The organism is Escherichia sp. E4702 (assembly GCF_963883545.1).
Lineage (GTDB): Bacteria > Pseudomonadota > Gammaproteobacteria > Enterobacterales > Enterobacteriaceae > Escherichia.
The window spans coordinates 1-115343 of sequence record NZ_CAWORF010000019.1 but is presented as its reverse complement, the minus strand read 5'-3'; the positions used below and the strand labels follow the sequence as shown (position 1 = coordinate 115343).

Below are 115343 nucleotides of genomic sequence, written 5' to 3'. Positions count from 1 at the left end.
TCACGGGTGGCAGGTACGTTGGGGGTTAAAAGTAGTTCCTGAATCGGCGTAGTTAGCTGGTCGATGTTGACCTCGCCGTAAACTTCATGTCCCTGATCGTCAATGGCCATCAGATCAACAGGATGCTCTGACATCGGAATTAATTGCGCGTCCACTTTCAACAGATTACGAATTAAATTGATGGCTTCCAGAGGCCGCACGCTAAGGTGATCCAGCGCCTTTAACATCAAGTTTCCGAGATTATGACCGGATAGCTCGCCATTACCGCCAAAACGGTATTCAAACATCGCGGAGGCGACGCTCGGTTCCGTTATCAGCTGGTTGAGGCAGTTGCGCATATCGCCCCAGGCAATGCCGCCTTCTGAGCGACGAATACGTCCCGTCGAGCCACCGTTATCCGTGGTGGTGACGATACCCGTTAAGCGAGAGCCTAAAGACGAAAGTGATGAGAGAACGCGTCCCAGTCCATGCCCCCCGCCGAGAGCAACGACACGATCAAGGTCAGCCAGCGTACGATTGCGCATATACATTCCTGAAGTCAGATTATCCGCGCTACAGTAGCGCAAATTACGGGGGAACAGCAATTAGCCTGCCAATATTGAGGATACAACTCATGGTTTTCTACCCCCAAAGGACAATATTCGCTCTGCATCCCTGATGATGTATATCAAAGTAAAACCGCCATTTTCCCTTATTCTGTAGCGAAATAGGCCGATCATGACGCTATATACATGATTACATAGCGAAAAGGGTGAATGGTAAAAATCTCATTTACGCGCTAGTATCGGCATAACCACTAAACACTCTAGCCTCTGCACCTGGGTCAACTGATATGGTGCTTTGGCCGTGACAATGCTTTGAAAGGTTGCCACCAGGGCGAAGGAAGAAATGACTTCGCCTCCCGTATCTGGAAAGGTGTACATGGCTTCACAACTGACTGATGCATTTGCGCGTAAGTTTTACTACTTGCGCCTGTCGATTACCGATGTGTGTAACTTTCGTTGCACATATTGCCTGCCGGATGGCTACAAGCCGAGCGGCGTCACCAATAAAGGCTTTCTGACCGTCGATGAAATTCGCCGGGTTACGCGCGCTTTTGCCAGTCTGGGTACCGAAAAAGTCCGTCTGACAGGCGGAGAGCCGTCTTTACGTCGCGACTTTACCGATATCATCGCCGCAGTGCGGGAAAATGACGCCATCCGTCAGATTGCGGTCACCACTAATGGTTACCGTCTGGAACGCGACGTAGCGAACTGGCGCGATGCCGGACTGACGGGCATTAACGTCAGTGTTGATAGTCTCGACGCTCGTCAGTTTCATGCCATTACCGGCCAGGATAAATTCAATCAGGTAATGGCTGGCATCGATGCTGCATTTGAGGCGGGCTTTGAGAAGGTCAAAGTCAATACCGTGCTGATGCGCGATGTCAACCATCACCAGCTCGACACCTTTCTGAACTGGATCCAGCATCGTCCTATCCAGCTGCGTTTCATCGAACTGATGGAAACGGGCGAGGGCAGCGAGCTCTTCCGTAAGCATCACATCTCTGGTCAGGTTCTGCGTGACGAGCTACTGCGTCGCGGCTGGATCCACCAATTACGTCAACGTAGCGACGGTCCCGCGCAAGTCTTTTGTCATCCGGATTACGCCGGAGAGATTGGCCTAATTATGCCGTATGAAAAAGACTTCTGTGCCACCTGCAACCGCCTACGCGTCTCCTCCATTGGTAAACTCCATCTCTGCCTGTTTGGTGAGGGCGGCGTTAACCTGCGCGATCTGCTGGAAGACGATACCCAGCAACAGGCGCTGGAAGCGCGTATTTCAGCGGCGCTGCGGGAGAAAAAACAGACCCATTTCCTGCATCAAAACAACACCGGTATTACGCAAAACTTATCGTACATTGGCGGCTAAAACGTCAAAAGGAGAGATCAGATGAGTCAGGTAAGCACTGAATTTATCCCGACCCGTATTGCTATTCTTACGGTTTCTAATCGTCGCGGTGAAGAAGACGATACCTCCGGCCACTATCTGCGCGATTCGGCGCAGGAAGCGGGCCATCACGTTGTCGATAAAGCCATTGTGAAAGAAAACCGCTACGCTATTCGCGCTCAGGTATCTGCGTGGATCGCCAGCGACGATGTACAAGTGGTGTTGATTACTGGCGGTACTGGCCTGACGGAAGGTGATCAGGCTCCCGAAGCACTACTGCCGCTGTTCGACCGTGAAGTCGAAGGTTTTGGTGAAGTGTTCCGTATGCTGTCGTTCGAAGAGATTGGCACTGCAACGTTGCAATCCCGTGCGGTAGCGGGCGTCGCTAACAAGACACTGATTTTCGCCATGCCGGGCTCGACCAAAGCGTGCCGCACCGCGTGGGAAAATATCATCGCGCCGCAGCTGGATGCCCGCACACGTCCATGCAATTTCCATCCACATTTGAAGAAATAAGTATGTCGCAACTGACCCATATCAACGCCGCTGGCGAAGCGCACATGGTGGATGTCTCCACCAAAGCGGAAACCGTACGTGAAGCGCGAGCTGAAGCCTTTGTCACCATGCGTAGCGAGACGCTGGCGATGATCATCGATGGTCGCCACCACAAAGGCGACGTGTTTGCCACTGCGCGTATTGCCGGTATTCAGGCGGCAAAACGCACCTGGGATCTGATCCCGCTGTGTCATCCGCTGATGCTCAGTAAAGTCGAAGTCAATTTACAGGCCGAGCCAGAGCACAATCGGGTGCGTATAGAAACCTTATGCCGCCTGACCGGGAAAACCGGCGTTGAAATGGAAGCGTTAACCGCGGCCTCCGTGGCGGCGCTGACCATTTATGACATGTGCAAAGCGGTGCAAAAAGATATGGTGATTGGTCCGGTTCGTTTGCTGGCAAAGAGCGGCGGCAAATCAGGTGACTTTAAGGTGGAAGCGGATGATTAAAGTTCTTTTTTTCGCCCAGGTGCGCGAGTTGGTGGGAACAGATGCAACCGAAGTGGCTGCGGATTTCCCAACCGTTGAAGCGTTACGCCAGCACCTGGCTGCGCAGAGCGATCGCTGGGCGCTGGCGCTGGAAGATGGCAAATTGCTGGCTGCCGTCAACCAGACGCTGGTGAGTTTTGACCATCCGCTGACTGACGGCGACGAAGTGGCTTTCTTCCCGCCGGTAACCGGAGGTTAAAATGGCAGAAACCAAAATTGTTGTCGGCCCGCAGCCGTTCAGTGTAGGGGAAGAGTATCCGTGGCTGGCGGAGCGTGACGAAGATGGCGCAGTGGTCACGTTTACCGGTAAGGTGCGCAACCATAACCTGGGAGACAGCGTCAAAGCATTAACCCTCGAACACTATCCGGGGATGACTGAAAAAGCACTGGCGGAAATCGTTGATGAAGCGCGTAACCGCTGGCCGCTGGGGCGCGTCACGGTAATTCACCGCATTGGTGAATTATGGCCGGGTGATGAAATTGTTTTTGTCGGTGTTACCAGTGCGCATCGCAGCAGTGCGTTTGAAGCCGGGCAGTTTATTATGGACTATCTCAAAACCCGCGCGCCGTTCTGGAAGCGCGAAGCCACGCCGGAAGGCGACCGCTGGGTCGAAGCCCGGGAGAGCGATCAGCAAGCGGCAAAACGCTGGTAGTTTTTAGCAGGCCGGATACCGCACAGCTGCATCCGGCAATTTCACCGCTCAGTACATGCGTTTACGCTGCGTCGATGCACAGCCCCATCATTTGCAGTATCCTTAAGATATTCCTTATATCTTCAGGAGAAAGTCATGGACAGATTCCCACGTTCTGATTCAATCGTACAAACCCGAGCTGGCCTGCAAACCTATATGGCACAGGTCTATGGCTGGATGACAGTAGGCTTGCTGCTTACTGCGTTTGTTGCCTGGTACGCGGCTAATTCCGCCGCCGTTATGGAGCTGTTATTCACCAACCGAATCTTTTTAATTGGTCTGGTAATAGCACAATTAGCTCTGGTTATTGTGTTATCAGCGATGATTCAAAAGCTGAGTGCAGGTGTGACAACCATGCTCTTTATGCTTTATTCAGCGCTGACGGGCCTGACGCTTTCCAGTATTTTCATTGTCTATACCGCTGCCTCTATCGCCAGCACTTTCGTCGTTACTGCCGGGATGTTCGGCGCAATGAGCCTGTACGGTTACACCACCAAACGCGATTTAAGCGGCTTCGGCAATATGCTGTTTATGGCGTTGATCGGCATTGTGCTGGCTTCGCTGGTCAACTTCTGGCTGAAAAGCGAAGCGTTGATGTGGGCGGTCACCTACATCGGCGTGATTGTCTTTGTCGGATTGACGGCGTATGACACTCAGAAATTGAAAAATATGGGTGAGCAGATTGATACCCGCGACGCGTCGAACCTGCGTAAATACTCCATTCTTGGCGCGTTAACCTTGTATCTGGACTTCATCAACCTGTTCCTGATGTTGCTGCGAATTTTTGGCAATCGTCGTTAATTCTTTTTTCACCATCACTATCCCGGCCATGTGTCGGGATTTTTTTTCTTACTAAAAACGACACTTAACAAGTACCAGGTATAAAATACGCCTTATGGCCGAGCGGAAGCGTTTTCCGTATCCATAAATACAAAAGTATTTTGTATGCGTGGTTTTAAATTTATTGATGGTGAATATTAATATTTTTTCTAAGGACAACTAAAAGAATGGAATCATACTCGCAAAACAGCAATAAATTAGATTTTCAGCATGAGGCCAGGATATTAAACGGTATATGGCTCATTACCGCTTTAGGTTTGGTGGCAACAGCAGGACTGGCCTGGGGAGCTAAGTATCTCGAAATTACGGCAACCAAATATGATTCACCACCAATGTATGTCGCCATAGGGTTATTATTACTTTGTATGTATGGCTTAAGTAAAGATATCAACAAGATAAATGCGACCATCGCAGGCGTAATATATCTGTTTTTACTCTCTTTGGTAGCGATTGTCGTTGCGAGTTTAGCGCCTGTATCTGCCATTATTGTCGTGTTCAGCACTGCGGGATCGATGTTTTTAATCAGTATGCTGGCAGGTCTATTATTTAAATTTGATCCTGGTTCTCACCGTTTCATCATTATGATGACGTTAACAGGGTTGGCCCTGGTGATCATCGTAAATGCGGCATTAATGAGTGAACGGCCCATTTGGGTAATAAGTTGCTTAATGATTGTGTTATGGTCAGGCATTATCTCACATGGACGAAATAAGCTCCTTGAACTGGCGGGGAAATGCCATAGTGAAGAATTGTGGAGTCCGGTTCGTTGCGCTTTTATAGGCGCATTAACACTCTATTACTATTTTATCGGCTTCTTTGGGATACTTGCAGCAATAGCGATAACGCTTGTCTGGCAAAGGCATACGCGGTTTTTTCATTAGTCGTAAAAAATAGGTAAGTTTCTTTTTTGGAAAAATGCGTGTTAATCGTTTTTATATAACCTCATGAATAAAATCGTGAAGAAATGTAATGAGGCTGATGCGCTATGCTTAGCCGGTACTGACTGGAATTGTAAACTATTAACTTAGTCCGGTTGTGTAGGGCGGATAAGGCGTTCACGCCGCATCCGCCATGAACAAATAGCACTTTGCTAACAATCTGCACAAACCAAAAGAACTTAACCGAACTTCACATCGCCGCTTCATTTTTCGCTCGTAGCTTCTTCGCCTGGCTTTCCAGCAACAGGTAACAGATCAGCGCCAGCAGCAGCGGGATAAAGTAATACAACACACGGTAAGCGAGCAGGGCGGCGATAATTGTGCCTTTGGAGGTATGCTCCCCAGCCAGTAGCGCGATAAACACCGCTTCCAGCACACCAATTCCCGCCGGAATATGCACGATGACGCCAGCAATACTACTAACCAGCAACACGCCCAGTACAAAGAAATAGTTCACGCTTTGACCGAGTAACAGCCAGATAATCGCTCCCATTACTATCCAGTTAACGCTGGAAATCAGCATCTGGGCGAGGGCGAATTTCCATGAGGGCAGCACCAGCTTTTGCCCTTTGATGGTCATATGGCGGTGCTTCGCGAAAGCGCAAAACCACAAATAAACCGCGATAATCATCAGTAAGCCAATGCCGAGAATACGCAGCGTAGTTTGATCGACATACCAGTGATCCGGCAGCTCCACCACGCCCGCGGTAAAGATAATCCCTGCCAGCAAAATATAGCCCAGCCAGTTGGTGGTAATACTGAGCGAGAAAATTCGTGTAATAGTGCTGCCCGGTAATCCTAGCCGGGAGTACAAACGGTAGCGCATACCAATGCCGCCGACCCAGGTACTGAGCGTCAGGTTGAAGGCATAGCAGATAAACGACACCAGCATCACCTGGCGCTTCGCCAGTTTGTGACCGCAGTAGAAGCGGGCGAGCAGGTCATAGCAGCCGTAAATCAGATAACTGACGACCACCAGCCCGACCGCACTGAGCAGCGCAACGCGATTGTAGTCGCGGATGACCTTCCAGACCTCTTCCCAGTCCACTTTTTTGGCGTAGACCACCAGCAACACAATCACCGCGATAAAAAACAGCCATGTGAGGATCTTCTTTGCTAAGCGCCAGCGCGGATGTGATTTACTCATCAGGCTTCATCCCCGAACTTTCAGTTTCGACCCGATCCTGCGTTTCCATTGTCGGTTGGGCGGGCGGATCAACTTGCGCCAGATGTGGCGTGTGCGCCGGAAGCCAGCCCACCAGCGCCGGGAAGTGGCGTAAAAAGTGGAACGCCAGCACGCTTTTGGTCAGGTTCCACCAGGTCCGTTTTGGCAGCATACTTTCATCCACTTGCTGGCAGTCGGCGGCGATAATGCCGTTCAGATTATAGCGCAGCGTCTGGTTAAAATTACGATCGTGGATGATGACATTTGCTTCGAGATTCAGCGACAAACTGAGCGGATCGAGATTACTGGACCCTACCGTCGCCCAGTGGTCGTCCATCAATGCCACTTTGCCGTGGAGCGGGCGGCGACGGTACTCAAACACCTGAACGCCACCTTTAACCAGATAGTTATACAGCAAGCGCGCACCGACTCTGACAATGGGCATATCCGGTTCGCCCTGAATGATCAGTTTGATCCGCACCCCGCGCCGTGCCGCTTTACGCAAGGCGTGTAAAAATCGATAGCCGGGGAAGAAGTAGGCGTTGGCAATAATCACTTCCCGCCGCGCCTGAGTGAGCATTTTCAAATAGTGGCGTTCGATATCACTGCGATGTTCTTCGTTATCGCGCCAGACCAGCAATACCTGCGCTTCTCCCGGCTGGCGGTTTTCTTCCGCTTTATGATGACGTCGCCACCAGCGCCGGGCCGCGCTCTGTCCTGGCAGGTTTTCCAGTTCAAATTGCAGAATATCTTCAACAATCGGCCCTTCGAGGCGTACCGCGTAATCCTGTTTAGCCTCTGGACCGTAGCTGGACATATGCTCGGCGGAGTAATTCAGCCCGCCAATAAAGGCGATACGCGCGTCGATCACCACAATTTTGCGATGCATCCGGCGAAACACATTGGTGCGCATACCAAAAAGGCGAGGGCGGGGATCGTAGTAGCGGAACACCACGCCAGCTGCCGTCAGTTCATTGACAAACTCATCGCTGAGATCCGGCGAACCGTAGCCATCCAGCAAGACTTCCGCTTTTACCCCGCGTTGCGCTGCTGTCAGTAGAGCCTCATGTAGCTGTTTGCCGACGTCATCCTCAAACCAGATAAACGTTTCAAGAATGATGCGTTCTTGCGCCTCGCCAATCGCCTTAAACACCGCGGGATAATATTGCTCGCCGTTTTCCAGCAACTGGATCTTATTGCCTTCGCGCCAGCTACATTTCATAAATGAATCTCCGCACTTAAAGGGGCATGATCAGAAAGGTGTCGCCATGTCCGCAGCGGCAACGCGGTTGGCGCGCTGGCGCTGGCATTTTTGACGTAGATCCTGTCCAGTCGTAGTAGAGGAAATTGCACCGGAAACGTGCGCGCCGGGCGTCCGTGGGCGCGGGTAAAAATCTCATCCAGTCCGGCCTGCACTTTTAACGGATGATTAGCTTTTTGCCGCCAGTCGTTGAAATCACCCGCTACCAATACCGGTTCGCCGTCCGGCAGCTCATTCACCCATTCGGCGAGCATCGCAATCTGTGCCTGACGGTGCGCCTCACGCAGGCCCAAATGTACGCACATCACATGAATCGCTTTCCCGGTCATTGGCGGAACAATGCGGCAGTAGAGCACGCCGCGCTTTTCCGCACCATCGACCGAAACATCACGATTCTCATAATGTTCAATGGGATAGCGTGACAGTATGGCGTTGCCGTGATGCCCTCCCGGATACACAGCATTGCGACCGTAGGCAAAATCGCTCCACATTGTGTCGGCGAGAAACTCGTAGTGCGAGGTATCGGGCCAGTTTTCCACATGCAGCGGATGAACTTCGTGTGCGCCCATCACTTCCTGCAGGCAAACAATATCGGCGCTGACGGTGCGCACGGCGTCGCGAAGTTCCGGCAAAATGAAGCGTCGGTTAAACGCGGTAAAGCCTTTGTGAATATTGATGGTGAGTACCTTGAACGAAAAGTGTTGTGTTTGATCGGGCATAATTTTCCCGTTTTGGCCTCTTATCTCATTGAAATAGTGTAGTCGGCGTCACAAAAAGGTGCGGTCTTACGGAATTTTCCGTAAAGTTCGGTACTCTGAGTAAGTAGAGATAAATTCTTCAGGAGAGAAGCCATGAAGTGGCAACAACGTGTTCGTGTCGCAACTGGCCTAAGTTGCTGGCAGATTATGTTGCATTTACTGGTAGTGGCGCTGCTGGTGGTGGGCTGGATGAGTAAAACTCTGGTTCACGTCGGCGTGGGATTATGCGTGCTGTATTGTGTCACCGTGGTAATGATGCTGCTGTTTCAGCGTCACCCCGAGCAACGCTGGCGTGAGGTGGCGGATGTGCTGGAAGAGCTGACCACCACCTGGTATTTTGGCGCGGCGCTGATTGTGCTGTGGTTGCTGTCCCGCGTACTGGAAAATAACTATTTGTTGGCCGTTGCAGGGCTGGCGATCCTTGCCGGCCCGGCGGTAGTGTCTTTGCTGGCGAAAGATAAGAAGTTACATCACCTTACGTCTAAACATCGCGTACGCCGCTGACCCTGTCGTGGCCGTTATCACCAGTAGCGGCCACAAACTGTTCCACACAATATCCAGACTCGCATCCTTCAAATAAATCTGCTTGGTAATGTCCGTAAAGTGGCGGATAGGGTTAATCCACGTCAGGTTTTGCAGCCATACTGGCATGTTCTCCACCGGCGAAACGTAACCGGAAAGCAGAATGGCGGGCATCATAAAGACGAACACGCCGATAAACGCCTGCTGTTGAGTTGAACAGAGTGATGAAATCAACAGACCGAATCCCACCAGCGATAAACCGTAAATCACCATCGTAAAGTAGAACAGCGCCAGCGATCCGGCGAAGGGGATTTGATACGCCCAGATACCAATCGCCAGCACAATAGTGGCCTGGAAGGTGGCGACAATTAATGCCGGTACGGCTTTGCCGATGAATATCTGCCAGGTGGTGAGCGGCGAAACCAGTAGCTGATCGAGCGTTCCCTGTTCACGTTCGCGGGCGACGGAAAGTGAAGTGACGATCATTACGCCGATAGTGGTGATCATGGCGATCAGCGACGGCACCACAAACCATTTGTAGTCGAGATTCGGGTTATACCAGTTGCGTACCACCAGCTCGCTGTTGTTGGGTTTCGGTTTTCCTTCCAACAGCTCCTGCTGATAATTTTTGACGATCTGTTGCAGGTAGTTGGCGGCAATTTGCGCGCTGTTGGAGTTACGCCCGTCGAGGATCAACTGCAACGGCGCGGTCTGGAAGGTATCCAGTTTGCGCGAGAAGTCAGCCGGGAAACGCACCAGCAGTAGCGCCTTTTGTGTGTCGATGGTCGGGCGGATCTCCTGCGGGCTTTTCAGCAGCAGCACATGGGTAAAGGCGCTGGCGCGGGCAAAACGTTGAGTAAGCTCTACCGAGTGCTCGCCGTTATCTTCATCGTAGATGGCGATGGTGGCGTTAGTCACTTCCAGCGTGGCGGCGAACGGGAACAGGATCACCTGAATCAGCACGGGTAAAATAAGAATCGCACGGGTTTGCGGTTCGCGCAGCAGCGACTGCAACTCTTTGCGGATTAACGTCCATAAGCGATGAAACATGCTCTTCTCCCTAATCCAGCCGACGTTTGGTTTTAAGCCATGTCAGGCCGATAAACATCACCGCCGAAGCGATCAAAAACAGCACGTTCACCACCAGCACCACTGGAATATTCCCGGCGAGGAACAGGCTTTGCAGGGTGCTGACGAAATAACGTGCGGGAATAATGTACGTCACCGCGCGGATCACCGCGGGCATACTGTCTATCTGAAATATAAAGCCGGAAAGCATAATCGACGGCAGGAACGCGGCGTTCAGGGCGACCTGAGCGGCGTTGAACTGGTTGCGGGTAATCGTGGAAATCAGCAGCCCCATCCCCAGGGTACTGAGTAAAAACAGGCTGGAGATAAAAAACAGAATCAGCAGCGACCCGCGATACGGCACGCCGAGAATAAACACCGACACCAGCATACACAGCAACATCGCCAGCATCCCGAGGAAATAGTAGGGGATGAGCTTACACAGCAGCAGCTCCGTGCGGGTAATCTCCGTAGAGAGCAAAGCCTCCATGGTTCCGCGCTCCCATTCTCGCGCCACCACCAGCGAGGTGAGAATCGCGCCGATGACCGTCATGATAATGGTCACCGCACCGGGGATAATAAAGTGCTGGCTTATCGCCGCCGGGTTAAACCAGTAGCGGGTTTGTACATCAATAAGCGGTTCAAAAGTCTGCCCGTTATCCTCCGCTCGCTGCATTTGCCAGATCTGCCAGATCCCTTCGACATACCCCTGCACAAAGTTAGCGGTATTCGGCTCACTGCCGTCGGTGATCACCTGAATCGGTGCGGTGGCGTTGGCGCGCTCCATCTGTTCGGCGAAATCCACGGGAATAACCACCAGACCGCGAATTTTCCCCGCCTGCATTTTGGCGATCAGTTCCTGACGGTTATCGCTGATGGTGGCGTCGATGTAGGGCGAACCGGTCATGGTGTGGGTGAAATCCAGCGCCGCTTCGCTACGCTGTTCCAGTAAAATCCCGACGCGCAGCTTGCTGGAGTCGAGGTTAATGCCATAACCAAAAATAAACAGCAGTAGCAGTGGGATCACCACCGCAATCAGCCAGCTACTCGGATCGCGAATGATCTGCCGCGTCTCTTTGACGCACAGCGCCCGCACGCGACGCCAGGAAAGGATCGGGTTACTCATTGCTATGCTCCTTATCCCAGTCGTGGATCAACTGAATAAAGGCTTGCTCCATAGTGGGATCGGGTTGCTCATCGTTAGCCGACTGCGCTTTCAAATCGTCCGGCGTGCCGCTGGCGATTAATTTCCCACGGTACACCAGGCCGATGCGGTCGCAATATTCCGCTTCATCCATAAAGTGGGTGGTGACCATCACCGTGACGCCTTTCTCTACCATGCTGTTGATGTGCAGCCAAAATTCACGGCGGGTGAGGGGATCAACGCCGGAAGTCGGTTCGTCGAGAAACAGAATGTCCGGTTCATGCATCAGCGAGCAGGCCAGCGCCAGCCGCTGTTTAAAACCTAATGGCAGTTCATCTGTCGCGTGGGAGGCGATACTTTTCAGGCCGAACGCCTCGCTCATACGGGAGATTTTTTCGTTCTGCGCCCGACCGCGTAAGCCATACACACCAGAGAAAAAGCGTAAATTCTGTTCGACCGTCAGGTTGCCGTAGAGCGAAAACTTTTGCGCCATATAGCCGAGATGCTGGCGCGCTTTACCAGAACTCTCTTTCAGATCCATCCCCAGCACCAGCGCCTGACCAGAGGTCGGCACCAGCAAACCGCACATCATCTTAAAGGTGGTCGATTTACCCGCGCCGTTTGGCCCGAGCAAACCAAAAATCTCCCCACGTTTAACGGCAAAATTGACGTGATCGGTGGCGGCAAAATCACCAAATTTCTTGGTCAGCTCTTTCGCTTCGATCACCGTCTCGCCAGGTGTACCTTCTACCGTATGTAATATTGCGCCCAGCGGCGATTCCGAGGTTCCGGCACCGCCCAGCAAATCGATAAACGCATCTTCAAAGCGAGGCGTGGTTGGGTTGATGTCGATTTCCGGCATCCCGTCGGCGCGGCGAATATCGTCTGGCGTGGCCTCTTTTTTGAGGATCAGGCGTACCGATTTCCCCTGAATCATGCCGTCGCTGACCTGCGGTAGTTTCAAGGTGCGCTGCAATAATGTGCGGTTGCCTTCGTGCGGGCTGGTCATCAGAAAGCTACGTCCAGCCATAGTTTGCGTCAGGGCCGTCGGTTCTCCCTGATACAGCAGCTCGCCTTCGTTCATCAGTAACACGTCACGGCACTGCTCGGCTTCGTCGAGATACGAGGTGCTCCAGAGGATTAACATCCCTTCGCCCGCCAGCTCATGCACCATCTGCCACAGTTCGCGCCGTGAGATAGGGTCAACGCCGACGCCGGGTTCATCGAGCAGCAACACTTTCGGTTCGCCCACCAGAGTACAGGCCAGGCCGAGTTTTTGCTTCATCCCGCCGGAGAGCTTGCCCGCCAGCCGTCCGGTAAACGGGCCAAGAGACGTAAACTCCAGAAGGCGAGCAAAAGTCTGCTTCCGTGCTTCACCAGTGACGCTGCGCAAATCCGCGTACAGATTGAGGTTCTCCATCACCGTCAGATCTTCATACAGACCGAATTTCTGCGGCATATAGCCGAGCACGGCGTGCAGCGCAGCGTCGTTTTTGATCGGATCAAAGCCAATCACCGTGGCGCTGCCGCTGTCGGGTTTCAGTAATCCTGCCAGCATCCGCATCAGCGTGGTTTTGCCCGCGCCGTCCGGCCCCACCAGCCCCGTCACATAACCGGCATGAATGGTACAATCGAGCGGCGCGACGGCGGGCTTGTCCATGCCCGGAAAGCGTTTTTCCAGGCCGTTCAGCGTGATAACGGCATCATTCATGTCCTGCCTCGTCACCGAATTGTACCGTCACTGGCATTCCCTGGCGTAACGCATCATCGGCGTCGGTCACCACAATACGCAGGCGATAGACGAGGTCGGTACGCAGATCCGGTGTTTCGACGGTTTTCGGGGTAAATTCAGCAGTCGGCGAAACGAAACCAATCTGCCCGTGATAGGGCTTATTCGGGCGACCATCGGTATAAAGCAGCACTTTGCGCCCCGGCTGGGCCTGGTCAAGATTACGTTCATCAACATAAGCGCGTACCCACACCGGACGTGTTAGTGAAACGGTAAACACCGTGCCTCCTTCATTGAGGACCGTGCCTGGCTCCACCGCGCGGGTTAACAGCGTGCCATCAGAGGGGGCTACCAACGTTGAGTCCTGTAAATTCAGTTCTGCCTGCGCCAGTTGCGCCTGCGCCTGTTCGAGGCTGGCTTTCGCCTGGGCGATGTCCTGTTCGCGGTTACCGGAACGGTACTGACGCAATTTATCCTGCGCTGATTTCAGCGTTGCCTGGGCCTGGTCGCGCGAGGAGCGGGCATTTTCCAGGTCATTTGCCGAAATGGTGCGGCTTTTCCACAATCCTTGCTGACGAGCATAGAAGTTCTGCGCATAGTCATAGGCGGCTTGCGCCTGTTTCACCGCTGCGGCGGCTTGAGCGATTTCTTCATCGCGATACCCGGCAAGCATCAGGTCATACTGCGCCTGCGCCACCGAAACGCCCGCTTTCGCCTGCATCAGGGCAATCTCATACGGCTTGTGATCCAGCTCGCCCAGCACCTGACCCGCTTTGATCGCATCACCTTCGTCCACCGCCAGCGATTCAACGCGACCACCGACACGGAAACTCAGATTTACGGTGCGAATATCCACATTGCCATACAGCGTCAGGCCGTTATCCTGGCGGCTTTGATACCACCAGTAGCCTCCGGCAATCACGGCGGCAAGTACCACTACCGCCAGTCCAATCACGACAGGTTTTTTCATCACTACAAACTCCTTTGCGATAATCCTTGCAAAATCAGGTCGATATGACAGGTTACCGTCTGGTTAATCAGTTCGGTCTTTTCTTCATCGAACGCAGTCCAGCCGGTACGTAACAGAATCGTTTCTTTGCCGAGACGAAACGCCAGAATCTCGCCAATCAGCGCATGGGTATGGAGGATCATGCGGGTATCGTTGGCGTCGCAGCCGGTCCAGGCGGCAATCAGGCGTGTCAGGTGGCTGTGTAGCGGGCTAATCACCTGTTCATGCACCAGATGGTAGGCCGCCGTGGGAGAGAGCTGTTCACGGGAGATAAACTTGCTGAGGTTGACGGTGTCATCCTGGGTGAGCAGTTGGATCATGTTCCTGCAGGCGCGAAGGATCAGTTCGCGGATAGCGGCGCGATCCGGCTGTGGTTGTGCGAACAAGCGTTCGGCTTCCTCGGCGTGCGGACGGAACTGCTCGCCAATAAAATCGGCAATCCACTGGGCGCAGGCGAGGTACAAATCTTCTTTCGAACCGAAGTAATAGGTAATGGCAGCGATATTCTGCCCGGCCTGGGCGGCGATATCGCGGGTGGTGGCGTTCATTCCATACTCACCAAACTGTGCCAGTGCCGCAGCAATCAGCTGTTTTTTCGCCTGTTCACCTTTGGTTGTCATGGCAGGACTATTCATAGCACAGCCCATTCTTAATCAAATGATTGATTAAGATTATGACTCATTTTTAGCGTTGTCCAGTATGGCCAGAAATTTTAGCAACGCCAGTCACAGGGATAATTTATGCGCTGTGTCACAAAAACTGCTACACTCCGCTCCCTCATGACATTGTGGTTTTTGTCATTTTCCTTTTCAGTATCTCCCTGAAAACTACACCGGTAACGGTCGGGGCGGTTCGGAGTAGTTATGTCTTTCGATTCTTTGGGTTTAAGCCCTGATATCCTGCGCGCCGTTGCCGAGCAAGGTTACCGTGAACCCACCCCTATTCAGCAGCAGGCGATCCCTGCGGTGCTGGAAGGCCGCGACCTGATGGCCAGTGCCCAGACCGGTACCGGCAAAACAGCGGGCTTTACGTTGCCGCTACTACAACACTTGATTTCCCGCGAGCCGCACGCCAAAGGGCGTCGTCCGGTTCGTGCGCTGATCCTTACCCCGACCCGTGAACTGGCGGCGCAGATTGGCGAAAACGTCCGTGATTACAGCAAATACCTGAACATTCGTTCGCTGGTGGTGTTTGGTGGCGTCAGCATTAACCCGCAGATGATGAAACTGCGTGGCGGCGTTGATGTTCTGGTGGCAACGCCGGGGCGTTTGCTGGACCTGGAACATCAGAATGCAGTGAAGCTGGATCAGATAGAAATCCTCGTCCTCGATGAAGCTGACCGCATGCTCGACATGGGCTTTATCCACGATATCCGTCGCGTGTTGACAAAACTGCCAGCGAAGCGCCAGAACCTGTTGTTTTCCGCGACCTTCTCTGACGATATTAAAGCCCTGGCGGAAAAACTGTTGCACAACCCGCTGGAAATCGAAGTGGCACGCCGCAATACCGCGTCTGATCAGGTGACCCAGCACGTTCACTTTGTTGATAAGAAACGCAAACGCGAATTGCTGTCGCACATGATTGGGAAAGGGAACTGGCAGCAGGTGCTGGTGTTTACTCGTACCAAACATGGCGCTAACCATCTGGCTGAGCAGCTCAATAAAGATGGCATCCGCAGCGCGGCGATCCACGGGAATAAATCGCAAGGTGCGCGTACCCGTGCGCTGGCTGATTTTAAATCGGGTGACATTCGCGTACTGGTGGCGACCGACATCGCTGCGCGCGGTCTGGATATCGAAGAGTTGCCGCACGTCGTCAACTATGAACTGCCAAACGTACCGGAAGATTATGTCCACCGTATCGGGCGTACCGGTCGCGCGGCTGCTACCGGTGAAGCGTTGTCGTTGGTGTGTGTTGATGAACACAAACTGCTGCGTGATATCGAAAAACTGCTGAAAAAAGAGATCCCGCGCATTGCGATTCCGGGCTATGAGCCGGACCCGTCAATCAAAGCGGAACCGATCCAGAATGGTCGCCAGCAACGTGGCGGCGGCGGTCGTGGGCTGAGTGGTGGTCGCAGTCAACAGCAACCTCGCCGCGCTGAAGGTGGTGCGAAGTCTGGTAATGCGAAGCCCGCAGAAAAACCCTCTCGTCGCCTCGGCGATGCCAAACCGGCAGGCGAGCAACAACGTCGTCGCCGTCCGCGTAAACCTGCCGCTGCGCAGTAATCTTTTGATGCCGGGCTATGCCCGGCATCAGGCTGATGACAAACGCAAAACTGCCTGATGCGCTACGCTTATCAGGCCTACGTGAACTCTGCAATATATTGAATTTGCATGCTTTTGTAGGCCGGATAAGGCGCTTGCGCCGCATCCGGCATTTCACAACAAGCACTTGTCAGCAATTTGAGAACGCGGAAAAAGATTTCTCTGTTTTACCGCTCATAAGCCACCCGAGACGTTACTTCTCTATAGCCAATTGTTCGCGCAACTCCATTAAAAGGTAGCCCAGTCGATTCTTGCCCTTACCATTACCACCGTCTCCCCAGTAAGCATCATTTCCCGTATGCTCAACCAGTTTTGCGGACGCTGTTGCCAGTAAGAGCGCGCGCAGTTCTGCATGCTGTTCGAATTTAGCGCGAAGTGCTTTACGCATCACCTGTTCTTTGACCGACTCCCAGTTTTTACGCAGAGGCTTAGAACGATCGCGACCCATGCGTGCGGCGACCATGGGGGAAGAAACCCGACGGATCTCTTCGCGGTATTTTTCATCAAGGAATTTTTGTGCCTGGAAATAGTGTTCTGAGGTGGGCCAGGTTTTCCCGTCAACCTTAATGGGCCAAGCGGCAAAGTTAGAAAAATCACCGTAGTCATCGCCGGTGCTGTAGAAATTTATGGTGGTGTCTTGCATGACGTGTTGGATCCTTTGTGTTCGAACGGGCATTAAACCGCATTATGTTGGTGGTTATTGCGAGCCGCTTTCCAGAAACAGAAAAACCATTACCCCTGAAAACCGAAAAATGCCACAATATTGGCTGTTTATACAGTATTTCAGGTTTTCTCATGGCATTAACCGCCGCGCTTAAAGCGCAAATTGCCGCCTGGTATAAGGCGCTTCAGGAACAGATCCCCGACTTTATTCCCCGTGCGCCGCAGCGGCAGATGATTGCGGACGTCGCCAAAACGCTGGCCGGAGAAGAAGGGCGGCATCTGGCGATTGAAGCCCCCACCGGCGTTGGGAAAACGCTCTCCTATTTGATCCCCGGCATCGCCATTGCCCGCGAAGAGCAAAAAACGCTGGTGGTGAGTACCGCCAACGTGGCGTTGCAGGATCAGATCTACAGCAAAGATTTACCGCTGCTGAAAAAGATCATTCCCGATCTTAAATTCACTGCCGCTTTTGGGCGTGGGCGCTACGTTTGCCCGCGTAATCTGACGGCGCTCGCCAGCACTGAACCCACGCAACAGGATCTGCTGGCGTTTCTTGACGACGAACTGACGCCGAACAATCAGGAAGAACAAAAATGTTGTGCGAAGCTGAAGGGCGATCTCGACACTTATAAATGGGATGGTCTGCGCGACCATACTGATATCGCTATAGATGACGATCTCTGGCGTCGTTTGAGTACCGACAAAGCCAGTTGCCTCAACCGCAACTGTTACTACTATCGCGAATGCCCGTTTTTTGTTGCCCGTCGGGAGATTCAGGAAGCGGAAGTGGTGGTGGCAAACCATGCGCTGGTAATGGCGGCGATGGAAAGCGAAGCGGTATTACCTGACCCGAAAAATTTACTGCTGGTGCTGGATGAAGGGCATCACCTGCCGGACGTGGCGCGGGATGCGCTGGAGATGAGCGCCGAAATCACCGCGCCCTGGTATCGGCTACAGCTGGACTTGTTCACCAAACTGGTCGCTACCTGCATGGAGCAGTTTCGCCCGAAGACGATCCCACCGCTGGCGATCCCTGAACGTTTGAATGCGCATTGTGAAGAGTTGTATGAGCTTATCGCCTCGTTAAACAACATTCTCAATCTCTACATGCCTGCCGGGCAGGAGGCAGAGCACCGTTTCGCGATGGGCGAATTGCCTGATGAAGTGCTGGAGATCTGCCAGCGGCTGGCAAAACTCACCGAGATGCTGCGTGGTCTGGCGGAGTTATTTCTTAACGATTTAAGTGAGAAAACCGGCAGCCATGACATTGTACGTCTGCATCGGTTGATTTTGCAGATGAACCGCGCGTTGGGGATGTTCGAGGCGCAAAGCAAACTCTGGCGGCTGGCGTCTCTGGCGCAATCTTCCGGTGCGCCGGTGACCAAATGGGCGACGCGGGAAGAGCGCGACGGGCAGTTGCATCTCTGGTTTCACTGCGTGGGGATCCGTGTTAGCGATCAGCTGGAAAGGCTGCTGTGGCGCAGTATTCCGCACATTATTGTCACCTCTGCAACCTTGCGTTCGCTGAACAGTTTTTCGCGTTTGCAGGAGATGAGCGGGCTGAAAGAGAAAGCGGGCGACCGCTTTGTGGCGCTGGATTCCCCCTTCAACCACTGCGAACAGGGCAAAATTGTTATTCCCCGGATGCGCTTTGAGCCTTCCATTGACAACGAAGAACAGCACATTGCTGAAATGGCGGCGTTCTTCCGTGAGCAGGTGGAGAGCAAAAAACATCTCGGTATGTTGGTACTGTTTGCCAGCGGGCGTGCGATGCAGCGCTTTCTCGACTATGTGACGGATTTACGGTTGATGTTGCTGGTGCAGGGCGATCAGCCGCGTTACCGTTTAGTGGAACTGCACCGCAAACGCGTCGCCAACGGTGAGCGCAGCGTACTGGTGGGCTTACAGTCATTTGCCGAAGGGCTGGATTTAAAGGGCGAGCTGCTAAGTCAGGTGCATATCCATAAAATTGCCTTCCCACCTATTGATAGCCCGGTGGTGATCACCGAAGGAGAATGGCTGAAAAGCCTCAATCGCTATCCGTTTGAGGTGCAAAGCCTGCCGAGCGCCTCGTTTAACCTGATCCAGCAGGTCGGGCGTTTGATCCGAAGCCACAGCTGCTGGGGGGAAGTGGTGATTTACGATAAACGCTTGCTGACCAAAAACTATGGCAAGCGACTACTGGATGCATTACCGGTATTTCCGATTGAGCAACCGGAAGTCCCTGAAGGTATAGTTAAAAAGAAAGAAAAAGCGAAATCCCCACGCCGTCGGCGGCGTTAATGATGTGAGTCAGGTAAGGAGTCGTAAATGGACTATCGCAAAATCATTAAAGAGATCGGGCGCGGGAAAAACCACGCGCGCGATTTAGACCGGGATACTGCGCGCGGTCTGTATGCCCATATGCTCAACGGTGAAGTCCCTGACCTTGAGTTGGGCGGCGTATTGATTGCGCTGCGTATCAAAGGGGAAGGGGAAGCAGAGATGCTCGGCTTTTACGAAGCCATGCAAAATCACACCATCAAGCTGACGCCGCCTGCTGGCAAGCCGATGCCGATTGTCATCCCCAGTTACAACGGCGCGCGTAAACAGGCCAACCTGACGCCGTTGTTGGCGATTCTGCTACACAAACTCGGTTTTCCTGTGGTGGTTCATGGGGTTAGCGAAGATCCAACTCGTGTGCTGACCGAAACCATTTTCGAACTGATGGGTATTACGCCAACGTTGCACGGTGGGCAGGCGCAGGCGAAGCTCGACGAACATCAACTGGTGTTTATGCCTGTGGGCGCGTTTTGCCCGCCGCTGGAAAAACAACTGGCGATGCGCTGGCGGATGGGCGTGCGTAACAGTGCGCATACCCTGGCGAAACTGGCGACGCCATTTGCCGAAGGTGAGGCGCTGCGTCTTTCCAGCGTTTCGCATCCGGAATACATCGGACGCGTCGCGAAGTTCTTTAGCGATATTGGCGGACGAGCGCTGTTAATGCATGGCACTGAAGGTGAAGTGTATGCTAATCCGCAACGCTGCCCGCAAATCAATCTGATCGACCGCGAAGGGATGCGGGTGCTGTATGAAAAACAGAACACTGCTGGCAGCGAGCTACTGCCACAAGCCAAAGACCCGGAAACTACGGCGCAGTGGATTGAACGTTGCCTGGCTGGCAACGAACCGATTCCCGAATCGCTGAAAATCCAGATGGCTTGCTGCCTGCTGGCGGCAGGCGAAGTGGCAACCATTAGCGACGGTCTGGCGCGCGTTAAGCAATCATTTTAAGTTCTCCCCCAGCCGGATGAGCACTGTCATCCGGCCTTTACCCCACCGCAATATGAAATTCCTGCATCTTTATTGACCTTCCCGCGTCTGGCGCGCAGCATAAAAAAGCAACAGGCATATAACATAAACAGGAGTTAACCATGGAAAGTGGTCATCGCTTTGATGCGCAGACGCTACACCGTTTTATTCAGGCTGTATTTCGTCAGATGGGGAGCGAGGAACAGGAAGCAAAATTAGTTGCCGATCATTTAATCGCGGCAAATCTGGCTGGGCATGATTCACATGGCATTGGCATGATCCCAAGCTATGTGCATTCCTGGCGCCTGGGTTCTTTGCAAATCAACCATCACGCCAAAATTATCAAAGAGGCGGGGGCTGTGGTCACGCTTGATGGCGATCGCGCATTTGGTCAGGTGGCGGCACACGAAGCGATGGCGCTGGGGATTGAGAAAGCGCATCAGCACGGCATTGCCGCCGTGGCGCTACATAACTCGCATCATATCGGCCGAATCGGTTATTGGGCGGAACAGTGCGCGGCGGCGGGGTTTGTCTCTATCCACTTTGTTAACGTGGTTGGTATTCCAATGGTTGCACCGTTCCACGGCCGCGACAGCCGCTTTGGAACCAATCCGTTCTGTGTGATTTTTCCACGTAAAGATAACTTCCCGCTGTTGCTTGATTACGCCACCAGCGCCATCGCATTTGGTAAAACTCGCGTCGCCTGGCATAAAGGTGTTCCCGTGCCGCCAGGCTGCCTGATTGATGTTAACGGCGTCCCGACGACAAATCCGGCGGTCATGCAGGAGTCGCCGTTGGGGTCGTTGTTGACCTTTGCTGAACATAAAGGCTACGCGCTGGCGGCGATGTGTGAAATTCTTGGCGGGGCGCTTTCTGGCGGTAAAACGACGCATCAGGAAACGTTGCAAACCAGCCCCGATGCCATTCTTAACTGCATGACCACTATCATCATCAACCCGGAACTGTTCGGCGCGCCGGATTGTAGCGCGCAGACCGAAGCCTTTGCCGAGTGGGTGAAAGCTTCGCCGCATGATGAAGATAAGCCGATTTTGCTACCGGGTGAGTGGGAAGTGAACACGCGTCGCGAACGGCAGGAGTTTGGGATCCCATTGGATGCGGGAAGCTGGCAGGCCATTTGTGATGCGGCGCGACAGGTTGGTATGCCGGAAGAGACGTTGCAGGCTTTCTGTCAGCAGTTAGCCAGCTAAAAAAAAGCCCGTCCAGTGTCGGACGGGCAAACAAGGGTAACATAGGATCAATGAGGGTTAGAGCATATGCGTCTGTTGGCAAACAGACAGGGAAATACTTTTGCTGGATGTAGCGTTAACGCCATATCCGACCAACGGTTCGGAATTTGTAGGCCTGACAAGATGCGGTAGCGTCGCATCAGGCATCTGTTGTCGGATGCGGTGTAAACGTCTTATCCGACTTACGAATTACTTATAGATAACCGCAGTTCCGCTTAATTTATTGTTGTTGGTGGCGGAAGTAATGCTGTATCCACTAGCCCCAGCAGCTGCCGCTTTCTCAGCCAGTTTCGCTTCCAGGGCATCGAGGGTGGATGCGCCATCGGCAGAAACTACGCCGATTTTGTTCATGCTCTGTGCCTGGGATGCCGTTACCGGTTCCGCGGCAAACACGCCAAATGACAGAGTTGAAAGAGCCATAGCAGCAACAACAGTATTGATAGTTTTCATAATTAATCTCTCGCAGGTGATTTTTGTTTAAGTGACGTTGTTTCGTCGATGTGATGAGTATCACGTTTTTTTACGAGAGATAAAATCGAAGAGAATTGACCGCCTTGTTCAAATAAATTGATTGAAATCTAACATATTGATAAACCATTTATTTGTTGTACTTATGGACCCGTTTTATATCGCGTGGCAGTCACGGCAGCGTTAAAGGCACGGAATGCCACGCAAAATACAAATTATACTCGCTATACATCCCGCCAGTTGTAGTTAACGTAACTGGCTGTCTTTCGAACCTCTGCGATTATATCCTGTATAAGCTGGTTTTTGTAAATCTTTCTCCTGCTGACAATGAATGCATAAGCGCACGCCAGGAATGGCTTCCCGACGGGCCTGCGGGATGGGGGCGCCACACTCTTCACATTCATACAGGCTTTCGCCACGCGGAATTTCACCCCGAGCGCGAGCGATCGCATCTTCAATTGTACTGTTGATCTGTTCGTTGACGGCGTCATCGCTAGCCCAACCGGATGCCATATCGTCCTCCCCATATCAATGCTTGTACAGTTAAGTGTAGCTAATATAGGGACGAACCTGGGCAGTTCAAGCGTCAGATCTCCGACCATTCCCGCAGCAGATTATGATAAAGATTGAGCAGCGACAGTATCTCTTCACTTTCGCCATAGCGGCTTTTCAGTGACTGAATATTGTTGTCCAGTTCAAACAGCATGGCGCGCTTTTTATCATCGCGGATCATCGACTGGATCCACATAAATGATGCCACTCGCACGCCGCGGGTTACGGGTGTCACGCAGTGCAGGCTGCTGGAGGGGTACAACACCAGATCACCTGCCGGGAGTTTTACCCGATGTTGTCCGAAGGTGTCATTAACGACCAGTTCGCCGCCGTCGTAGCTTTGTGGATCGCTCAAAAAAAGCGTGGCAGAAAGGTCAGTGCGCATCCAGCCGTTTTGCGGGTGACTGCGTACTGCACCATCCACATGAAAACCATAGGTTTCATTGTTCTGGTAGCGATTAAACAGCGGCGTGGAAAGGGTACGCGGCAAGGCAGCGGCAAAGAACAAAGCATGTTGGTTAACCGCGTTCAGCACCTCATTTTGCAATTCGGCGTACAGGGCGCTGCGGATATCAACTTGCTGATTGTTCTTAACTTGTGCGCCTTGTGCGCCAGTGGTGACGCGTCCATCAACCCATTCGGCTCGTTCCAGTTGTTCGCGAAACCGGGCGACGTCCTGTGGCGATAACACGCCGGGAATGTGGTACATCATACAAGTTCTCCAAAAAGTGGGGCCTGCGCCCACACCGATTTTTAACAGTCATGCCGGATACGGCGTGAACGCCTTTTCCGGCCTACCAAATGATGTGAATTCAATGTATTGCACAACCTTGTAGGCCTGATAAGCGTAGCGCATCAGGCAATGGTACTCAGGTGCCGGATGCGGCGTGAACGCCTTATCCGGCCTACAAAATGATGTGAATTCAATGTGTTGCACAACCTTGTAGGCCTGATAAGCGCAGCGCATCAGGCAACGGTGTTCAGATGCCGGATGCGGCGTGAACGCCTTATCTGGCCTACCAAATGATGTGAATTCAATGCATTGCACAACCTTGTAGGCCTGATAAGCGCAGCGCATCAGGCAGTCCTGTTCTCGCCATCAACATTAGTGAGCCCTGCGCCCCACATCTGAATCAGAAATGCATATTGGCGGTGAGCAAGAAGGTTCTTGGTTCGCCCGGGTGATAACGGTAGCCGCTCTTGTTGATTGAGGCGACGTAATCGGTATCAAACAGGTTGTAGACGTTTAGCTGGAAGTCGAGATTGCGATTAACCCGATATCCCAGTTTGGCATCGGCGACCCAATAACCTTCGGTAAATGCTGGCGTTCCCACCGCGCCGTCTGAACCTTTATGCATACTGCCGATGTAACGCGCGCCCGCGCCAACGGAAATATCATCGGTTGCCTGATATTGGCTCCATAAGGTAAAGGCGTGCTCCGGCGTATATGGCAGTGATGATGAACCATCCTGAGCCACGTCCGCGCCATTTTTTATGGTCGCTTTTTGCTGGGTATATCCGCCAATCACCTGCCACGCGGGCGTGATATTCCCGGCCACGGATATCTCATAGCCTTCGACGCGTTTCTTACCGTATTGTGAGTAAGTCCCGTCATCGTTTTGCTCAACTTCATTTTCGATATCAGTACGGAACAGCGCGGCGGTAAGCAACAGGCGTTTATCCAGCACCTGCCATTTGGTGCCAATCTCACTGGTGTTGGCTTTTTGCGGTTTAAAGTCGGTGCGGCTGGCGCTGTTACCGCTGCCAGACTGCGCAAGGGCGAAGTTGTTGCCGCCCGGCGGCTGCTGGGAAACGGCATAGTTAATATAGACATTGCCGTTTTCCGTCAGGTGATACAGCGCCCCGGCTTTCCAGTTGACCAGATTGCCCGACTTGGCAGTGTCGACGGTGGTGACCGGAGAACCGTTTGCCACGCCAGCAGGGCAGGTGACTGCGCCGCGTCCACTGCCGCCGCAGGCGGTAGCACTGTCGTATTCAGTATGATAATTATCCAGCCGAACTCCGCCGTTCAGCTCAAAATCACGGGTGATTTGCAGCGTATCGAAGGCATAAATTGCGAAGGTATCCGTCTGACCATTGGCGTTTGCGCCGTTGCGCGTCAGGCCGCCGGGATGAATGCTGCTGTCAGGATGATAAATATTCACCGCCGGTAACGTCACCGGATTAACGCCGTAGTTGGTCTGCGTTTCACGGGTAAATTCCACGCCAGTACTAACATCATGACCGATAGAGCCGGTATAAAACGTGGTAGTCAGGTTGGTCTGGTTGGTGAGAATTTTATTACTCACATCTTTGGTGTTCGCCGTACGTGACCAGGTCCAACTATTCACATCGCTGGTGGGCTGGGTAATATTCGACGCCCCGCCCATAATCGCCGTCATCAGGTAATCCTGCTTCACGCGCGACCATCGGGTCGTATTGCGAATGGTGGTGTTATCGTTGATGTCGTGCTCAAAACGCATGGTGGCGGTATCGGTGGTCGAATCGTCGTAATCGGAATCCGTGCCATAAAAGTTATGCGTATCTACTTTTCCGGAATGATTCAGCGCCGCCGTACCCGCAGAAGGTGCGGAATAGCCCGGTAAACCAATGGTCGGAATGCCTCCGTCTGGCGTATTGTGCTGGGTAACGTGTAAATAGTTGAGATACAAACGATTCGATGTACCAAGACCAAATGCCACGGAAGGGGCGACGCCGTAACGCTCATTTTTGACTTTGTCGCGTCCGGCATCGTGCGTTTTTTCGCCCATCACATTCAGACGTACCGCGGAGGTATCGCCAATCACCTGATTGACGTCCAGCGTGCCGCGGCGGAACCAGGCGCTGCCAATACTGGCGGAGGCGTCAATGCCGGAATCATTGCGCGGCTGCTTGCTGATCATATTGATCGAGCCCGTCGGCGCGCTGCGCCCGTAGTCGGTACCGGACGGCCCTTTAATCACTTCGACCTGCTCAGTATTGAAGGTGTCGCGCGAGACGCTGCCGATATCGCGAATGCCATCAATATAAATACTGTTAGAGGTGTCGGCACCGCGCATATAAATGGCGTCGCCAGTGGTGGAGTTACCGTTCTCACCAGCAAAAAATGCACCTACGCCGGGGACGTTTTTGAGCGCGTCGGTAAGGTTAGTCGCGCCCTGATCTTTAATCACTTGTTCAGAAATCACCGTCATCGTGCGGGTCGTATCCGCTACCGGACGCGAGAATTTCGGATCGGCAGATTGTTGTGGCGCATAAAGCGAAGGCGTTGAGGCTTCGACAACCAGCGTGTCATCCGCGTTAGTTTGCCCTTCGGCGGCGAGTGCCTGAGCCACAGGCGTGATGCCAATACAAAGACCGGCAAAGAACGTGAGCGAATGAAATTGTCTGGCAGGGAAATTGCGATTGTTTTCCATTTAGCAGGTGACTTTTTCTTATATGTTTAAGTTTTCACTGTCACGAGAAAGCATCTCTGCGGATGCGATGCCACTGTTAATCCCGTAATAGTGTTCGTGAAAGTGATAATAATTTTGATAAGCATTATCACTTAGCGCGATTTTCTATCACCCATTGCGCGAAAAAGAAATACATTTATTTACATTGCGTTCATATTTGATGTTTTTTGATTACAAAACAGGCGAAAACTGCATCCAGAGGCGAATGCAGTTACGTTGGTGGGGTTATTTGTAGATGGTTGCAGTACCGAACATCTGGTCATTTCCGCCTGCGGAATTAATGACATAACCTTTCGCGCCTTGTTCGCGCGCTTTTTCTGCCAGTTTATCCTCCAGATCGCTTAGGTTTGATGCGCCAGTTGCCGAAACGGTACCGGCGGGCCGTAGCTGACCGCTGTCCTGGTTACTCAGAGGCTGCGCGGCATAAGCCGTGAAGGTGATTCCGCTCAGGACGGTGGCAATCAGTAGTGCGAGGCACTTTTTCATAATGACATCCTCAGAAATACAACGAGTAGTGCCTGATAAGTGTAGGTCGCCCGTGCGATGCAAATGACGCAAAAAATTGACAGAGATGTGCTTATTTTTTGAACGATATATTTTTACAAAACAAGACAAATCAATGACATGCATGATGCTGATTTTTATGGTGAATTGCTATAAGCCATAGTCATGTTAAGGTCTTTCGAAACGATAAACGCAGCCAGATATTTACCCTGTCGCGTTATGCGGGTATCTTACGCCGCTGCTTAAAGGAGAATGCTATGTCCGCCCAGAAACCGGGGTTGCATCCGCGCAACCGTCATCACAGCCGCTACGATCTCGCCACGCTTTGTCAGGTGAATCCTGAACTCAGGCAATTCCTCACGCTTACACCCGCCGGGGAGCAAAGCGTAGACTTTGCCAATCCGCTGGCGGTGAAGGCGCTCAATAAGGCGTTGCTGGCCCATTTTTACGCCGTAGCGAACTGGGATATTCCGGACGGTTTTCTCTGCCCGCCAGTACCGGGCCGGGCGGATTATATTCATCACCTTGCCGATTTACTGGCAGAAGCAAGCGGAACAATTCCAGCTAATGCCAGCATTCTGGATATCGGCGTTGGTGCGAACTGTATTTACCCGCTGATTGGCGTACATGAATATGGCTGGCGTTTTACCGGCAGCGAAACCAGCAGCCAGGCGTTAAGCAGTGCGCAGGCGATCATCAGTGCTAATCCAGGGCTTAACCGCGCTATTCGTCTGCGTCGACAAAAAGAGAGTGGGGCGATTTTTAACGGCATCATCCATAAAAACGAGCAATACGACGCGACCTTGTGTAACCCGCCATTCCACGATTCCGCCGCTGCGGCACGGGCAGGTAGTGAGCGTAAACGCCGTAACCTTGGGCTGAACAAAGACGATGCACTGAACTTTGGTGGTCAGCAACAGGAGTTGTGGTGTGAAGGCGGTGAAGTCGCCTTTATCAAAAAGATGATTGAAGAGAGCAAAGGCTTCGCGAAGCAGGTGATGTGGTTTACCTCGCTGGTATCTCGTGGTGAAAACTTACCGCCGTTGTATCGTGCTCTGACGGATGTTGGCGCGGTGAAAGTGGTCAAAAAAGAGATGGCCCAGGGGCAAAAGCAGAGTCGCTTTATTGCCTGGACCTTTATGAACGACGAGCAGCGTCGCCGTTTTGTCAATCGCCAGCGTTAAAGCGTTGGCTCCCCCGGTGGCAGCGGTTCTGCCGGGGCCGCGCCCGGAGCCGGCAGCACCTGATAAGTCTGCACTGGCGCGCGAACACCCGCCAGGTCGAAATGCTTTTTCACCTGGCTGTCGAGGGCAAAGCGTACCGTCCACTGTTTGAGTGGCAGCGTGGTGAACGACACACGCAGTGTAAACGCGGTATTGCTTAAGCCGACAATCCCGGCAAAGTTCGGCTCACCAATAATCAGCCCGCGAATTTCTTCGTTTTCCATCAATTCCGCTACCGCATCTTTCAGTGCCTGATTGGCTTTATCAGCATCTTCATGGCGATCAACATCGTAATTTGCCACCACCGAACCAATGCCGCGGACGAAGTTAGCAAAAGTGGTAATCGAAGACCACGGAATGATGTGATACGCCCCGGTATCCTGGCGCACGCCCACGGAGCGAATCGACATCCGTTCCACTGTGCCGGTCAACGGTCCGATGGTCACTAAATCCCCGGTGTTCATGCCGTTTTCAAACTGAATAAATACCCCGGTGATAATATCTTTTACCAGCGTTTGCGAACCAAACGAGATAGCCAGACCTAATGCCCCGGCACCTGCCAGCAATGGCGCGATATTGACGCCGATTTCCGACAACACAATCATGATGGTGATGGTACTGATAATCACCGCCAGCGCGTTACGAAACAGCGTCAGCAGGGTACGCGTGCGGGCGCTGGGTAGCGGGCGGCCATGAATATCCGAAGCCAGCCGGTTTTCGATCAAACTGGCGAGCACCGTCCAGCCAACCGCCGAGAAGAAAAGAATGAGTGCGATACGGATCAGGATATCTACGGTTTTCTGCCCCGCGCCGTTTTGCAGCCAGTTCCAGAAATCGAACAATCCCCATGCGCTCAACAGCAACATTACCGCCACGCAGACTGTCAGAATACGCGCCGTTTTCAGTGCCGCCGAAAGCCAGCCATTCAGCCGTTTTTGCAGCTCCGGATAGTTACGCTGAGTATGTGGCGAGAGGGTGATGGTTTTCGCCAGCCAGCGGGAAAACATACCGGAAACAAACGCTGCGATACCAATAATCGCCAGGCTGCGCACCGTTGCACCCATCATAAATTTCAGGCTGTTGCCTGGATCGAACAACGAAAAGAAAAACAGCACGATAAAATAGGCGCTTGCCAGCCAGTGCCACACCAGCGCAAAGGCGCGGATAAACAGGCTGAAAAAGGCCAGCGAATGCTCCGCAAAGTTGAGCAAATGTTGGGTAATCTCTTTTTTATTACGAAAGATCAGGTACAACGCCCAGACGGTCATGCACAGCATAATGATGACGTTCGCCAGCGCACCTATCTGTACATTCACCTGATTAGAGATAATCGGCACGGCCACAATCAGGCCATAGCCAATCAGGCTGCTTAACCAGCTCAGGCGACGGCTCCAGTAACGGGCGCTCTCGTCCTGAATCGTGAACGGGCGCAGCTCCGCCACGTTTGGGCAAAAAATCAGGCGTAGTACAGCTTTGAAAAATTCAATCAGGGCAAAGGCGTTGAGAAACAAACTTTGTTGGAAAGCGATGGTGCGACTGCCCGCATTCAGGTTGTCGCTTAATACCTGGCCGACAAATAATGTCAGTGCCAGTAACAGCAGGTCGATAATAAACGCCCCGATAATCATCGCCGGAAGCTGCAACCAGTTGCTGCGCTCACGATTTTTTTGCCGCGCCCACTGACCCATTTTGCGATACAGCGGCAGTGCGCACAGACGAATCAGCCAGTAAAAACCAAACACTAATACCGCTAACATTGAAAAATGGCTCAGCGCATTGCTGAAGGTTTGTGGATTAAACGGCTTATGCGGGGAGCCGGTGATATTGCGATAAAGTTGCCCGAAGCGGGCGGAAAGGGCTTCACCATAATGGCGGCTGACTTCGGTGACCTTTTGCAGCACGGTTTGCTCTTCAACCAGCGTCGGCGGCACGATCTTCGGGACCGGTTCCGCAGGGGGCGTCGCGGCGACGGTGCGCAACTGGTCGATCAACTCTTTACGCGAGGTGTCATTATCCAGCACATCCGCCAGTGCGCCATAGGCCGCTTTTTTTTGTTCGATATCCGGTTCCGGGGCCGGTTCAGTCGTTGAGTCCGTTGTCGTTGTGGTTGTAACGCCGGGTATGGATACCGCGTGGGCAGGTGCGCCCAGTAGGCAGAAGAGGATGAACAGGATCCACCGCATGACTCCTCCAGTGAGAAAACAGAGCAAAAAGATAAGTATAGATGCTGGGGGAGGGGCGATTTTAAATGAGAGGAATCTGGTGTGCCTCCCTTTCGGGTGAAAGGGAGGAAGGGATATTAAGCAGGTTGCTGACAACGTGCGGGCTTTTTGCCGGATGCGGCGTGAACGCCTTATCCGTCCTACACGTTCATGCAATTTTAATAAGTTGCCATATATCCTGTAGGCCTGATAAGCGTAGCGCATCAGGCAATGTGTCTTATTAAGAGACGTGCTGTAAAAATTCCTGCAAGCGCTGGCTCGGCGGATTCTTGATCAACGCCTGCGGATCGCCATCTTCCGCAATCCGGCCTTTGTCGATAAAGATCAGGCGCGAAGCTACTTTCTCGGCAAAACCGATTTCGTGGGTCACGATCACCATCGTCATCCCTTCTTCAGCCAGATCCTGCATAACCTTCAGCACTTCATGGCGCAGTTCCGGGTCAAGAGCGGAAGTCGGTTCATCAAACAGCATCATTTTCGGTTTCACCGCCAGCGCGCGGGCAATCGCTACACGCTGCTGCTGACCACCAGAAAGTTCGGAAGGGTAGTGATGGGCGCGTTCCGCCAGACCGACTTTCGCCAGCAGTTCACGTGCCAGTTTTTCCGCCTCTTCTTTGTTCGCGCCACGCACGCGTAGCGGGCCAAACATGACGTTTTCCAGCGCCGTCAGATGCGGGAAAAGGTAAAACTGCTGGAACACCATACCCGCTTCCTGGCGAATCAGGCGCTCGTCAACTTTCGGATCGTTAACCTTCAGACCATCGACAATCAGATCGCCGGAGGTGATTTCTTCCAGTTTGTTGATGCAGCGCAGCAGGGTCGATTTACCGGAACCGGACGGCCCGATAATCACCACGACTTCGCCCTGGGCAATATTCAAATCGATATTGTGCAGCACCTGGGTTGGGCCAAAGTGCTTGGAGACGTTTTTAAATTCAATCACAGGATTTTCATCCTTCTTTCCAGACGACGCAGAATAAAGCTCAGCACCAGGGTAATAATCAGATAGAACACCGCCACGGCGCTCCAGATCTCAAGGGCGCGGAAGTTACCGGCAATAATTTCTTGCCCCTGACGGGTCAGTTCCGCCACGCCGATAACAATAAACAGCGAGGTATCTTTAATGCTGATGATCCACTGGTTACCCAGCGGCGGCAGCATACGGCGCAGTGCCAGCGGTAAAATGACGTAGCGAATGGTTTCCCAACGTGAAAGGCCGAGCGCCAGTCCTGCTTCACGAAAACCTTTGTGGATTGACAGCACCGCACCACGCGTGATTTCCGCAATGTACGCGCCGGAGTTGATCATGATGGTGACCACCGCCGCAGTAAACGGGTCGATGCGTAAGTCGTTAAACGCCATCGGCAGGGCGAAGTAGATAAACATCACCTGGACGACGATAGGTGTGCCGCGGATCACTTCAATAAAGACCAGCGCGACGTGGTTGGCTATCCAACCACCGAAGGTGCGTGCAAAACCTGCCGCCAGTCCGATCACCAGGCCGCCAGCCAGACCGAGGACCGAAATCCACAGGGTCATTTTGGCGCCTTCAATCAGAAGCGGAATGGCAGGCCAGATGGCACTCCAGTCAAACTGCATATGTTGTTCCTGTTACCGTGGTGTAAATACCCGAGCCAGAAGGCTGGCGGGGCGAAACGCTGGCCCGGTATGCAAAAGGCCACCGGGCCATAAATTAAAGGCAATCATTATTTCGGTTCAGTACCGAACCATTTTTTGTAGATTTCGTTGTATGTGCCGTTCTCGCGCAGGGTTTTCAATGCGCCGTTGATTTTGTCACGCAGCTCGTCGCTACCTTTCGGGAACGCAATACCGTATTGCTGTGCTTCCAGAGAGTCGCCTACCGCTTTGAACTGACCGTTACCGGCGGTTTTGATGAAGTAAAGAATGTTTGGTGTGTCGTGCAGGACGGCGTCTGCGCGGTTGGTACCCAGTTCCATATAGGCGTTATCGATGTTCGGGAACTGACGCAGATCTTTAGTTTTGATGTTTGCTTTTGCGTAATCAACGGAGCCAGTGCCACTCTTCACTGCAACCACTTTACCATCGAGATCTTTCACGCTTTTCACATCGTTATTGTTGGCTTTCACCATCACTAACAGGCCGCTTTTGTAGTAGCCGTCAGAGAAATCGATCGCTTTTTTACGCTCGTCGGTAATGGTAATGCCCGCCAGCGCCAGATCGATGTTTTTGGTTTGCAGTGCTGGGATGATGCCGCTGAAATCCATTGGTTTCAGTTCGTAATCCAGCTTCAGTTCTTTGGCGATAGCAGCCCACAGATCCACATCAAAACCAACGTATTTGTCGCCCTGTTTAAATTCAAACGGAACGAAGGCGGTATCCGTCGCCACAACCAGTTTTTTATCCGCGGCATGAGAAGAAACCGCAAAAGCCAGGGTCAGTGCAGCCAGTGAAACTTTTAATACAGACTTCATAGCATTTCCTTTTTTCTATCCACGGGACGATCCCCTGCGTGGCATTTACGTATATGAAAAAATCGTGCCAGTTTTACAACTCTTTGATTTTTATAGGAGCAGTAAAAACGGGTTGCACAATTTATAGGGCAACATCTCCGGTCTGCACCATATTGGGGCGCCAAAGTGGTGCGCAAAAATAGTGCACTCAACACATAGATTATTTAGCGTAAATTCTGATGAAAAAACAATCTTTGTGTAACGATTGTGTGATGTTGTTGATACAAGTATTTTACTTTGACAGGCAAAGAAGGCGATGAGTTGCACTAAAAAAGTGCGTAGAGGCGGGCAGCAATACAAAACGGCCTCCTGTCAGGAAGCCGCTTTTATCGCTTACTTAAGTTTTGCACCATCTGCGATGGATTTATTCGATATTAGATTCGATAAACCACAAGAATTTATCCAGGTCGCGGGAAGCGGCGGTCAGGATATCTGCGGTGTCGTCATCTTTCGCTTCGCCAATCGCTTTGCGCACGTCGTTGGCAACAATCGCGTAACGGTCAGCCAGCTCTTTCAGGTGATCCTGAACGCTGTGGATGTCCAGCGGGTAGCTTTTCAGCGGAGTTTTGCTGTTAATAACTTGAGTGGTACCAAGGGCAACGCCACCCAGCTGCACTGCGCGCTCTGCCATAGTATCCAGGTGATCGGTCAGTGCGGTACGGAAACCATCCAGCATCTCATGTACGGCAATGAAGTTAGCGCCGCGCATGTTCCAGTGCGCTTGTTTGGTAATCAAAGAGAGATCAATAAACTGGATAACCTGGCGATTCAGCAACTCAACTGTCGCTTTCTTCTCGCTGTCAGAGACATCGTTGCGGGTATAAAGCAGATTGGTCGCTTTTGCTTTGACTAATTTAGCGGTACTCATAATTTCATATCCTCTTGATGTTATGTCCCAGTAATTAACGAGACTAAGTATAGCACCACCCTGGTGTTCCGCTATTCTGGCTGTCCCTATCACACTAATAGCGGTAACAAGCGTGAAAAATAAAAACCATATAAATTCACATAGTTATGTATATTGCTGGAGACGATTCTTATTTTCTTTTTTACGCGAACTATTCACAGATAATAGGTTTTTGGATAACAAGATATATAAAAAAGGAAGGGATGAAGATTCGTGTCATATTCTGCATGGTTATGCATAACCATGCAGAAAGGTAGGTTTAATTAATATCTAATTCTTTAATTTTAGTCTCTTTGCGCGCTGTTAGCGTTGAGCCCATTGAGGCGGCAATAATCGCGCCGAGGGCCAGCAGTTGTATTGGCGCCAATGTCTCACCGAGGAAAATCATTCCGGAAACGGCAGCCAGTGCAGGCTCCATACTCATTAGCGTACCAAATGTCCGGGTCGGCAGACGGGTGAGGGCAATCATCTCAAGCGAATAGGGCAGAGCGGTAGAGAGGATAGCGACAGCCAGACCCAATGGAACAACCGACCAGTGCCAGAGCGCCTCTCCAGCCTGGAATGCGCCAATCGGCACGAAAATAAGCGCTGCAATCAGCGAACCGATAGCCACCGTCGCCGGGCCGTGTTCCGCACCGGCGCGTTGCCCACTTAATATGTAGATAGCCCAACAAGCACCGGCACCGAGCGCCAGCGCACAGCCGGTTAGGTCGACATGCGAAACATCCTGCCCCAGCGGCAGCAGGAACCACAGGCCGAGTACCACCAGCACAACCCAAACAAAGTCTACGGGGCGACGAGAAGAGAACAGCGCCACTGCCAGTGGCCCGGTGAACTCCAGCGCCACCGCAATCCCAAGCGGTACGGTCTGAATAGCAAGATAAAAAAGATAGTTCATTCCACCCAGTGAGATGCCGTAAAACAGCAGCGGCAAGCGCTGTTCTTTGGCAAACCGCAGTCGCCACGGTTTAAAGAATGCGATAAGAATCAGTGTTCCCAGCGCCAGACGCAGTGCAGTCACGCCCGGCGCGCCAACCAATGGAAAAAGCGACTTTGCTAATGAGGCCCCGCCCTGAATAGACGCCATGGCAACGAGCAATAATAATATCGGTAACCAGACCGGCATTTTACGTAATGTCCCTGGCATCCGTTCCCCCATAAATTTGTATAGTCAGGTAAAGCGAGGAGTGTACTGGATATAACTAAAACTGGTTGAGCATTTGTTGAAAAATTTTTCCCCGTTTTGACTAAAATGCGCCAGGATTGATTGATTCATCAGCTTGGTGATTAGGAATAATCTGGATGAACGGCAGTGAAAATATGCGTAATACTTACGCGGTTCACTGAAAAAATGATTTAAATTTAGATGGATAGCGGCATGTGGAAACGTTCTGTTACATGAAATGGCCCGTTAGACATCACAAATCGCGAAGAGTTTCCCATTAATTTTTGATATATTTAAAGCTTAGGACTTATTTGAATCACATTTGAGGTGGTTATGAAAAAAATTGCATGTCTTTCAGCACTGGCCGCAGTTCTGGCTTTCACCGCAGGTACTTCCGTAGCTGCGACTTCTACCGTAACTGGCGGTTACGCTCAGAGTGACGCTCAGGGCAAAATGAACAAAATGGGCGGTTTCAACCTGAAATACCGCTATGAAGAAGACAACAGCCCGCTGGGTGTGATCGGTTCTTTCACTTACACTGAAAAAAGTCGTACTAACAGTGCAGGCGATTACAACAAAACCCAGTACTACGGCATCACCGCTGGTCCGGCATACCGCATCAACGACTGGGCGAGCATCTACGGTGTTGTAGGTGTGGGCTACGGTAAATTCCAGGACACCAACTACCCGACCTATAAACACGACACCAGCGACTACGGTTTCTCCTACGGCGCAGGTCTGCAGTTCAACCCGATCGAAAACGTTGCGCTGGACTTCTCTTACGAGCAGAGCCGTATTCGTAGCGTTGACGTAGGCACCTGGATTGCCGGTGTTGGTTACCGCTTCTAATCACTTCGGTGATATAAAAAATCCGCCCTTCGGGGCGGATTTTTGTTTTTAAGGTTTCGGGTCGAAAATATCGGTTCCGAGATGGTTGTAATCCACCTTCTGTAACTGGAAGTTGGTGATGTATATCGGCCCGGCTTTCTTCTCGGAAATAAACGGGTAGTTGATGTTGATTTCCTGCGCTTTAATTCCCGTCCACTGTGAGAAAAAACCTAAGAAATCATTGGCTGAACGGCGGGCTTTAATCACCCGATGCGCTTTATCGTCGCTGGAAATGACCATAAAAGGCACCTGGAAATTCTGCTGATATTTATCATCGTGGGCCAGGTATTGCACTTCTTTTCCGCGTTCTTTAAAGGCTAAACCGTGGTCTGAAAAATAAACCATGGAGAAACTGCTGCCGCTGTTGCGTAACTGGTCGTACAGTTTGCGCAGCAAATCGTCCGTTTGCGTCATGGTGTAGAGATAGCACGATGTTTCTTTCGATTGTACAAAGGTTTCGTATTTGCCTTGTGTCCGGTCACAGGCCTGAGGATGTGAACCCATCAGATGCAAAACAATCAGTTGCGGCTGCGAGTGTTCTTCCGCCAATACCTGAGCGGTCATTGTCAGTAGTTCTTCGTCTTTAGCGTTCTTATCTGCTTCAAAATTACCGTTTTTCAGGAAGTGAACTTCATCTGCACGTTTAGCGATGCTGGCGATAGCCGTATCGTATTCGCCTATTTGCCCCTGATTAGAAAACCACCAGGTCTGGAATCCTGCTCGGTTGGCCAGGGTCACAAAGTTATCCTGAAACTGTGGCTTACCATCGACTACGCGGTTAAGCGTTAATCCGAGAGATTTCTGCGTGGAGCCACTGGCAGCAATGTAATCAGCAAAAATCAAGCCGTTAACGCTACTGGCAAACGGGGTATTGTTCCAGTGACCGCCAAAGGCACCGAGGGCATCGCGACGTGCGCTTTCGCCAATGACCACCACATAAGTGTGATATTTTGGTTTAACCGCAGTGACTGTCCAGGTATCTTTCATCCCGGAAAGTTTCGCCATCCGTTCTTGCTCTTCAATCACCTCGTTATTATTGACGATAACATCCCTGGCAAAACGAAATACCGGATAACCGGTGTCTTTGAGTTTAAATACACCGCCCCAGGCGAGATTTTGAACCGGAGCGACAAAAAATGTCGCCACACTGAATACCAGACACAGGCTGTCGAATTTATTCCAGCGTGCTTTTTCATCCTCTTTTTTCCGCCTGATCGCAATCACGCCGAGCGCAAAAATAAATAAGCCGACCAGATAGCTATACCACGGGAAGATCGTAAGAATTTCGGTCGACTCTTCCATATTGGTGGAATGCAGCGCCAGCAATGTATTGAAGTTAGGCGCACCGTACGCCTGAGCAAAAGGAAAATAACAGGCCGCCACCAGCGAACAGACACCTATTAAGATTTTTTGCACGCGCGGCAACATCCGCCATAACAAAAGCAAAACGGCAGTAAAAGCGACGGTATAGAGAAAACTAAAGGGATAACCTAAACCAAGGTTAATCAATAGCGACTGTAAAAAGTAGAACGCAGTCCACGGGCTAAAAACCCGGCTACGGGAAACAAGCGATTCTTTAAGGGTTAAGTTCATATGCCACTATCGTAACAAACGCCATGTGCTTACCCTGGCGTCAAGGGTCAATACCTGCAAGAGTGCGTGAAGAGGGGGAAGGGTCCGCATCTGCGAGCCGCAATATACGCAGGGCTGCAAGAAGATAGAGCGAGCTGCCGCTCAGGTCAACTACTGAGGAACAAATCTTTTGCGAAGAGAATAGCAAATCCGATAAAAAGTGGGGTTTTCAATCCAGAACAATCTATGCCTGCAATAAAGCAGGAGTAAAGCGGCGTACCGCGACGCCGCTATTTATCGGAAGGTTTATCTTGCTGCGGTTTGTTGTTGACCATATCGCACAACATCGAGAGCAGCATTAACCGTACTTTAAAGGGAGAGTGACTAAACACGCGCATACACCTCTTGAACTCATTCATAAGACCTCCTGACTTGCTAATCCCGTCGATCCATGAGGGATGATTGCATTACATACAGATATAGCACAGGCTATATTATATAGCTATTGCTAAAACGTTAAATTTTTGTGCCTTAGCAACTCTGGTTTACAATGTGTGCACGAAATGAGAACGCTATCCATGCGTCACCATAATGAGGAAGCACAATGAGTCGTCGCGCAGGTACGCCAACAGCAAAAAAAGTGACGCAGTTAGTGAACGTGGAAGAGCACGTTGAAGGATTCCGCCAGGTCAGAGAGGCACATCGCCGTGAACTTATCGACGATTACGTTGAGCTGATTTCTGACCTGATGATGGAGGTGGGAGAAGCGCGCCAGGTTGATATGGCCGCCCGTCTGGGAGTCTCTCAACCTACGGTGGCTAAAATGCTTAAGCGCCTGGCAACAATGGGATTGATTGAAATGATCCCCTGGCGTGGCGTGTTTTTAACGGCGGAAGGAGAGAAGCTGGCACAGGAAAGCCGCGAGCGGCATCAGATAGTTGAAAACTTCTTGCTGGTATTGGGCGTTAGCCCGGAAATCGCCCGTCGCGACGCGGAAGGCATGGAGCACCATGTCAGTGAAGAGACGCTGGACGCCTTTCGTTTGTTTACCCAGAAACACGGTGCCAAATGAGTCTGCCTTTTTTACGCACGCTGCAAGGCGATCGCTTTTTTCAGTTATTAATTCTCGTTGGCATCGGATTAAGTTTTTTCGTTCCTTTCACACCTAAGTCCTGGCCTGGCGCTATTGACTGGCACACCATCATCACCTTAAGTGGCCTGATGCTGCTGACCAAAGGGGTCGAGTTAAGCGGTTATTTTGATGTGCTTGGGCGCAAAATGGTGCGCCGTTTTGCTACTGAGCGTCGACTGGCGATGTTTATGGTGCTGGCAGCGGCGCTGCTTTCTACGTTTCTGACCAACGACGTCGCGCTGTTTATTGTTGTTCCGCTGACCATCACGCTAAAAAGACTGTGTGAGATCCCGGTTAATCGGCTGATTATTTTCGAGGCGTTGGCGGTGAATGCCGGATCGTTGCTGACGCCAATTGGCAATCCGCAAAATATCCTAATCTGGGGACGCTCTGATCTTTCGTTTGTTGGTTTTATTGCCCAAATGGCCCCGCTGGCTGGTGCGATGATGCTGACACTACTGCTGCTGTGTTGGTGTTGTTTCCCTGGAAAGGCGCTGCAATACCATACCGGTTCGCAGATGCCGGAGTGGAAACCTCGGCTGGTGTGGAGTTGTCTGGGGCTGTATATCGTCTTTCTTACGACGCTTGAGCTAAAACAAGAGCTGTGGGGGCTGGTGATTGTGGCGGCGGGCTTTGCGCTGCTGGCGCGTCGCGTGGTGCTGAGCGTGGACTGGACGTTGCTGCTGGTGTTTATGGCGATGTTTATCGACGTCCATTTACTGACCCAACTTCCGGTATTACAGGGCGTGTTGAGCAACGTGAGTCATTTATCTGAACCTGGATTATGGCTGACGGCGATTGGTTTATCGCAGGTAATCAGTAACGTGCCGAGCACGATTTTGCTGCTCAATTATGTGCCACCGTCTTTACTACTGGCATGGGCGGTAAACGTAGGTGGCTTTGGTTTATTACCCGGATCGCTGGCAAATTTGATTGCGCTACGGATGGCGAACGATCGCCGTATCTGGTGGCGTTTCCATCTCTATTCAATACCGATGCTGTTGTGGGCGGCGCTGGTGGGATATGTTTTGTTGGTTATGATCCCGGCGAGGTAAGGTCGGGCAAATTAAAAAGGCGGATTATTAGTCCGCCTCTGATTGTTGGTAATACGCGCTTTGTTCATGCCGGATGCGGCCTACAAAAACTTGCGGATTCAATATATTGCAGGTTCTGCGTAGGCCTGATAAGCGTAGCGCATCAGGCAATTATGTATTGCCATCAGCATCCTCAGGCGGATTATCACTCCGCCTTTTGCTTAAGTTTTAACGATTAATTCAGACGAACCGGCATCCCGGAACGGTTTTGAATAGCCTGGTCCAGAACCGCCTGATCAACGTCTGGCTGAGTGGTCACTGTCTGCACGCTCTTCGTCAGAGTAATCGGTACAATTTCCTGACCTTCAAACTGGGCTTCGGTGGTAGACAGCGGGTTATGGACTTCAATATAACGGCTGCCGTCTGGCTCGGTAGTCGCTTTTACCGGCTCATCAATAAACTGCACGCGAGTACCGACTGGCACTTTCTCGAACAGGAATTTAATGTCTTCGTTACGCAGACGCACACAGCCGTGGCTTACGCGCAGACCGATACCGAAGTTAGCGTTGGTGCCGTGGATAGCGTACAGGCGACCGATGTACAGTGCATACAGCCCCATTGGGTTATCCGGGCCAGCCGGAACGACAGCCGGAAGCGGTTCGCCTGCTGCGCGGTACTCGGCGTGCATTTTGGCGGTCGGTGTCCAGGTCGGGCCTGCTTTCTTACGCTCTACTTTGGTGGTCCAGTTGATAGGTGTGTCTTTACCTAACTGACCAATCCCGATCGGCAACACGATAACGGTGTTGGTCCCTTTCGGATAGTAGTACAAACGCATCTCTGCGCTGTTAATCACGATACCTTCATGCACGGTATCTGGCAGGATCAACTGCTGTGGAATGTTCAGTACGGTGCCGCCTTTCGGCAGGAAGGTATCCACACCAGGGTTAGCTTCCATCATGTTGGAAAGACCCATCTGGTACTCGGCAGCAAAATACTCCAGCGGCTGAGTGTTACCTTCAGGGATAGTGATCACCTGATTCTGACCAACCAGGCGACTCCCGTCGGTTGGCAGAGGATAAGTTACCGCAGAGGCGGTACTGCAAAAGCCGACAACAGCGAAGGCCGCTGCGAATAATGTTTTCAATTTCATATTCATGTTAAGCGAGATTTAGTGCCTGGCAGGCCATTAGGTTGAGAATATTAGAGTATTGGAAGCGCATTATATGTTCATTCCAGCTAACAGTGAAATCAGATGTGTACTAAATCACATTTTTTGCCTTTGGGAAGAGTGTAGACCTTAAGCGGGGGACGGGATCTTCTTTCAGACTTATGGCATAATACGCGGTTTGTCATATCTCTTTTCAGGATACGCCTGTGTTAGTTTCCAGTAACGTCACCATGCAGTTCGGCAGTAAGCCGTTGTTTGAAAACATTTCCGTCAAATTTGGCGGCGGCAACCGTTACGGCCTGATTGGCGCGAACGGTAGTGGTAAATCCACCTTTATGAAAATCCTCGGCGGCGACCTTGAGCCGACGCTGGGCAACGTTTCCCTCGATCCGAATGAGCGCATTGGTAAGCTGCGCCAGGATCAATTTGCCTTTGAAGAGTACACCGTGCTGGATACGGTGATCATGGGGCATAAAGAGTTGTGGGAAGTGAAGCAAGAGCGCGACCGCATCTATGCTTTGCCGGAAATGAGCGAAGAAGATGGCTACAAAGTGGCCGATCTGGAAGTGAAATACGGCGAAATGGACGGTTACTCTGCAGAATCGCGTGCGGGGGAATTGTTGCTTGGCGTCGGTATTCCACTGGAACAACACTACGGCCCGATGAGTGAAGTTGCTCCTGGCTGGAAGCTGCGTGTGCTGCTGGCGCAGGCGCTGTTTGCAGATCCGGACATTCTCCTGCTCGACGAACCGACCAACAACCTGGACATCGACACCATTCGCTGGCTGGAGCAGGTGTTGAACGAGCGTGACAGTACCATGATCATCATTTCGCACGACCGTCACTTCCTCAACATGGTTTGTACCCACATGGCGGATCTGGACTACGGCGAACTGCGCGTTTATCCGGGCAACTACGATGAGTACATGACGGCCGCGACCCAGGCGCGTGAACGTCTGCTGGCTGATAACGCCAAGAAGAAAGCGCAGATTGCTGAGCTGCAATCCTTCGTTAGCCGCTTTAGCGCCAACGCCTCGAAATCTCGCCAGGCGACTTCGCGCGCGCGTCAGATTGATAAAATCAAACTGGAAGAGGTAAAAGCCTCCAGTCGTCAGAACCCGTTCATTCGTTTTGAACAGGATAAGAAACTGTTCCGTAACGCGCTGGAAGTGGAAGGTCTGACTAAAGGGTTTGATAACGGTCCGCTGTTTAAAAATCTCAACCTGCTGCTGGAAGTCGGTGAAAAACTTGCGGTACTCGGCACCAACGGCGTCGGTAAATCGACCCTGTTGAAAACGCTGGTGGGCGATCTGCAACCGGAAAGCGGCACCGTAAAATGGTCTGAGAACGCGCGCATTGGTTACTATGCCCAGGACCACGAATATGAGTTCGAAAATGATCTGACCGTGTTCGAATGGATGAGTCAGTGGAAGCAAGAAGGCGATGATGAGCAGGCGGTACGCAGCATTCTTGGTCGTTTACTGTTCAGCCAGGACGACATCAAAAAGCCTGCGAAAGTGCTTTCCGGTGGGGAAAAAGGGCGGATGCTGTTTGGTAAGTTAATGATGCAGAAGCCGAACATTCTGATCATGGACGAACCGACCAACCACCTGGATATGGAATCCATCGAGTCACTGAACATGGCGCTGGAACTGTATCAGGGTACGCTGATCTTTGTTTCTCACGACCGTGAGTTTGTAAGTTCACTGGCGACCCGCATTCTGGAAATCACCCCGGAACGCGTGATCGACTTTAGCGGTAATTACGAAGATTATCTGCGTAGCAGAGGGATCGAGTAAGTTATTGCCCGTCACCCCGATACAGTCGGGGTGACGGCGGCTGAGGACAAACGCAAGATTGCCTGATGCGCTACGCTTATCAGGCCTACGCAGTCCCTGCAATATATTGAATCTGCAAGACTTTGTAGGCCGCATCCGGCATGAACAAAGCGCACTTTGTCAGCAATCTGAGCAACATCGAACCTACTTTCTTAACCTCACTTCCAATAATCCATCAACTCTTACACGTCCATGCCCAGTGCGCGCTTACCGTGAATGTTCAAATCATCCAGTGTAAAGCGGCCTTCCCAGTTTGCTTCATAATCTTCCCGCGGGAAGTCGCCCGGTGATGCGCCTTTTTCCAGCGCCATTTTGACTTTGTGTGCATAAGCCCGATTTTTCTCGCACATTGGCGCAGCAGGGATATACATCACGTTGCCCCAACCCTGTTGATTGTCTACTGGCGCGACGGAGTGAATCACATCGCAGTGCCACCAGACGGAATCCCCTGCTGTTATCGCGGGAATGGATGTCAGCGCTTTAATCAGTAGCGGATGCCATTTCTCTGAAATGGGCAGAACTTTGCCAGGTGCAACCCCGCACAGTTCATCGTCCGGTACGTCATCCAGCAGCGGGCGCAATAAAACATACGCCATCGCTTCCGGGATAGGCACCACATGCAACAATCCCTGACCCGATATCATATCAGAGAGCGCAGTCCAGCCTTGAAACGTGCGGAACACTGAACATTTGGTCGTGTTATCCACCGTGTACTCTTCGACATCGGTCCGGTGTGCAGCATCCCAGGGATCGTAATCATCGAAATTACCATTGAACACATTGGCAAAAACGCGCTGATAAGCGGGCAATAACCACCGTTCCAGCGCACCAGAATCGGTATGCGCGCCCAGACCTTTAGATGTAGTACCTGGAGGACGGCGACGGATCCTGTCCGGGTAAATCACACTGATATCAGGATCAAACCACTGCTTGCCATTGCTTTCAGACTTCCACAGGCGGTTCAGGAAAGATTGCACAGCAGCCATATTTTCGCTCTGCCGTGCCTGCATCTGTGCTTGTGACCAGTAAATGGGATAGATTTCGGGACGAGAAGCCTCCAGTGAGCCGAAAAAACTGTCGCCAGGGCCTTTATAAACATCATCAAAATGATTGATATCGAGATAATCGAGCATGGCACGATCCCACGCCAGCGCCTGCTCGCGAGGGAAATGACCTTTTATTACTGCACAGCCGCGACGTTTAATTTCATTGCGAGTGACATCGCTTACTGTACTTGCGGCAATATCGCTATAAGAAACTTCCGGCCAAACCGGCAGCCCTTGCGCTTTTAGGGCATCGATTTCAGCAACACGCGTTTCGATTTTTGCAGAGAGTGTATCGAAAACCTGTTGTACATCACCGAGCTGTTCCCGCAGCGCAGCTTTCATTTCTCGGATAGCCGCTTTCGCATCTGTGGGCAGCGTCTCACAGGAAAAAGTCATATCAACCTCTCATCTTTCGTTCGAAAGTAAAATGATTACGATTGATACTTTAAGTTAAAAATAAGTTAACGCAAGATAAAGATCTTGAGTCACCGCACAAAGCGAGCAAAAAGGCGAGAGGCCGAAGTGGTCACTCCGGCCCGGGGAAAATCAACTATTGAAAGGAGCGATGTTATCCAGCACCGCCTGAATTACATTCAGCGCGCCTTCATGATTATTGTCATCCGTAGCGTAATGAGCGATTTGTTTAATACTTTCAGCAGCATTGCCCATTGCAAAAGAGTAATAAGCCATTTTTAACATTTCGGCGTCGTTACCGCTGTCACCAATTGCCACGACATTTTGCGGCGACAGATCCCAGCGTTTCAGTAACCGTGAAATACCGTTCGCTTTATGCAGGCCAGGTATAATCAGGTCAATAAACCCAAAACCACTGGTCACCGGTTTCATAATGCCGTCGAGTGCAATGTGCAGTTTGTCGATCACTAACGGGATTTGTTCATCCGGCAGGTTCAAAGAAAACTTGAACAGTACGTCGTCAATGTCCTGGTAATCCTTTACAGGTTTCAGGCGATGGTAGTGTTTTGCCATCAATGCAACGAATGATTCCGGGGCATTTTCACTGATGTATGCACTTTGCAGACCACAGGCGACAAAATTCAGTTGTTTATCTTTCAATAACTCGCCAATAACAATCCGCGATTCATGTCGGGTCAGTTCGCCGTGAAAAAGCTGCTTGCCGTGTTCGTAAACCAGAGCGCCGTTTTCTGCAACAAAAGAGATTTCATCTTTTAGCTCAGGGAAGAAGGAAATGAGCTGGTAATATTGGTTACCGCTGGCGACAACGAACTCAATATCGCGCTTTTTCAGTTCCTGATACTGCGCCATAAAACGCTCATGATTGTACGTTTTGGCGTCGTTTAGAAAAGTACCGTCCATGTCTGTGACGATAACTTTTACGCTCATAGAAGTGCTCCTGGCAATGAATGCAAACCGCCACAGTGTAATAACAATGTGACGCAGGGCACAAATTTATTTCGAATGTAATTGAGCGAGAAATTGATACCATGAATGATATGGCCCGGCGACGACGCCACCGGGCTGAGGGGATTACAGCATATGTTCGGTACGGGCGATGATATCGTCCTGTGCGTCTGGAGAGAGCGCGGTGAAGAAGGCGGAATAACCTGCTACGCGCACCACCAGATCGCGGTATTGATCTGGATGTTTTTTCGCTTCCAGCAATGTTTCGCGGGAAACGATGTTGTACTGAATGTGCCAGCCTTTATGCACTTCGAAGAAGGTGCGCAGCAGGATCATCAGTTTCTGCTTGTCAGATTCGTTCTCCAGCGTCGCCGGATTCAGTTTCTGGTTGAGCAACACACCGCCGAGAATCGCTGCGGTAGGCAGTTTACCCACCGAGCCAATGACCGCCGTTGGGCCGAGATGGTCGGTACCGGAGGCCGGGCTTGCGCCTTCTGCCAGCGGGGTATGCGCTTTACGTCCGTCCGGCGTTGCCATAGTTTGCGCGCCGAATGGTACGTTGGCGGAAATAGATGATGTACCTGCGTAATAATTGCCGCCAACCGGACCACGACCGTAGCGCGGGTTATGGTACTGCTTCAGTTCGTCGATATAGGTCTGATAAGCGCGAGCCAGCAGCGTATCGACAGTATCGTCATCATTGCCGTACTTCGGCGCGCCGTTAATCAGACGCTGACGCAGCTGCTCGTGAGTCAGACCGTCGAAGTCTTCCGCCAGCGCGGCAGCCAGTTGTTGCTGACCAATCACGCCCTGTTCAAATACCAGTTTCTTCACTGCCGCCAGGCTGTTGCCGAGGTTGGCAATGCCGACCTGCAGGCCAGAAACCCAGTCATATTTCGCGCCGCCTTGCTTGATACTTTTCGCTCGCTCAATACAGTCATCCACCAGCGCCGAGCAGAGAATATCGTGCACGTTCTCTTCCAGCATGGTGTCGACCACATATTCGATTTCGATTGATTTGCGGGTGTAGTAACGGATTTGCGTATCCCATGCGTCCATGACTTCATCGAAGTTGTTGAAGTTACCCGCTGACAACGCTTTTTCTTGTGGCAGGAACACTTTGCCGCTGGTGGCATCACGACCGCCTTCCAGCGCCGCCAGCATTACGCGGGCGAAGTTGATAAAGCTCATGCCGGTGCAGCGATAGCCCCATTTACCGCCGACGGCGGTTTCGATACAACCAATCGCTGCGTAGTCGTAAGCGTCCTGCGGTTCAATACCGAGTTTAATAAATTCCGGGATGACGATTTCGTCGTTGTTGAACGCAGGCATCCCGAAGCCACAGCGGATCACCTGAACGCAGGCGTCGAGGAAATCGTTGCTCATTCCCGCATGGTAGCGCACGCTGAGGTTAGGCTGAGTCGAACGCAGGCGACCGCAAGATTCTAGGATTGCGTAAGAGAGTGGATTCACCGCGTCCATCGGCTGACCATCAACCAGATTTTGCCCGCCAATGGTGACGTTCTGATACAGCGGACTTCCCGCAGAGGCTTTTGAGTGCGAGCCGGAGCGGATCTTGTTCACTTCCAGCAGTTTCAGCCAGCAGCTATGCAGCATCTCGATAGCGTGTTCGCGATCCAGCGTCTGGTTGAGTTCAACGTCGCGGCGATAGTACGGATAGAGATACTGATCCATACGACCAAACGACACCGAGTGACCGTTAGATTCAATCTGCAAAATCAACTGGATGAAGTAGCACAGTTGCAGCGCCTGCCAGAAAGTTTGCGGCGGCTGGTGGGCGATGATGTCGCAGTTTTCTGCCATCGCCAGCAGTTCATCGCGACGACTTTCGCGGGATTCAGTGGCGGCCATTTCTCGCGCCAGAGCAGCGAAACGTTCAATGTGTTCACTGACTGCCACCAGTACGATATCAATCGCTTTCAGGAACTGCTCGCCGTGCAAATCTTCCAGCACTGTCAGGTTGATACGCGAGCGGCGCTCTGCCACTTTCTCGCGCAGACCATCAAGCCCTTTTTCCAACAGCAGCGGGAAATTGACCGCCAGGTGCGCATCGCCGGAGGTCATATTGCCTTCCGCTTTGATGATGCCGGTTGCCAGCAGACCTTTTTGCTCATCGGTAAACATGCCATAGCAGCGATTCTGCACGGTCTGACCGCGCCACCACGGGCACACTTCATGCAGAACACGTTTGTTCTCTTCGCTCACCGCAAAACCAGCACCCGGACGATCCGCCAGATCATCAATCTCTTTTTCGATCCAGGAGACGGTATATTCCGGGAAGATCGGCGCGGCACGGACTTCACTGGCCTGGTTGCCGATGATTAACTCATCGTGTTTGATCCAGATGGTGCGATTAGCCAGGTGGTGCGCCAGCGCCAGCGCGCGACGTACCGGGATTGGCTTGTCGAGATGTTGTTGATACATCTCAGTATAGTGCTGTGCGCGCTCGGTACAGACCGGCGGTTTCACAATATGCACCAGCGCATTTTTGTGCGCTTTAATGCGGTCGCTGAGCGTGTCCAGTTTCAGTGTTGTCATGATTGTTATCCTCGTAAGGTCGCGGTTAACCCTTTCTGGCAGGCATACTGCTGGGCAAAGTCGAGCAGTTCTGGCGCATCAAGCGGTTTTTCCGGGGCGTCATAGGGCAGATTAAGTAAGTGATATTTGTTGATGCCCAGCGTGTGGTAGGGCAGGAAATGGATTTCGTTAACGTGCAGTTCACTGGCGGCAAAATCAGTAATGGCTTTCACACTGGCTTCATCGGCATTAAAGCCTTGAATCAGCGGCACGCGAATAATGATTTTTTTACCCGCCGCCGCGAGTTTTTTCAGGTTATCCAGTACTCTCGCGGCATTACCGTCGGTCCACTGTTTAAACGGCACGTCGGCAACGTGTTTTAAATCGGCAAGAAACAGATCGATATACGGCAGAGAAGGGGCGATGTATTTCCACGGCACATGCAGACAGGTTTCTACCGCAGTATGAATACCGGCTTCGTGGCTGGCTTGCAGTAGTGCCATTGCCATTTCCGGCTGCATAAACGGCTCACCACCGGAAAGCGTTAAGCCGCCGCCGCTGCGATCGTAAAACGGTTTATCGCGCAGAACGGTCGCCATGATCTCCTCAACGCTTTTCACTTCACCACACACGGTTAACGCCTGTGTCGGGCAGCAGTCGGTCAGCGCCGTCAGATGTTCAGGCGTTAACTTTTCCCTGTGAATGAGTAAACCATTCAGCGCGCGCTCAATCACTTCCGGCGCGGTTTTTGAGCATAGTTCGCAGCCTTCCAGGCACAGACGCGCGTCATATAGCAGGTCCTGCGTGCGGGCGCGGCTTTCCGGGTTCTGACACCAGCGGCAGCCCAGCGAGCACCCCTTAAGGAAAACTACCGTGCGGATACCGGGACCGTCGTGGGTCGAATAGCGCTGAATGTTGAAAATCATAGATGCCCCTCTTTTTCGTTCAAACATTAAAATACTTTCGAATGAAAGTTAAATTGATGTGCATCAACTGTTCAGAGAGTTTTTTCGTGATAGTCTGATTTCATACAAAAGTAGATTTAGAGGATGACTATGGAACTGTATCTGGATACTTCAGACGTCGCCGCAGTGAAGACGCTGGCTCGTGTTTTTCCGTTGGCGGGTGTGACCACTAATCCAAGTATTGTGGCGGCAGGTAAGAAGCCTCTGGAAGTTTTACTTCCTGAGTTACATGAGGCGATGGGCGGACAGGGGCGTTTGTTTGCCCAGGTCATGTCTACTACTGCTGAAGGTATGGTGAACGATGCCCGTAAACTGCGTTCTATTATTGCGGATATCGTGGTTAAAGTACCTGTGACTGCCGAGGGGTTGGCAGCGATTAAGCTATTAAAAGCGGAAGGTATTCCGACGCTGGGTACGGCGGTGTATGGCGCGGCGCAAGGGCTGCTGTCGGCGCTGGCGGGGGCAGAGTATGTTGCGCCTTACGTCAACCGAATTGATGCTCAGGGCGGAAGTGGCATTCAGACGGTGACCGACTTACACCAGTTACTGAAAATGCATGCGCCACAGGCGAAAGTGCTGGCAGCCAGTTTCAAAACCCCGCGTCAGGCGCTGGACTGCTTACTGGCAGGATGCGAATCAATCACACTGCCGCTGGATGTCGCGCAACAGATGATTAGCTATCCGGCAGTTGATGCCGCAGTGGCGAAGTTTGAGCAGGACTGGCAGGGGGCGTTTGGCAGAACGTCGATTTAACAGGGCGCTTGTCATCCTCATAAATTGTTGATGACGTGGCAGAGTGCACTGATTCCTGCCGCGTCTTATCAGACCTGGAAATCTGCGCCCGAACCGTAGGCCAGATAAGGCGTTCACGCCGCATCTGGCGTCTGGAGTAAATGCCTGATACGACGCCTACCGCGTCTATGGCGACAATTAATGCCCGCACACCTCACACCCCGGATTACGCATCAGTTTCATTTCGCGAAACTGACAGGTCATCGCATCGTACATTACGATTTTACCGCTGGCGGGTTTGCCATAACCTGCCAGCAGTTTGATCGCTTCCATTGCCTGCAACGAACCAATCACCCCAATCAACGGTGCCATTACGCCTGCTTCCACGCAGGTTAGCGCGTTCTCGCCAAACAAACGGCTAAGGCAGCGATAGCACGGCTCACCGTCCAGATAAGTAAAGACCGTGATTTGCCCTTCCATACGAATTGCCGCGCCGGAAACCAGCGGCACCTTCGCGGCAAAACAGCCCGCGTTCAGTTGATTACGTACCGCAACGTTATCCGTACAGTCGAGCACCAGATTGTGTTCAGCAATCAACGCAGCCAGTTCAGCGTCATCAAGCAACGCGTTTATCGGCGTAATCGCGATATGTGGATTGATCCGCGCCAGTGCGTCACGGGCTGATTCTACCTTCGGTTGCCCGACCGTAGCATCACTGTGCAGCGTCTGGCGCTGTAAATTTGAGAGCGAAACCGTGTCGAAGTCGAGCAGCGTCAGGTTGCCGACACCGGCGCTTGCCAGATATTGCGAGGCCGCACAGCCGAGGCCGCCCAGGCCCACTACCAGCACACGAGAATCTTTTAGCGCCTCCTGACCGTCAAAATCAAAACCACGCAGGATGATTTGCCGATTGTAGCGCAGCATCTCCTGATCGCTGAGTTCCGCCATTACAGGCCTCCGAACAACGCGTTAAATGGCTCGACTTCCACCCATTCGCCCGCTTCAACATTGCCGCGATCGCGCTCCAGCACGATAAAGCAGTTGCCGAGGCTAAAGGAGCTAAATATATGTGAACCCTGATGCCCGGTGGTCGTGACTTCCAGCTCGCCGTCGGCGTTGCGTTGCAGCACGCCGCGCTGGAAATCAAGACGTCCAGGGGATTTCTTGAGACGCGATGCCGTGCGTACGCGCTGGCGCGCGGGCAGGCCACTGGCGGTATTGCCGCTTAATTTGGCCAGCAAAGGTTGTACCAATTGATAGAAGGTCAGCGTCGCAGAAACCGGATTGCCTGGCAGGCCGCAGAACCAGCTATTAGAGAGTTTACCAAACGCGAACGGTTTGCCCGGTTTAATCGCCAGTTTCCAGAAAGCAATTTCGCCCAGTTCTTCGAGAATGGTTTTGGTGTAATCCGCCTCACCAACCGAAACACCACCGGAACTGATCACCACATCCGCCTGGCTGTCGGCTTCAATAAATGCGGCGCGCAGGGCATGTGGATCGTCGCGAATAATCCCTAAGTTGATTACTTCACAACCCAACTGTTCTAACATCAAATGCACCGCGAGGCGGTTGGTATCGTAAATTTGCCCGTCGCCCAGAGGCTGACCGGGTAACTGTAACTCATCACCCGTGGAAAATAGCGCCACTCGCACTTTACGAATCACCGGAGCTTCGGCAATCCCTAGCGAAGCAATCACTGGCAGTTCAGCGGTAGTCAGGCGAGTACCTGCCGGAAAAACAACCGCGCCCGCAGAGATATCTTCACCGCGACGGCGAATATTTTGCCCGCTATGCACTTCAGCGGTAAAACGTACGCCATTGTCCGTTAGTTCAGTCTGTTCCTGCATGACCACTGCTTCGCAGCCTTCCGGTACTGGTGCGCCAGTCATAATGCGGATGCAGGTGCCAGCGGGCCACTCGCCATGATAAGGCTGACCGGCAAACGACTTCCCGGCAACGGGCAGCGGTTGCCCGGAGGTGATATCGGCCAAACGTACCGCGTAACCGTCCATTGCGGAGTTATCAAACCCTGGGACATCCAGCGGCGAAACCACATCGCTCGCCAGAATACGGCCAAAACACTGTACCAGTGGCAGCGTTTCCTGGGCGGTCAGTGGGGTAACGCGAGAAAGCATCTCATTAAGCGCGGTGTCGAGCGACATCAATCCGGTGGTAAATTCCATGAAAACACTCCTGCGGAGGCAAAATCGAATTTGTCTATTATGTCAGAAAAACATCACAGACTGTATGCCACCTCGGTCGTAGAGCAGACGCTCGCCTTTACATGCCATATACATCTTTCTATATTCAAAAATTGAATGAGTAATTCATAAAAATTCTGATATTTATAGCAAAAGTGGCGAGCCACCCTTAATGGACGAAGACTATGGGCAAAGCAGTCATTGCAATCCACGGCGGCGCAGGCGCAATTAGCCGCGCACAGATGAGTCTGCAACAGGAATTACGCTACATTGAGGCGCTGTCTGCCATTGTTGAAACCGGACAGCAAATGCTCGAAGCGGGTGAAAGCGCGCTGGATGTGGTGACAGAAGCGGTGCGCCTGCTGGAAGAGTGTCCGCTCTTTAACGCCGGAACTGGCGCCGTCTTTACGCGTGATGAAACGCATGAACTGGACGCCTGCGTGATGGATGGCAACACACTGAAAGCGGGGGCGGTGGCGGGCATTAGTCATCTGCGTAATCCGGTTCTTGCCGCTCGTCTGGTGATGGAGCAAAGCCCGCATGTGATGATGATTGGTGAGGGGGCGGAAAACTTTGCTTTTTCTCATGGCATGGAGCGCGTCTCGCCGGAGATTTTCTCCACGCCTTTGCGTTATGAACAGCTGCTGGCGGCGCGTGAGGGAGGGGAAACCGTCCTCGACCATAGCGGCGCTCCGCTGGATGAAAAACAAAAAATGGGTACGGTGGGGGCCGTGGCTTTGGATTTACACGGCAATCTGGCGGCAGCCACGTCCACGGGCGGAATGACCAATAAATTACCCGGACGAGTGGGCGATAGTCCCTTAGTGGGTGCCGGATGCTACGCCAATAACGCCAGTGTGGCGGTTTCTTGTACCGGTACGGGCGAAGTCTTCATCCGCGCGCTGGCGGCGTATGACATCGGCGCGTTAATGGATTATGGCGGTCTAAGCCTCGCGGAAGCCTGCGAGCGGGTGGTGATGGAAAAACTCCCTGCGCTTGGCGGCAGCGGTGGCTTAATCGCTATCGACCACGAAGGTAACGTCGCACTACCGTTTAACACCGAAGGAATGTATCGCGCCTGGGGCTACGCAGGCGATACACCAACCACTGGTATCTACCGCGAAAAAGGGGACACCGTTGCCACACAGTGATGAACTTGATGCCGGTGATGTCCTGGCGGTCGATAATCTCAACATTGCCTTTATGCAGGACCAGCAGAAAGTGGCTGCGGTGCGCAATCTTTCTTTTCGGCTGCGACGCGGTGAGACGCTGGCCATTGTCGGGGAATCAGGTTCCGGTAAATCTGTCACAGCACTGGCATTGATGCGTCTATTGGAACAAGCAGGCGGTTTAGTGCAGTGCGATCAAATGCTGTTGCGGCGACGTAGTCGTGAAGTGATTGAGCTTAACGAGCAGAGTGCCAGGCAAATACAGCATGTGCGCGGCGCAGATATCGCGATGATTTTTCAGGAGCCGATGACGTCGCTGAATCCGGTATTTACTGTGGGTGAGCAGATTGCCGAGTCTATCCGTTTGCATCAAAACGCCAGTCGTGAACAGGCGATGGTAGAGGCGAAGCGGATGCTGGATCAGGTTCGCATCCCGGAAGCCCAAACCATTCTTTCCCGTTATCCGCATCAACTCTCCGGCGGGATGCGCCAGCGAGTGATGATTGCAATGGCGCTGTCATGTCGTCCGGCGGTGCTGATTGCGGATGAACCGACCACCGCACTGGATGTCACCATTCAGGCGCAGATCCTGCAATTAATCAAAGTATTGCAAAAAGAGATGTCGATGGGCGTCATCTTTATCACTCACGACATGGGCGTGGTGGCAGAGATTGCCGATCGGGTGCTGGTGATGTATCAGGGCGAAGCGGTCGAAACGGGCAGCGTTGAACAGATTTTTCATGCGCCACAGCATCCTTATACCCGCGCGCTGTTGGCTGCCGTGCCGCAGTTGGGGGCGATGAAAGGGCAAGATTATCCTCGCCGTTTCCCGCTGATATCGCTTGAACATCCGGCTAAACAGGAACGACCTGTCGAGCAGAAAACGGTGGTTGATGGCGACCCTGTTTTACAGGTGCGTAATCTGGTGACCCGTTTCCCTTTACGTAGTGGCTTACTGAATCGCGTTACGCGAGAAGTGCATGCGGTTGAGAAGGTCAGTTTTGATCTCTGGCCGGGCGAAACGTTGTCGCTGGTGGGAGAGTCCGGGAGTGGCAAATCAACCACCGGTAGGGCGTTGCTGCGCCTGGTTGAATCCCAGGGCGGCGAAATCATCTTCAAAGGGCAGCGAATCGATACCCTTTCACCTGGCAAACTTCAGGCATTGCGCCGCGATATTCAGTTTATTTTTCAGGACCCTTACGCCTCGCTGGACCCACGTCAGACCATTGGTGATTCGATTGTCGAACCGCTGCGTGTACACGGTTTATTGCAAGGTGAAGAAGCTGCTGCACGCGTTGCGTGGTTGCTGGAACGCGTTGGCCTGTTACCTGAACATGCGTGGCGTTATCCCCATGAGTTTTCCGGCGGTCAGCGTCAGCGCATCTGCATTGCTCGCGCGTTGGCACTGAATCCAAAAGTGATCATTGCCGATGAAGCTGTCTCGGCGCTGGATGTTTCGATCCGTGGGCAAATCATCAACTTGTTGCTCGATCTCCAGCGTGATTTGGGCATCGCCTTTCTGTTTATCTCCCACGATATGGCCGTGGTTGAGCGGATCAGTCATCGTGTGGCGGTGATGTATCTCGGGCAAATCGTTGAAATTGGTCCACGGCGCGCGGTCTTTGAAAATCCGCAGCACCCTTATACACGTAAATTACTGGCGGCAGTTCCGGTCGCAGAACCGTCCCGACTACGACCGCAGCGCGTGCTGCTGTCGGATGATCTTCCCAGCAATATTCATCTGCGTGGAGAAGAGGTTGCAGCCGTCTCGTTGCAATGCGTCGGACCGGGGCATTACGTCGCACAACCACAATCAGAGTACGCATTTTTGCGTAGATAACATTCAGGCGGAGAATAAAATGGCAAGAGCTGTACACCGTAGTGGGTTAGTGGCGCTGGGCATTGCCGCAGCGTTGATGGCACCTTGTGCATTCGCTGCCAAAGATGTGGTTGTGGCAGTAGGATCGAACTTCACTACGCTCGATCCCTATGACGCGAATGACACGTTATCTCAGGCCGTAGCGAAATCTTTTTATCAGGGGCTGTTCGGTCTGGATAAAGAGATGAAACTGAAAAACGTGCTGGCGGAGAGTTATACCGTTTCCGATGACGGCCTCACTTACACCGTGAAATTGCGCGAAGGGATTAAGTTTCAGGACGGCACCGACTTTAACGCCGCAGCCGTCAAAGCGAATCTGGACCGAGCCAGCGATCCGGCAAATCATCTAAAACGCTATAACCTGTACAAAAATATTGCCAAAACTGAAGCGGTCGATCCGACAACGGTAAAGATTACCCTCAAACAGCCGTTCTCAGCGTTTATTAATATTCTTGCCCATCCGGCGACCGCGATGATTTCACCGGCAGCGCTGGAAAAATATGGCAAGGAGATTGGTTTTCATCCGGTCGGAACTGGACCGTATGAACTGGATACCTGGAACCAGACCGATTTTGTGAAGGTTAAAAAATTTGCGGGTTACTGGCAGCCAGGCTTGCCCAAACTGGACAGCATCACCTGGCGTCCGGTGGCGGACAACAACACCCGCGCGGCAATGCTGCAAACCGGTGAAGCGCAGTTTGCTTTCCCCATCCCTTATGAACAAGCTGCGCTACTGGACAAGAACAAAAATATCGAGCTGATGGCCAGCCCGTCGATTATGCAGCGTTATATCAGTATGAACGTGACGCAGAAACCATTCGATAACCCAAAAGTGCGTGAGGCGCTGAATTACGCCATCAACCGTCAGGCACTGGTGAAAGTGGCCTTCGCGGGATATGCAGTTCCTGCCACTGGTGTGGTGCCACCGAGTATTGCCTACGCGCAAAGTTATAAACCGTGGCCTTACGATCCGGCTAAAGCGCGCGAACTATTAAAAGAGGCGGGATATCCCAACGGTTTCAGTACCACATTGTGGTCATCACATAATCACAGTACCGCGCAGAAAGTGCTGCAATTTACCCAGCAACAGCTAGCGCAGGTGGGGATTAAAGCCCAGGTGACGGCGATGGATGCCGGGCAGCGGGCGGCTGAAGTTGAAGGTAAAGGGCAGAAAGAGAGCGGCGTGCGAATGTTCTATACTGGCTGGTCGGCCTCGACCGGAGAAGCTGACTGGGCGCTCTCGCCGCTGTTCGCCTCGCAGAACTGGCCACCGACGCTGTTTAATACTGCGTTTTACAGCAATAAGCAGGTGGATGACGAGCTTGCCCAGGCGCTGAAAACCAACGATCCGGCGGAAAAGGCGCGCTTGTATAAGGCGGCGCAGGATACCATCTGGCAAGAGTCGCCGTGGATCCCGCTGGTGGTAGAAAAACTGGTGTCGGCACACAGCAAAAAACTGAGTGGTTTTTGGATTATGCCAGACACTGGCTTTAGCTTTGAAGATGCGGATTTGCAATAAGCAACGCAGGGAGAGGAATGCTTAATTACGTTATCAAACGCTTGCTGGGGCTGATTCCGACGCTGTTTATTGTCTCGGTGCTGGTGTTTTTGTTTGTCCATATGCTACCCGGCGACCCGGCGCGATTGATTGCCGGTCCAGAAGCCGATGCGCAGGTCATCGAACTGGTGCGTCAGCAACTGGGGCTGGATCAGCCGCTGTATCACCAGTTCTGGCACTATATCAGCAATGCCGTGCAGGGGGATTTTGGTCTGTCGATGGTGTCGCGTCGTCCGGTTGCCGAGGAGATCGCCAGCCGTTTCATGCCTACGCTGTGGTTGACCATTACCAGTATGACATGGGCGGTGCTGTTCGGCATGGCGGCGGGTATTATCGCCGCCGTCTGGCGTAACCGTTGGCCGGATCGATTAAGTATGACCATCGCGGTATCAGGGATTTCATTTCCGGCATTTGCGCTCGGAATACTGCTGATTCAGGTTTTCTCTGTTGAACTGGGCTGGTTGCCTACCGTAGGTGCAGACAGTTGGCAGCACTACATATTACCTTCTCTGACGCTCGGCGCGGCGGTGGCGGCAGTGATGGCGCGTTTTACCCGCGCCTCGTTTGTTGACGTTTTAAATGAAGATTATATGCGTACCGCGAGGGCGAAAGGGGTAAGCGAAACCTGGGTTGTCCTCAAGCATGGTTTACGCAACGCCATGATCCCGGTGGTCACCATGATGGGATTGCAGTTTGGCTTTTTGCTCGGTGGCTCTATCGTGGTGGAGAAAGTATTTAACTGGCCCGGACTTGGGCGTTTACTGGTCGATTCGGTAGAAATGCGTGATTACCCGGTGATTCAGGCAGAAATTCTGCTCTTCTCGCTGGAGTTTATTCTTATCAACTTAGTGGTGGATGTGCTTTACGCCGCCATTAACCCGGCTATCAGGTACAAGTAAGGATGCGACTATTTAACTGGCGACGCCAGGCGGTGTTAAACGCTATGCCACTGGTAAAACCTGACCAGGTACGTACACCGTGGCATGAATTCTGGCGACGTTTTCGCCGTCAGCATATGGCGATGGCCGCCGCACTGTTCGTCATTTTGCTGATTGTGGTGGCAATTTTTGCCCGTTGGATCGCCCCCTATGATGCCGAAAATTTTTTCGATTATGACAACCTGAATAACGGCCCTTCTTTGCAACACTGGTTTGGTGTCGACTCGCTGGGGCGTGATATTTTCAGCCGTGTCCTGGTCGGCGCGCAAATCTCGCTGGCGGCGGGTGTGTTTGCTGTCTTTATTGGCGCGGCGATCGGTACGCTATTGGGTTTACTGGCGGGATATTACGAAGGCTGGTGGGACCGATTGATTATGCGTATTTGCGATGTGCTGTTTGCTTTCCCTGGCATATTACTGGCGATTGCTGTCGTTGCGGTGTTAGGAAGCGGTATTGCCAACGTAATTATCGCAGTCGCCATCTTTTCCATTCCGGCTTTTGCCCGTCTGGTGCGTGGCAACACGCTGGTGTTGAAACAGCAAACTTTTATTGAATCAGCGCGCAGTATTGGTGCCAGCGACATGACCATCTTGTTGCGCCATATCTTGCCCGGGACTGTCTCTTCCATTGTCGTCTTTTTCACAATGCGTATTGGCACTTCGATCATCTCGGCTGCCAGCCTTTCATTTCTCGGCCTGGGGGCGCAGCCGCCGACACCAGAATGGGGGGCTATGCTCAATGAAGCGCGAGCGGATATGGTCATCGCACCGCATGTGGCGGTTTTCCCGGCACTCGCTATCTTCCTGACCGTGCTGGCTTTCAACTTGCTGGGCGATGGCTTACGCGACGCGCTGGACCCGAAAATTAAAGCATAGCCACGGCAGAATATTGCTTAAAAATGTAATGGCGTCATAGGAAATTATTGCTATACGCAAATGTTGTAACTTTCTGCCGATTTTGTAGAATCAGGTAATTGGGTAAATATGCTGCTGTAAAAGTCTATTTATGCAGCGAAGTGGCGTACTGATAGTTATTTTGTTACGTGTATTAACATGCTTAGTTTATACGAAAAAATAAAGATAAGACTGATTATTTTATTTTTGTTGGCTACGCTGTCATTTATTGGTCTTTTTTTCATCATTAACTATCAGTTGGTATCGGAAAGGGCGGTAAAACGTGCCGATAGCCGCTTTGAACTTATTCAAAAAAATGTAGGTTATTTTTTTAAAGATATTGAGCGTGCTGCCTTAACGTTAAAGGATTCGCTGTATTTATTGAAAAACAGTGAGGAGATTAAACGTGCCGTCATTCTGAAAATGGAAATGATGCCATTTCTGGATACGGTAGGATTGGTGCTGGATGATGATAAATATTATCTCTTTACCCGTCGGGCGAATGATAAAATCATTGTTTACCATCAGGAAAAAGTAAATGGGCCACTTGTTGATGAGGCAGGACGCGTCATCTTTGCCGACTTTAACCCGTCCCAGCGGCCCTGGTCGGTGGCATCAGACGACTCGGGTAGTAGCTGGAATCCGGCCTACAACTGCTTTGATCGGCCAGGGAAAAAGTGTATCTCTTTTACTCTACGAATTAATGGCAAAGACCGTGACTTACTGGCGGTTAATAAGATTCATGTCGACTTAAACTGGCGCTATCTGAATGAATATCTTGATCAAATCAGTTCGACTGATGAAGTCCTGTTTTTGAAACAAGGCCATGAGATCATCGCCAAAAACCAACTCGCCCGTGAAAAACTGATTATTTATAATAGCGAAGGAAACTATAACATTATTGATTCTTTCGACACGGAATATATCGCAAGAACATCAGAAGTTCCAAATAACGCGTTGTTCGAAATATATTTTTATTATCCCACAGGTAATTTATTTAACGCATCGGATAAACTCTTTTATCTACCATTTGCATTTATTATTATCGTATTGCTGTTGGTTTACTTAATGACCACGCGTGTGTTTCGTCGACAATTTTCCGAAATGACAGAACTGGTCAATACGCTGGAGTTTTTGCCCGATTCTTCTGAACAAATGCAGGCATTGAAAATCCGTGAAGGCGATGCGAAAGAGATTATCAGCATCAAAAATTCCATAGCGGAAATGAAAGATGCCGAAGTTGAACGTTCGAATAAACTGCTCTCGCTAATCTCCTACGATCAGGAGAGTGGATTTATCAAAAACATGGCGATTATTGAATCTAATAATAGCCAGTATCTGGCTGTCGGGATCATCAAACTGTGCGGGCTGGAAGCTGTCGAAGCTGTGTTTGGCGTCGAGGAACGCAATAAAATCGTCAGGAAACTGTGTCAGCGAATTGCCGAGAAATATGCGCAATGCTGCGATATAGTGACATTCAATGCCGATCTCTATTTATTATTATGCCGGGAAAATGTACAGACCTTTACCCGCAAAATAGCGATGGTAAATGATTTCGACAGCAGCTTTGGTTATCGTAATCTGCGTATACACAAATCTGCCATTTGTGAACCGTTGAAGGGTGAAAACGCCTGGAGTTATGCCGAAAAGCTGAAACTGGCGATTTCCAGTGTCCGTGACCATATGTTCTCTGAGTTTATTTTCTGTGATGACGCGAAACTCAACGAAATTGAAGAGAATATCTGGATTGCGCGTAATATTCGCCATGCAATGGAAATAGGCGAACTGTTTTTAGTCTATCAACCGATTGTTGATATGAAAACCAGAGACATTGTTGGCGCAGAAGCATTATGCCGCTGGATCTCTGCGGAACGAGGAATAATCTCACCGCTGAAGTTTGTTACGATTGCTGAAGATATTGGGTTTATCAATGAGCTTGGCTATCAAATTATTAAAACCGCGATGGGGGAATTCAGGCATTTTAGCCAGCGTGCGACCCTGAAGGACGGTTTCTTACTGCATATTAATGTTTCGCCCTGGCAGCTAAACGAACCACACTTTCATGAGCATTTTACAACTATCATGAAAGAGCATGATCTGCAGGCGAATAGTATCTGTATTGAGATCACTGAAACAGTGATCGAACGAATTAATGAACATTTTTATCTCAATATTGCACAACTGCGTAAACAAGGGGTAGGGATATCGATTGATGACTTTGGCACAGGGCTGTCAAACCTGAAACGTTTTTATGAAATTAACCCTGACAGCATAAAAGTAGATTCGCAATTTACCGGCGATATTTTCGGCACCGCGGGAAAAATTGTACGCATTATCTTCGACCTGGCACGCTATAACCAGATTCCGGTGATTGCAGAAGGTGTTGAGAGCGAAGAGGTTGCGCGTGAATTAATGAAATTAGGCTGTGTTCAGGCCCAAGGGTATCTGTACCAGAAGCCTATGCCATTCTCTGCCTGGGATAAAAGTGGAAAGTTAGTAAAAGAGTAGTTTAGGTATGTCCAGAATCAATAAATTCGTACTTACAGTCAGTCTGCTGATTTTTATTATGATTTCGGCAGTTGCCTGCGGGATCTACACTCACCTGCGGGATCTACACTCAAATGGTGAAAGAACGGGTGCATGGCCTGAAACAGTCCGTTATTGATACTGCTTTTGCGGTGGCAAATATTGCTGAATATCGGCGTAGTGTGGCAATTGATCTCATCAATACGCTAAATCCTACGGAAGAACAATTGCTGGTTGGCTTACGCACAGCCTATGCCGATTCGATTTCTCCTTCTTATTTGTATGATGTTGGGCCTTATCTGATTTCCAGTGATGAATGTATTCAAGTAAAGGAGTACGAGAATAACTATTGTACAAATATCATGCAGGTGGTTAAGTATTTGCATGTTAAGAATACGGGGTTTATCTCTTTTGACGGTAAAACCTTCGTCTATTATCTCTACCCGGTTAGCCATAATCGTAGTCTGATATTTTTGCTTGGGCTGGAGCGCTTTTCTTTACTGTCAAAATCACTGGCAATGGACAGCGATAACCTGATGTTCTCACTTTTTAAGAATGGCAAACCGGTTACTGGTGATGAATATAACGCCAAAAATGCCATCTTCACTGTTTCGGAAGCGATGGAGCACTTCTCCTATTTACCGACAGGATTGTATGTGTTTGCCTATAAAAAAGACGTTTATTTTCAGGTATGTACGTTGATCATCTTCTTTGCAGCATTGGTGGCAGCTATATCAGGGGCCAGCTGCCTCTATCTGGTACGCAGAGTGATCAATCGGGGCATTGTTGAAAAAGAAGCCATTATTAATAACCATTTTGACCGCGTGCTGGACGGTGGGCTTTTCTTCTCGGCGGCGGATGTCAAAAAACTCTACAGCATGTATAACTCAGCATTTCTTGACGACCTGACCAAAGCGATGGGCAGAAAATCCTTTGACGAAGACTTAAAAGCCTTGCCGGAAAAAGGCGGATATTTGTGCCTGTTTGACGTCGATAAATTCAAGAACATTAACGACACCTTCGGCCATTTGTTGGGCGATGAAGTGTTGATTAAGGTTGTGAAAATCCTTAAATCACAAATTCCGGTGGATAAAGGCAAAGTCTATCGTTTTGGCGGCGACGAATTTGCGGTGATTTATACAGGTGGAACGCTGGAAGAGTTGCTATCGATATTAAAAGAAATCGTTCATTTCCAGGTGGGGAGCATTAATTTAAGCACCAGCATCGGCGTAGCACATTCAAATGAATGTACCACCGTTGAACGGCTGAAAATGCTGGCAGATGAGCGACTGTATAAGAGCAAGAAAAACGGCAGGGCGCAGATTAGCTGGCAATAATGTTTATTAGCAGGCCGGGAAAATAAATTTGCCCGGCCTGGCATTAATTAAACCCGACTACCCCACAAATCGTACTCATCGGCATGCTCGACTTTCACACGCAGGATGTCGCCCGGCTTAACCTTGGTTTCACCGTTGAGATAGACCGCGCCGTCGATTTCCGGTGCATCAGCCATACTGCGGCCAATCGCGCCTTCTTCATCCACTTCGTCGATGATCACCAGAATTTCACGGCCAACTTTCTCCTGCAGGCGCTCGGCGGAAATCTGTTGTTGCAGTTGCATGAAGCGATTCCAGCGTTCTTCTTTCACTTCTTCCGGGACCTGGTCCGGCAGAGCATTGGCATCTGCGCCTTCAACCGGGCTGTATTTAAAGCAGCCAACGCGATCCAGACGTGCTTCTTTCAGGAAGTCGAGCAGCATCTGGAAATCTTCTTCCGTCTCGCCAGGGAAGCCGACAATAAAGGTTGAACGCAGGGTCAGTTCTGGGCAGATTTCACGCCATTTTTTGATACGCGCCAGTTGGCGATCCACCGAACCCGGGCGCTTCATCAGTTTGAGAATACGTGGGCTGGCATGCTGCAGCGGAATATCCAGATATGGCAGGATTTTGCCTTCAGCCATCAGCGGGATAACGTCATCCACGTGCGGATAAGGGTAAACGTAGTGCAGACGTGTCCAGATCCCCAGTTTCGATAACTGTTCGCACAGGCTGACCATGCTGGTTTTTACCGGCTCGCCGTTGTGGAAGCCAGTACGGTGTTTAACATCTACGCCATAGGCGGAAGTATCCTGGGAAATCACCAGAATCTCTTTAACACCCGCATCAACCAGACGTTTCGCTTCGCTTAATACTTCGCCAATCGGGCGGCTCACCAGATCGCCGCGCATTGAAGGAATAATGCAGAAGGTGCAGCGGTGGTTACAACCTTCGGAAATCTTCAGATAGGCATAATGACGTGGGGTCAACTTAACACCCTGTTCCGGCACCAGGCTCAGGAACGGATTGTGTTTCGGTTTTGGCACGTAGTGATGAACGTGCTCCAGAACCTGCTCGTAGCTATGAGGCCCGGTGATTTCCAGCACTTTCGGGTGGACTTCGCGGATCTGATCTTCTTTTGCCCCCAGACAACCAGTCACAATCACCTTGCCGTTTTCATTCAACGCTTCGCCAATGGCTTCCAGAGATTCTTGCACCGCGCTGTCAATAAAGCCGCAGGTGTTAACGATCACCATATCCGCGTCGTCATAGCTCGGTACAACGTCATAACCTTCAGTACGCAGTTCGGTCAGAATGCGCTCTGAATCGACAAGGTTTTTCGGGCAGCCAAGGGAAACAAAGCCGATTTTCGGCTGGGGAGTTACTTTGCTCATAGCTTAAAAAATATTCAGTTACAGGAAAGGTCAGGGCAGGGATTCTACAGAGTTCTGGATAAAATTTGTATCGTAATCTGGTCAACAGGCGAGGAAAACGCCCCAAATATCGGGGCGCAAATGATTGTCATGCTACTGGGTTTTCAGTTAGCGCCTTCGCAGGCTGGCTGCTGGATTTGTCCCGCAGCGTAAAGACCGAAATAATCGTGAAGCAACCGGCAATCGCCCCCAGGATTAGATAGGTTTCAGCAAAGCCAATGGTGTCATACAGATAGCCAGCAATGGGTGAATAGATTGCCGTGGCGATGGATGCCACAAAAAGCACCAGCAGGTATACCGTCGAAGAGAGCTTATGATCAAAGTTAGCCGCGATAAATTTAAACACAGACACCAGGATCAGTGGTTTTTCGATGGCGTGCATCATTTTAACGGCCGCAATCCACACAGGTCCCAGTTGGATAGCTGAACCGGCAATGCGTAGCGACATAATGGTTCCGGCAATCACTAATGCCCATTTGGCGCCAGTGCGGTTAACAAACCACGGCATCAGACAGAGAAATAAGGTTTCTCCACAGACCTGGACAGAAGCCAGAATTCCGTACCAGCGATTGCCTTCTTCTGGCGTCGGAAATTGCAGCGAAAAATATTGTGCGAATTGTTGATCGTAAGTGTCATAAATTTGCGTTACGAACAGAGTGAACATCAATAAAAACCAGAACTGACTATTTTTCGCCAGTTCAAGTGCATGGATAGCTTTCAGCGAATTGGTTTTTTCAATTTCCGCCTCGGTCAGTTCAATTTTGGTAAACATAAAGCAGATTGCGGCGATCACAATGGCACAGCTTGCCAGCCAGAAAGAGAGATTAGGGCTGGTATCAATGTATTTACCCACAATCCACGCGGCGGCAGCCCATCCCAGAGAGCCCCACATTCTTACGCGACCATATTCAAAATGATAACGGCGCGAAACTTTATCTATCCAGGAATCCAGAACGCCACAGCCAGAATTAAAAATGATCCCCAGGTAAACACCACCCAAAACAGCGCCCAGCCAGAAGTTATGAACCAGAAGCGGGGCATACACATAAATAAAGAATGGGCCTACGGGAAGTAATAATGCGACGAGGATCCAGATGAGTTGTTTCTTAAGACCAAATTTATCGGAGATGAAACCGAAGAACGGCTGCATTAATAACGCAATGAAAGCATTAACGGAATAAAGCAATCCTGTGCGTGTGGCGGTAATTTCCAGATGCTGTGTCGTCCATATGACAAAAAATGCCATCGTTGCCGACCAGGCGAAGAGGTACAGAAAATCGAAAATACTGAGCAAAATATAATTACGTTTACCGGGCAATAACATAGCCATATCCTCAATCACTGGCGTTGGGTCATTTACCGTTGGCACAGGCATTAGCTGTGCTTACTGGTTATTGTTTTGGTATGCATCTCCGGAAATGTCATACGTTAACAATTTCATTTTTACTCTGACCCTGACCGCGATGATTAGGCAATGTGTTAAATGAATGTTTGAGATTTACATCACAATTATTGCTGATAATAAAAAAGATTTAGCGAAACAGATCACTAAATCTTTTTATGAGAACGTATTACTTTTATGCCTTTCTTGTTAGCTCATCTGCCAGTGTGCGAAGGTGTTCAGCAATATTCATCAGATCAGTCTGTGGTGAGTGCAGGGGACCAGCAGAGTTACGCACGACCAGGCGACTGGGAAGGATGGTAGAAGAGCGGAGCATCGCGTGTTCATCATCCGGCTGTAAAATTTGTTGAACGGCAATTTTCCCTTGTAAATCAAAGTCGATTGCGACGGTCGTTAGCGAAGGTTCAAAAAACGCACTCTCATAGGTGTCGTCATAGCCTATGACAGAAATATCTTGTGGGATTTTACGTTTTTGTTGATGTAAGGCGCTTAATGCCCCCAATGCCATCTGATCATTGGCGATCAGAAGAGCGGTCGCCTGTGGTGTTTCACGTAGCATCTGTAACGTCGCCAGATAGCCGCTTTGAGCGTCCCAATGACCGTAATGAATGGCCAGCGGCGTCAGTTGGAGTGAAGCGAGGGTGTCGCGCCAGGTATTGAGTCGTAGCCGCGCTGGTACTGAATTTTCAGGGCCAGAGATCAAGCAAAATTGACGATGCCCCAAATCGTAAAGATGTTTCACGCTGGCGCGTGCACCTTCTGCGGGATTAAAAGTGACGTTAAATACCGGGCTATAAGGGTCCACGTCGAGAAACAAACACAATACATCGCTGTTTTCAGCAACCAGTGTTTCAGCCAATGCCGTTTCCAGCGGTGCGTTGATAATAATCTTTGTTACCCGTTGTGCTTTTAATTCATTAATTGCAGCCTGAATACCTTTAATATCAACATCGTCAATCATGGATATCAGCACCTGATATCCCTGTTCTCCGGCATATTTTTTCACTGCTGCCGCAATTTGCGAGGGGGCATGCAGGGCAAGTGAAGTTGTAACCAACCCGACCGTTTTGCTCTCTTTCCCTACCAACTGTTGAGCTACGCGGTTTGGAACGTACTTAAGTTCGGCAATGGCTTGTTCAATTTTTTGACGTGTTTTAGCAGACACGTTCGCTGAATTGTTAAGCACCCTCGACACTGTCTGATAAGAAACATTGGCATGACGAGCAACATCGGCAAGGGTTGCAGCTTTGGTTTTCATATTCGCCCCGGCTAAAAGATTTGTCACAGTATACCGCAGTGAATGTCATACGTATCACGCTCACCTGTCTCAGTGCCGGTAAGCTGAACCGACGAACCTGTTTGAAGGGAAAAACGCGTACTTGATCACATTCCTGCCGGACATTCCTTGCATAACGAAGCAATAAATTACTAGATGACAGTATTGTGAACGAATAACATTTTTTGTCTGTTTAAAACAATTCAGGAGTCAGCATGGACAAGTACCCACCGATCATCCCCAGAGCCCCATGGTTACTTCATGGAGCTGATTACAATCCGGAGCAATGGTTACATGTCCCTGGGATTCTGGAGAAAGATATCGCCATGATGCAACAGGCTGGTTGTAACACCATGTCGGTGGGCATTTTTAGCTGGTCAATACTGGAACCCACAGAGGGTGAGTATCGCTTTGACTGGCTGGATGAGGTGCTGGATAAACTTCATGCTGGTGGGATCTCTGTCTTCCTCGCAACACCAAGCGGAGCCAAACCCGCCTGGCTTGCTGCTCGTTATCCGGAGGTTCTGAGAGTTAGCGCCTCACGCGAGAAAATGCTTCACGGTGGTCGCCATAATCACTGCCTTTCTTCGCCAGTGTATAAAGATAAAGTGACGCAAATTAACCGTAATCTGGCGCAGCGATACGCCAATCATCCGGCGGTTCTGGGATGGCATATCAGTAATGAGTATGGCGGAGAGTGTCATTGTAATGGATGCCAGCAGGCGTTTCGCCGTTGGTTGCAGACGCGTTACGCCACTCTTGAGGCGCTTAATCAGGCATGGTGGACTGGCTTCTGGAGCCATACATACACTGACTGGTCACAAATTGAATCTCCTTCCCCAATAGGTGAAATGTCCAACCACGGTTTGAATCTTGACTGGCGGCGCTTTGTCACATCGCAGGTAAAAGAGTTCTATCAAATGGAAATCGCGCCGTTAAAAGCTGAACGCCCCGATTTACCTGCGACGACCAATTTTATGTGGTATTTCAATGACTACAACTACTGGACATTAGCCGAAGTGGTTGATTTTGTGAGTTGGGATAGCTACCCCATGTGGCACAAACAGGAAGATGAACGCGCCGTAGCCTGTAAAACAGCGATGTATCACGACCTGATGCGTACCTTGAAAAATAAACCGTTTATTCTGATGGAATCCACGCCCAGTCAGACAAGCTGGCAGCCAACCAGCAAATTGAAAAAGCCGGGAATGAATATTCTTTCTTCCTTACAGGCCGTCGCTCACGGCGCAGACGGCGTGCACTATTTTCAGTGGCGTAAGAGTCGTGGTGCCGTGGAGAAGTTTCATGGCGCGGTGGTTGATCACGTCGGTCATCTGGAGACGCGTACCGGGCGCGAAGTCATACAACTGGGGCAACGGCTGGCTCATCTTAAACAATTGGTTGGGACGAAAACGCAGGCAAAAGTTGCCATTATTTTCGACTGGGAGAACCGCTGGGCGGTCAATGATGCTGCCGGGCCGCGCAATTGCGGTATCCACTACGAACAAACGGTAGTGGAGCATTACCGACCTTTCTGGGAGCAGGGCGTGGCGGTCGATATTATCAATGCTGATTGTGATCTTACGGGTTATCAGTTAGTTATCGCCCCAATGCTCTATATGGTTCGCGATGGATTTGCTGCTCGTGCTCGTGCCTATGTCGAAGCTGGTGGCAATTTTGTCACCACTTACTGGTCCGGGATTGTCAATGAAACCGATTTATGTCACCTGGGTGGGTTCCCTGGCCCGTTGCGTGACCTGATGGGCGTATGGGCTGAAGAGATTGATAGTCTTAATGATTATCAGCATAACGACGTTATCTGCGAGCCGAATGCGTATGGACTGCAGGGGCAATGGCAGGCACGGGAATTATGTTCGGTTATTCACGCCGAAGGTGCTCAGGTTCTGGCGCGCTATGGTGAGGATTTTTATGCGGGTACACCTGCGTTAACGGTAAATCACGTCGGACAAGGTCGTGCTTTTTATGTGGCTTCGCGTAATGATGCGTCATTTCATCAAGCGTTTGCCGCGATGTTGATCAACACACTTCATCTCCCAAAAGCACTTGCTACTGAACTTCCTGCTGGCGTTATTGCAACGCGTCGGGCAGACGGCGATCAGGAATGGGTTTTTGTACAAAATTACACTGCTCATGTACAAAATGTTGTGCTTCCTGGAGCGTGGCGAGTGGCGGAAACGGGCAAGGCTTGTTCACAACAATTAGAACTGGCGCCGTGGGGATGTGAGGTACTGGAAAGAGAAATAATGTAAATTCTTATTAATAAGATGTGAAGTATTGATCCTTGACAGCATTTTGCTCAAAAAATGGCCATACTATTTAATTGCAATAAGGCTGGAAAGAGGAGGATCGAAGTATGTTCGTTGACAGACAGCGAAGCGACCTGCTGAACCGGTTGAAAGACGCACAAGTTGACCTCGCTGCATACGTGCATCTGAGGAAGGCCAAAGGATACATGTCCGTCAGCGAAAGCAATCATCTACGAGATAACTTTTTTAAACTGCATCGCGAATTGCACGATAAATCGCTGCGGTTGAATCTTCATCTGGATCAGGAAGAGTGGGGTGCTCTTCATCACGCTGAAGAAGCATTAGCGACAGCCGCAGTATGTTTGATGAGCGGGCATCATGATTGCCCGACTGTTATTACCGTCAACGCCGATAAGCTTGAAAATTGTCTGATGAGCTTAACGCTGAGTATCCAGAGCCTTGAAAAGCACACCATGCTTGAGCAGGCCTGAAAACTAAGGGGGAGAATGCATCTCCCCCTTCATGTTTAAGTTTATGTAAAAATGCATTTGTTGCGCTTTTGACTGACTACGCTTTAAGCCAGAGTCAATCCGGAGGCGTTATGCATCGACAATCTCTTTTCCTTGTGACCCTTTTCTGTGTTTCTTCCGCTCTCTGGGCGGCACCTGCAACGGTAAATGTCGAAGTATTGCAAGACAAACTCGACCATCCCTGGGCGCTGGCCTTTTTACCCGATAATCACGGTATGTTAATCACGCTGCGTGGTGGCGAGTTACGCCACTGGCAAGAAGGAAAAGGATTATCTGCGCCGCTGGCTGGTGTGCCGGAAGTCTGGGCGCACGGGCAGGGAGGCTTGTTGGATGTAGCTTTAGCGCCTGATTTTGCCCAGTCTCGCCGCATCTGGTTAAGTTATTCAGAACAGGGAGATGATGACAAAGCCGGTACTGCCGTAGGTTATGGCCGTTTGAGCGATGATCTGACAAAAATAACGGATTTCCGCACTGTTTTTCGTCAGATGCCTAAGCTTTCTACCGGTAACCATTTTGGTGGACGGTTGGTGTTTGACGGCAAAGGTTATTTGTTTATTGGTCTGGGGGAAAACAATCAGCGCCCGACGGCGCAGGATCTGGATAAATTACAGGGCAAACTGGTGCGTCTGACCGACCAGGGCGAGATCCCGGATGATAATCCTTTTGCAAAGGAATCCGGTGCGCGCGCTGAGATCTGGTCTTACGGCATTCGTAATCCGCAAGGGATGGCGATGAATCCGTGGAGCAATGCGCTGTGGCTGAATGAACATGGCCCGCGCGGTGGTGATGAAATTAATATCCCGCAAAAAGGCAAAAACTACGGCTGGCCGCTGGCAACCTGGGGAATCAACTATTCGGGCTTTAAGATACCGGAAGCGAAAGGGGAAATCGTTGCCGGAACCGAACAACCGATTTTCTACTGGAAAGATTCGCCTGCCGTGAGCGGTATGGCCTTCTATAACAGCGACAAATTCCCCCAGTGGCAGCAAAAATTATTTATTGGCGCGTTAAAAGACAAAGATGTCATCGTGATGAGCGTCAACGGCGACAAAGTGACAGAAGATGGCCGCATATTAACGGACAGAGGGCAGCGAATTCGTGATGTTCGCACTGGGCCCGACGGTTATTTGTACGTATTGACCGACGAGTCCAATGGCGAATTACTGAAAGTAAGTCCACGTAATAATTAGCTAACGGGAATCATCACCACTTTACGCACTGCGGGGCGTTCAGTGAGCTGTTGATACCAGCGTTCCAGATTTGGACGCGGTGTCCAGGTCAGACCGACGTTAAACAAATTGTAGATAAACGGTGCAATAGCGATATCACCCACGCCAAATTTATCACCAGAGAACCATTTCACTTTTGCCAGTTCAGCATCAAGAAGGGCAAACAGAGCGTCGCATTCCTTGCAACTGGCATCAATGGCGGCCTGGTCGCGTTCTTCAGGCGGTGTTCTGACCAATCCCATCAGGATCCCGCGATGGGCATTACTGAGCGTCTGGTTTGCCCAGTCCATCCATTTTTCCGCTTCTGCACGACGTGCTGGCGAGTCGATCCACAAGCGGTTTTGCCCGTACTGTGCTGCCAGGTAGCGGACAATGGCGTTCGATTCCCAGAGAATTAAATGACTTTCGTCGTCGCGCAACAGCGGCACCAGCCCGTTGGGATTCATCGCCAGAAAGTCGGCGTCATGGTTTACTCCAAACTCACGGCCCGCGAGAATTTGCTCATAAGGCAGATCCAGTTCTTCGAGCGTCAGCAACACTTTTTTTACGTTGGTTGAATTATTCCGACCCCACAGCGTAATCATACTCACCCCTTTTTACACAGGCAGCCACAGGCTGAACAGGACTCTGATGGTGGAGTAAAGTTAACTTTTAAGCAACAGTTGGTAAAAAAATGACGCCAGAAGCAGCGAAGCGGCAGGATATTGCATAAACTTTAAAAACTTTACCAACTTACGGTTTCTTTAAGTTTGTGTGTGCGTTATTAATCACCGAACTTATCATACGGCGATATAACGTATTTTTTTTGAATGGATACTCGGGTGGCATTTATGACGCAATACTCCTCTCTCCTTCGTGGTCTTGCAGCGGGTTCTGCATTTTTATTCCTTTTTGCCCCAATGGCATTCGCGGCGGAACAAACCGTTGACGCGCCGAGCGTGGATGCGCGTGCATGGATTTTAATGGATTACGCCAGCGGAAAAGTGCTGGCTGAAGGTAATGCGGATGAGAAACTGGACCCAGCCAGTCTGACCAAAATCATGACCAGCTATGTGGTTGGGCAGGCGCTCAAGGCCGATAAGATTAAACTCACCGATATGGTGACGGTCGGTAAAGATGCCTGGGCGACGGGGAATCCGGCGCTGCGCGGTTCATCGGTGATGTTCCTCAAACCGGGCGATCAGGTTTCGGTGGCTGATTTAAACAAAGGCGTGATTATTCAGTCCGGTAATGACGCCTGTATTGCGCTGGCAGATTACGTCGCGGGCAGTCAGGAGTCATTTATTGGCTTGATGAATGGTTATGCTAAAAAATTGGGCCTGACCAACACCACCTTCCAGACGGTGCACGGCCTCGACGCACCGGGGCAGTTCAGTACCGCACGCGATATGGCCTTGCTGGGCAAAGCGTTAATCCACGATGTACCGGAAGAGTACGCCATTCATAAAGAGAAGGAATTTACCTTCAACAAGATTCGCCAGCCTAACCGTAACCGTCTGCTGTGGAGTAGTAATGTCAATGTCGATGGCATGAAGACCGGTACTACGGCAGGAGCCGGTTACAACCTGGTGGCCTCCGCGACCCAGGGCGACATGCGTTTGATCTCTGTGGTACTGGGAGCGAAAACCGATCGTATCCGTTTTAATGAGTCCGAAAAGTTGCTCACCTGGGGCTTCCGTTTCTTTGAAACCGTGACACCAATTAAGCCTGATGCCACCTTTGTGACCCAGCGAGTCTGGTTTGGCGATAAGAGTGAAGTGAATCTCGGTGCTGGCGAAGGCGGATCGGTGACTATTCCGCGTGGACAACTGAAAAACCTGAAAGCCAGTTATACATTAACCGAACCGCAGCTCACCGCACCGCTGAAAAAAGGCCAGGTCGTCGGAACCATTGATTTCCAGCTTAACGGTAAATCTATTGAACAGCGTCCGCTGATCGTAATGGAGAATGTGGAAGAGGGGGGATTCTTTGGTCGGATGTGGGATTTCGTGATGATGAAATTCCATCAGTGGTTTGGTAGCTGGTTCTCTTAATCTTTAGATGACCGGATGACGCGTTGACGTCATCCGGTGATGCTTAATTAATACATTAACTTAATACGCTGCGTTTGCGCGAACTTCACATACTCATCTTCCGGACTACGATCGCTTACTACGATATCAAAGCGTTTCAGGTCGCCCATGCGTGCCGGACGTACCTTACCAAACTTACTGTGGTCGACAACCAGCACATGCTTTTGCGCCATCGACATAGCCCAGTGTTTTACCGGCAACTCTTCAAGATTAAAACAGGTTGCGCCTTTTTTGATATGTACACCCGCAGCGGAATAAAAAGCGATATCCGGACAAAAATTATTCAGCGTTTGTTGAAAATCGATAGGTTTGAAGATGGCGTTGCTGGCGTGAAATTCTCCACCACTAAGAAACGCCCGGCAATGTGGTTTCTCTTGCAGCGCCAGAAAGGTATTTAGTGAATAACAAACGGCGGTGAAAGGGATTTCATTATCAATCGCTTCAATAATCCAGGGCGTAGTGGTGCCGCAGTCAAAAAAGAGGGTCTGACCGGGTTCTACCAACGTCGCGGCCAGTTTCGCAGCGCGGCGTTTTTCTTCCACCAGACGGGATTTTTGGTCGCTTAGCAGGTAATGGCTGGCGCTGCGTGGTTCGAGAACGATATAGCCGCCGAGTAATACGACGGGGGCGCTGTTGTTATTCAGGTCGCGACGAATCGTCATCTCTGAAACCCCAAGTAGGGCGGCGGCGTCCTTCAGATGTAACTTATCGCTGCGTTTTAATTCCTGGAGTAATTGCCCGATGCGCTCTTCGCGACGTGTTTCCATATTCCCTCTGAATAGTTATTGAAGCGAGCCGCCTGATATTACACGTTTTATCCGAAATCAGCCACGTACCCAGCCTTTACGGATCGGTAAGGCGAAACAGAAGCGATACCACGATTGCAGTCGCTGGTAGAGCATCGCCCCCGCAGCTTGCCAGATAATCTGCGCGCTAAGGCAACCAATCATTCCCGCTAACAATCCACCAAGCATATCCAGTGGCCAGTGGACGCCAAGGTAGACCCGCGACCAGGCAATAATTACGGCCAGCACCATGAGAAGCGATCCGGACCACAAACGATGCCAGATTAAAAATGCCAGAGCGAAGGTGAAGATCACTGTGCCGTGATCGCTCGGGAAAGAGTCATCCGCCGCATGGTGCAGGAAGTTATAGCCGATATTCTCGACAAACGGGCGGTCATGCGGAAATAAATGACCCATCCCCCAGGAAACAAACAGACTTACAGCCAGTGCGATCGCTATTTTTATCACTATCTGCCGTTGCGCCGTACGTCCCCACAGCCAAAGTACCCCGGCCAGTAGCGGCACCACGGTGATCAAATCTTTGGCAATAAAAATCGCCAACGAGATCATCCACGGAGAAGAATCTGGCGTGGCATTAATTAGAGAGAATAATGAGTAATTGAGATTTTCCAGCATAACTTCCAGACTCATAAGGTGTTTAATGGGGAGCCGTCAGGCAAGGCGGTGAGAATAAGGTGCATGTTAAACAGGGTAAAGCGGCATCGTCTTATTTCTCATAAGCGGCCCGTATTATGTGAAGTAATGGTAACGCGCGGTAGTTAAATAAAGCTTAAAAAAGAGAGTCTAATCGCCGATTAATGTAAGAATGTGCTTAAGGGGCAAAAATTGCTTTCTCGTTAGCCGCGCTTTTATTAAACTTTGCGCGATTATTATTGGCGAAGAAATTGCATGCAAAATAGATTAGCTAATGGTACCAGACTTGGACGTCAGGCATTACTTTTCCCTCTCTGTCTGGTGCTCTACGAATTCTCAACCTATATCGGTAACGATATGATTCAGCCCGGTATGTTGGCCGTGGTTGAACAGTACCAGGCGGGCATTGATTGGGTTCCTACCTCGATGACCGCGTACCTTGCGGGTGGGATGTTTTTACAGTGGCTGCTGGGGCCATTGTCGGATCGTATTGGTCGCCGTCCGGTGATGCTGGCGGGCGTAGTGTGGTTTATCATCACTTGTCTGGCGATATTACTGGCGCAAAACATTGAACAATTCACGCTGTTGCGCTTCTTGCAGGGCATAAGCCTCTGTTTCATTGGCGCTGTAGGTTACGCCGCAATTCAGGAATCCTTCGAAGAGGCGGTTTGTATCAAGATCACCGCGCTGATGGCGAACGTGGCGCTGATTGCTCCGCTACTCGGCCCGTTGGTGGGCGCGGCGTGGATCCATGTGCTGCCCTGGGAAGGGATGTTTGTATTATTTGCCGCATTGGCAACGATCTCCTTCTTCGGCCTGCAACGTGCCATGCCAGAAACCGCCACGCGTATAGGCGAGAAACTGTCGCTGAAAGAGCTCGGGCGTGACTACAAGCTGGTGCTGAAGAATGGTCGCTTTGTTGCGGGGGCGCTGGCACTGGGGTTTGTTAGTCTGCCGTTGCTGGCGTGGATTGCCCAGTCGCCGATTATTATCATAACCGGCGAGCAGTTGAGCAGCTATGAATATGGTTTGCTGCAAGTTCCCATTTTCGGCGCATTAATTGCGGGGAACCTACTGCTGGCGCGACTGACCTCGCGTCGCACCGTACGTTCGCTGATCATTATGGGCGGTTGGCCGATTATGATTGGTCTGTTGGTCGCCGCTGCGGCAACGGTCATCTCATCGCATGCGTATTTGTGGATGACCGCAGGGTTAAGTATTTATGCTTTTGGTATTGGTCTGGCGAATGCGGGACTGGTGCGATTAACCCTGTTTGCCAGCGATATGAGTAAAGGTACTGTCTCGGCGGCGATGGGGATGTTGCAAATGCTGATTTTCACTGTCGGTATTGAGATCAGTAAACACGCGTACCTGAACGGCGGCAACGGTCTGTTTAATCTCTTCAACCTTGCCAACGGAATTTTGTGGCTGCTGCTGATGTTTATCTTTTTAAAAGATAAACAGGTAGGAAATTCACACGAAGGGTAAAAAAATGCCTGATTGCACAACGCAATCAGGCATTTTCGAATTAATGGTGATGGTCATCGATCTGATGTTCGATAACCATCCCTTCGCCAACGCTGGCAAGGTGACGAACATACGGATGTGGACGGTAAGCTGGAGCAGGAGTCGGAGCCACATAGACGGTTTGCGGCACAGTAGCGACACTGACTGCTTGTGGAACGCTGACAGAATCAGGGACCACTACCACTTTGTATCCACTCGGCACATCGACGGTAACGCTTTGCGCCATCGTTGCACCGGCAAAGCTCATGAGAAACGCGCCCAGCAAAACATAATTCTTCATAATCATTTCGCCTGAAATAATTCGGTGGGTTAATTTCTGCGAATTATGCAGCCTTCATTCAGGCGTTGTGTTGCCGGGCGTGCTGCCGTTTTATTGATTAAATGGCGCTTCGTGTTTAAGAACTTTATCAATCACGTCCAGTACGCCTTCACGGTTATTGGAACCTGCACGATATTTCGCCGCTGCAACAACCGCGCTGCCGGCATTTTCCATTGCGAAGCTGTACCCTGCCTGACGCAGCATCTCAATATCATTACCGCCATCACCAAAGACCACGACTTCGCTGTCGTCTATTCCCCATAATTTCTGGAGTTGACGCAGACCATTGGCTTTATGCACGCCGGGGATGATTAAATCGATGCTGCCGTTGCCGGTATGCACTGGCACCATAATATCGCCGATGGCTTCATGTAATGCTTTCTGCACTTGTGGAATCAGTTCATCGGAAAGATTCAGGCCAAACTTGAAGAAGATATCTTCTAAGTTGTCAAAGTTATCGACGTATTCCAGACGGTGATAATACATTTCCGCCACAGTTTTCATGGCATCGTCATATTTTTTGAGGGTATAGGCGCTATTTTTACCGCAGGCAATAATCTCCACTTCCGGGCGCGTCAGCAAATGCGCCACGACAGTGGCAAAAGCATCTTTCGATAGCTCACCATTAAAAACATCTTTGCCTTCGCTCACTACCCAGCCGCCATTTTCCGCCACAAAAGCAATTTCATCGGCAATTTCGGGGAAGAATGAGATCAACTGATAATATTGATTCCCGCTGGCAACCACAAAGCGAATACCTTGTGCTTTCATCTGCTGATATTGGGCCATAAACCGCTCGCGGTTATAGGTTTTTTGATCGCTTAAGAAAGTACCGTCCATGTCTACCGCAATTAATTTAATGCCCATCAACTATTCTCCATCGCAGTCTGCGTTTTTGTATTGGGTTTGGCGACGGCTTTTGCGACGATAGCCGCGAGAATAACCAGCGCCAGTACAACCAGCATTGCACTACGTAATCCATAATGTTCGCCGAGATAGCCCAGCAGCGGCGGCCCGACGAGGAAAGCCAGATAACCGGTCGTGGCCACTACGCTGACACGGGTTGGCGCATCGGGGCCGGTATCACTGGCGGCTGAAATGGTCAGCGGGAAGCCCAGCGAGGCACCCAGTCCCCAAAGTACAACAGACACTCCGGCGACCCAGGCGCTATCAACAAAAATAATTAGCCCGATACCCAACGCACCCATTAGTGCACTGGCACGTACCACGGCAACGCGGCTGTAGCGATCAATAAACCAGCCGCCGGTAAAACGTCCAACGGTCATCCCCAGGGTAAAACCGGCATAAATCAGCGAGCCGGAAGTAGGGCTAAAACCGTGACCATCAACCATTAATAAGGGTAACCAGTCGTTGGCAGAACCTTCTGCAAAAGCCATTGCCAGCACCACGACACCAATTAATAGCAACTGAATATCGCGATAAAAAGGAACCCCTTTTTCACTATGCTGCGTGCCATCGGCAGCATTTTTTCCCGTACCGTCAGGGATTGCCTGAATAGCGATATAAATAGGCGCGATGCCCACCAGCGCCGCCAGCAAAATGTGAACAGTTGCCGGAATGCCAAAGGCCGTCAGCGCCATCCCTACACCAGCCCCCGCCAGCGTACCGAGACTGTAGAAGCCATGCATCATCGGCAAAACCGTTTTATTCATTTCTCTCTCAACGGCAGCACCTTCAACGTTTATCGCCACTTCTGCGGAACCAAAACTGGCGCCAAAAACGCCAAGACCAACGGCAAAGAGCACAGGAGATGTCAGCCAGAGCGCCAGACTTAATATCATCATCCCGATCAATGCGCAGGACATCGTGACCAGGATGACATTACGCGTCCCAAAGCGTTTTACTAACCACGCCGAGGAGAGAATGCCGCTCATCGAACCGATTGACAGACCAAAGAGCACTCCGCCCATTTCGGCGATAGAGACAGAAAGAATGTCGCGGATAGCGGGCGTTCTGGTTGCCCAGGAAGCCATTAGAAGGCCCGGCAAAAAGAAGAACATGAACAGCGCCCAGGTACGGCGTTTCAAGGCATTACGTGAAGAATTTACTGTCATAGATCACGTCAAAAAAAGAAGAGAGAAGACAACCTTAGCAAGGTTGTGTACATTTGTACACAATTGCAGAGAGAGGAAATGACATGCGTCGCGCTAACGATCCACAACGGCGAGAAAAAATCATCCAGGCCACTCTCGAGGCGGTGAAACTTTACGGAATACATGCCGTGACGCACCGTAAAATAGCTACCCTTGCCGGGGTACCGTTAGGGTCGATGACCTACTATTTTTCAGGAATTGATGAGCTATTACTGGAGGCGTTCAGTAGCTTTACGCAGACTATGTCACGGCAATATCAGGCATTTTTTCTCGATGTCAGAGATGCCCCCAGTGCCTGCCAGGCCATCACAGAAATGATCTACAGCTCGCAGGTTGCAACGCCGGACAACATGGAACTGATGTATCAACTCTACGCGCTGGCCAGTCGAAAACCGTTATTAAAAACAGTGATGCAAAACTGGATGCAGCGCAGTCAGCAAACACTCGAACAATGGTTTGAACCTGGAACGGCCCGGGCTCTGGATGCTTTTATTGAAGGGATGACGCTGCATTTTGTCACTGACCGTAAGCCGCTATCGCGCGAGGAGATTTTACGGATGGTGGCACGAGTGGCGGGGCAGGAGATAAATTTCAGGCAACAAAAAACCCATCAACCTTGAACCAAAATGGCGGGGTTGATGGGCTCCACAAAATGGGGACATCAAAGAAAAGCAGTGGCACTAATTAAGACTGATGCCCTAAAGAAAAGTTCGCCGATTGTACAAAAAAATTTCATTTTCAGGGCAACTTCAGTTTTATCCGAGTCCTGGCCATACCATGACAATGATTGTCCCGGCCAGCGTTAGCAGTACGTTAGCTATTGCATAAGTACCCGCATAACCTAAGGCTGGGATGTTACTGCGTGCGGTGTCGCTGATGATCTCCATTGCCGGAGCACAAGTACGCGCGCCCATCATCGCGCCGAACAGGAGTGCGCGGTTCATACGCAGTACATAAGCGCCGAACAGGAAGCAGATAACCACCGGCACCAGACTGACAATCAATCCGGCAATTAACATCTGACCACCGATCGCGCCCAGGCCGTTATTAATGCCGCTACCGGCGCTTAAACCAACGCCTGCCATAAACACCATCAAGCCGAACTCTTTCACCATGCTTAACGCCCCCTGCGGAATGTAACCGAAGGTCGGGTGGTTAGCGCGCATAAAGCCCAACATAATGCCGGCGAATAACAAGCCAGCAGCGTTACCCATGCCGAAGCTAAATGTACTGAACTGGAAGGTGATCATCCCGATCATCAGGCCAATAACAAAGAACGCGCAGAATGCCAGCAGGTCTGTGACCTGGCTGTGAATCGAGATAAAGCCGATGCGGTCAGCAATGGTTTTCACGCGACGGGCATCGCCGCTCACCTGTAAAACATCACCTTTATTAAGCACAACGTTGTCATCAATTGGCATCTCAATCTGGCTGCGGATGACGCGGTTAAGGAAGCAACCGTGATCGGTCAACTTCAGTTGTGCCAGACGTTTACCTACCGCGTTATGGTTTTTGACGACGACCTCTTCAGTGACGATACGCATGTCGAGAAGGTCACGATCAAAAACTTCTTTACCGTTACGGAAGCTGGGATCGAGGCGGGCGTGGGCGTCTGGATATCCCACTAACGCTATCTCATCGCCCATTTGCAGCACGGCGTCGCCATCCGGATTTGCCAGAATCCCGTTACGACGAATACGTTCAATGTAGCAACCAGTTTGACGATAAATACCCAATTCACGCAGATTTTTGCCGTCGGTCCAGGCCACCAGCTCCGGACCGACACGGTAGGCGCGGATCACCGGCAAATAAACTTTTCGGCTGGCATCGGTGTCCAGGCCACGTTCGCGAGCGATTTGTTGGGCGCTGGTCTGTAAATCCTGATGTTGCAACTTCGGTAAATAACGTGCACCGACAATTAAACTCACCAGGCCAATTAAATAAGTTAACGCATACCCAAGGCTTAGATTATCCAGTGCTGTGGAGAGCTGTCCGCTTTCCATACCGGAATGGCGTAATGTGTCGCCAGCACCGACCAGAACCGGTGTCGATGTCATGGAGCCAGCCAACATACCGGCCGTCAGACCGATATCCCAGCCAAACAGCTTACCCAACCCTAAGGCGATCGCCAGCGCACTGCTAACCATCACCAGAGCTAACATTAGGTAATTTTTCCCATCGCGGAAAAAAATGGAAAAAAAGTTGGGTCCAGCTTCGACCCCGACGCAGAAAATAAACAACATAAAGCCAAGATTAAGCGCGTCGGTGTTAATGCTGAAATGTTGTTGCCCTAATAGTAACGAGACGACTAAAACGCCAATGGAATTACCCAGTTGGATTGAACCAAGTCGTAATTTTCCTAGACATAGTCCAAGCGCAAGGACTACAAATAATAACAGAATGTAATTCCCATTTAACAATTCGGCGACGTTTATATTCACGGAGACTAACTTCTTGTTTACGAGTAAGCTGTTGAAAGAAATGGTAATTTAAGATAATGTTTTTACCTGAAATCAGGGCGCGGATTCATTCAGCGCACATAAGCAATAGTAAAGAAACAATATATTTTACTAGTGTAATCACATTAAGTACCAACGGCTATAAAAATTGCGTTGGCCTATATTAGCATGGAATGCGAAGCGGCTTTATCTTACTGAACGCCATAGTGGCGAAAATGTGTTCGATAGAGGCAGTGTCAGGAGGAGCGAGTGAAACATAAACAACGTTGGGCGGGGGCAATCTGCTGTTTTGTCCTCTTCATTGTAGTGTGCCTGTTCCTGGCGACGCAAATGAAAGGCGCTTTTCGGGCTGCCGGGCATCCTGAAATCGGCTTGCTGTTTTTCATTCTTCCTGGGGCGGTTGCCAGCTTTTTTTCGCAGCGTAGAGAAGTCCTTAAACCGCTGTTTGGCGCAATGCTGGCGGCACCGTGTTCTATGTTAATTATGCGTCTGTTTTTTTCACCAACACGCTCATTCTGGCAAGAGCTGGCGTGGTTATTGAGCGCCGTCTTCTGGTGTGCGTTGGGGGCGTTGTGTTTCTTGTTTATTAGTAGTTTGTTCAAGTCACAGCACAGAAAAAATCAATAAAGCCCTCAAACAGAGAGGGCTTATCTGGCAATCAGGCTTCAAGATTCTCTTTCACCCAGGCAGCAAAATCGGTATAGCCGCCGATGTGTTGCTGATCGACAAAAATCTGCGGTACGGTTTCTACTGGTTTACCCGCTTTCTGTTGTAAATCTTCTTTGCTAATCCCTTCTGCACGAATATCAACATACTGATATTCAAAGTAATCGCGTTCATTACTCAGTTTGTCTGCCAACTCTTTAGCACGCAGTAAGGGCAACCCGGACGACCAAAAATAACGGTTTGCATTGTTTCTCTCTTCATCTGTTTATGTCCGCCATGATTACGCCAAAATTTATTTGCTGAAAGTAGGTTTAACCTGTTGCATTGATTGCTTAAAGCTATAACTGTTAAGCACAACGCAACGAAAGGTTTTAAAATAGCAATTCACTTTGCAGAGGGAAGCCTATGCGCGCGATCGGTAAATTACCTAAAAGCGTGTTGAGACTGGAATTCATCGGCATGATGTTACTGGTGACGGCGCTGCTGTCGTTAAGCCATTACCTTTCGCTTCCGGTGCCGTTTTCGACGCCAGAGATACAAATTCTGATGATTTTTCTCGGTGTTTTGCTCATGCTTCCCGCTGCGGTGGTGGTTATTCTTCAGGTGGCAAAACGGCTTGCCCCACAACTGATGAACCGCCCACTGGAATCTTCACGTTCAGAAAGAGAAAAAGATAATGACGCCAACCATTGAACTTATTTGTGGCCATCGCTCCATTCGCCATTTCACTGATGACCCCATTTCTGAGGCGCAGCGTGAGGCGATTATCAACAGCGCCCGAGCGACTTCCAGTTCCAGTTTTTTGCAATGCAGTAGCATTATTCGCATTACCGATAGAACGCTGCGTGAAGAACTGGTAACGCTGACCGGGGGGCAAAAACATGTGGCGCAAGCGGCGGAGTTCTGGGTGTTCTGTGCCGACTTTAACCGTCATTTACAGATCTGTCCGGATGCACAACTTGGCCTGGCGGAACAACTGTTGCTCGGTGTCGTTGATACGGCGATGATGGCGCAAAATGCGTTAACTGCAGCGGAATCGCTGGGGTTGGGCGGAGTATATATTGGTGGACTGCGCAATAATATCGAAGCAGTGACAGAACTGCTGAAGTTACCAAAGCATGTTCTGCCGTTGTTTGGTCTGTGTCTTGGTTGGCCTGCGGATAACCCGGATCTCAAGCCGCGTTTACCCGCCTCTATTGTAGTGCATGAAAACAGCTATCAACCGCTGGATAAAGACGCTCTGGCGCAGTATGACGAGCAACTGGCGGAATATTATCTCACCCGTGGCAGCAATAATCGTCGGGATACCTGGAGCGACCATATTCGTCGGACAATCATTAAAGAAAGCCGTCCTTTTATTCTCGATTATTTGCATAAACAAGGTTGGGCTACGCGCTAAAACCGTAACGCCGATGTATGATACGCGGGCTTTTGACCAGGTCTGACAGAGAGGTGCAGGGTGAAAATTGCCATATTGTCCCGGGATGGAACGCTCTATTCGTGTAAGCGGCTGCGTGAAGCCGCTATACAGCGTGGTCACCTGGTTGAAATTCTCGATCCGCTTTCTTGCTATATGAACATTAATCCTGCGGCGTCTTCTATTCATTATAAAGGCCGCAAGCTACCCCATTTTGACGCGGTGATCCCACGCATTGGCACCGCCATTACCTTTTATGGGACGGCGGCGCTACGGCAGTTCGAAATGCTGGGGAGCTATCCGTTGAATGAATCGGTCGCGATTGCCCGTGCGCGTGACAAATTGCGTTCCATGCAACTGTTAGCGCGACAGGGCATTGACCTGCCTGTAACAGGTATGGCGCATTCGCCGGATGATACCAGCGACTTAATCGAGATGGTCGGTGGTGCGCCGCTGGTGGTCAAGTTGGTCGAAGGCACGCAGGGGATTGGAGTGGTGCTTGCGGAGACGCGTCAGGCAGCAGAAAGCGTAATTGACGCTTTTCGCGGTCTTAATGCGCATATTCTGGTGCAGGAATATATAAAAGAAGCAAAAGGCCGTGATATCCGTTGTCTGGTCGTTGGCGATGAAGTGGTCGCGGCAATTGAACGGCAGGCGAAAGAGGGCGATTTTCGCTCCAATTTGCATCGCGGTGGTGCGGCAAGCATTGCCAGTATTACCCCGCAGGAGCGTGAAATTGCCATAAAAGCCGCGCGAACGATGGCTCTGGATGTTGCTGGTGTGGATATTCTGCGTGCAAATCGCGGACCGTTAGTGATGGAGGTGAATGCGTCGCCCGGTCTGGAAGGAATAGAGAAAACCACCGGTATCGACATCGCGAGTAAAATGATCCGCTGGATTGAGCGCCACGCCACGGCAGAATATTGCTTAAAAACTGGTGGTTAGTCGCAATAACGTGACTGATCATGGTTTTGCCTGCGCTTTTTGCGTAAGCTGTGCCAGTCTTTTTATCGGAAGAGGTTGTACAAAATTATGACATCGCTGGTCGTTCCTGGTCTGGATACGTTGCGTCAATGGCTCGATGACCTGGGGATGAGTTTTTTTGAATGTGATAACTGTCAGGCGCTACATCTGCCGCATATGCAGAATTTCGACGGTGTCTTTGATGCCAAAATCGACCTGATTGATAACACGATCCTGTTTTCTGCCATGGCGGAAGTCAGACCTTCAGCCGTGTTGCCGCTGGCGGCGGATTTGTCGGCCATCAATGCCAGTTCGCTGACTGTGAAAGCATTTCTTGATATGCAGGATGATAATCTGCCAAAGCTGGTGGTTTGCCAGTCTTTATCCGTTATGCAGGGCGTAACCTATGAACAATTTGCATGGTTCGTACGCCAGAGTGAAGAGCAGATTTCGATGGTCATCCTTGAAGCCAATGCCCATCAACTGCTGTTGCCGACTGACGATGAAGGGCAAAATAACGTTACCGAAAACTATTTCCTTCACTGATAATTCTTTTTGAGCACGCAGTCGCTGCCGCAGTGACTGCGCATTATAATATTTCCTGCTAAATTTAACCTTCCATTAAAGATTTTTTCACTTGTCTTATGCCGAATTTGCTTTATCACATAGAGCAAATGCGCATAAAAATTTGTTAAATACTGTTTTTTAATTACAGCTATAGTTTCAAACCCTGGCTAAAGTTATTCTTGCAAGGCTTTTATATAGCGAGCAATGCTGGCCGGGAGAGAGTTCTCTTTTCTTGCGCCGCGCCGATAAAAAATATGCACGTTTATTGCATATCTTTCAGTGTGACAACTTTTGTTCGTTTGTTAACGAACTTTCAGAAGGAAAGAGATATGACCGCCTTAAATAAAAAATGGCTATCGGGTCTGGTTGCAGGTGCTCTGATGGCCGTCTCTGTCGGCACGCTCGCGGCTGAACAAAAAACACTCCACATCTATAACTGGTCTGATTATATCGCTCCAGATACAGTGGCAAATTTTGAAAAAGAGACGGGTATAAAAGTCGTCTACGATGTTTTCGATTCCAACGAAGTATTGGAAGGCAAGTTAATGGCGGGGAGCACCGGCTTTGATCTTGTCGTTCCATCAGCCAGTTTTCTTGAACGCCAGTTGACTGCTGGTGTATTCCAGCCGTTGGATAAAAGCAAATTGCCAGAATGGAAGAATCTCGATCCAGAACTGCTGAAGCTGGTGGCAAAACACGATCCCAACAATAAATTTGCCATGCCGTATATGTGGGCGACCACAGGAATTGGCTACAACGTCGATAAAGTCAAAGCGGTACTGGGCGAAAACGCGCCAGTCGATAGCTGGGACTTGATCCTCAAACCTGAAAATCTGGAAAAACTGAAAAGCTGCGGAGTCTCGTTCCTCGATGCGCCGGAAGAAGTGTTTGCCACCGTGCTGAATTATCTCGGCAAAGATCCCAACAGCACCAAAGCGGATGATTACACTGGCCCGGCAACCGATCTGCTGTTAAAGCTGCGTCCAAATATTCGTTATTTCCATTCATCTCAATACATTAACGATCTGGCAAACGGCGATATTTGCGTCGCTATTGGCTGGGCGGGTGATGTGTGGCAGGCGTCAAACCGCGCGAAGGAAGCGAAGAATGGCGTGAATGTCTCGTTCTCGATTCCAAAAGAAGGGGCGATGGCATTCTTTGATGTATTCGCCATGCCTGCGGATGCCAAAAATAAAGACGAAGCGTATCAGTTCCTGAATTACCTGCTGCGTCCGGATGTCGTAGCGCATATCTCCGACCATGTGTTCTATGCTAACGCCAATAAAGCAGCCACGCCGCTGGTGAGTGCGGAAGTCCGTGATAACCCAGGAATTTACCCGCCTGCGGACGTTCGCGCCAAAATGTTCACACTACAAGTGCAGGATCCAAAAATAGATCGAGTGCGCACTCGCGCCTGGACCAAAGTGAAGAGCGGAAAATAATCTGCTGTTGTAGATGCCGGACGGGTGCACCACACCCGCCGGCAATTCGCACCATCATGGTGCGCTTGCACACATTCAATGCCGGAGAGCAGCCGTGAATGACGCTATCCCTCGCCCGCAGGCGAAAAGTCGTAAGTCGCTGACACCACTATTAGAAATCCGTAATTTGACCAAATCCTACGATGGTCAACATGCGGTCGATGATGTCAGTCTGACCATTTATAAAGGCGAAATCTTCGCGCTGCTGGGCGCATCCGGCTGTGGTAAATCCACGCTGCTACGTATGCTGGCAGGTTTTGAACAACCTTCTGCCGGGCAGATTATGCTTGATGGCGTCGACCTGTCACGGGTTCCTCCTTATCTACGCCCCATCAATATGATGTTTCAGTCTTACGCGTTGTTTCCCCATATGACCGTGGAACAGAACATCGCCTTTGGCCTGAAGCAGGACAAATTGCCAAAAGCGGAAATTGCCAGCCGGGTCAACGAGATGCTCGGACTGGTACATATGCAGGAGTTCGCCAAACGCAAACCGCATCAGCTTTCCGGTGGCCAACGCCAGCGTGTGGCCCTGGCCCGAAGCCTTGCCAAGCGCCCGAAACTATTACTGCTCGACGAACCGATGGGCGCGCTGGATAAAAAATTGCGTGACCGGATGCAGCTTGAAGTGGTGGATATTCTGGAGCGTGTCGGCGTGACCTGCGTAATGGTTACTCACGATCAGGAAGAGGCGATGACCATGGCGGGGCGTATCGCCATTATGAATCGCGGGAAATTTGTTCAGATTGGCGAGCCGGAAGAGATTTACGAGCATCCGACTACCCGCTATAGCGCCGAGTTTATTGGTTCAGTCAACGTCTTTGAAGGGCTACTAAAAGAGCGTCAGGAAGACGGCTTGTTGCTCGATTCACCGGGGCTGGTCCATCCGCTGAAAGTCGATCCGCTGGCGTCAGTGGTCGATAACGTGCCGGTACATGTGGCGCTGCGACCGGAAAAAATCATGCTTTGCGAGGAGCCGCCCGCCAATGGTTGTAACTTCGCGGTGGGGGAGGTGATACACATTGCCTATCTCGGCGATCTTTCGGTGTATCACGTTCGTCTGAAAAGCGGGCAGATGATTAGCGCCCAGCTACAAAACGCGCATCGTCACCGCAAAGGGCTACCGACCTGGGGTGATGAAGTTCGTTTATGTTGGGAAGTGGACAGTTGTGTGGTGCTGACGGTTTAAGGAGCAAAGATGAGTACACTTGAACCTCCTGTCCAGCCGGGCGGGTTAAAACAGTGGCTTACGCAGTGGCAGATGAAGCACGGGCGCAAACTGGTGATTGCGCTGCCGTATATCTGGTTAATTTTGCTATTCCTGCTGCCATTTCTGATTGTCTTTAAAATAAGCCTTGCAGAGATGGCGCGAGCTATTCCGCCTTATACCGAACTGATGGAGTGGGCTGACGGGCAACTGTCCATCACCCTTAATTTCGGTAATTTCCTGCAACTGACCGACGATCCGCTCTATTTCGATGCTTATCTCCAGTCGTTACAGGTGGCGGCGATTTCGACATTTTGCTGTTTACTGATCGGCTACCCGCTGGCGTGGGCGGTGGCGCACAGTAAACCCTCGACCCGCAATATCTTATTGCTGCTGGTGATCCTGCCGTCGTGGACCTCGTTTCTGATCCGCGTTTATGCCTGGATGGGAATATTAAAAAACAATGGTGTGCTGAATAACTTCCTGCTGTGGCTGGGCGTTATCGATCAACCGCTGACCATTCTGCATACCAACCTGGCGGTCTATATTGGCATTGTTTACGCCTATGTGCCGTTTATGGTGCTGCCGATCTACACCGCGTTGATTCGTATTGATTATTCGCTGGTGGAAGCGGCGCTGGATCTCGGTGCACGACCGCTGAAAACGTTCTTTACTGTGATCGTGCCGCTGACTAAAGGTGGGATTATTGCCGGGTCGATGCTGGTGTTTATCCCGGCCGTGGGCGAGTTTGTGATCCCGGAACTGCTCGGCGGTCCGGATAGCATCATGATCGGGCGCGTGCTGTGGCAGGAGTTCTTCAATAACCGTGACTGGCCAGTCGCCTCGGCAGTGGCGATTATCATGTTGTTGCTGCTAATCGTGCCTATTATGTGGTTCCACAAGTATCAGCAAAAAAGTGTGGGAGAACACGGATGAATAATTTACCGGTCGTTCGTTCGCCCTGGCGGATTGCGATTTTGCTGCTGGGCTTCACCTTTCTTTATGCGCCAATGCTGATGCTGGTTATCTATTCATTTAACAGCTCGAAGCTGGTGACGGTGTGGGCGGGCTGGTCAACGCGTTGGTACGGTGAGTTATTGCGCGATGACGCAATGATGAGTGCGGTTGGTTTAAGCCTGACAATTGCGGCCTGTGCGGCGACGGCGGCGGCGATCCTCGGGACGATTGCGGCGGTGGTGCTGGTGCGTTTTGGCAGGTTTCGCGGATCAAATGGTTTTGCCTTTATGATCACCGCGCCGCTGGTAATGCCAGATGTCATCACGGGCTTGTCGCTGTTGTTGTTGTTCGTCGCGCTTGCTCATGCCATTGGCTGGCCTGCGGACCGCGGCATGCTCACCATCTGGCTGGCGCATGTTACTTTCTGTACGGCTTATGTGGCAGTCGTTATTTCGTCGCGCCTGCGGGAACTTGATCGCTCGATAGAAGAAGCGGCGATGGATCTCGGTGCGATGCCGCTGAAAGTGTTTTTCGTCATTACGCTACCGATGATCATGCCCGCGATTATTTCTGGCTGGTTACTGGCTTTTACTTTGTCGCTTGATGATCTGGTGATTGCCAGCTTTGTTTCCGGCCCGGGAGCCACGACGTTACCGATGCTGGTCTTCTCCAGCGTGCGGATGGGGGTGAATCCAGAAATTAACGCACTTGCAACGTTAATTCTCGGTGCGGTCGGAATTGTCGGATTTATCGCCTGGTATCTGATGGCGCGTGCAGAAAAGCAGCGGATACGTGATATCCAGCGTGCAAGACGTGGCTGAAGACACTAAAATTTGCCAACCTGGCTACATAATGCCGCGCATGTCGCGGCATTGTTTTCATGGAAGACGAACCGTTGGGATTTTTTAAGAAAACATCTTCATCACATGCTCGCCTGAATGTGCCTGCGCTGGTGCAGGTGGCGGCGCTCGCCATTATTATGATCCGTGGCCTCGACGTGTTGATGATTTTCAATACATTAGGCGTGCGCGGTATTGGCGAGTTCATTCATCGCAGCGTACAAACCTGGAGTTTAACGCTGGTCTTTTTAAGCAGTCTGGCGCTGGTTTTTATTGAGATCTGGTGTGCGTTTTCGCTGGTGAAAGGGCGTCGCTGGGCGCGCTGGCTGTATCTGCTGACACAAATCACGGCCGCCAGTTATTTGTGGGCTGCTTCGCTGGGTTATGGTTATCCGGAGTTGTTCAGCATTCCCGGTGAATCAAAACGTGAAATCTTCCATAGCCTGATGCTGCAGAAGTTGCCGGATATGCTCATCCTGATGCTGCTGTTCGTTCCCTCGACCAGTCGGCGGTTCTTCCAGTTGCAATAATGTGTATAATCGTCGCCCCTGATGATGTGAAGGTCAATGTATGCAGTGCGCACTTTACGACGCGGGTCGCTGTCGTTCCTGTCAGTGGATAACGCAGCCGATTCCACAGCAACTCTCCGCTAAAACCGCCGATCTTAAGAATCTGCTGGCCGATTTTCCGGTTGAGGAATGGTGCGCGCCGATGTCTGGCCCGGAACAAGGGTTTCGTAATAAAGCCAAAATGGTGGTGAGTGGCAGCGTTGAAAAACCACTGCTCGGAATGCTGCATCGCGACGGCACGCCGGAAGATCTTTGCGATTGCCCGCTTTATCCTGCCTCATTTGCGCCCGTTTTTGCGGTGCTAAAACCGTTTATCGCCCGTGCGGGGTTAACGCCCTACAACGTGGCGCGTAAACGTGGCGAACTGAAATACATTCTGCTGACTGAAAGTCAGAGCGATGGCGGCATGATGCTGCGTTTTGTGTTGCGTTCCGAAACCAAACTGGCGCAACTGCGTAAGGCGCTACCGTGGTTACAGGAACAACTACCGCAGCTGAAAGTTATTACCGTCAATATTCAGCCGGTACATATGGCGATTATGGAAGGGGAGACGGAGATCTACCTGACGGAACAACAGTCGCTGGCAGAGCGTTTTAACGATGTGCCGCTGTGGATCCGCCCGCAAAGTTTCTTCCAGACTAATCCGGCGGTCGCCAGCCAGCTGTATGCCACCGCGCGCGACTGGGTACGGCAGCTGCCGGTCAAACATATGTGGGATCTGTTCTGCGGCGTGGGGGGCTTTGGTTTACACTGCGCGACGGCTGACATGCAGTTAACCGGGATCGAAATTGCGCCAGAAGCCATTGCCTGTGCGAAGCAGTCAGCCTCTGAACTGGGCTTAACGCGTCTGCAATTTCAGGCGCTGGATTCCACTCAGTTTGCCACCGCTCAGGGAGAGGTGCCGGAGCTGGTGCTGGTTAACCCGCCGCGCCGCGGCATTGGTAAACCGCTGTGTGATTATCTCGCAACGATGGCACCGCGTTTTATTATCTACTCCAGCTGTAATGCTCAAACGATGGCGAAAGATATTCGCGAACTGCCTGGTTATCGCATTGAACGGGTACAGCTTTTTGATATGTTCCCGCACACCGCGCACTATGAAGTGCTGACGCTGCTGGTGAAGCAATAAAAAAGCCGCAGGTGCGGCTTCAGATTGCTGATCAGGTGCGCTTTGTTCATGCCGGATGCGGCGTGAACGCCTTATCCGGCCTACAAAATCATGCTAAATCAATACATTGCAGAGTTGATGTGGGCCGGATAAGCGCAGCGCATCAGGCAATCTTACTTTTGTCATCAGTCTCAATTACTGTGGGAACCACTGGTCATTGATTTTCTGATATGTACCGTCAGCTTTAATTGCTGCCAGCGCGTTATTCAGTTTTTCCAGCAGAGCTTTGTTATCCGGACGTACAGCGATACCCAGGCCGGTGCCGAAGTATTGCGGATCGGTCACTTTTTCAGTAGCAACGCCCAGTTGCGGATTGGTTTTCAGCCATTCGTTTACCACCGCTGTGTCACCAAATACCCCATCAATACGACCATTTTTCAGATCGATAAAGGCATTCTGATAACTGTCATAGGAGACAGTTTTCACTTCCGGGTGCTGATCCTGAATATATTTCTGGTGCGTGGTGCCGTTTTCCATCCCAATGCGTTTACCTTTCAGATCGGCAAACGTTTTGTAGGTATCTTTTTTGGCAATCACGACGGCTGAGTTTTCATAGTAGGGCGTGGTAAACGATACCTGTTTGCTACGCTCCGGCGTGATATCCATACCGGAGATAACGGCGTCATATTTTCTGAATTTCAGTGACGGGATCAGGCTGTCGAAAGCGTGATTAGTAAAAGTACATTCTGCCTGCATTTGTTTGCACAAGGCTTTTGCCAGGTCGATATCAAAGCCGACAATCTGGTTATTGGCATCCATCGACTCGAACGGAGGATAGGTCGCTGATACGCCAAAATTGATTTTCTCTGCGGCAGAAGCACCGAAAGTAAAGGAAGCAAGTAAAGCGGCAAGAACTAACTTTTTCATGATGGAACTCCCGTCTGTCAATCTTATGATTTTTGGCCGTGTCTGCGGCATGGGATAACAATGCCATTAATTGAATTTATATGCAATAAATATGATTAAATAATTTAATTGGAATAAAAAAAGACGGACAACTTAGTGGGTTGCCCGTCTTCATTATAAGAATTTATGCACTATGTGGGTTCTGTGCAGGTGTCTGATGCGACGCTGGCGCGTCTTATCAGACCTACAAAACCGTACGCAACTACATTAATTCCGTCGCTCAAACGCCAGCGCTTTACGCTCGATCAAACGCATCATCAGCGTCAGCAGGCCGTTAACGATCAGGTAAATAATCCCCGCCGCGCCAAATACCATCACATCGTAGGTGCGTCCGTACAGCAACTGGCTGTAACCCATCACTTCCATCAACGTAATGGTGTATGCCAGAGAGGTACTTTTGAACACCAGCACCACTTCGTTGGAATACGAAGAGAGCGAGCGTTTAAAGGCATACGGCAGCAGGATCGCCAGCGTGTCTTTTTTGCTCATTCCCAGAGCGCTACAGGACTGCCATTGACCTTCCGGGATCGCGCGGATCGCGCCGTAAAACAGTTGCGTGGTATACGCTGCACTGTTCAGCGACAACGCAATCAGTGCACACAGCCACGGTTCTGACAAGAGATGCCACAGTGCCGGATACTCCTGCAACGTCGGGAATTGGCCCGGCCCGTAATAAATCAGGAAGATCTGCACCAGCAGCGGCGTACCGGTGAACAGCGTGATATAACCCCGCACCAGCCACACCAGCACCGGCGTTTTCAGCGTCAGGATAATGGTAAAAATCAACGCCAGAATCAGCGCCACAATCAGCGAGGCAACGGTTAGCGTCAGGCTGGTGTGCAGCCCTTTCATCAGTTCGGGTAAATACTCAAACATTAGCTGGGCCTCCGCTCAAAACGTGTCGCGCGCAGGTCAATGCGTTTGAGAATGTACTGACTCAATAGAGTAATCACCAGGTAAATCGCCGCCGCCACAATGTACCAGGTAAATGGTTCCTGGGTACGGGTAGCGATGCTTTTGGTTTGTAGCATTAAGTCATTCACACTTATCAAACTGACCAGCGCGGTATCTTTCAGCAGCACCAGCCACTGGTTACCGAGGCCAGGCAACGCATGACGCCACATCTGTGGCATCACCAGACGAAAGAAAATAGCCGATTTCGACAGCCCCAGCGCCTGACCGGATTCCCACTGGCCAACTGGCACCGCTTTTAATGCACCGCGCAGCGTTTGCGAGGCATAGGCGGCATACAGCAGTGACAGAGCGATGACACCACAAAGGAACGGGCTAACGTCGAAGTTCTCAATGTCCATCTGCACCGGGATCTGCACGAACCCAAGATTGATGGTGAAGCCATCCGCAAGCGTCAGCAGTAACTGCGAGGAGCCAAAATAGATAAACAGCACCACCAGAATTTCTGGCAGGCCGCGCAGAATCGTCACCAGCGCCGAGCCCGCCCACGCGACAGGACGCCATTTTGCTGACTCCCATACCGCAAAGAACATCGCCAGCGCCAGTCCGACAATCAATGCACAAACGGCAAGGCCGACGGTCATCCCGGCGGCGCTTGCTAAAGGGAAAAATTCATTCATCAGGAATTACTTCTGGAACCATTTGTTGTAGATGGTTTCGTAAGTGCCATCTTTCTTCACTTTTTCCAGCGCAGTGTTGAATTTCTGCTGCAGTTCAGTGTTGCCCTGACGTACCGCAATGCCGAGGCCAGTGCCGAAGTAATCTTTGTCGGTCACTTTGTCGCCCACTGCCGCCAGTTTCGGGTTATCTTTCAGCCATTCGGTGACCACAGCGGTGTCACCGAATACGCCGTCGATACGACCGTTTTGCAGATCCAGTTTTGCGTTCTGGTAGCTGTCATACGGAACTGTGGTGATTTCCGGATGCTTATCCATAATGAACTTCTGGTGCGTCGTCCCGTTCTGAACGCCGACTTTTTTGCCTTTCAGCTGATCAACGCTGGTGTATTTACCCTGCTGACCCACAAACAGTGCGGAGTTGTCATAGTACGGCGTGGTAAACAGCACCTGCTTTTCACGCTCCGGGGTGATATCCATCCCCGCCATCACAGCTTCCACGCGGCGGAATTTCAGGCTTGGGATCAGGCTGTCAAACGCCTGGTTAGAGAAAGTACAGGTCGCATCAATCTCTTTACACAGCGCCTGCGCCAGGTCGACGTCGAAACCGACGATCTGGTTATTCGCATCCATCGATTCAAACGGAGGATAAGAGGCTTCGGTAGCAAAACGAATGGTTTCGGCAGCTGTGGCGGAAAGACTAAAACCTGCAATTAGCGCGGCAATCAGAACTTTTTTCATTGTTGTTATCCCGAATCTTAGTGAGAGAGATAGTTTTTAAATGCTTCGGTTTGCGGCTCGGTAAAGCAGCTCGCATCGCCTTGTTCTACAATGTGACCGTTTTCCATATACACCACACGGCTGGCGGTTTTACGCGCCACTTCAACTTCGTGGGTGACGATCACCTGGGTAATATTCGTTTCCGCCAGCTCACGAATAATGCTGACGATTTGTGCGGTAATTTCCGGATCCAGCGCGGCGGTCGGTTCATCAAACAGCAGTACCTGCGGTTCCATCATCAGCGCGCGGGCGATAGCGACACGTTGCTGCTGACCACCAGAAAGGTGCAGCGGGTAACGATCGCTATAAGGTTTGAGACGCAGACGTTCCAGCAGTTTTTCTGCACGGGCCAGCGCCTGATCTTTACTCAACCCCAGCACGCGGCAGGGCGCTTCAATCAGGTTTTGCTGTACCGTCAGATGCGGCCATAGGTTGTATTGCTGAAACACCATCCCGACGTTACGACGCAGCTCGCGGATCGCTTTGTCAGATGGTGTTTTAGTGAAATCGAAATGGTTGCCTGCGATGTTGAGCGTACCGGAGCGCGGCATCTCTAGCAGATTGAGTACACGCAGCAGCGAGCTTTTCCCCGCGCCGCTGGGGCCAAGTAACACCAGCGTTTCGCCTTGCGGGCAATCCAGCGTGATATCGAACAGCGCCTGATGCGCGCCGTAGAAGCAATTAATGCCGTTTAATTGAATACTCATTGACACTCGTATACTGGCAGTCGGATAGCTATTGAAGTCGAAGATAGTACCTTTGACAGAATAATTATGCAATATTTCTGCTTTAAAAGTTAAAAGCAAAGCGCATTATTCAATAAACATAGCACAAAATAACGGCGGCGAAGGGCGGCGAGCATAAATGTCGGCATTCTTCACAGAATGCCAGACAATTTATGGGGGTTATCATTTAATCAAGGTTTTAGCGGTTCTCAACGGACTGGCGCAGAGTGCCGGCAGGTGCGTGTACGCTGCCACCTAAATAGCGCACATCGTCGATCACCCAACACTGTCCTTCCTGAATCATCAACACTTCATCCTGCCAGCTCTGGTCGCCTTGTTTCAGATTCACCCGCAGCGGAATATTGCGCGCATCGCGATTTGGGATGGTCGAGGCGCTGGCAACTTGTGCGCTGTCAGGCAAAGTGGTGCGACTGGAGAACGGATCGCTGCTTAATAATTCGCGATGGCTGTTATCGCGGCTGGCATTGCTCAGCAAAGTTGCCAGTTTGTCACTTAAATATGGACGCAGAGCGGTAATGTCGTTACTGCGGTGCGAAATGCGGTAATCATAAAACTGCTGGGCCACGCTGTCAGGTCCGCCCTGAACGCAAGATCCCGTACGGGGGCCATTATCTTTATAGGCAGGCGTGACGGTGGTACAAGCACTGAGTAACAGTGCGCAAGGGATAAGCATAGTCAATTTGCTGTAGCGCATAATGATTTCCTTATAAGCGAACACCTTGAAAGCGTTCTACGATAATAATGATATCCTTTCAATAATAGCGTATCAGTCCGATAATGCTTTGAAGATCGAAGGCTTAGCAAACAAGGAGATCGATCATGCAATTTTCCACAACCCCAACACTTGAAGGCCAGACCATCGTTGAATATTGCGGCGTGGTGACCGGCGAAGCGATTTTAGGCGCTAACATTTTTCGCGATTTCTTTGCCGGTATCCGCGATATCGTTGGCGGACGTTCCGGTGCGTATGAAAAAGAACTGCGTAAAGCGCGGGAGATAGCCTTTGAGGAACTTGGTGAGCAGGCGCGAGCGCTGGGGGCTGACGCCGTGGTCGGCATTGATATCGACTACGAAACGGTCGGGCAAAACGGCAGTATGCTGATGGTTAGCGTTAGCGGAACGGCGGTGAAAACGCGTCGATGAGCAGAGTCTTCTGGCTGGTTGCCGCCGCTTTATTCCTGGCTGGGTGTGCAGGCGAAAAAGGCATTGTCGAGAAAGAGGGATACCAGCTTGATACCCGACGCCAGGCGCAGGCGGCGTATCCGCGCATTAAAGTGCTGGTGATCCACTACACCGCAGAGGACTTTGATACGTCACTGGCGACACTGACCGATAAGCACGTAAGTTCGCATTATCTGGTTCCTGCCGAGCCACCACTTTACAACGGCAAGCCGCGTATCTGGCAACTGGTACCGGAACAGGAACTGGCCTGGCATGCGGGGATTAGCGCCTGGCGCGGGGCTACGCGCCTTAACGACACCTCTATTGGCATTGAGCTGGAAAACCGTGGCTGGCAGAAATCGGCGGGAGTGAAATATTTTGCCCCGTTTGAGCCGACACAAATTCAGGCGCTTATTCCACTGGCGAAGGATATTATCGCCCGCTATCACATCAAACCGGAAAATGTGGTGGCTCATGCAGATATTGCGCCGCAGCGCAAAGATGATCCCGGACCATTATTTCCGTGGCAGCAACTGGCACAAGAGGGGATTGGTGCCTGGCCTGATGCGCAGCGGGTGAACTTTTATCTTGCCGGGCGCGCGCCGCACACACCGGTAGATACCGCCTCATTGCTGGAACTGTTGGCCCGTTACGGCTATGACGTGAAACCAGAAATGACGCCTGGCGAACAGCAACGAGTGATTATGGCTTTCCAGATGCACTTCCGCCCGACGTTATATAACGGCGAAGCGGATGCAGAAACTCTGGCAATTGCACAAGCGTTGCTGGAGAAATACGGTCAGGATTAGCGCGGCAGTTTTCCGTGGTCGCGTAACCAGGCGGCAGTTTTCTCTATACCTTCATCCAGCGTGATGACAGGCTGATAACCTAACTCTTCCTGTGCACGCGTAATATCCAGCGTAAAGTCAAAATTCAACTTGGAGACGCCGTAGTGGGTTAGCGGCGGCTCTTTCGCTGACTTGCGGCCTAAACGCTCCATGCTGCGGGCGATCATATCCAGCATCGGGTAGGGAATTGAACGAATACGGCAATCAATATTCAGTTCGTCGATGAGCTTCTGCACGATGCTGCGCAGTGTACGATGCTCACCATTGGTAATGTTGTATGCCCTGCCGGACGGCAGTTTGTCGCAGTTTTCCTGGCTCGCCAGCCACATGGCATGCACGGCATTTTCGTAGTAGGTCATATCGACCAGCGCACTGCCGCCGTGCGGTAACAGAATGCTGCCGTAGTGGTGCATCATATGCGCCAGGCGGGGGATGAACACTTTATCGTGCGGTCCGAACAGACTCTGTGGGCGCAGAATAGTAAAGCGCGTTTGTGGATTCGCCTGCGAAAGCATATTAATCACTTCTTCGCTGGCAGCTTTGCTGCGGGCAAACTCGTTAGCGAAGCGGTGAGGGCGAAAATCTTCTTTAATATCGCGATGATGGTGATAATCGAAGTACAGGGAGGGGGAAGAGATATGAATAAAGTTACGCACTCCCCAGGCAACAGCCCATTCGCCCAGGCGACGCGTAGCGCGAACGTTGGCCAGGTCGAAAGCCTGCTGCGTTCCCCACGGCGAAGTAAAGCTGGAGCAGTGCCACAGCGTATCAATGCCTGCGAGCATCACTTTAGCCTGCGATGAGACAAGTTCGGTCAGATCCGCCCGGACAAACTCTGCGCCCAGTTTTTCCAGCAATTTGCCCATCGCTTCGTTGCGACCGGTCGCTCTCACGCTGATGCCTTTCCGGCATAAAAATTCAACCGCGTTTCGACCTAAGCCGCTGGTTGCGCCGGTAACCAGTACCTTCATATCATTCCACTGTTGTTGATAAGTCGACGTGCGCATTCTTTCGTGATTTCCCCCTTGATGCAATGGGAAACATGAAAGAATCACGCAGGTTTTTTTCGATTAATCTGTGATTTGTTCTGCAAGTCTGGCAATTCGTTTTGCCATACCGCGAAAAATAAACAGATGTGCAGGGATCATGAAAAGCCAGTAAAACAGACCTGGCATGCCGTGCGGATGCCAGAAAGCGCGAACGTCTATGGTGCGGTAGTTGCCTTTATCCTCCAGCGTAAAACAAAGCCGCCCCAGTCCCGGTGCTTTCATACCAAATAACAACGTAAGTTGTTTTTCCGCTTCAACGACAATCACTTTCCAGCTATCTACCGCATCGCCCGTCTGCAAATATTCCCGCTCAGGGCGACCTTTCGCCAGTTTATGACCGATCGCGCGGTCCATCAGCGCACGGGTCTGCCACAAAATATTGCCAAAGAAATAACGTTCTTTACCGCCGATTTGATTGACTACCCGCCATAGCGCCTGAAGGCTGGCGGATGTTTTAACCGTAAAACCGGCTTGTTTAGCGAAGTAACCGTATTCCGGTCGCCAGCGAGCAAAAGCCTGCGCGTCGTATCCCCAGTCGCTGGAGTTGACCAGTTTTTCTTCCTCTTTCAATGTGCGACGTACCGCATCATCGAAAGCGATCAGCGGTTGTGGAATGAGTGCACGTAACGCGGTGTCATCTGCCAGCAGATCGTGTTTCAGCCCCTGAATCAACGCTTTGGCGGTGGTGGGCGGTACGGAAGTAATCACATTGAGAAACCACACCGAAATCCAGCGGGTGGGAAAGGGGATGGGGATCAACCAGCGGCGCTTACCACTCACGGTCATAAAATGTTCAAATTGTTGTTGATAACTGAGCACCTCTGGCCCGGCGGCTTCGAAGACCCGATGTTCGCAGGCCGGATGATCTAACAGTGCCACCAGATAGTGCAGCAGGTTTTCCAGCGCAATAGGCGTGGTGCGTGAACGGACCCAGCGTGGCGGTGTTAACACTGGCAGGTTGTAAACCATATCGCGCATCACTTCAAACGCCGCAGAACCTGCACCAACGATAATTCCGGCCCGCAATTCAGTAATCGGCACACCGGCTTCACGCAAAATATCCGCCGTGGCCTGACGGGCGCGCAGATGATCCGACTGCTCATGTGGCGGAGCCTGCAACGAGCTGAGAAAGATTAATTGCTTAACTGGCACTTCGCGCAGCGCATCACGGACGTTGAGAGCCACCTGACGCTCCTGAGCGATAAAATCGCCGCCTTCGCCCATGCTGTGCACCAGAAAATAGACCGTATCGATATCCTGCAACAGGGCCGGAAGATTATCCGGCCAGCTGAGATCGATTTTATGGCAACTGACGTTTGCCAGTTGCAGCTTTGCAAGCCTGTCGACATGACGTGCCGCCGCCAGGATCTGATGCCCTTGCTGGCTGAGTGTGCGCACCAGATGCTGACCAATGTAGCCACTGGCACCGAGAACTAAAATGCGTTGCGGCACGTCTCTCTCCTTAACGCGCCAGGAATGCGCGCCAGTGGGCGGCGACTTCAGCCAGTTGCTCGCGCGAGACGTCGAGATGCGTCACCAGGCGGACAATCGGCGAGGCGTTAATCAGTACGTTTCTCGCTTTCATGTATTCGCCTAACGCGGCAGCATTTTCTTCCCCGACGCGAACAAACAGCATATTGGTGTCCTGACGCATCACATCCGCGCCTGCTTCACGCAGCTGCTCCGCCATCCAGGCGGCGTTATCGTGGTCTTCCTGCAAGCGTGCGACGTTATTTTTCAGCGCATACATCCCGGCGGCTGCCAGAATCCCGGACTGGCGCATCCCGCCGCCAGTCATTTTCCGCCAGCGGATGGCACGTTTAATGTAGTCACGGTTACCGACCAGTAATGAACCGACTGGCGTACCAAGACCTTTCGACAGACAAATGGTGAACGAATCACAATATTGCGTGATTTCTTTCAGTTCGCAGCCATAAGCCACGATGGCGTTAAAGATGCGCGCACCGTCAACATGCAGCGCCAGATTGCGCTCACGGGTAAATTCCCATGCTTCTTTCAGGTATTCACGCGGCAGCACTTTGCCGTTGTGGGTGTTTTCGAGACTGAGCAATTTGGTGCGGGCGAAGTGAATATCGTCGGGTTTGATTTTCATCGCCACTTTATCCAGCGGTAACGTGCCGTTGGCGTCAGCATCGATGGGTTGCGGTTGAATACTGCCCAGCACTGCTGCGCCACCGGCTTCAAACAGATAGTTATGCGCGGCCTGACCGACAATATACTCTTCGCCGCGTTCGCAGTGACTGAGCAGAGCGACCAGGTTGGCCTGAGTGCCGGTAGGCAGAAAAATGGCGGCTTCTTTACCGGAAAGCTCTGCCGCATAGTCCTGCAGAGCATTAACGGTAGGGTCGTCTCCGTAAACGTCGTCCCCAACCGGGGCGGCCATCATCGCTTCGAGCATGGCGCGGCTCGGTCGGGTAACGGTATCACTGCGTAAATCAATCATGGCATGTCCTTATTATGACGGGAAATGCCACCCTTTTTACCTTAGCCAGTTCGTTTTCGCCAGTTCGATTACTTCATCGCCGCGTCCACTGATGATTGCGCGCAGCATATACAGACTAAAACCTTTTGCCTGTTCGAGTTTGATCTGCGGCGGAATGGCTAATTCTTCTTTGGCAACCACCACATCCACCAGCACCGGACCGTCGATGGAGAAAGCGCGTTGCAGGGCTTCATCGACTTCAGCGGCTTTTTCCACGCGAATACCCGTAATGCCGCACGCTTCGGCAATGCGGGCAAAGTTGGTGTCGTGTAGTTCGGTGCCGTCAGTCAAATAGCCACCAGCTTTCATCTCCATCGCCACAAAGCCCAGTACGCTGTTGTTAAAGACTATAATTTTCACTGGTAGCTTCATTTGCACTACTGAGAGGAAATCGCCCATCAACATGCTAAAACCGCCATCGCCGCACATGGCGACCACCTGGCGTTCTGGCTCGCTTGCCTGCGCGCCCAGCGCCTGCGGCATGGCGTTAGCCATCGAACCGTGGTTAAACGAACCTAACAGGCGACGCTTGCCGTTCATTTTCAGATAACGTGCCGCCCATACCGTAGGTGTGCCAACGTCACAGGTAAAGATGGCGTCATCGGCGGCAAAGTGACTAATTTGCTGCGCCAGATATTGCGGGTGAATGGCTTTCTCGCTCGGTTTAGCTAAATCGTCCAGCCCTTTACGGGCATCGCGGTAATCTTCCAGCGCTTTATCCAGAAACTTGCGATCGGTTTTTTCTTCCACCAGTGGCAGCAATGCGCGCAGGGTTGATTTGATATCGCCGACCAGCGCCATATCTACCTTGCTATGCGCGCCGATGCTGGCTGGGTTGATATCAATCTGAATAATTTTGGCATCGGTCGGGTAGAAGGCGCGGTAGGGAAATTGTGTGCCGAGCAGCACTAAGGTGTCGGCATTCATCATAGTGTGAAAACCTGACGAGAAGCCGATTAATCCCGTCATTCCGACATCATACGGATTATCGTATTCGACATGTTCTTTACCGCGCAGGGCATGAATAATAGGTGCTTTAATTTTCCCGGCAAACTCAACTAACTCTTTATGCGCCCCCGCGCAGCCGCTACCACACATCAGGGCGATATTGCTGGAGTAACGCAGCAGTTGCGCCAGTTTGCGTAACTCTTCTTCTTCCGGTGTTATGACTGGCTGTGGTGCATGATACCAGTGCGTGGTTGCCCCTTCTGGCGCAGGTTTTAACGCCACGTCGCCCGGTAACACGACAACGGAAACGCCACGGTTTAGCACCGCTTTGCGCATGGCAATCGCCAGCACTTGTGGGATCTGCTCCGGGCTGGAAACCAGCTCGCAATAGTGACTACATTCGCGGAATAACTCTTGCGGGTGGGTTTCCTGAAAATAGCCGCTGCCAATTTCGCTGGAAGGGATATGGGCGGCAATCGCCAGTACCGGAACGTGATTACGGTGGCAATCGAACAGGCCGTTGATTAAGTGCAGGTTGCCGGGGCCGCACGATCCGGCGCAGACCGCCAGTTCTCCTGAAAGTTGTGCTTCAGCGCCAGCGGCAAAGGCAGCCACTTCTTCATGGCGGGTAGGCATCCACTCGATAGTGCCCATGCGATTAAGACTGTCACTAAGACCGTTCAGAGAGTCGCCCGTGACTCCCCAGATGCGTTTTACGCCTGCTGATTCGAGTGTTTTGGCGATATAAGCTGCAACCGTTTGTTTCATGGTTTTCCGTCTCCTGAATGTGATAACGGTAACAAGTTTAGTTCATCTGACGGAGGGGGAAGGGATGGGAGAAAAAGGAGGCACTAACGGTTAAACAGCCCGATGACAGGAATATCATCGGGCATAAGGTGATTACGCGAGAACCAAATCCCCCTGCGGATGGCAGGAGCAGGCCAGTACGTAACCTTCGGCGATTTCGGCGTCGGTCAGCGTCATTGTGCTGCTCACCGTATATTCACCGGAAACCACTTTCGTCTTACAGCAGCCGCAAACACCCGCGCGGCAGGCGGCGACAACCGGAACGTTATTGCTTTCCAGCGCCTCCAGCAGCGTGGTGCCAACCGGAGCGTAAAATTCTTGCGCCGGTTGCAGTTTGGTGAATTTCAGACCGCTGGTTGCCGCTTCCGCCACTGGCGTAAAGAATTTCTCTTTAAAGAAACGCGTCACGCCGAGCGCCTTCACTTCCTGTTCCACCCAATCCATATACGGTGCCGGACCACAAGTCATCACGGTACGTGAGGCTAAATCAGGAACGCTTGCCAGCAGTTCACGAGTCAGGCGTCCGGCAACGAACCCCTCGGTAACGTTATTTTCCGCCACCAGTGTTACCGGATAATGACGCCACTCATCGGCGAAAATTACATCCTGCGGCGTACGTACGTTGTAGATCACCTGCACATCGGCCTGCGGACGGTTCTTCGCCAGCCAGCGACGCATCGACATAATTGGCGTAACGCCGCAGCCTGCCGCCAGTAACAGGAATTTATCTTCTGCTTTATCGTCGCAGGTAAATTCCCCCATCGCGTCCGAAAGCCAGAGATAGTCACCGCGTTTTACATCGCGGGTCAGCCACTGGGAGCCAACACCGTCATCAATCCGCCGCACGGTCAGTGTGATGTATTCACTCACGCCTGGCGTGGAGGAAATGGTGTAAGCACGCAGCGTTTCTGCTGAGTTACGCACGCTGACCAGCGCATATTGCCCGGCGCGATATGGGTAGTAATCGTGGCAAATCAGGGAAATCGTCCACACATCCGGCGTTTCTTGCGTAATGTGATGAACCTGCATCCGCCACGGGCATTGATTCGTTGGCATCGTCATCGACAAACTCCTTACGCGCTCAACAGTTGCTTCATGTCTTCTTCAACAGTGGTGATAGAACGCAGGCCGAATTTCTCGTTCAGCACCGCCAGCAGATCTGGTGTCAGGAAACCAGGTGCAGTCGGGCCGGTGACGATATTTTTCACGCCCAGAGAAAGCAGCGTCAGCAGAATGACAATCGCTTTCTGTTCAAACCAGGAGAGCACCAGCGACAGCGGCAGATCGTTGACACCGCAGCCCAGTTTTTCTGCCAGCGTTACCGCCAGAATAATTGCTGAGTAAGCATCGTTACACTGACCGGCATCCACCAGACGCGGCAGACCTTCGATATCGCCAAACTCAAGTTTGTTAAAGCGATATTTACCACAGGCGAGAGTCAGGATCAGGCAGTCATCCGGCACGCTGGTGGCGAAATCGGTGAAGTAGTGACGCTCGCCGCGTGCGCCGTCACAGCCACCAAGCAGGAAGATATGACGCAGTTTTTCACGGCTCACCAGATCAATCAGCGTATCGGCTGCGCCAAGCAGCGTCTGGCGGCCAAAGCCCACGGTGATCAGGTGCGGAATTTCGCTGTACGGGAAGCCCGCCATTTGTTGCGCCTGGGCAATGACCGCAGAGAAATCTTCGCCATCCAGATGACGCACACCCGGCCAGCCAACGATGCTGCGGGTCCAGATACGATCGTCATAAGCGCCTACGGTTGGGTCGATGATGCAGTTCGAGGTCATCACGATGGGGCCAGGGAAACGAGCGAACTCCACTTGCTGATTCTGCCAGCCGCTGCCGTAGTTACCGACCAGATGCTTGAATTTACGCAACTCCGGGTAGCCGTGGGCAGGCAGCATTTCGCCGTGGGTGTAGACATTAACGCCCGTGCCTTCAGTCTGTTCCAGCAGGTTGTAGAGATCTTTGAGATCGTGACCGGAAATCAGAATGCATTTACCCGCCGTCGCTTTGACGTTGACCTGGGTTGGGGTCGGGTGACCGTATTTACCGGTTTCGCCTGCATCCAGAATGCTCATCACTTTGAAGTTCATCTGGCCGATTTCCATTGAACACTCAAGAAGCGCGTTCATATCGGCAGGCCAGGTCCCCAGCCACGCCATGATTTTATGGTACTGGGCATAAATATCGTTGTCGTATTGACCGAGAACGTGGGCGTGTTCCATATAGGCCGCCGCACCTTTCAGGCCATACAGGCACAGCAGACGCAGGCCGAGAATGTTTTCGCCAATCGCCGCTTTATCTTTGTTAGGGGTAAATTCTGCTGCCTGACGTTGCAGTTCGCCGAGATCATCGCTCACCAGTTGCAGGTCAGCCATCGGGTTATCGACGCAGGCGTTGGCATCTACAGCCAGGCATTGCGCTTTCAGCGCCTCGCGCAGGGCAATCGCTTCACGAGCGTAGCCGACAATACGCGGAGAATCGAAGTTAACGTTGGTCAGGGTTGAGAAAAATGCGCGCGGCGCGAAGCTGTCTACATCGTGGTTGATAATGCCGTATTCACGCGCTTTTACAGCCCAGGCCGAAAGCCCTTGCAGCGCCGCGATGAGTAAATCCTGAAGGTCAGAGGTTTCCGCCGTTTTACCACACATCCCCTGCGCGTATGAGCAGCCGTTTCCTGCCGGAGTACGGATAGTTTGTTCACATTGCACACAAAACATGATCACACCTTTTAAAGTTATATTTAATATACATGTTTAAGGTTAAGACGCTTAACGCGGGGATAAAAGGGATTTTTCATGCAACTTTAAGGGAGATTGATTTAGCGCAATTTTGGCGGCAGGGATCTACCGCCGGAGAGGTATTATGCGGAGAAAAAGGCGATGAGGATCGGCACTAACAGGCTGAGAATAAAACCGTGAACAATCGCTGCCGGGACCATATCCAGCCCACCTGTACGCTGAAGAACGGGCAGGGTGAAATCCATTGATGTGGCACCGCATAAGCCCAGTGCAGTAGAGCGGCTACGGCGAATCAGGCCAGGGATCAACATAATGGCGATCAACTCACGCGCTAAATCATTGAAGAACGCCGCGCTCCCGATTACCGGACCAAAAGATTCGGTCAACAAAATACCGGAAAGAGAATACCAGCCGAAACCGGAGGCCATTGCCAGTGCGGTATTGATGGGGAGATCAAGAATAAAGGCGTTAATTAAACCGCCAATTAAAGAACTGGCAACCACCACCACGGCGACAATCATTCCCCGGCGATTAAGGACAATCTGCTTTAAGGTCATGCCATTATTGCGCAACTGAATACCGACGAGGAAAAGTAGCAGAATTAACGTGTATTCGCTGGCTTCGGTCGCGTGCTGTAAAAAACCTAATCCGCTAAGGCCAATAGCAAAACCAATCACCACGACGCCACACAGTTTCAGCGATTCCAGTGCCATCGCAATACGCGACGGCAATTTCTCTTGCTGGTGGCTATTGCGCCACGGCAAACCGCGTTCCAGCCACAGCAAGGCGACAATATTGCACAGTAAAATAATGGTAATACTGACAGCGGAATAATGCAGAATCGCCAACAGGTTACTGGCGAGATTATCGAGAAACGCCAGACTGATACCCATAAAAAAGAGAATGAGGTAAACCATCCAGCTTAATAGCTGATTAATGCGTTTTAACGCAGCTTTTTGGCGAAGTGGAATGAGGTAACCCACAATCAGGGGAACCAGAATGATTAACAGCCCAGAAAACATGAAAACCCAGTCCTTGCAAAGAAGAAGTCGAAATGCGCGATGACACACTACTGAAAGCGGAAGGACGAGTAAAGTTGCAATTAAAAGGAAATGTTATGCATCAGAGGGGGATTTTTAATTCTCTATGAGTGTTTAGCATTGTTGCGCTCCTTTCATGTGCAATGCCATATAAAGTCACTGGCGCAGGGAGCACGCAGGGGGCCGGCCAATCGCCGCCGCCCCCTGCACCCCCGGGCTCTGGCGAACAAAATCGCCGCTGCGCGGTACCTTCAGCTTATCCCCTTCGGCTACCGGGTCGGGCGCGAGGTAACGTCCCTGTAAGACGCGCCCTCAGCCCACATCCATGTGGGCTGCCCCGGCCTTCGGGGAACGCTTCAGCGATTTTGACGCCACCAACACCCGTGCGGTTTGTAACGTCGATGATAAAACAATCAGGGCAGATAAAATGCCAATGCTAATTAATCGCGTTTTTCCAGCAGGGTCCGGTAAATCAGACCACCGATAATACCGCCGACAATTGGCACTACCCAGAAGAACCACAGCTGTTCTAACGCCCAGCCGCCCTGGAAGATGGCAACCGCGGTGCTGCGCGCCGGGTTAACGGAAGTGTTAGTCACCGGAATACTGATTAAGTGAATCAAGGTTAACGCCAGACCAATCGCGATCGGCGCAAAGCCTGCCGGCGCGTATTTGTCAGTTGCACCGTGGATCACCAGCAAGAAACCGGCACTCAATACCAGTTCAACCACCAGTGCAGAAAGCATGGAATAGCCGCCCGGTGAATGCTCGCCATAACCGTTAGAAGCAAAGCCGCTGGCCGCTGCGTCAAACCCAGCTTTACCGCTGGCGATTAAATACAGCAGTGCCGCCGCAACAATACCACCGACAACCTGGGCTACCACGTAACCAACGACTTCTTTTGCCGGGAAACGGCCACCAGCCCATAAACCAATAGTGACCGCCGGGTTAAAGTGGCCACCGGAGATATGACCGACAGCGAAGGCCATCGTCAGTACAGTCAAACCAAACGCCAGCGCGACACCGGCAAAGCCAATGCCTAATTCCGGGAACGCTGCCGCCAGCACGGCGCTACCGCAGCCACCAAATACAAGCCAGAAAGTACCAAAACATTCAGCTGCTAATTTTCTGAACATATCCACCTCAATTAAAAATTGACCCTGTGAAAAATATGGTCGTTTTATAGGGTCGTCGTAAAAAATGACGACAGAAATAATGCATCGGTATTTTAAAAACGAAGTCGAGCCATTCGCCAGATAAATAAATCCAGTAATTTTGATTTAGGGCAACAGTAAGTTCCCCCATATAGTCATTTGCCTGATTGACAGTGTAGTGCAAACGGCTGAAATAAGCCTTTGGAGGTAATAAAAATAATTTACAAGGTTAATTATTTGATTTTATTGTTTTTTAATGAGAGACAACATGAAGACGTATAACACAATTATTCGCTCATTTTTCAGACATTTGCCATGCTTAATTGTGATGTCGTCACGTATTGTCTCGGCCTTTCCCGTTATACTGCCAGAGTAAAGGATGAGTAACATATTTCTGGAGGGGATATGATTCTTGAGCGCGTTGAAATTGTGGGCTTTCGCGGTATCAACCGATTGTCATTGATGCTGGAGCAAAACAACGTCCTGATTGGGGAGAACGCGTGGGGTAAATCCAGCTTGCTGGACGCCTTAACCCTGCTGTTATCACCAGAGTCAGATCTCTACCATTTTGAACGCGATGATTTCTGGTTTCCGCCAGGTGATATCAATGGTCGGGAACACCATCTGCATATCATTCTGACTTTTCGCGAATCGCTGCCTGGACGGCATCGTGTACGCCGTTATCGCCCGCTTGAAGCATGCTGGACGCCCTGTACTGATGGTTATCACCGCATTTTTTATCGCCTGGAAGGGGAAAGTGCGGAAGACGGTAGCGTGATGACGTTACGCAGCTTTCTTGATAAAGACGGTCATCCGATTGATGTCGAAGATATTAACGATCAGGCGCGTCATCTGGTGCGTTTAATGCCGGTTCTGCGTTTGCGCGACGCCCGTTTTATGCGCCGCATTCGCAATGGAACTGTACCAAATGTACCCAATGTGGAAGTCACCGCGCGCCAGTTGGATTTTCTCGCCCGCGAGTTATCCTCACACCCGCAAAATCTCTCCGATGGGCAGATTCGCCAGGGGCTTTCGGCAATGGTGCAACTGCTTGAGCATTATTTCTCGGAGCAAGGGGCCGGGCAGGCGAGATATCGCTTAATGCGTCGGCGAGCCAGCAATGAGCAACGGAGCTGGCGTTACCTCGATATCATCAACCGGATGATTGACAGACCAGGGGGGCGTTCGTATCGGGTCATTTTACTCGGCCTGTTTGCCACTTTATTGCAGGCAAAAGGGACATTGCGACTGGATAAAGACGCGCGTCCGTTATTGCTAATTGAAGATCCAGAAACCCGCCTGCATCCGATTATGCTTTCCGTTGCCTGGCATCTGTTGAATCTTTTGCCTTTACAACGTATTGCTACCACCAACTCTGGCGAGCTGCTTTCGTTAACTCCAGTGGAACATGTTTGCCGCCTGGTGCGTGAATCTTCTCGTGTTGCCGCCTGGCGTCTGGGGCCAAGTGGCTTGAGCACCGAAGACAGCCGCCGCATCTCTTTTCACATTCGTTTTAATCGTCCGTCATCGCTGTTTGCTCGCTGCTGGCTGCTGGTGGAAGGGGAAACAGAAACCTGGGTTATCAACGAACTGGCGCGCCAGTGTGGACACCATTTCGATGCCGAAGGGATTAAGGTCATTGAGTTTGCCCAGTCCGGGCTAAAACCACTGGTGAAATTTGCCCGGCGGATGGGGATTGAGTGGCATGTGCTGGTCGATGGCGATGAAGCCGGGAAGAAATATGCCGCAACGGTGCGCAGCCTGCTGAATAACGATCGCGAAGCTGAACGTGAACATTTGACAACGTTACCGGCGCTGGATATGGAACATTTTATGTATCGCCAGGGGTTTTCCGACGTGTTCCATCGCGTGGCGCAGATCCCGGAAAACGTGCCGATGAATTTGCGCAAAATTATTTCAAAAGCGATCCATCGCTCTTCCAAGCCCGACCTTGCCATTGAAGTGGCAATGGAGGCCGGACGTCGTGGTGTGGACTCCGTACCGACGCTGCTGAAAAAAATGTTCTCACGCGTGCTGTGGCTGGCGCGCGGTCGGGCTGATTAACCGCAAAACATCCTTGCCATCTGCGGCTGAATAGCGTCAAGCATCTCGTAGCGTCGACGGTATTCAGCCCGCTTTTTGCTGGCGATATCCGCAATCTCTTTTCGCGCTATTCGATTGGGAAGCCGATAATGCCGCTCGGCATCGCATTCGCCACCAACCGATTCCCAGAACGCGTTATAGTCAGCATGGATTTTTCCTTCCTTATCGCGATAACGCAGGCTGCGGTAAATATGTGTTTCATTGCTGACAGCAATAATTTGTTCGACCTGTAAGCGTTGGGCGAAGAGGCAGACCGCTTCCATCACGAGTCGTTTGGGAAATAGCCCGTGGCAGGCTTTCGTCGCATTCTGGATCTGTTGGTGTGGAATTTCCCATTTCGCACCTTGCAGCCCGCCTATAAATAACGTCCTTTTCCCCTGATACTCACACAGTGTAAATGTGATCTCCGCCAGAGGAATACCTTCGCTGTTGCGGAACAGAATTGTGCTGTCACCTTCCTTATCCATTGAGATCATCATGGTCAGTTCAAGCGTGAACTGCTCGCCGTTTTTTCCTTCCAGCTTCGCAAGTTGCAGTCCCGGGGTGTTCAAATATAAGCTGAACTCTTCCGCCGACATGCACGCGCGCAGCAATGCATAATGGTAACGTAACGCCTCCAGCAATTGCTTACGGGTCATATTCACGGCAAGGTAAGGGCGATGCAGGCGAACCGGCAGGCGCGGCTGACGCGTTAACAGCGTTCTGAGATTAGGCCAGTGGGAGAGTTCGTTCATCCACTCAACGCTTAAACGCGGCATAATCAAAGAGCGCAGCAAAAATTTCTGGCGAAACCGACGGCGATGCCAGAATTTACCCGGCCGCCACTGACCCCCTGCCAGATTAAGGAAAAGAGACATGCTGCTAAGAGATTCAGATGGTGTAAATGCTCGTTCAGTGATCTGAGACATATTCATAAAATCAATGATTATACGTAACACCGATTTCACCATCGGGCATCTTAACCAAACATCAATCGTATAATTACTAACGTAAATTTTCGGTTTTTGTTGATGTTTCGTTGAAGTTGGCAGCCCCGTACGCGCATATGGAGCATTCAGAGTATTTATGAAAAAGCGAAAAAACCTTAAGAAGCGTTACGCTATTGCGCTGGTGATAGTCATCGCTGCGCTGATTGCGTTGTGGAGAACACTCAACGCGCCCGTGCCGACTTATCAGACATTGATTGTCCGCCCCGGTGATTTGCAGCAAAGCGTGCTGGCGACTGGAAAGCTGGACGCGCTGCGTAAGGTTGATGTGGGCGCGCAGGTCAGCGGTCAGTTGAAAACGCTGTCGGTGGCGATTGGCGATAAAGTAAAAAAAGACCAGCTTTTAGGGGTTATTGATCCTGAACAGGCTGAAAACCAGATCAAGGAAGTGGAAGCGACACTGATGGAGCTGCGTGCGCAAAGGCAACAGGCAGAAGCAGAACTGAAACTGGCACGGGTGACATACTCACGCCAGCAACGACTGGCGCAAACGCAGGCGGTTTCGCAACAGGATCTTGACACCGCAGCGACGGAGATGGCAGTTAAACAGGCGCAAATAGGTACTATCGATGCGCAAATCAAACGGAATCAGGCGTCACTCGACACGGCGAAAACGAATCTCGATTACACCCGCATCGTTGCCCCGATGGCTGGGGAAGTTACGCAAATCACCACTCTGCAAGGGCAGACGGTGATTGCCGCACAACAAGCGCCAAACATTCTGACGCTGGCAGATATGAGTACCATGCTGGTAAAAGCGCAAGTGTCGGAAGCGGATGTCATTCACCTGAAACCCGGTCAAAAAGCCTGGTTCACCGTGCTTGGCGATCCGCTGACGCGCTACGAGGGGCAGATTAAAGATGTGCTGCCGACGCCAGAAAAGGTCAACGACGCCATTTTCTACTACGCCCGTTTTGAAGTGCCAAACCCCAATGGTTTACTGCGGCTGGATATGACTGCGCAAGTCCACATTCAACTCACTGATGTGAAAAACGTACTCACCATTCCGTTGTCAGCACTGTGGGATTCGGTTGGCGATAACCGTTATAAAATCAAACTGCTGCGTAATGGCGAAATACGCGAGCGCGAAGTGACGATTGGCGCGCGCAACGACACCGATGTTGAGATTGTCAAAGGTCTGGAAGCGGGTGATGAAGTGGTGATTGGTGAGGCCAAACCAGGAGCTGCACAATGACGCCCTTGCTCGAACTAAAGGATATTCGCCGTAGCTATCCTGCTGGAGACGAGCAGGTTGAGGTGCTAAAGGGCATCAGCCTGGATATTTATGCAGGTGAGATGGTGGCAATTGTCGGTGCTTCGGGCTCTGGTAAATCGACCCTGATGAATATTCTCGGCTGTCTGGATAAGGCCACCAGCGGCACCTATCGCGTCGCCGGTCAGGATGTTGCCACGCTGGACGCCGATGCGCTGGCGCAACTGCGCCGCGAGCATTTCGGCTTTATTTTCCAGCGTTACCACTTGCTTTCGCACTTAACCGCCGAGCAGAACGTTGAAGTACCCGCCGTCTATGCCGGTCTTGAGCGGAAACAGCGGCTGCTTCGCGCCCAGGAGTTACTGCAACGACTGGGGCTGGAAGACCGTACAGAGTATTACCCGGCACAGCTTTCGGGTGGTCAGCAACAGCGCGTCAGCATCGCGCGGGCATTGATGAACGGCGGTCAGGTAATTCTTGCCGATGAACCGACCGGCGCACTGGACAGCCATTCTGGCGAAGAGGTGATGGCGATCCTGCATCAGCTGCGCGATCGCGGGCATACGGTGATTATCGTCACCCACGATCCGCAGGTCGCTGCTCAGGCCGAGCGGGTAATCGAAATTCGTGACGGCGAAATTGTGCGTAATCCTCCCGCCATTGAAAAGGTGAATACCGCCACGGGGACGGAATCGATAGTCAAAACGGCGTCTGGCTGGCGGCAGTTCGTCAGTGGTTTTAATGAGGCGCTGACGATGGCGTGGCGGGCGCTGGCAGCGAATAAAATGCGCACCTTACTGACCATGCTGGGGATTATTATTGGTATTGCGTCGGTGGTTTCTATCGTCGTGGTGGGCGATGCCGCCAAACAAATGGTGCTGGCGGATATTCGTTCTATTGGTACGAATACTATTGATGTCTATCCCGGGAAAGATTTTGGCGATGACGATCCGCAATATCAGCAGGCGCTAAAGTACGACGACTTAATCGCCATCCAAAAACAACCGTGGGTCGCCTCTGCCACGCCCGCCGTCTCGCAAAACCTGCGCCTGCGTTATAACAATGTTGATGTTGCCGCCAGCGCCAACGGTGTGAGCGGCGATTATTTCAATGTCTATGGCATGACCTTCAGCGAAGGGAATACCTTTAATCAGGAGCAACTGAACGGCCGCGCACAGGTGGTGGTTCTCGACAGTAACACCCGCCGCCAGCTTTTCCCGCATAAGGCCGATGTGATTGGTGAGGTCATTCTGGTTGGTAATATGCCTGCGAGAGTCATCGGCGTGGCGGAAGAGAAACAGTCGATGTTTGGTAGCAGTAAAGTGCTGCGTGTCTGGTTGCCTTACAGCACCATGTCCGGGCGGGTTATGGGCCAGTCGTGGCTGAACTCCATCACTGTAAGAGTAAAAGAAGGCTATGACAGCACCGAAGCGGAACAACAACTCACCCGTTTGTTGTCGCTGCGCCATGGCAAAAAAGACTTCTTTACCTGGAACATGGACGGCGTCTTGAAAACAGTCGAAAAAACCACGCGTACTTTACAACTGTTTCTGACGCTGGTGGCGGTGATTTCGCTGGTGGTAGGCGGCATTGGCGTTATGAATATTATGCTGGTGTCAGTAACGGAGCGGACGCGGGAAATTGGTATTCGCATGGCTGTTGGCGCGCGTGCCAGCGATGTTCTGCAACAATTTCTGATTGAAGCCGTGCTGGTTTGCCTGGTGGGCGGCGCGATGGGGATAATGCTGTCGCTGTTAATTGCCTTCACCCTACAGCTTTTTTTACCCGGCTGGGAGATAGGCTTTTCTCCACTTGCGTTGCTGCTGGCGTTTTTATGCTCAACCGTTACGGGCATTTTATTTGGCTGGCTACCTGCACGAAATGCGGCACGGCTGGATCCAGTGGATGCTTTGGCGCGAGAGTGATTTTTGAGATAAAAATGCCAGCCGATCGGGCTGGCATTTTGCCTTTAGGATGTACACAATGAGACAGAAGAGCTATGCGACTGCTACTTCTACTTCGACGGGCACAATAACACTGGCGTGATTGCCTTTTGGCCCTTGGTGGACATCAAACTGAACGGGTTGTCCAGCTTTTAGCGTTCTGTAACCATCCATCTGGATGGTGGAATAATGAGCGAAAATATCTTCGCCACCGCCTTCAGGGCAGATGAAACCGAACCCTTTGGCATTGTTGAACCACTTAACAGTACCCTTTTCCATGCTTCGACATCCTTCGCAAATCTTATACAAGTAAGATGGAATAAACCGGGGTCAGAGAGGGGGCAGTTCAAAACCTCGCCAACTCTTGAAATACAATTTAGAGAAATGGGGCGAGTCGTCAAGCGTTTGACAGGGGCCAGGGGGTAGGTATGCATCAAAAATTTGAAGCAGTTAACGCTATTGACAGTAATGTCACTGATGTCGCTTATACCAACGATAGATGATAATTATCTATCATGTGGAGTAGATTGGTCAGGCAAATACGCTCTTGTCAGCGGCAGAGCGTTCTGCCGGTAACCGTAACCGAAGATGATAACTGACAATGGGTAAAACGAACGACTGGCTGGACTTTGATCAACTGGCGGAAGAAAAAGTTCGCGACGCGCTAAAACCGCCATCTATGTATAAAGTGATATTAGTCAATGATGATTACACTCCAATGGAGTTTGTTATTGACGTGTTACAAAAATTCTTTTCTTATGATGTAGAACGTGCAACGCAATTGATGCTTGCTGTTCACTACCAGGGGAAGGCCATTTGCGGAGTCTTTACCGCTGAGGTTGCAGAAACCAAAGTGGCGATGGTGAACAAGTACGCAAGGGAGAACGAGCATCCATTGCTGTGTACGCTGGAAAAAGCCTGAATGCAGGTATAAAAATTGGGGGAGGTGCCTATGCTCAATCAAGAACTGGAACTCAGTTTAAACATGGCTTTCGCCAGAGCGCGCGAGCACCGTCATGAGTTTATGACCGTCGAGCACTTGTTACTGGCATTGCTCAGTAACCCATCGGCCCGGGAGGCGCTGGAAGCGTGTTCCGTGGACCTGGTTGCGCTCCGTCAGGAACTGGAAGCCTTTATTGAACAAACCACACCTGTTCTGCCCGCCAGTGAAGAGGAGCGCGACACGCAGCCGACCTTGAGTTTTCAGCGTGTATTGCAGCGTGCAGTCTTCCATGTTCAGTCCTCCGGTCGCAGTGAGGTTACCGGTGCGAATGTTCTGGTCGCTATCTTTAGCGAACAGGAGTCGCAGGCGGCGTATCTGTTGCGCAAACATGAAGTCAGCCGTCTTGATGTGGTGAACTTTATTTCTCATGGCACGCGTAAAGACGAGCCATCTCAGTCTTCTGAACCAGGAAACCAGCCGGGCAGTGAAGAACAAGCTGGTGGGGAGGACCGTATGGAGAATTTCACGACTAACCTGAACCAGCTTGCACGCGTGGGCGGAATTGACCCGCTGATTGGTCGTGAGAAGGAACTGGAGCGCGCCATTCAGGTTCTCTGCCGCCGCCGTAAAAACAACCCGCTGCTGGTTGGGGAGTCTGGCGTCGGTAAAACGGCGATTGCTGAAGGTCTTGCCTGGCGAATTGTTCAGGGCGATGTGCCGGAAATCATGGCTGACTGTACGATTTACTCTCTCGATATCGGCTCCCTGTTAGCAGGCACCAAATATCGCGGCGACTTTGAAAAACGGTTTAAAGCGTTGCTCAAGCAGCTGGAACAGGATACTAACAGCATCCTGTTTATCGATGAGATCCATACCATCATTGGCGCGGGCGCAGCGTCTGGCGGGCAGGTAGATGCAGCCAACCTGATCAAACCGTTGCTCTCCAGCGGTAAAATTCGCGTGATTGGATCGACGACCTATCAGGAGTTCAGCAACATTTTCGAGAAAGACCGTGCTCTGGCGCGTCGCTTCCAGAAAATCGATATTACTGAACCGTCGATCGAAGAAACTGTGCAAATCATCAATGGCCTGAAACCGAAGTACGAAGCGCACCACGATGTGCGTTATACCGCGAAAGCGGTGCGTGCGGCGGTGGAGCTGGCGGTGAAATACATTAACGATCGTCATCTGCCGGACAAAGCGATTGACGTTATCGACGAAGCGGGCGCTCGCGCACGTTTGATGCCGGTAAGCAAGCGCAAGAAAACGGTGAATGTGGCGGATATCGAGTCCGTGGTAGCCCGTATTGCACGTATCCCTGAGAAGAGCGTTTCTCAGAGTGACCGCGATACGCTGAAAAACCTTGGCGATCGCCTGAAAATGCTGGTCTTCGGTCAGGATAAAGCCATTGAATCGCTTACCGAGGCCATCAAGATGGCGCGTGCGGGTTTAGGTCACGAACATAAACCAGTTGGTTCATTCCTGTTTGCTGGTCCAACCGGGGTCGGGAAAACCGAGGTGACGGTACAGCTTTCGAAAGCTTTGGGCATTGAGCTTCTGCGCTTTGATATGTCCGAGTATATGGAACGCCATACCGTCAGCCGTCTGATTGGTGCGCCTCCAGGATACGTTGGTTTTGATCAGGGCGGTCTGCTGACCGATGCGGTCATCAAGCATCCGCACGCGGTGCTGCTGCTGGACGAAATCGAGAAAGCGCATCCGGACGTATTCAACATTCTGTTGCAGGTGATGGACAACGGCACGCTGACCGATAACAACGGGCGCAAGGCCGATTTCCGTAACGTGGTACTGGTGATGACCACCAACGCCGGGGTACGTGAAACCGAGCGCAAATCGATTGGTCTTATCCAGCAGGATAACAGCACCGATGCGATGGAAGAGATCAAGAAGATCTTTACGCCGGAGTTCCGTAACCGTCTCGACAACATTATCTGGTTCGATCATCTGTCAACCGACGTGATCCATCAGGTGGTGGATAAATTTATCGTCGAGTTGCAGGTTCAGTTGGATCAGAAAGGTGTTTCTCTGGAAGTGAGCCAGGAAGCGCGTAACTGGCTGGCTGAGAAAGGTTACGATCGGGCGATGGGCGCACGTCCAATGGCACGAGTGATTCAGGATAACCTGAAAAAACCGCTCGCCAACGAACTGCTGTTTGGCTCGCTGGTGGATGGTGGCCAGGTGACAGTCGCGCTGGATAAAGAGAAAAATGAGCTGACCTACGGGTTCCAGAGTGCACAAAAGCATAAACCGGAAGCCGCGCATTAATCAGATTGTTAAGTAGGTTGGTGAAGTCCGTAATCTCGTCAGGGGTTACGGACTTTTTATTTATGGGGTGGAGGAGGTTCAGACCCTTTTTTTGATGATGATGGTAAGTTGTTGATAATTAGTGCTGCTGGAAGGTAAGGATAAAAAAGGGTGGCAGCAGGAAAATGAGATGGTTTTGCTTTATTAACAACGGGCTAAACGTGTAGTATTTGAGTTCACTGCCGTACAGGCAGCTTAGAAATGGCGCGGGATTATTTCGTGGGATAAAACGCTGTTCACTGCCGTACAGGCAGCTTAGAAAAGCAGGCTGCGCTGGAACGCATCAGCAGTAGTGTTCACTGCCGTACAGGCAGCTTAGAAAAA

General features: G+C 51.3%; 107 protein-coding genes, 2 pseudogenes and 1 riboswitch (1 of these 110 running past the window's edge). Of the genes and pseudogenes, 51 read left to right on the top strand and 58 right to left on the bottom strand.

Annotated elements, in window-relative coordinates; genetic code table 11:
- Positions 1-524, bottom strand: partial view of a uridine diphosphate-N-acetylglucosamine-binding protein YvcK gene (yvcK, locus tag AACU94_RS12735; RefSeq protein ID WP_130214903.1) — the 5' portion only. Its footprint begins 385 nt before the window's first position; the window shows 524 of its 909 coding nt (coding positions 1-524); its start codon is at positions 522-524; the stop codon falls past the left edge of the window.
- 265 nt (positions 525-789) lie between these two features.
- A riboswitch (molybdenum cofactor riboswitch) is annotated at positions 790-934 on the top strand.
- Here yvcK and moaA point away from each other — a divergent pair.
- From moaA to AACU94_RS12700, 7 genes are all read left to right on the top strand, one after another.
- Positions 922-1911 (top strand): GTP 3',8-cyclase MoaA, encoded by a 990-nt coding sequence (gene moaA, locus AACU94_RS12730; protein ID WP_001295301.1) that lies wholly within the window; start codon positions 922-924, stop codon positions 1909-1911. Its footprint overlaps the riboswitch before it by 13 nt.
- A gap of 21 nt (positions 1912-1932) precedes the next feature.
- Entirely contained in the window at positions 1933-2445 is a 513-nt protein-coding gene (gene moaB, locus AACU94_RS12725; RefSeq protein WP_000084634.1) for a molybdenum cofactor biosynthesis protein B, read from the top strand.
- A 2-nt stretch (positions 2446-2447) separates the two neighbouring features.
- Entirely contained in the window at positions 2448-2933 is a 486-nt protein-coding gene (moaC, locus tag AACU94_RS12720) for a cyclic pyranopterin monophosphate synthase MoaC (protein ID WP_000080901.1), read from the top strand.
- The gene (gene moaD / locus AACU94_RS12715) at positions 2926-3171 is read left to right on the top strand and encodes a molybdopterin synthase sulfur carrier subunit (RefSeq protein WP_000598612.1); all 246 of its coding nucleotides are present in this window, start codon (positions 2926-2928) and stop codon (positions 3169-3171) included. The genes moaC and moaD overlap by 8 nt, the downstream gene beginning before the upstream one ends.
- 1 nt (position 3172) lies before the next feature.
- Entirely contained in the window at positions 3173-3625 is a 453-nt protein-coding gene (gene moaE, locus AACU94_RS12710; protein WP_000852287.1) for a molybdopterin synthase catalytic subunit MoaE, read from the top strand.
- Positions 3626-3760: 135 nt separating this feature from the next.
- The gene (locus AACU94_RS12705; protein WP_130205105.1) at positions 3761-4465 is read left to right on the top strand and encodes a Bax inhibitor-1/YccA family protein; all 705 of its coding nucleotides are present in this window, start codon (positions 3761-3763) and stop codon (positions 4463-4465) included.
- Positions 4466-4671: 206 nt separating this feature from the next.
- The gene (locus tag AACU94_RS12700; RefSeq protein WP_135489540.1) at positions 4672-5385 is read left to right on the top strand and encodes a Bax inhibitor-1/YccA family protein; all 714 of its coding nucleotides are present in this window, start codon (positions 4672-4674) and stop codon (positions 5383-5385) included.
- A gap of 247 nt (positions 5386-5632) precedes the next feature.
- Here the strand turns inward: AACU94_RS12700 and AACU94_RS12695 are convergent, their stop codons facing one another.
- The 3 genes from AACU94_RS12695 to AACU94_RS12685 are packed head-to-tail and all read right to left on the bottom strand — an operon-like array spanning position 5633 to position 8587.
- Positions 5633-6589, bottom strand: coding sequence for a lysylphosphatidylglycerol synthase domain-containing protein (locus AACU94_RS12695; protein WP_135489539.1), 957 nt, complete (start codon positions 6587-6589; stop codon positions 5633-5635).
- On the bottom strand, positions 6582-7829 hold the full coding sequence (gene clsB, locus AACU94_RS12690; protein ID WP_135489538.1) for a cardiolipin synthase ClsB: 1248 nt from the start codon (positions 7827-7829) through the stop codon (positions 6582-6584). Before clsB ends, AACU94_RS12695 begins: the two co-directional genes overlap by 8 nt.
- The gene (locus tag AACU94_RS12685; protein WP_135489537.1) at positions 7826-8587 is read right to left on the bottom strand and encodes an endonuclease/exonuclease/phosphatase family protein; all 762 of its coding nucleotides are present in this window, start codon (positions 8585-8587) and stop codon (positions 7826-7828) included. The genes clsB and AACU94_RS12685 overlap by 4 nt, the downstream gene beginning before the upstream one ends.
- Positions 8588-8719: 132 nt before the next feature.
- Between AACU94_RS12685 and AACU94_RS12680 the strand changes: the two genes are divergently transcribed.
- Positions 8720-9130: a YbhQ family protein gene (locus AACU94_RS12680; protein WP_135489536.1), complete on the top strand. Its 411-nt coding sequence runs from the start codon at positions 8720-8722 to the stop codon at positions 9128-9130.
- Here AACU94_RS12680 and AACU94_RS12675 read toward each other — a convergent pair.
- Genes AACU94_RS12675 through cecR form a run of 5 tightly spaced genes read right to left on the bottom strand, consistent with a single transcriptional unit; the run spans position 9092 to position 14733 of the window.
- Positions 9092-10198: an ABC transporter permease gene (locus AACU94_RS12675; RefSeq protein WP_000469031.1), complete on the bottom strand. Its 1107-nt coding sequence runs from the start codon at positions 10196-10198 to the stop codon at positions 9092-9094. The genes AACU94_RS12680 and AACU94_RS12675 overlap by 39 nt on opposite strands.
- Positions 10199-10208: 10 nt before the next feature.
- Positions 10209-11342: an ABC transporter permease gene (locus AACU94_RS12670; protein ID WP_000070111.1), complete on the bottom strand. Its 1134-nt coding sequence runs from the start codon at positions 11340-11342 to the stop codon at positions 10209-10211.
- Positions 11335-13071, bottom strand: a complete 1737-nt coding sequence (locus AACU94_RS12665) for an ATP-binding cassette domain-containing protein (RefSeq protein ID WP_130214889.1) — start codon at positions 13069-13071, stop codon at positions 11335-11337. Before AACU94_RS12665 ends, AACU94_RS12670 begins: the two co-directional genes overlap by 8 nt.
- Entirely contained in the window at positions 13064-14059 is a 996-nt protein-coding gene (gene hlyD / locus AACU94_RS12660) for a secretion protein HlyD (protein ID WP_135489535.1), read from the bottom strand. The genes AACU94_RS12665 and hlyD overlap by 8 nt, the downstream gene beginning before the upstream one ends.
- 2 nt (positions 14060-14061) lie before the next feature.
- Entirely contained in the window at positions 14062-14733 is a 672-nt protein-coding gene (gene cecR, locus AACU94_RS12655; RefSeq protein ID WP_024191852.1) for a DNA-binding transcriptional regulator CecR, read from the bottom strand.
- Between the two features lie 228 nt (positions 14734-14961).
- Here cecR and rhlE point away from each other — a divergent pair, with 228 nt between their 5' ends.
- The gene (rhlE, locus tag AACU94_RS12650; protein ID WP_135489534.1) at positions 14962-16326 is read left to right on the top strand and encodes an ATP-dependent RNA helicase RhlE; all 1365 of its coding nucleotides are present in this window, start codon (positions 14962-14964) and stop codon (positions 16324-16326) included.
- Between the two features lie 232 nt (positions 16327-16558).
- Here the strand turns inward: rhlE and ybiA are convergent, their stop codons facing one another.
- Positions 16559-17041 carry an N-glycosidase YbiA gene (ybiA, locus tag AACU94_RS12645; protein WP_130222203.1) on the bottom strand — a complete coding sequence of 161 codons (483 nt, stop codon included), beginning with the start codon at positions 17039-17041 and terminating at the stop codon, positions 16559-16561.
- Between the two features lie 119 nt (positions 17042-17160).
- Here ybiA and dinG point away from each other — a divergent pair, with 119 nt between their 5' ends.
- The 3 genes from dinG to hcxB all read left to right on the top strand — a co-directional run bounded on the left by dinG (position 17161) and on the right by hcxB (position 21527).
- Positions 17161-19311 (top strand): ATP-dependent DNA helicase DinG, encoded by a 2151-nt coding sequence (gene dinG, locus AACU94_RS12640; protein WP_135489533.1) that lies wholly within the window; start codon positions 17161-17163, stop codon positions 19309-19311.
- Positions 19312-19338: 27 nt separating this feature from the next.
- Positions 19339-20301 (top strand): DNA-binding protein YbiB, encoded by a 963-nt coding sequence (ybiB, locus tag AACU94_RS12635; RefSeq protein WP_135489532.1) that lies wholly within the window; start codon positions 19339-19341, stop codon positions 20299-20301.
- Positions 20302-20441: 140 nt separating this feature from the next.
- Positions 20442-21527, top strand: a complete 1086-nt coding sequence (gene hcxB, locus AACU94_RS12630) for a hydroxycarboxylate dehydrogenase HcXB (protein WP_135489531.1) — start codon at positions 20442-20444, stop codon at positions 21525-21527.
- A 228-nt stretch (positions 21528-21755) separates the two neighbouring features.
- Here hcxB and ybiJ read toward each other — a convergent pair whose 3' ends face one another.
- The 6 genes from ybiJ to mcbA all read right to left on the bottom strand — a co-directional run bounded on the left by ybiJ (position 21756) and on the right by mcbA (position 26527).
- Complete coding sequence (gene ybiJ, locus AACU94_RS12625) at positions 21756-22016, bottom strand: DUF1471 family protein YbiJ (protein ID WP_000849307.1); 261 nt, start codon at positions 22014-22016, stop codon at positions 21756-21758.
- A 264-nt stretch (positions 22017-22280) separates the two neighbouring features.
- Positions 22281-22547 (bottom strand): C4-type zinc finger protein YbiI, encoded by a 267-nt coding sequence (gene ybiI, locus AACU94_RS12620; protein WP_130214871.1) that lies wholly within the window; start codon positions 22545-22547, stop codon positions 22281-22283.
- Between the two features lie 73 nt (positions 22548-22620).
- The gene (ybiX, locus tag AACU94_RS12615) at positions 22621-23298 is read right to left on the bottom strand and encodes a PKHD-type hydroxylase YbiX (RefSeq protein WP_130214869.1); all 678 of its coding nucleotides are present in this window, start codon (positions 23296-23298) and stop codon (positions 22621-22623) included.
- Between the two features lie 48 nt (positions 23299-23346).
- Positions 23347-23664 (bottom strand): hypothetical protein, encoded by a 318-nt coding sequence (locus tag AACU94_RS12610; protein WP_135489530.1) that lies wholly within the window; start codon positions 23662-23664, stop codon positions 23347-23349.
- 55 nt (positions 23665-23719) lie between these two features.
- On the bottom strand, positions 23720-26002 hold the full coding sequence (locus AACU94_RS12605) for a catecholate siderophore receptor Fiu (RefSeq protein WP_135489529.1): 2283 nt from the start codon (positions 26000-26002) through the stop codon (positions 23720-23722).
- Positions 26003-26266: 264 nt separating this feature from the next.
- Entirely contained in the window at positions 26267-26527 is a 261-nt protein-coding gene (gene mcbA, locus AACU94_RS12600) for a DUF1471 family periplasmic protein McbA (RefSeq protein WP_010347475.1), read from the bottom strand.
- A gap of 275 nt (positions 26528-26802) precedes the next feature.
- Here mcbA and rlmF point away from each other — a divergent pair, with 275 nt between their 5' ends.
- On the top strand, positions 26803-27729 hold the full coding sequence (rlmF, locus tag AACU94_RS12595) for a 23S rRNA (adenine(1618)-N(6))-methyltransferase RlmF (RefSeq protein WP_001275941.1): 927 nt from the start codon (positions 26803-26805) through the stop codon (positions 27727-27729).
- Here rlmF and ybiO read toward each other — a convergent pair.
- The 6 genes from ybiO to rhtA all read right to left on the bottom strand — a co-directional run bounded on the left by ybiO (position 27726) and on the right by rhtA (position 34536).
- Complete coding sequence (ybiO, locus tag AACU94_RS12590; RefSeq protein ID WP_021578425.1) at positions 27726-29951, bottom strand: mechanosensitive channel protein; 2226 nt, start codon at positions 29949-29951, stop codon at positions 27726-27728. The two genes, rlmF and ybiO, sit on opposite strands and share 4 nt — an antisense overlap.
- A gap of 259 nt (positions 29952-30210) precedes the next feature.
- The gene (gene glnQ / locus AACU94_RS12585) at positions 30211-30933 is read right to left on the bottom strand and encodes a glutamine ABC transporter ATP-binding protein GlnQ (RefSeq protein WP_032302757.1); all 723 of its coding nucleotides are present in this window, start codon (positions 30931-30933) and stop codon (positions 30211-30213) included.
- The gene (gene glnP, locus AACU94_RS12580; RefSeq protein WP_061090926.1) at positions 30930-31589 is read right to left on the bottom strand and encodes a glutamine ABC transporter permease GlnP; all 660 of its coding nucleotides are present in this window, start codon (positions 31587-31589) and stop codon (positions 30930-30932) included. Before glnP ends, glnQ begins: the two co-directional genes overlap by 4 nt.
- 107 nt (positions 31590-31696) lie before the next feature.
- Complete coding sequence (gene glnH, locus AACU94_RS12575; RefSeq protein WP_130205139.1) at positions 31697-32443, bottom strand: glutamine ABC transporter substrate-binding protein GlnH; 747 nt, start codon at positions 32441-32443, stop codon at positions 31697-31699.
- A 403-nt stretch (positions 32444-32846) separates the two neighbouring features.
- The gene (gene dps, locus AACU94_RS12570; protein ID WP_064530112.1) at positions 32847-33350 is read right to left on the bottom strand and encodes a DNA starvation/stationary phase protection protein Dps; all 504 of its coding nucleotides are present in this window, start codon (positions 33348-33350) and stop codon (positions 32847-32849) included.
- Between the two features lie 298 nt (positions 33351-33648).
- Positions 33649-34536, bottom strand: a complete 888-nt coding sequence (rhtA, locus tag AACU94_RS12565) for a threonine/homoserine exporter RhtA (RefSeq protein WP_130205141.1) — start codon at positions 34534-34536, stop codon at positions 33649-33651.
- 233 nt (positions 34537-34769) lie between these two features.
- On the opposite strand from rhtA, the gene AACU94_RS12560 reads away from it, so the two are divergent.
- Entirely contained in the window at positions 34770-34835 is a 66-nt protein-coding gene (locus tag AACU94_RS12560) for a protein YliM (protein WP_120795379.1), read from the top strand.
- Positions 34836-34887: 52 nt separating this feature from the next.
- Positions 34888-35403 carry an outer membrane protein OmpX gene (ompX, locus tag AACU94_RS12555; RefSeq protein WP_105289445.1) on the top strand — a complete coding sequence of 172 codons (516 nt, stop codon included), beginning with the start codon at positions 34888-34890 and terminating at the stop codon, positions 35401-35403.
- Positions 35404-35451: 48 nt separating this feature from the next.
- Here the strand turns inward: ompX and opgE are convergent, their stop codons facing one another.
- Both opgE and mntS read right to left on the bottom strand, forming a co-directional pair.
- Entirely contained in the window at positions 35452-37035 is a 1584-nt protein-coding gene (gene opgE, locus AACU94_RS12550; RefSeq protein ID WP_135489528.1) for a phosphoethanolamine transferase, read from the bottom strand.
- Positions 37036-37304: 269 nt separating this feature from the next.
- Complete coding sequence (gene mntS, locus AACU94_RS12545; RefSeq protein WP_001001761.1) at positions 37305-37433, bottom strand: manganase accumulation protein MntS; 129 nt, start codon at positions 37431-37433, stop codon at positions 37305-37307.
- 185 nt (positions 37434-37618) lie between these two features.
- Here mntS and mntR point away from each other — a divergent pair, with 185 nt between their 5' ends.
- A complete protein-coding gene (gene mntR / locus AACU94_RS12540; protein ID WP_130214798.1) occupies positions 37619-38086 on the top strand; it encodes a manganese-binding transcriptional regulator MntR in 468 nt (155 codons plus the stop codon).
- Complete coding sequence (locus AACU94_RS12535) at positions 38083-39201, top strand: anion transporter (protein WP_135489527.1); 1119 nt, start codon at positions 38083-38085, stop codon at positions 39199-39201. Before mntR ends, AACU94_RS12535 begins: the two co-directional genes overlap by 4 nt.
- 214 nt (positions 39202-39415) lie before the next feature.
- On the opposite strand, the gene ldtB is transcribed toward AACU94_RS12535, so the two are convergent.
- On the bottom strand, positions 39416-40336 hold the full coding sequence (gene ldtB, locus AACU94_RS12530) for a L,D-transpeptidase (RefSeq protein WP_130258166.1): 921 nt from the start codon (positions 40334-40336) through the stop codon (positions 39416-39418).
- A gap of 218 nt (positions 40337-40554) precedes the next feature.
- Here ldtB and AACU94_RS12525 point away from each other — a divergent pair, with 218 nt between their 5' ends.
- The gene (locus AACU94_RS12525; RefSeq protein ID WP_130214794.1) at positions 40555-42147 is read left to right on the top strand and encodes an ABC-F family ATPase; all 1593 of its coding nucleotides are present in this window, start codon (positions 40555-40557) and stop codon (positions 42145-42147) included.
- Positions 42148-42368: 221 nt separating this feature from the next.
- Here the strand turns inward: AACU94_RS12525 and AACU94_RS12520 are convergent, their stop codons facing one another.
- From AACU94_RS12520 to AACU94_RS12505, 4 genes are all read right to left on the bottom strand, one after another.
- Positions 42369-43628 carry a DUF1479 domain-containing protein gene (locus AACU94_RS12520; protein ID WP_135489526.1) on the bottom strand — a complete coding sequence of 420 codons (1260 nt, stop codon included), beginning with the start codon at positions 43626-43628 and terminating at the stop codon, positions 42369-42371.
- A gap of 150 nt (positions 43629-43778) precedes the next feature.
- Complete coding sequence (gene ybiV / locus AACU94_RS12515; protein ID WP_135489525.1) at positions 43779-44594, bottom strand: sugar-phosphatase YbiV; 816 nt, start codon at positions 44592-44594, stop codon at positions 43779-43781.
- A 144-nt stretch (positions 44595-44738) separates the two neighbouring features.
- On the bottom strand, positions 44739-47171 hold the full coding sequence (locus tag AACU94_RS12510; protein WP_135489524.1) for a glycyl radical protein: 2433 nt from the start codon (positions 47169-47171) through the stop codon (positions 44739-44741).
- Between the two features lie 5 nt (positions 47172-47176).
- Positions 47177-48076 carry a glycyl-radical enzyme activating protein gene (locus AACU94_RS12505; protein WP_130222168.1) on the bottom strand — a complete coding sequence of 300 codons (900 nt, stop codon included), beginning with the start codon at positions 48074-48076 and terminating at the stop codon, positions 47177-47179.
- Between the two features lie 129 nt (positions 48077-48205).
- On the opposite strand from AACU94_RS12505, the gene fsa reads away from it, so the two are divergent.
- Positions 48206-48868 carry a fructose-6-phosphate aldolase gene (gene fsa / locus AACU94_RS12500; RefSeq protein WP_130214784.1) on the top strand — a complete coding sequence of 221 codons (663 nt, stop codon included), beginning with the start codon at positions 48206-48208 and terminating at the stop codon, positions 48866-48868.
- A gap of 177 nt (positions 48869-49045) precedes the next feature.
- Here fsa and moeB read toward each other — a convergent pair whose 3' ends face one another.
- A complete protein-coding gene (gene moeB / locus AACU94_RS12495) occupies positions 49046-49795 on the bottom strand; it encodes a molybdopterin-synthase adenylyltransferase MoeB (RefSeq protein ID WP_135489523.1) in 750 nt (249 codons plus the stop codon).
- Positions 49795-51030, bottom strand: coding sequence for a molybdopterin molybdotransferase MoeA (gene moeA / locus AACU94_RS12490; protein ID WP_135489522.1), 1236 nt, complete (start codon positions 51028-51030; stop codon positions 49795-49797). The genes moeB and moeA overlap by 1 nt, the downstream gene beginning before the upstream one ends.
- 203 nt (positions 51031-51233) lie before the next feature.
- On the opposite strand from moeA, the gene iaaA reads away from it, so the two are divergent.
- From iaaA to AACU94_RS12455, 7 genes and pseudogenes are all read left to right on the top strand, one after another.
- Positions 51234-52199 carry a beta-aspartyl-peptidase gene (gene iaaA / locus AACU94_RS12485; protein ID WP_135489521.1) on the top strand — a complete coding sequence of 322 codons (966 nt, stop codon included), beginning with the start codon at positions 51234-51236 and terminating at the stop codon, positions 52197-52199.
- The gene (gene gsiA / locus AACU94_RS12480) at positions 52186-54057 is read left to right on the top strand and encodes a glutathione ABC transporter ATP-binding protein GsiA (RefSeq protein WP_135489520.1); all 1872 of its coding nucleotides are present in this window, start codon (positions 52186-52188) and stop codon (positions 54055-54057) included. Before iaaA ends, gsiA begins: the two co-directional genes overlap by 14 nt.
- A 19-nt stretch (positions 54058-54076) precedes the next feature.
- A complete protein-coding gene (gsiB, locus tag AACU94_RS12475; protein ID WP_130258177.1) occupies positions 54077-55615 on the top strand; it encodes a glutathione ABC transporter substrate-binding protein GsiB in 1539 nt (512 codons plus the stop codon).
- A gap of 17 nt (positions 55616-55632) precedes the next feature.
- Complete coding sequence (gene gsiC, locus AACU94_RS12470; protein WP_130214772.1) at positions 55633-56553, top strand: glutathione ABC transporter permease GsiC; 921 nt, start codon at positions 55633-55635, stop codon at positions 56551-56553.
- A gap of 2 nt (positions 56554-56555) precedes the next feature.
- The gene (gene gsiD, locus AACU94_RS12465; protein WP_130205171.1) at positions 56556-57467 is read left to right on the top strand and encodes a glutathione ABC transporter permease GsiD; all 912 of its coding nucleotides are present in this window, start codon (positions 56556-56558) and stop codon (positions 57465-57467) included.
- Positions 57468-57644: 177 nt separating this feature from the next.
- Entirely contained in the window at positions 57645-59993 is a 2349-nt protein-coding gene (locus AACU94_RS12460) for a sensor domain-containing phosphodiesterase (RefSeq protein ID WP_135489519.1), read from the top strand.
- A 7-nt stretch (positions 59994-60000) separates the two neighbouring features.
- Positions 60001-61348, top strand: a pseudogene (locus AACU94_RS12455) (diguanylate cyclase).
- 47 nt (positions 61349-61395) lie between these two features.
- Here the strand turns inward: AACU94_RS12455 and rimO are convergent.
- The 3 genes from rimO to AACU94_RS12440 form a co-directional block, all read right to left on the bottom strand.
- Complete coding sequence (gene rimO, locus AACU94_RS12450) at positions 61396-62721, bottom strand: 30S ribosomal protein S12 methylthiotransferase RimO (RefSeq protein ID WP_130205175.1); 1326 nt, start codon at positions 62719-62721, stop codon at positions 61396-61398.
- Positions 62722-62848: 127 nt separating this feature from the next.
- Entirely contained in the window at positions 62849-64084 is a 1236-nt protein-coding gene (locus AACU94_RS12445) for an oligosaccharide MFS transporter (RefSeq protein ID WP_135489544.1), read from the bottom strand.
- 253 nt (positions 64085-64337) lie between these two features.
- Positions 64338-65420 carry a LacI family DNA-binding transcriptional regulator gene (locus AACU94_RS12440; protein WP_135489517.1) on the bottom strand — a complete coding sequence of 361 codons (1083 nt, stop codon included), beginning with the start codon at positions 65418-65420 and terminating at the stop codon, positions 64338-64340.
- A gap of 233 nt (positions 65421-65653) precedes the next feature.
- Between AACU94_RS12440 and AACU94_RS12435 the strand changes: the two genes are divergently transcribed.
- The 3 genes from AACU94_RS12435 to yliI all read left to right on the top strand — a co-directional run bounded on the left by AACU94_RS12435 (position 65654) and on the right by yliI (position 69425).
- A complete protein-coding gene (locus tag AACU94_RS12435) occupies positions 65654-67708 on the top strand; it encodes a beta-galactosidase (protein ID WP_135489516.1) in 2055 nt (684 codons plus the stop codon).
- A gap of 104 nt (positions 67709-67812) precedes the next feature.
- Positions 67813-68196, top strand: coding sequence for a biofilm formation regulator BssR (gene bssR / locus AACU94_RS12430; RefSeq protein ID WP_130214762.1), 384 nt, complete (start codon positions 67813-67815; stop codon positions 68194-68196).
- Positions 68197-68306: 110 nt separating this feature from the next.
- Entirely contained in the window at positions 68307-69425 is a 1119-nt protein-coding gene (gene yliI, locus AACU94_RS12425; protein ID WP_135489515.1) for an aldose sugar dehydrogenase YliI, read from the top strand.
- Here the strand turns inward: yliI and gstB are convergent.
- Positions 69422-70048, bottom strand: a complete 627-nt coding sequence (gene gstB / locus AACU94_RS12420; protein ID WP_135489514.1) for a glutathione S-transferase GstB — start codon at positions 70046-70048, stop codon at positions 69422-69424. The two genes, yliI and gstB, sit on opposite strands and share 4 nt — an antisense overlap.
- Before the next feature lie 246 nt (positions 70049-70294).
- Here gstB and dacC point away from each other — a divergent pair, with 246 nt between their 5' ends.
- Positions 70295-71497 (top strand): serine-type D-Ala-D-Ala carboxypeptidase, encoded by a 1203-nt coding sequence (gene dacC, locus AACU94_RS12415; RefSeq protein ID WP_130222153.1) that lies wholly within the window; start codon positions 70295-70297, stop codon positions 71495-71497.
- Between the two features lie 47 nt (positions 71498-71544).
- Here the strand turns inward: dacC and deoR are convergent, their stop codons facing one another.
- Positions 71545-72303 carry a DNA-binding transcriptional repressor DeoR gene (deoR, locus tag AACU94_RS12410; RefSeq protein WP_135489513.1) on the bottom strand — a complete coding sequence of 253 codons (759 nt, stop codon included), beginning with the start codon at positions 72301-72303 and terminating at the stop codon, positions 71545-71547.
- Positions 72304-72360: 57 nt separating this feature from the next.
- Entirely contained in the window at positions 72361-72957 is a 597-nt protein-coding gene (ybjG, locus tag AACU94_RS12405; RefSeq protein ID WP_130215049.1) for an undecaprenyl-diphosphate phosphatase, read from the bottom strand.
- 273 nt (positions 72958-73230) lie between these two features.
- Between ybjG and mdfA the strand changes: the two genes are divergently transcribed.
- On the top strand, positions 73231-74463 hold the full coding sequence (mdfA, locus tag AACU94_RS12400; protein ID WP_135489512.1) for a multidrug efflux MFS transporter MdfA: 1233 nt from the start codon (positions 73231-73233) through the stop codon (positions 74461-74463).
- 40 nt (positions 74464-74503) lie between these two features.
- Here the strand turns inward: mdfA and ybjH are convergent, their stop codons facing one another.
- The 3 genes from ybjH to AACU94_RS12385 all read right to left on the bottom strand — a co-directional run bounded on the left by ybjH (position 74504) and on the right by AACU94_RS12385 (position 76896).
- Positions 74504-74788 (bottom strand): protein YbjH, encoded by a 285-nt coding sequence (gene ybjH / locus AACU94_RS12395; RefSeq protein ID WP_074399644.1) that lies wholly within the window; start codon positions 74786-74788, stop codon positions 74504-74506.
- Between the two features lie 84 nt (positions 74789-74872).
- The gene (ybjI, locus tag AACU94_RS12390; RefSeq protein ID WP_130205195.1) at positions 74873-75688 is read right to left on the bottom strand and encodes a 5-amino-6-(5-phospho-D-ribitylamino)uracil phosphatase; all 816 of its coding nucleotides are present in this window, start codon (positions 75686-75688) and stop codon (positions 74873-74875) included.
- On the bottom strand, positions 75688-76896 hold the full coding sequence (locus tag AACU94_RS12385; protein WP_135489511.1) for an MFS transporter: 1209 nt from the start codon (positions 76894-76896) through the stop codon (positions 75688-75690). The genes ybjI and AACU94_RS12385 overlap by 1 nt, the downstream gene beginning before the upstream one ends.
- 83 nt (positions 76897-76979) lie before the next feature.
- Here AACU94_RS12385 and rcdA point away from each other — a divergent pair, with 83 nt between their 5' ends.
- Entirely contained in the window at positions 76980-77555 is a 576-nt protein-coding gene (gene rcdA / locus AACU94_RS12380; protein ID WP_130214746.1) for a DNA-binding transcriptional regulator RcdA, read from the top strand.
- Positions 77556-77690: 135 nt separating this feature from the next.
- Here rcdA and AACU94_RS12375 read toward each other — a convergent pair whose 3' ends face one another.
- Positions 77691-79376, bottom strand: coding sequence for an aspartate:alanine antiporter (locus tag AACU94_RS12375; protein WP_130205201.1), 1686 nt, complete (start codon positions 79374-79376; stop codon positions 77691-77693).
- 267 nt (positions 79377-79643) lie between these two features.
- Between AACU94_RS12375 and AACU94_RS12370 the strand changes: the two genes are divergently transcribed.
- Positions 79644-80021, top strand: coding sequence for an inner membrane protein YbjM (locus AACU94_RS12370; RefSeq protein WP_130205203.1), 378 nt, complete (start codon positions 79644-79646; stop codon positions 80019-80021).
- Between the two features lie 31 nt (positions 80022-80052).
- On the opposite strand, the pseudogene AACU94_RS12365 reads toward AACU94_RS12370, so the two are convergent.
- Positions 80053-80306: pseudogene (locus AACU94_RS12365) on the bottom strand (GrxA family glutaredoxin).
- Between the two features lie 159 nt (positions 80307-80465).
- On the opposite strand from AACU94_RS12365, the gene AACU94_RS12360 reads away from it, so the two are divergent.
- From AACU94_RS12360 to rlmC, 10 genes are all read left to right on the top strand, one after another.
- A complete protein-coding gene (locus AACU94_RS12360) occupies positions 80466-80753 on the top strand; it encodes a DUF1418 family protein (RefSeq protein WP_135489510.1) in 288 nt (95 codons plus the stop codon).
- A complete protein-coding gene (gene nfsA / locus AACU94_RS12355; RefSeq protein WP_130222147.1) occupies positions 80737-81459 on the top strand; it encodes a nitroreductase NfsA in 723 nt (240 codons plus the stop codon). Before AACU94_RS12360 ends, nfsA begins: the two co-directional genes overlap by 17 nt.
- A gap of 60 nt (positions 81460-81519) precedes the next feature.
- On the top strand, positions 81520-82422 hold the full coding sequence (gene rimK / locus AACU94_RS12350) for a 30S ribosomal protein S6--L-glutamate ligase (RefSeq protein ID WP_135489509.1): 903 nt from the start codon (positions 81520-81522) through the stop codon (positions 82420-82422).
- A gap of 87 nt (positions 82423-82509) precedes the next feature.
- Positions 82510-82986 (top strand): type III secretion system chaperone family protein, encoded by a 477-nt coding sequence (locus AACU94_RS12345; protein ID WP_000203025.1) that lies wholly within the window; start codon positions 82510-82512, stop codon positions 82984-82986.
- A 350-nt stretch (positions 82987-83336) separates the two neighbouring features.
- Entirely contained in the window at positions 83337-84449 is a 1113-nt protein-coding gene (gene potF / locus AACU94_RS12340) for a spermidine/putrescine ABC transporter substrate-binding protein PotF (protein ID WP_135489508.1), read from the top strand.
- A gap of 94 nt (positions 84450-84543) precedes the next feature.
- Positions 84544-85677, top strand: a complete 1134-nt coding sequence (gene potG / locus AACU94_RS12335; protein WP_130214734.1) for a putrescine ABC transporter ATP-binding subunit PotG — start codon at positions 84544-84546, stop codon at positions 85675-85677.
- Between the two features lie 9 nt (positions 85678-85686).
- On the top strand, positions 85687-86631 hold the full coding sequence (gene potH / locus AACU94_RS12330; protein WP_130214732.1) for a putrescine ABC transporter permease PotH: 945 nt from the start codon (positions 85687-85689) through the stop codon (positions 86629-86631).
- Positions 86628-87473, top strand: a complete 846-nt coding sequence (gene potI / locus AACU94_RS12325) for a putrescine ABC transporter permease PotI (RefSeq protein ID WP_130222145.1) — start codon at positions 86628-86630, stop codon at positions 87471-87473. Before potH ends, potI begins: the two co-directional genes overlap by 4 nt.
- Before the next feature lie 59 nt (positions 87474-87532).
- Positions 87533-88021, top strand: a complete 489-nt coding sequence (locus AACU94_RS12320; protein ID WP_130205221.1) for a YbjO family protein — start codon at positions 87533-87535, stop codon at positions 88019-88021.
- A 40-nt stretch (positions 88022-88061) separates the two neighbouring features.
- The gene (gene rlmC / locus AACU94_RS12315; RefSeq protein WP_135489507.1) at positions 88062-89189 is read left to right on the top strand and encodes a 23S rRNA (uracil(747)-C(5))-methyltransferase RlmC; all 1128 of its coding nucleotides are present in this window, start codon (positions 88062-88064) and stop codon (positions 89187-89189) included.
- A gap of 174 nt (positions 89190-89363) precedes the next feature.
- Here rlmC and artJ read toward each other — a convergent pair whose 3' ends face one another.
- The 6 genes from artJ to AACU94_RS12285 form a co-directional block, all read right to left on the bottom strand.
- Positions 89364-90095, bottom strand: coding sequence for an arginine ABC transporter substrate-binding protein ArtJ (gene artJ / locus AACU94_RS12310; protein WP_130214725.1), 732 nt, complete (start codon positions 90093-90095; stop codon positions 89364-89366).
- Between the two features lie 246 nt (positions 90096-90341).
- Entirely contained in the window at positions 90342-91010 is a 669-nt protein-coding gene (gene artM, locus AACU94_RS12305; protein WP_000464489.1) for an arginine ABC transporter permease ArtM, read from the bottom strand.
- Complete coding sequence (gene artQ / locus AACU94_RS12300) at positions 91010-91726, bottom strand: arginine ABC transporter permease ArtQ (RefSeq protein WP_001612717.1); 717 nt, start codon at positions 91724-91726, stop codon at positions 91010-91012. The genes artM and artQ overlap by 1 nt, the downstream gene beginning before the upstream one ends.
- Positions 91727-91732: 6 nt before the next feature.
- Positions 91733-92464 carry an arginine ABC transporter substrate-binding protein ArtI gene (gene artI, locus AACU94_RS12295; RefSeq protein ID WP_105454365.1) on the bottom strand — a complete coding sequence of 244 codons (732 nt, stop codon included), beginning with the start codon at positions 92462-92464 and terminating at the stop codon, positions 91733-91735.
- Between the two features lie 17 nt (positions 92465-92481).
- Positions 92482-93210, bottom strand: a complete 729-nt coding sequence (gene artP / locus AACU94_RS12290; RefSeq protein WP_000027211.1) for an arginine ABC transporter ATP-binding protein ArtP — start codon at positions 93208-93210, stop codon at positions 92482-92484.
- 217 nt (positions 93211-93427) lie between these two features.
- The gene (locus AACU94_RS12285) at positions 93428-93943 is read right to left on the bottom strand and encodes a lipoprotein (RefSeq protein WP_130205231.1); all 516 of its coding nucleotides are present in this window, start codon (positions 93941-93943) and stop codon (positions 93428-93430) included.
- A 125-nt stretch (positions 93944-94068) separates the two neighbouring features.
- On the opposite strand from AACU94_RS12285, the gene AACU94_RS12280 reads away from it, so the two are divergent.
- Together AACU94_RS12280 and amiD are read left to right on the top strand one after the other, a co-directional pair.
- Positions 94069-94392, top strand: a complete 324-nt coding sequence (locus tag AACU94_RS12280) for a heavy metal-binding domain-containing protein (RefSeq protein ID WP_001160732.1) — start codon at positions 94069-94071, stop codon at positions 94390-94392.
- Positions 94389-95219: an N-acetylmuramoyl-L-alanine amidase AmiD gene (amiD, locus tag AACU94_RS12275; RefSeq protein WP_135405728.1), complete on the top strand. Its 831-nt coding sequence runs from the start codon at positions 94389-94391 to the stop codon at positions 95217-95219. The genes AACU94_RS12280 and amiD overlap by 4 nt, the downstream gene beginning before the upstream one ends.
- Here amiD and AACU94_RS12270 read toward each other — a convergent pair.
- The 8 genes from AACU94_RS12270 to aqpZ all read right to left on the bottom strand — a co-directional run bounded on the left by AACU94_RS12270 (position 95216) and on the right by aqpZ (position 105488).
- Positions 95216-96229, bottom strand: a complete 1014-nt coding sequence (locus AACU94_RS12270; RefSeq protein WP_135489543.1) for an NAD-dependent epimerase/dehydratase family protein — start codon at positions 96227-96229, stop codon at positions 95216-95218. The two genes, amiD and AACU94_RS12270, sit on opposite strands and share 4 nt — an antisense overlap.
- Before the next feature lie 99 nt (positions 96230-96328).
- Positions 96329-97759 (bottom strand): SDR family oxidoreductase, encoded by a 1431-nt coding sequence (locus AACU94_RS12265; protein WP_135489506.1) that lies wholly within the window; start codon positions 97757-97759, stop codon positions 96329-96331.
- 10 nt (positions 97760-97769) lie between these two features.
- The gene (gene ltaE / locus AACU94_RS12260) at positions 97770-98771 is read right to left on the bottom strand and encodes a low-specificity L-threonine aldolase (protein WP_130222137.1); all 1002 of its coding nucleotides are present in this window, start codon (positions 98769-98771) and stop codon (positions 97770-97772) included.
- Positions 98772-98807: 36 nt separating this feature from the next.
- Complete coding sequence (poxB, locus tag AACU94_RS12255) at positions 98808-100526, bottom strand: ubiquinone-dependent pyruvate dehydrogenase (RefSeq protein WP_130214717.1); 1719 nt, start codon at positions 100524-100526, stop codon at positions 98808-98810.
- A 132-nt stretch (positions 100527-100658) separates the two neighbouring features.
- Entirely contained in the window at positions 100659-101627 is a 969-nt protein-coding gene (gene hcr, locus AACU94_RS12250; protein WP_135405726.1) for an NADH oxidoreductase, read from the bottom strand.
- Between the two features lie 11 nt (positions 101628-101638).
- Complete coding sequence (hcp, locus tag AACU94_RS12245; RefSeq protein WP_130258197.1) at positions 101639-103291, bottom strand: hydroxylamine reductase; 1653 nt, start codon at positions 103289-103291, stop codon at positions 101639-101641.
- Between the two features lie 143 nt (positions 103292-103434).
- Positions 103435-104334 (bottom strand): L-lysine exporter LysO, encoded by a 900-nt coding sequence (lysO, locus tag AACU94_RS12240; protein WP_130205245.1) that lies wholly within the window; start codon positions 104332-104334, stop codon positions 103435-103437.
- A gap of 458 nt (positions 104335-104792) precedes the next feature.
- Positions 104793-105488 (bottom strand): aquaporin Z, encoded by a 696-nt coding sequence (gene aqpZ, locus AACU94_RS12235; RefSeq protein ID WP_130215654.1) that lies wholly within the window; start codon positions 105486-105488, stop codon positions 104793-104795.
- A gap of 423 nt (positions 105489-105911) precedes the next feature.
- Here aqpZ and AACU94_RS12230 point away from each other — a divergent pair, with 423 nt between their 5' ends.
- Positions 105912-107570, top strand: coding sequence for an ATP-dependent endonuclease (locus tag AACU94_RS12230; protein WP_130215656.1), 1659 nt, complete (start codon positions 105912-105914; stop codon positions 107568-107570).
- Here the strand turns inward: AACU94_RS12230 and AACU94_RS12225 are convergent.
- Positions 107567-108523 carry a VirK/YbjX family protein gene (locus tag AACU94_RS12225; protein ID WP_135405780.1) on the bottom strand — a complete coding sequence of 319 codons (957 nt, stop codon included), beginning with the start codon at positions 108521-108523 and terminating at the stop codon, positions 107567-107569. The genes AACU94_RS12230 and AACU94_RS12225 overlap by 4 nt on opposite strands.
- A gap of 151 nt (positions 108524-108674) precedes the next feature.
- On the opposite strand from AACU94_RS12225, the gene macA reads away from it, so the two are divergent.
- Together macA and macB are read left to right on the top strand one after the other, a co-directional pair.
- Entirely contained in the window at positions 108675-109790 is a 1116-nt protein-coding gene (gene macA / locus AACU94_RS12220) for a macrolide transporter subunit MacA (protein ID WP_135489505.1), read from the top strand.
- On the top strand, positions 109787-111733 hold the full coding sequence (gene macB / locus AACU94_RS12215) for a macrolide ABC transporter ATP-binding protein/permease MacB (protein WP_135489504.1): 1947 nt from the start codon (positions 109787-109789) through the stop codon (positions 111731-111733). The genes macA and macB overlap by 4 nt, the downstream gene beginning before the upstream one ends.
- Before the next feature lie 72 nt (positions 111734-111805).
- Here macB and cspD read toward each other — a convergent pair whose 3' ends face one another.
- Positions 111806-112030: a cold shock-like protein CspD gene (gene cspD, locus AACU94_RS12210; RefSeq protein WP_064530179.1), complete on the bottom strand. Its 225-nt coding sequence runs from the start codon at positions 112028-112030 to the stop codon at positions 111806-111808.
- Between the two features lie 149 nt (positions 112031-112179).
- On the opposite strand from cspD, the gene AACU94_RS12205 reads away from it, so the two are divergent.
- The 3 genes from AACU94_RS12205 (at position 112180) to clpA (ending at position 114980) form a co-directional block, all read left to right on the top strand.
- Positions 112180-112254 carry a hypothetical protein gene (locus AACU94_RS12205; protein WP_214251107.1) on the top strand — a complete coding sequence of 25 codons (75 nt, stop codon included), beginning with the start codon at positions 112180-112182 and terminating at the stop codon, positions 112252-112254.
- Positions 112255-112352: 98 nt separating this feature from the next.
- Positions 112353-112673, top strand: coding sequence for an ATP-dependent Clp protease adapter ClpS (clpS, locus tag AACU94_RS12200; protein ID WP_000520781.1), 321 nt, complete (start codon positions 112353-112355; stop codon positions 112671-112673).
- A 30-nt stretch (positions 112674-112703) separates the two neighbouring features.
- Positions 112704-114980: an ATP-dependent Clp protease ATP-binding subunit ClpA gene (gene clpA / locus AACU94_RS12195; protein ID WP_135489503.1), complete on the top strand. Its 2277-nt coding sequence runs from the start codon at positions 112704-112706 to the stop codon at positions 114978-114980.
- Positions 114981-115343: the final 363 nt, after the last annotated feature.

What these genes read in the sequence shown, in the direction of transcription:
- potH (WP_130214732.1), top strand. Translation starts at nt 85,687, where the DNA reads ATGAGTACACTTGAACCTCCTGTCCAGCCGGGCGGGTTAAAACAGTGG.
- hlyD (WP_135489535.1), bottom strand. Translation starts at nt 14,059, where the DNA reads ATGAAAAAACCTGTCGTGATTGGACTGGCGGTAGTGGTACTTGCCGCC.
- ybjG (WP_130215049.1), bottom strand. Translation starts at nt 72,957, where the DNA reads ATGCTGGAAAATCTCAATTACTCATTATTCTCTCTAATTAATGCCACG.
- rlmC (WP_135489507.1), top strand. Translation starts at nt 88,062, where the DNA reads ATGCAGTGCGCACTTTACGACGCGGGTCGCTGTCGTTCCTGTCAGTGG.
- AACU94_RS12445 (WP_135489544.1), bottom strand. Translation starts at nt 64,084, where the DNA reads ATGTTATTGCCCGGTAAACGTAATTATATTTTGCTCAGTATTTTCGAT.
- bssR (WP_130214762.1), top strand. Translation starts at nt 67,813, where the DNA reads ATGTTCGTTGACAGACAGCGAAGCGACCTGCTGAACCGGTTGAAAGAC.
- hcp (WP_130258197.1), bottom strand. Translation starts at nt 103,291, where the DNA reads ATGTTTTGTGTGCAATGTGAACAAACTATCCGTACTCCGGCAGGAAAC.
- ybiV (WP_135489525.1), bottom strand. Translation starts at nt 44,594, where the DNA reads ATGAGCGTAAAAGTTATCGTCACAGACATGGACGGTACTTTTCTAAAC.
- yliI (WP_135489515.1), top strand. Translation starts at nt 68,307, where the DNA reads ATGCATCGACAATCTCTTTTCCTTGTGACCCTTTTCTGTGTTTCTTCC.
- hcxB (WP_135489531.1), top strand. Translation starts at nt 20,442, where the DNA reads ATGGAAAGTGGTCATCGCTTTGATGCGCAGACGCTACACCGTTTTATT.
- moaB (WP_000084634.1), top strand. Translation starts at nt 1,933, where the DNA reads ATGAGTCAGGTAAGCACTGAATTTATCCCGACCCGTATTGCTATTCTT.
- lysO (WP_130205245.1), bottom strand. Translation starts at nt 104,334, where the DNA reads ATGTTTTCTGGGCTGTTAATCATTCTGGTTCCCCTGATTGTGGGTTAC.
- rhlE (WP_135489534.1), top strand. Translation starts at nt 14,962, where the DNA reads ATGTCTTTCGATTCTTTGGGTTTAAGCCCTGATATCCTGCGCGCCGTT.
- gsiC (WP_130214772.1), top strand. Translation starts at nt 55,633, where the DNA reads ATGCTTAATTACGTTATCAAACGCTTGCTGGGGCTGATTCCGACGCTG.
- clpA (WP_135489503.1), top strand. Translation starts at nt 112,704, where the DNA reads ATGCTCAATCAAGAACTGGAACTCAGTTTAAACATGGCTTTCGCCAGA.
- moaD (WP_000598612.1), top strand. Translation starts at nt 2,926, where the DNA reads ATGATTAAAGTTCTTTTTTTCGCCCAGGTGCGCGAGTTGGTGGGAACA.
- AACU94_RS12535 (WP_135489527.1), top strand. Translation starts at nt 38,083, where the DNA reads ATGAGTCTGCCTTTTTTACGCACGCTGCAAGGCGATCGCTTTTTTCAG.
- iaaA (WP_135489521.1), top strand. Translation starts at nt 51,234, where the DNA reads ATGGGCAAAGCAGTCATTGCAATCCACGGCGGCGCAGGCGCAATTAGC.
- AACU94_RS12680 (WP_135489536.1), top strand. Translation starts at nt 8,720, where the DNA reads ATGAAGTGGCAACAACGTGTTCGTGTCGCAACTGGCCTAAGTTGCTGG.
- ybiB (WP_135489532.1), top strand. Translation starts at nt 19,339, where the DNA reads ATGGACTATCGCAAAATCATTAAAGAGATCGGGCGCGGGAAAAACCAC.
- dinG (WP_135489533.1), top strand. Translation starts at nt 17,161, where the DNA reads ATGGCATTAACCGCCGCGCTTAAAGCGCAAATTGCCGCCTGGTATAAG.
- clpS (WP_000520781.1), top strand. Translation starts at nt 112,353, where the DNA reads ATGGGTAAAACGAACGACTGGCTGGACTTTGATCAACTGGCGGAAGAA.
- AACU94_RS12685 (WP_135489537.1), bottom strand. Translation starts at nt 8,587, where the DNA reads ATGCCCGATCAAACACAACACTTTTCGTTCAAGGTACTCACCATCAAT.
- AACU94_RS12705 (WP_130205105.1), top strand. Translation starts at nt 3,761, where the DNA reads ATGGACAGATTCCCACGTTCTGATTCAATCGTACAAACCCGAGCTGGC.
- AACU94_RS12385 (WP_135489511.1), bottom strand. Translation starts at nt 76,896, where the DNA reads ATGACAGTAAATTCTTCACGTAATGCCTTGAAACGCCGTACCTGGGCG.
- opgE (WP_135489528.1), bottom strand. Translation starts at nt 37,035, where the DNA reads ATGAACTTAACCCTTAAAGAATCGCTTGTTTCCCGTAGCCGGGTTTTT.
- gsiD (WP_130205171.1), top strand. Translation starts at nt 56,556, where the DNA reads ATGCGACTATTTAACTGGCGACGCCAGGCGGTGTTAAACGCTATGCCA.
- rcdA (WP_130214746.1), top strand. Translation starts at nt 76,980, where the DNA reads ATGCGTCGCGCTAACGATCCACAACGGCGAGAAAAAATCATCCAGGCC.
- potI (WP_130222145.1), top strand. Translation starts at nt 86,628, where the DNA reads ATGAATAATTTACCGGTCGTTCGTTCGCCCTGGCGGATTGCGATTTTG.
- glnP (WP_061090926.1), bottom strand. Translation starts at nt 31,589, where the DNA reads ATGCAGTTTGACTGGAGTGCCATCTGGCCTGCCATTCCGCTTCTGATT.
- dps (WP_064530112.1), bottom strand. Translation starts at nt 33,350, where the DNA reads ATGAGTACCGCTAAATTAGTCAAAGCAAAAGCGACCAATCTGCTTTAT.
- AACU94_RS12520 (WP_135489526.1), bottom strand. Translation starts at nt 43,628, where the DNA reads ATGACTTTTTCCTGTGAGACGCTGCCCACAGATGCGAAAGCGGCTATC.
- mdfA (WP_135489512.1), top strand. Translation starts at nt 73,231, where the DNA reads ATGCAAAATAGATTAGCTAATGGTACCAGACTTGGACGTCAGGCATTA.
- ybiX (WP_130214869.1), bottom strand. Translation starts at nt 23,298, where the DNA reads ATGATGTACCACATTCCCGGCGTGTTATCGCCACAGGACGTCGCCCGG.
- artP (WP_000027211.1), bottom strand. Translation starts at nt 93,210, where the DNA reads ATGAGTATTCAATTAAACGGCATTAATTGCTTCTACGGCGCGCATCAG.
- moeB (WP_135489523.1), bottom strand. Translation starts at nt 49,795, where the DNA reads ATGGCGGAACTCAGCGATCAGGAGATGCTGCGCTACAATCGGCAAATC.
- ybjH (WP_074399644.1), bottom strand. Translation starts at nt 74,788, where the DNA reads ATGATTATGAAGAATTATGTTTTGCTGGGCGCGTTTCTCATGAGCTTT.
- AACU94_RS12700 (WP_135489540.1), top strand. Translation starts at nt 4,672, where the DNA reads ATGGAATCATACTCGCAAAACAGCAATAAATTAGATTTTCAGCATGAG.
- ybiO (WP_021578425.1), bottom strand. Translation starts at nt 29,951, where the DNA reads ATGCGGTGGATCCTGTTCATCCTCTTCTGCCTACTGGGCGCACCTGCC.
- deoR (WP_135489513.1), bottom strand. Translation starts at nt 72,303, where the DNA reads ATGGAAACACGTCGCGAAGAGCGCATCGGGCAATTACTCCAGGAATTA.
- ybiA (WP_130222203.1), bottom strand. Translation starts at nt 17,041, where the DNA reads ATGCCCGTTCGAACACAAAGGATCCAACACGTCATGCAAGACACCACC.
- AACU94_RS12360 (WP_135489510.1), top strand. Translation starts at nt 80,466, where the DNA reads ATGCGCGCGATCGGTAAATTACCTAAAAGCGTGTTGAGACTGGAATTC.
- mntS (WP_001001761.1), bottom strand. Translation starts at nt 37,433, where the DNA reads ATGAATGAGTTCAAGAGGTGTATGCGCGTGTTTAGTCACTCTCCCTTT.
- AACU94_RS12675 (WP_000469031.1), bottom strand. Translation starts at nt 10,198, where the DNA reads ATGTTTCATCGCTTATGGACGTTAATCCGCAAAGAGTTGCAGTCGCTG.
- dacC (WP_130222153.1), top strand. Translation starts at nt 70,295, where the DNA reads ATGACGCAATACTCCTCTCTCCTTCGTGGTCTTGCAGCGGGTTCTGCA.
- cecR (WP_024191852.1), bottom strand. Translation starts at nt 14,733, where the DNA reads ATGAATAGTCCTGCCATGACAACCAAAGGTGAACAGGCGAAAAAACAG.
- macA (WP_135489505.1), top strand. Translation starts at nt 108,675, where the DNA reads ATGAAAAAGCGAAAAAACCTTAAGAAGCGTTACGCTATTGCGCTGGTG.
- artM (WP_000464489.1), bottom strand. Translation starts at nt 91,010, where the DNA reads ATGTTTGAGTATTTACCCGAACTGATGAAAGGGCTGCACACCAGCCTG.
- artI (WP_105454365.1), bottom strand. Translation starts at nt 92,464, where the DNA reads ATGAAAAAAGTTCTGATTGCCGCGCTAATTGCAGGTTTTAGTCTTTCC.
- poxB (WP_130214717.1), bottom strand. Translation starts at nt 100,526, where the DNA reads ATGAAACAAACGGTTGCAGCTTATATCGCCAAAACACTCGAATCAGCA.
- artQ (WP_001612717.1), bottom strand. Translation starts at nt 91,726, where the DNA reads ATGAATGAATTTTTCCCTTTAGCAAGCGCCGCCGGGATGACCGTCGGC.
- moaC (WP_000080901.1), top strand. Translation starts at nt 2,448, where the DNA reads ATGTCGCAACTGACCCATATCAACGCCGCTGGCGAAGCGCACATGGTG.
- AACU94_RS12695 (WP_135489539.1), bottom strand. Translation starts at nt 6,589, where the DNA reads ATGAGTAAATCACATCCGCGCTGGCGCTTAGCAAAGAAGATCCTCACA.
- AACU94_RS12270 (WP_135489543.1), bottom strand. Translation starts at nt 96,229, where the DNA reads ATGAAGGTACTGGTTACCGGCGCAACCAGCGGCTTAGGTCGAAACGCG.
- fsa (WP_130214784.1), top strand. Translation starts at nt 48,206, where the DNA reads ATGGAACTGTATCTGGATACTTCAGACGTCGCCGCAGTGAAGACGCTG.
- AACU94_RS12610 (WP_135489530.1), bottom strand. Translation starts at nt 23,664, where the DNA reads ATGCGCTGCGCTTATCAGGCCTACAAGGTTGTGCAATGCATTGAATTC.
- AACU94_RS12605 (WP_135489529.1), bottom strand. Translation starts at nt 26,002, where the DNA reads ATGGAAAACAATCGCAATTTCCCTGCCAGACAATTTCATTCGCTCACG.
- AACU94_RS12345 (WP_000203025.1), top strand. Translation starts at nt 82,510, where the DNA reads ATGACATCGCTGGTCGTTCCTGGTCTGGATACGTTGCGTCAATGGCTC.
- rimO (WP_130205175.1), bottom strand. Translation starts at nt 62,721, where the DNA reads ATGAGCAAAGTAACTCCCCAGCCGAAAATCGGCTTTGTTTCCCTTGGC.
- AACU94_RS12510 (WP_135489524.1), bottom strand. Translation starts at nt 47,171, where the DNA reads ATGACAACACTGAAACTGGACACGCTCAGCGACCGCATTAAAGCGCAC.
- amiD (WP_135405728.1), top strand. Translation starts at nt 94,389, where the DNA reads ATGAGCAGAGTCTTCTGGCTGGTTGCCGCCGCTTTATTCCTGGCTGGG.
- potF (WP_135489508.1), top strand. Translation starts at nt 83,337, where the DNA reads ATGACCGCCTTAAATAAAAAATGGCTATCGGGTCTGGTTGCAGGTGCT.
- ybjI (WP_130205195.1), bottom strand. Translation starts at nt 75,688, where the DNA reads ATGGGCATTAAATTAATTGCGGTAGACATGGACGGTACTTTCTTAAGC.
- AACU94_RS12225 (WP_135405780.1), bottom strand. Translation starts at nt 108,523, where the DNA reads ATGAATATGTCTCAGATCACTGAACGAGCATTTACACCATCTGAATCT.
- rhtA (WP_130205141.1), bottom strand. Translation starts at nt 34,536, where the DNA reads ATGCCAGGGACATTACGTAAAATGCCGGTCTGGTTACCGATATTATTA.
- moaA (WP_001295301.1), top strand. Translation starts at nt 922, where the DNA reads ATGGCTTCACAACTGACTGATGCATTTGCGCGTAAGTTTTACTACTTG.
- nfsA (WP_130222147.1), top strand. Translation starts at nt 80,737, where the DNA reads ATGACGCCAACCATTGAACTTATTTGTGGCCATCGCTCCATTCGCCAT.
- AACU94_RS12280 (WP_001160732.1), top strand. Translation starts at nt 94,069, where the DNA reads ATGCAATTTTCCACAACCCCAACACTTGAAGGCCAGACCATCGTTGAA.
- AACU94_RS12440 (WP_135489517.1), bottom strand. Translation starts at nt 65,420, where the DNA reads ATGAAAACCAAAGCTGCAACCCTTGCCGATGTTGCTCGTCATGCCAAT.
- AACU94_RS12230 (WP_130215656.1), top strand. Translation starts at nt 105,912, where the DNA reads ATGATTCTTGAGCGCGTTGAAATTGTGGGCTTTCGCGGTATCAACCGA.
- artJ (WP_130214725.1), bottom strand. Translation starts at nt 90,095, where the DNA reads ATGAAAAAGTTAGTTCTTGCCGCTTTACTTGCTTCCTTTACTTTCGGT.
- ompX (WP_105289445.1), top strand. Translation starts at nt 34,888, where the DNA reads ATGAAAAAAATTGCATGTCTTTCAGCACTGGCCGCAGTTCTGGCTTTC.
- moaE (WP_000852287.1), top strand. Translation starts at nt 3,173, where the DNA reads ATGGCAGAAACCAAAATTGTTGTCGGCCCGCAGCCGTTCAGTGTAGGG.
- macB (WP_135489504.1), top strand. Translation starts at nt 109,787, where the DNA reads ATGACGCCCTTGCTCGAACTAAAGGATATTCGCCGTAGCTATCCTGCT.
- AACU94_RS12320 (WP_130205221.1), top strand. Translation starts at nt 87,533, where the DNA reads ATGGAAGACGAACCGTTGGGATTTTTTAAGAAAACATCTTCATCACAT.
- AACU94_RS12460 (WP_135489519.1), top strand. Translation starts at nt 57,645, where the DNA reads ATGCTTAGTTTATACGAAAAAATAAAGATAAGACTGATTATTTTATTT.
- clsB (WP_135489538.1), bottom strand. Translation starts at nt 7,829, where the DNA reads ATGAAATGTAGCTGGCGCGAAGGCAATAAGATCCAGTTGCTGGAAAAC.
- hcr (WP_135405726.1), bottom strand. Translation starts at nt 101,627, where the DNA reads ATGACGATGCCAACGAATCAATGCCCGTGGCGGATGCAGGTTCATCAC.
- AACU94_RS12285 (WP_130205231.1), bottom strand. Translation starts at nt 93,943, where the DNA reads ATGCGCTACAGCAAATTGACTATGCTTATCCCTTGCGCACTGTTACTC.
- gsiB (WP_130258177.1), top strand. Translation starts at nt 54,077, where the DNA reads ATGGCAAGAGCTGTACACCGTAGTGGGTTAGTGGCGCTGGGCATTGCC.
- ybiI (WP_130214871.1), bottom strand. Translation starts at nt 22,547, where the DNA reads ATGGCATCCGGTTGGGCTAGCGATGACGCCGTCAACGAACAGATCAAC.
- AACU94_RS12505 (WP_130222168.1), bottom strand. Translation starts at nt 48,076, where the DNA reads ATGATTTTCAACATTCAGCGCTATTCGACCCACGACGGTCCCGGTATC.
- AACU94_RS12670 (WP_000070111.1), bottom strand. Translation starts at nt 11,342, where the DNA reads ATGAGTAACCCGATCCTTTCCTGGCGTCGCGTGCGGGCGCTGTGCGTC.
- cspD (WP_064530179.1), bottom strand. Translation starts at nt 112,030, where the DNA reads ATGGAAAAGGGTACTGTTAAGTGGTTCAACAATGCCAAAGGGTTCGGT.
- mntR (WP_130214798.1), top strand. Translation starts at nt 37,619, where the DNA reads ATGAGTCGTCGCGCAGGTACGCCAACAGCAAAAAAAGTGACGCAGTTA.
- AACU94_RS12665 (WP_130214889.1), bottom strand. Translation starts at nt 13,071, where the DNA reads ATGAATGATGCCGTTATCACGCTGAACGGCCTGGAAAAACGCTTTCCG.
- ltaE (WP_130222137.1), bottom strand. Translation starts at nt 98,771, where the DNA reads ATGATTGATTTACGCAGTGATACCGTTACCCGACCGAGCCGCGCCATG.
- rlmF (WP_001275941.1), top strand. Translation starts at nt 26,803, where the DNA reads ATGTCCGCCCAGAAACCGGGGTTGCATCCGCGCAACCGTCATCACAGC.
- gstB (WP_135489514.1), bottom strand. Translation starts at nt 70,048, where the DNA reads ATGATTACGCTGTGGGGTCGGAATAATTCAACCAACGTAAAAAAAGTG.
- AACU94_RS12435 (WP_135489516.1), top strand. Translation starts at nt 65,654, where the DNA reads ATGGACAAGTACCCACCGATCATCCCCAGAGCCCCATGGTTACTTCAT.
- aqpZ (WP_130215654.1), bottom strand. Translation starts at nt 105,488, where the DNA reads ATGTTCAGAAAATTAGCAGCTGAATGTTTTGGTACTTTCTGGCTTGTA.
- ybiJ (WP_000849307.1), bottom strand. Translation starts at nt 22,016, where the DNA reads ATGAAAACTATCAATACTGTTGTTGCTGCTATGGCTCTTTCAACTCTG.
- glnH (WP_130205139.1), bottom strand. Translation starts at nt 32,443, where the DNA reads ATGAAGTCTGTATTAAAAGTTTCACTGGCTGCACTGACCCTGGCTTTT.
- mcbA (WP_010347475.1), bottom strand. Translation starts at nt 26,527, where the DNA reads ATGAAAAAGTGCCTCGCACTACTGATTGCCACCGTCCTGAGCGGAATC.
- ldtB (WP_130258166.1), bottom strand. Translation starts at nt 40,336, where the DNA reads ATGAATATGAAATTGAAAACATTATTCGCAGCGGCCTTCGCTGTTGTC.
- moeA (WP_135489522.1), bottom strand. Translation starts at nt 51,030, where the DNA reads ATGGAATTTACCACCGGATTGATGTCGCTCGACACCGCGCTTAATGAG.